This window comes from Streptomyces sp. AM25 (assembly GCF_058146165.1).
This window is the reverse complement of record NZ_JBKIWN010000014.1, coordinates 1-111,726: the sequence shown is the minus strand read 5'-3', so window position 1 is coordinate 111,726 and position 111,726 is coordinate 1. Positions and strand designations below refer to the sequence as shown.

Here is a 111,726-nt window from a genome sequence, read left to right as displayed (position 1 = left end):
GACGAACTGCTCCGTGCCGGGCATGGTGTGCGGGCGCGGGTCGTCGTGGTCGGACATCGCCCCGTCGATGTCGAACACCCGGGCGCCGGCGATCGGCGTCCCGGCGCCCCGGGCGGCGCCGACGCTCGCGTCGAGCACCACCAGGTCGGGGTGGCCCAGGTGCTCCGCCAGCCAGTCGACGGTGACCAGCGGTCCGGGCAGGTCCGGGGTCGGGCTCAGGGAACTCATCGCACACCTTCCTCGCTTCCGAGCGGCCGCCACTTGGCCGTCTCGGCGAACCAGGTGTGGACGCGTGCCATGTTGGCGACGACATCTTCCTCCGAGCTCCCGCCGACCGCGTAACCGGCCAGGAACAAACCGGACTTGACGCCGCCGTGGAAGGTCTGGCCACTGGCCCCGTGGAGCACCCGCTCGTGGACGCAGTCCGGCTCGCCCTCGGCCGGCAGGTACTCCAGCACGCCGTTGAGCGGCGGGATGCACATGCCGGCGAAGGGCCGGAGCGTGACGGCCGCGGGCGTCACGGCCAGTCCGCACTCGGCGTACAGCCACTCGCGGTCGATGTCGATGCCCCGGGCGTGGGTCAGCGTGGTGGCGATCATGCCGCCGCCGGTACGGCTGGCGATCTCGCAGAACACCACCCGGTCGTCCGGGGTGATCCACAACTCGCAGTGGAACGCGGTGTTCTCCGGGGTCGGCAGCCGGTCGACCACTGCCAAAGTCGCCTCGACGAGCCGGCCGTGCACCGGATTGCCGGGTTCCAGCGTGAGGCTGGCGACCCAGTCGTTGCTGCGGAACGACAGGCAGTCGTTGACGTACCGGAAGGGCTGGACGAAGACCACCTCGCCGCCGGCCACCAGGCCGTCGATGTGGTACATCTGCCCCTCGACGAAGGACTCGACCATGCTGGTGCCGTGCCAGGGACTGGCCAGGTACGCGTCCAGATCCGCCTCGTCACGGATCACCGCGGCACCGAGCGACCCCGACTCGGAGACCGGCTTCACGACGACCGGATAACCGTGCTCCTCGATGAACTCCAGCACGGTGTAGGCCGATTCGACCTGCCGGTAGTCCGGCAGCCCGACCGGGCCGCCGGCCAGGTGGTCCTTCATCACGACCTTGTCGCGGAAGGCGAGGGCGCTCGCCGTCCGCTGCCCGGGCAGGCCGAGCAGGTCGCGGAGCCGGGCCGCCCGCAGCACATCCGCCTCGGCCCGGGCGAACACGGCCTCCACGCCGAGTTCGCGGGCGAGCCGCAGCGCCGTCTTCTCGACCAGCTGGTTGGTGTCGTAGTCCGCGAAGGCGTACACGTGCCGCAGGTGGCGGCGGTACTCCTCGGCGTACCCGTCGGTGGTGAGCACGACCGGCTCGATGCCGGTGCCCTCCAGCCAGCGGTCGTACGGCGTCTTCTGGTAAGGGGTCTTGGCGAAGACCAGGATGCGGCGCACGGGCGGCCCTTTCTCGGCTGCTTCTCGGCTGCGGCTGGCGGTTCTCAGCCTGCGGTCTCGACGATCGGCAGGCGGCGGCGCTCGGGCACCCGGGACACCAGCTGCTGCTCCTCGGCCAGCTCACGGGCGAAGCACCCGTCCTTGTAGTGGCCGGAGAGCCGCTTGGCGGTGAAGGCCTCGATCTCCTCGTGGTCGAACTCGACCCGGTATCCGGCCTCTTCGCCCTCCGCGGTGGTACGGACCAGGATGCCGAGGTGCGGCTCGAAGGTGTTGACGCAGCCGACGATGTCGCCGATCTTCTCGCGGCGCTCGCCCTCCGCCTCGGAGAGCAGCTCCTCCGGGGTGGGGATGGCGGCGAACAGCTGACGGCCGGCCCGGCACCAGCCGACGTGGCCGGGGAAGTCCATGACCTTGATGCCGAAGGTGCCGAAGTCCTCGCTGACACCGAGCTGGAAGGACATCCCGACGGTCTCGTGGAGCTCCTTGAGGTCGCGGTAGGCCTGCGCGATCTCCTCGTGGCTCATCTGGAGTTCGGCGTGCTTGCCGCCGTGTGCGGCGTAGTTGTTGAAGCGGACGGTGTCGACGCCCAGCTTGTTGAAGTAGTGGACGTAACGCTCCAGCGACTGACGGCCGTGATTGTGCCGGCCGACGGTCACGCCGATGTTCACGCGGAAGGCGTCGTCGATCTCGCCCGAGGCGGCCCGCCACTGCTCGTTGTACTTGCCGATGCGGCGCAGCACTTCCTCGGTGAGCGCGCCGGTGAACACGCCCTTGATCGGGTAGCTTCCGTCGTCGATGACGGCCAGGTTCTCGTCGATCACGCCGTGGTAGGTGATCGAGATGGTGCCGTAGCCGCTCTCGCGGGCCAGGTCGAGCAGCTCGGCCCAGTTGTCGGCGAGCAGCGGCCGCCCACTGGTCCAGGCATCGCCCTTGGCCATGGTCTCGGTCGGCGTGTGGTCCGCGTCCTGCCGGAACTCACGGTTGTTGGCCGGGCCGTAGATGCGCATGAACTCGCCGTCGTACGCGAAGCTGTCGACGTACCGCGGGTAGACGTGGAAGCCCTGCGACTCCAGGCCGGCCTTGATCAGCGGGCCTTCCTCCATCGCGAAGGACCTGTCGTACACCTTCTCGTAGTTGACGAACCAGCAGTGCGTGCACTTCTGGCCGCAGGTGTTCTTCCCGACCTTGGTGTCGAGGTCGAGGTAGATGTGGATGTCCTCCGGCTTGATGTCCGCGAACGGAACGGAGAACGGCTCGTCGCCGTGGAAGTCGTAGGCGATGGGTGCGTTCTGGACAGGCATGGTTCCCCCGGATGGATACGTGAAAGGCAGAACGGAGGAGCGCCGCGGCGCACGGCGCCTCGGCCACGGCGTGACGGCCGCTACGCGGTTCCGCTACGCGGAAGACCCGGGCCGGAACAGGCGGGCCGCAGTGCCCTTGGCTCCGCCGACAACAAGACTCACGACGCCCCCCGACTCGCTCGACATGCGCCCCCACCGCGGACGACCGCGAATGCTCGAGCGGTCGGTCGGCGTGGCAACGGAACGATCCAACAGTGATCGGTTTTCGTCAATCCCTGTCAGGGCCGATAGCTGCTCAAAGAAACCCTTTGAGCTCGGCGCAGGGAGAAACGACCGAGGCCGTGCCAATGGCCTTCCGGCACCGAGATGTTGGAAACGCAAGGGAGGGTCGTCGACAGCCTGCCGAGGCCATCCTGGCCGAAGACAGCCCTCGCCGGTGTGCGGAGCGCGGAGGCGGACGTGCAGCTCACTGGAGCCGTCCGTTCCACTCGCTGCACGAGTCAGTGCGCCGCTGAGGCGCTTCTGCCCCCCATGAGGGTGATTGCTGACAGCCCTTCAGCGGAGTGAGGTGTACCCCGTCCCGTACCCCGTCAGCGCAGTCTCTTCGCTCTGCTCCCGGCTTCGGGCCACCGGTTGTCGGCCACCACAAGCACGGTGCCGGCCTGGACGGTCCCGCCGGACCCCAGAGCGGCAAGGAGGGAATTCATGTCCATAGAGGCCGATGCACCCACGACCGAGGCCCTCCCGGCCGGGCCCGGGGCAGGCCCCCGGCATGTGGCCGTCATCATGGACGGGAACCGGCGCTGGGCACGAGCCCGCGGCCTCGACCCCGTCGACGGCCACCGCGAAGGTGCCTTACGCCTCGGAGAGGTGTGCGAGTGGGCCGCCGAGGCCGGGCTGGAAACACTCACACTGTGGGTGCTGTCCGCCGACAATCTGACGAAGCGACCCGTTCAGGAACTCTCCGTCCTGCTTCCCTTGATAGGCGAGACCATCGAGAAGCTCGCCGCCTGCGGACGCTGGCCCGTCAAGCCGATCGGTGACCTCGCCATCCTGCCCGGCCGTCTGCAGGCCAGCATGGAGCGCGCCCGTCACGTCAGCCGCAGTGCACCGGGCATGACCGTGAACATCGCGATCGCCTACGACGGCCGTCGGGAGATCGTCCACGCCGTACGTCAGATCGTGCTCGCCGGCATCACACCGCCCGCCGAAGGAGACCCGGTGGACAACTGGAAGCTCCTCATCTCACAGCACCTCTACACTCGCGACCAGCCCGACCCCGACCTGATCATCCGGACCTCGGGCGAACAGCGGCTCTCCGGCTTTCTGCTGTGGCAGGCGGCGGTATCCGAGTACCACTTCTGCGATGTCCCCTGGCCGGCCTTCAGCCGATACGAGTTCCTCAGCGCGCTGAATTCCTACGCGTCACGGCAACGTCGGTACGGCCGCTGAGTACAAGCCGGGCAACGGCAAGTACCGCCGATCCCACCATCGTAGGAGGTGAGCCATGCCCGTCACACCGCGCACCGACGTTCTCGGCCACACCGTGCAGTTACCCGAGTTGCTGGTCGATCTGAAAGCCGAACTCCATCCCGATCACGAGCTCATCCGGACCGATACCACGCCGTGGACCCGTCACCATCTGCACCGCATGGGCCTCGAGGCGGACTGGATCGACGTCTTCGTCGCCATGCGGCACGACAACTGGCCGTGCCGGGTATTCCCGCGGGGCGTCACCGACAGGGTGCGCAGCTCCGCGGACCTGACGATCTGTGTGTCCATCTGCGACAACCTGCTCACCGATATGCAACGCGGTCTGCGCCCCGACCGGACCGACGTGGTGACATCCACCGTCCTGCACGTCGTGGACGGCACCGGTCCCCCCGGCAACAGTGCGCTGGCCGTCATGACAGCCCAGGCGTGGAACGGTCTGACCAGCTCCATGCGGCCGAGTCAGCGCCGTCGCGTGCTCGCCGGGATACACGACTACGTCAAGGGCGAGTCCATGGCCGACGAGATACACCGGACCGGACGCCGCCTCACGATCGAGGAGTACTTGCCGATCCGCGGCTACGCCATCGGAGCCCGGCCCTGGACAGCGATGATGGACTACGTCCTGGACGTGAACCTGCCGGACGAACTCCTGGACAGTCCGGAACTGCAGCAGGCCCGCGAACTCGCCGTGCTCCACTCCGCGCTGGTCAACGACCTCTTCTCCTTCGGGCGTGAATGCCGTGAGGGTCAGTGGCCGTTCAATGCGCTGGGCATCCTCCACTTCCATGACGGCCTGGGCCTTCAGGCGGCGACGGACCGGCTGTGCAGGCTGATCGCTCATCACGAGCGGCAGCTGCGAGATGTCGCCGACACGGTTCTCAACGGGCCCTGGCGCAGTCACCCGGGACTCGACACCTATCTCCAGGGGCTGAGCCACTTCATCGCAGGCAACGTCCCCTACCACTTCTTCAGCCCCCGTTACGGCGGCCGCGGACACGTCTGGGACGGTCACACCGTCAGCGGCCGTGCCACCTTCCTCGGTGACCGGCTACGGATCGACCCCTAGCGTTCCGAGCCGGGGCCGGCCCGAACGCAGAAGGGGTGCCGCTCAAAAGCCGACACCCCTTCTCACCCGGCCTGACGGCCCGTTGGCGGAGGCTGTGGGATTTGAACCCACGGTGACATCGCTGCCACGACGGTTTTCAAGAGGGTTACTCCTCTGGCCAGCACGGTCCGCTGACCTGCGCATTTACGTACGCAGGCCTACATCCGCCCCCGCCTGGGGAACACGTGGGGGACACCACGGACCGTACCTGGCATCCTGCAGCGCCGTGACCGGCCCACCCGTGGCCCACCAACAGGACGAAAGTCAGCCATAGCGCCGCGCCTCATCAACGGCCACTGTCAGCGCGTGTGCCGCCGCCTCGATGCTCTCGGCAGCCTCCTTCAGGCCAGCAGCACCTTCTTCGAGGCTCCCCATCTTGTCGGCGGCGGTCGACAGAGTCATCGCGTGGTCCTCCAGGCCGGAGAAGACGCGTGCGGACTCGTACAGCATCTCGATGCCGTCCTCGGAGATTCCGAAGCCGTGGACCCTGGGATCGGCTAACTCGTCGGTCAGGGTGCGCAGCAGTGTGGCCAGCTCCGGTGCCGTCTTACTGAACTCTTCGAGCGCCGGCCCTACCCGGTCCAGGAGCTCCCCTTGGGCGAGGGCGATCATCGTCGCGAGCTTCTCCTCGGTGAGGTGGTTCAACCCCGCAAGCGCGTCCAGGCCGTCAGCTTCTCGAGCATGCTTCCACTGCTCCAGTACCTCTACGGAGTACTGGTCACTGCTGCGCCCGTCGACCACCTTGTGGTGTGCGGTGCACAGCAGTATCAGGTTGACGAAGCTGTTGCGCTGCTCGACGGTCCAGCTCCGGTCGAACCGCTTGCCACCGGGTTCGAGAGCTCGGATATGGGCGATCTCCAAGTTGAGCACCGGCACACCATTGATCATGCGGATGGTCGGAACGTTGCAGTCGGGCGCGTAGCACCCTCCGCGGGCCAGGGTCATCAGCCCAGCTATGTCTGCGTTGCTGTAGTAGCGGCGAGGTTTCTTGTCCACGAGGTGGCTCCCTTGCCTGACGGGTGGACCCGACCGTAGCGGCTCGCACTGACAGTGCCCCGAACACCACTAGGAGACCGGACACTTTGCCCCTCGCATCAGGCACGAAGCCTCCGGAAGGCGACATTCCACTTAGTAAATGAGGGGTTGTTTTAGCCCATAATGCGCATTATGGGGCGGTGGCGAGGGGTGGCGATTTCGACCGCCATCTCCGGAGGGCACTTGCGGATGGTTTGCCCCCGGCAGAATCACGGTCTGGCGACGGCCACGACCGATACCGAAGCCAAACCTGTTCAGGCGAGACCGGCCACGATCTTCGCGTAGGCCAACCCGACTTGGTGCACCTCCCCGCACCGTCAACATTTGTGAGGAGTAAGGCGCACGTCGCTGACGTGTGCCGATCCAACGATGCTGAGTTCCGTCATCCATGACGCCACTGCCAGGTACTTAGCTGAGGTGATGTTCGCCATCACCATGGCTGGCAGCTACACACTGCGAGCCCGCTGGCGCCAGGGGGCTCGCAAAATGCCCCAGAAGCCCCCACTGGCCCACTGGCGCCACTCAGACCCGTTCCCCACTCAACAGACAGACCGGGCGGCTGCCACAAGCCATCCGGCAGAGACGTCGTCTGAAGGACGATAAAAAGAGTCGTCATGAGGACGACGCCATCCTCACGCCACAAGCAGCGCCCCGAAGCCGAGCGTGACCGCGAACAGGCGTGGGCTCGCCTACTGGAGTCTCCGAGAGACATCCGGCAGCTCATCGAACACGGTTCTGTACGTCGGCTCTCAGAGATCGCCCGCGCCTACGACCGCATCTGCCGACACGCCCAGGGGTACATCAACGAGCGCACAACAGAAACGGACATCTTGGCCACATTGCTGGTCATCCGCATGCTTCGGGAAAAGCTCGACCAGGACGAGCTGAAGCTGATCACTCTTGCGCGTACGAAGAAGATCACTTGGGCGCGGATCGCTGCAGCGCTAGAGATGCGCAGCCGCCAGTCCGCAGAACGTCGGCACCTACAACTGAGCCGCGCCTACCTACGGCCTGATGGCACTCTCCCCCGCACACAGAGCGAGCGTGTCGATCACGCTCGTGAACAACGCAGTCGGCGCGCTGAGAGGCAGTGGGCCCTACGTCACGCCAGGTCGATCCGCCACGTCGCGGCCCGACTTGCCGCCATCGAAGATCTCCAGCAACGGATCGATCGGTCTGCTGAAGCCAAGATCATCACTGCGATCCACTACCCACATGAACAGGACGCCCAGGAGGCAGCTCAGCCGGTTCCGCTGGTGTGGCCCAAGGCGTTGAAGGACTGCCTCGCCGAGGACGAGCAGTTCAGGACCGCGCCGCAGAAGGACAGTGACACAGCTGCCGACCCTGACTGGCAGCATCGACAGCAGGAAGCCGACATCGTTCACCGGCTTCTCGGATTGATCAGCTATGCCGCCACTCCCCGGAACATCGATCTATCCGATCTCCCTGACTTGGAGAAGGTGATCACTGACCTTCACAACGAATCCCAGATGCAGACAAGGACTCGAAGTTGATCCCGCCCATCGCCGCAGTAGGCCGGCTTCACCCGGACCACCTAGGAACCATCCCTGGTGACAGTTACGCTGGTCCGCGCCAGCTACCGAACCGGGGGTGCTCTCAGCGGATGGGACCGAAGACGGCGCGGGTCGACAGAACGATCCGGGAGTGGATCAGTTCAGGGAAGCTCTCGCCCGGGGACAAGCTTCCGTCGGAGCGCACGCTCGTGGAGCAGCTCGACATCGGGCGTACCGCACTGCGGCAGGTGCTCGCCCGACTCATCGCTGAGGGAGTCCTGGAGGTGCACGGCCGCAGTTCGTACACCGTGTCATCGCATGCCGAAGCCGGCGACGACAACATGACCGTCAGCCCTCCCGGAGAGCTGGAACCGTGGCAGATCCACGGCGAGCGCACCATCTACGACAACCGCTGGGTGAAGCTCGACCTCGTCGACGTCGAGCCGCCAGGGGTCGAGCGCTTCGAGCACCACGTGGTGCGCCTGCACCACGTCGCCATCACCGCCGTTGTCAACGATCAAGACCGCGTGCTCATGCTGTGGCGCTACCGCTTTGTGCCGGACAAGTGGGGGTGGGAGCTCCCGGGCGGCATCGTGGACGCCGGAGAGGATGCTCTGACCACCGCGCTCCGTGAGACCGAGGAAGAGACCGGCTGGCGACCGACGGCCCTGGAGCATGTGGTCACCTATCAGCCCATGGTCGGCATGGTCGACTCCCCGCACGAGATCTTTGTCGGCCAGGGTGCCCAGCACATCGGCGACCCGACGGACGTGGAAGAGGCCGGCCACGTTGCCTGGGTGCCCCTGGCGGATATCCCGGGGCTCATGGCCCGTGGTGAACTGATGGGCTCGGGAACGCTCGTAGCCCTGCTCCACCTGCTGGCGAACCGGCAGGCCGGGACCGCTACAGCCGCTCGGTGAGCTGCTCGATCCGTCGGCGGTGCCGCACCGATCCGGTGCGGCTTGCCAGCAGTCGCGCCTGCCGCAAGTGCTCTTGCGCCTGGTCGAACTCCTCGCGCACAAGGTGAGCTTGAGCAAGGTCGCAGCGCAGTCCCGACGCAGCTCGGATGAACGTAGGGTCCTGCGCCTCCAGCGCGGCGTAGAGGCTGCCGACTGCTTCGTCGTCGCCCAGGGTGGCAAGGGCGTTCCCGCGCCATCGCTCCAGGTGCCCTCCGTTGAGGAAGATGCTCAGCATGTCGGGATCGCGAGATTCCTCACCGCCGGGCAGGCATGCCGCCGCTTTGTCGAGCGACCTGCGGCAGTCGTCCGCCAGCCCGGCACGCGCGCAGACCTCTGCTTCCGCCGCATGCAGCCAGGCCTGAAGCCTCGGTGATATCCGAGTGCCACCGACTCGCCACGCGTCTTGCACGAGATCAACGGCAAGCTCCGGCCGACCCGCATCACACAGCACGTATGCCTGCTCGGCCATTGCGTGGGCGAGATACATGGGCTCATCCGCCTCCTGGGCGGCACGCTTGCCCAACTCGTAGTGTCGCCAAGCACGTTCCACGGCGCCAACGTCGAGCGCTTGCCATGCGGCAAGCGTCGCCGCGCCGGCCAGCGCTCGCGCCACTGGGCGGCGAGTATCCGGGAGTACCGCGAAGGTCAGGGCATCCTCAAGCCTCGCGAGGTGCCCCGCCATCTGGTCCACGAGGCCTGCGGCCCCCATCTCCCTGTCCATGGTTCGCAGCAGTTCGGTCTGATCCATGAACGTCTTCACCATGGACAGGCTTACGCTCCGAGCAGAGTCGATGCGGCTCACCAGGTCGTCGTAACCGCCGGCGAGGGGCGATGGCTCCGCTGAAGAGCGCTGCCCCAGCAGCTCCTGGTCCGTGATGCCGAGCAGGGCTCGCAGGATGGCTGCGTACCTTCGGGAGATGGCACGCTTCCCGTTCTCCCACTCGGACACGTAGACACGCAGACTGGCCGTCGAAGCCACGTCCAGCATGTGCTGTCGCGCGTGGCGCTCGATCTCACGCACAAGCCGCTCCTGCGACCAGCCTCGTGCCGACCGGGCTTGCCGTAGTCCCTCAGCCACTATCAACGCCCCCACAGAGCCTGCCTGTTAGGTCCTCCGAGCAGGATGCCTCACATAGCAGCAGGTCGGGAGGGGTTAACAAGAATCGTGTTAACCCCTGTTGGCTACCGGGGCGTTGGCTCTAGCGGTTCGATAGAAGCGCGCAGGAACGACGAGTTCAAAAGTTCTTGAGCACGCACCCTTGCATCTGGTGCGCACCAGGAGCACGCTACTGGTGCGCACCAGATGGGGCGCAAAGAACCCGCGGGCTGCCACCCGCGGGCCCAGCATCGAGTCCCGTTCAGAGGAGTTCAACGATGCTCAATCAGCGTACGCCCTTGCCCAGGCGCCAGCCCGTCTCCGTGCCGTCGGCCGTCGAGTTGACGGCGACGTTGGCGAAGGTGGCGGAGTTCCTGGACAGGTTCCCTGGGCTGCCCGCGCCGTCGCTGACGGTCCACACCGACAGCGTCATGCTGCAGTTCGCGTTCCTGCCGTCCCAGTTGATGTTCCCGTCCGTGGCGCGCGTGGCCCGGGCGCTGGGGTCGGACCCGCATCTGAAGGCCATGTCCGGCAACGGGTGGCACTTCGAGGCGCGTGGCCGGCTGCAGGGCCTGGACGTGACCGTCTTCGCAGCCGTCTCGGTGGACACGGACCCGGTGCGTGTGGCCGAGGTGTCGGCGTGATGTCGGCCTTCGTCGGTTTCGAGCGGCGGCCGGTGTGCCGTGCCGCCCGGTGCCCGCGCTGTGGTCGAGGGGTGCAGGTCTCGCGGTGCCGGACGGCGGCTCGGGAGATGTGCGGGTCCTGCGGGCACGAGTGGTCGCCGACCTCGCGTATCGAGCGTGCGGAGGTGCGCTGAGATGCCGCGTACCTACGAGCACGCCATCCGCGGGTTGCGTCACCCGCACCTGCAGATCGCCAAGTCGCGCTGGGTGTCGCCGCGTCTGTCCCGTCCGGGCGGTCCGGCGGCCGGCGGTGTGGACCTGGCGGTTCTGGACGGCGCGGTGTGCGCCGGGACGGATCCGGAACTGTTCTTCGACAACCACCCGTCCGCGGTCCACGCCGCGAAGAAGATCTGCCTGTCCTGCCCCGTGCGGGTCGCCTGCCTGGCGCGGGCTCTGGCCAACGGGGAGGCCTACGGCGTCTTCGGCGGTCTGACGGCCGACGAGCGTGAGGCGCAGTGCGCGAAGGGGATGGCGGCATGAGCTTCCCTCTCCCGCACTCGTCCTCGCAGCCGTACGAGCAGGGCCCGGTGCCGGCCGTCCTCGACGCCTACGGACGGCCCATCTACCCGGCGCCGATGACGGTGCCGCCGACAGTCGGTCACCACTGCGCGGTGTGCCAGTGCGACCGCAGCGCCGCTCCCACGTCGCACGGTGCGGTGAAGTGGTCCCCGACCACCGCCGTGGCCGTCGGCGCGGCCGGCGCCCTGGTCGTCGGCGTCGTCCTGGTCGCCCTGCTGCTCTCGGTCGCCGTGGTGGCCGCCGCTGTGGCCACCGCAGCGCTCGCGCTGACGGTTGCCGCCGTGGTGCTGCGCTCCCTGCTCCGCGACCAGGCCCAGCCGCAGCGGCTGACGCGCCGCCGCTGATCCACCCAGCCCATCCGACCTTCCCCAGCGCCACCGGGTCTGTCCGGCCTGCCGGTTCGCCCTGCCCGCGCAGGCCCGGGGCGCTGTCCCATCTCGTCTGGAGGCTGCCCTCTATGTCCATGCCCGACCAGTCCCACCCGCCCAGGCCGACCATCTCCTCGCTGACCCGCTACACCACCCAGCTGCAGGGGCAGTTGGCGGAGCTGCGGCACGAGCACGCCGAGCTCCTGGCCGCCGCCCGCACCGCCGTCACCGCGCACTGGGACGGCGAGACGGACCCGATGTCCGTCCTCGTCGACGCCCTCGACCGGCTCGACGCGCTCCCGCAGTACGCGCCGCAGCTGACCGCGCAGGCCTTGGAGGCTCTCGGCCCGGCCGGGGCGCCGGTGGTGGGGAGGCGGATCGCGTGAGCGCCCGGACCCGCTGCCGGGTGTGCGGCTGGCGCCGTTCCTACCGTCGGCCGTACGCGGCTCGCCGCGCCGCCCGCACCCACACCTGCCACTCCAACGGCCTGAACGGAGACCCGCAGTGAGCAACACCTTCTCCTGGCCCGACGGACGCTTAGTCGCCTTCGACACCGAGACCACCGGCACCAGCTGGGACACCGACCGCCTGGTCGCGGCCACCGTGGCCGCCGTCGGCGACGGGGCGGACCCGCAGGTGACCACCTGGCTCATCAACCCCGACACCGACATCCCCGCCGAGGCAACCGCGGTCCACGGCATCACCACCCAACGCGCCCGCGCCGAGGGACGACCGGCGGCCGAAGCGATCGGGGAGATCGCGAGCCTGCTGGCGTCGCTCATGGGCGACGGGGCCCCGCTGGTGGTCTACAACGCCCGCTTCGATCTGACCCTGCTTGACCGCGAATGCCGCCGCCACGACCTCGTCCCCCTGCCCGAACGCCTGCAGGGCGGCGAACTGGCCCCGGTGATCGACCCGTTGGTCATCGACAAGCAGGTACAGCCCTACCGCCGCGGCTCCCGCCGGCTGCCGGACGTGTGCGCGCACTGGAAGGTCCGCCACGACCTCGCCCACGACGCCACCGCCGACGCCCTCGCCGCCGCACGCCTGGCCTGGCGCTTCGGACACCTCTACCCCCGCCTCGGCGCCATGGACCCGCACACCCTGCACGCCCTGCAGGTCACCCGCGCCGCCGAGCAGGCCGCCGGCCTGCAGACCTACCTGCGCCGCAGCAACCCCAACGCCTACGTCGAACCCGCCTGGCCCTACGTGCCCCACACCACCGGCACCGCCAACTCCCCGGAAGGAGCCGCACGATGACCGAGACCACCACCTCGATCACGCACCTGCTGGAGCTCGCCGCCGACTACCGGCGCCGGACCGACCGGGACCTCGCTGAGCAGCGCTGGCGCCGGGAGGCCTACGTGCGCCAGACAGCAGCGGTCACCGCGAGCAACTTCGTCATCAACCGGTTCTGGAGCATCCTCGGCAAGGTCCTGCCCGCCGAGGCCTGGCGGGGCTACCCCAGCGGGGCGGAGCACTCCCACCCCATGGCCGTGGCCCACCTCGGAGCCGACCTGTTCCTGATGCACCGCATCGAGGACAACTGCGAGGAAGCCGCGTGCGACTGCGGGCACACCGTGACCTTGCTGCACCCGTGCGGCTGCGGCAACTACATCGAGGACGTGGTCGAGACCGAGTACGAATTGGCCTTCGTCCTCGGCGGTATCAACAACACCGCATGCGAGGGGCTGTGCGCCCCGTCGGACCGCCACGAGGCCCCGGAGGAGTGATCGGCATGAGCTCTCCCCTGCCCGAGGGCATCGTGATCACGGACCCGGTCCTCCGCCGTGGCCGCTACCTCGCCGTCGGCACGCAGAACCCCGGGCACTTCACCGTCCGCTGGCACGTGTGGGACGCCGTCGGCGTCTACATCGGCTTCGCCACCGACCCCGGACTGCTCTCCCTGGTCATCGCCCAGCACGAACGCCACGACGACCAGTAGCCCTACCAGCCCGCCCCGAAGCCCCGCCGACCCCGCGCCCGGGGCGGGCCCCTTCCCTCACCCTGCTGCTCTTCGCCTGAGACGGAGACCCCTGCTGATGTTTCCCACCCTGCTGGCCGCACCCGCTACGCCCGCGGTGACGGTGTCGATCACCCTGCTGCTGATCGCCCTGGGGATCGCGATGTGCGTGTGGGTCGGGCACCGCTGGTCGACCCTGCTCGTCGGCCTGCTGATCGGCCTGTTCCTGACCGGCACCAGCTTCGCCGACGGCGCCAAGAAGACCGTGACCACGGTCGCCACGACCACCCTCGCCATGCTGTCGGACGCGGTCCGGTGAACGACGCCATGACCACACCCGAGATTCCCGACGTCCGCCGGGACTGGATGCTCGATGCCGGCATGAGCGCCGTGGGCCTGGCCGCCGCCGCGTCCTCCTACGCCGCCCTGCAGGACCTCGCGCTGCGAACCGGCTGGTGGACCTGGCTGTCCTGGCTGCTCCCGCTGACCGTCGACGCCTACGCCATGACCGCCGTGCGCGTGTGGCTAGGCCGCTCCACCCGCAACGCCCATGCCCGGACCTGGGCTAAGTACAACGCCGTTGGCGGCATCGCGCTCTCGGTCGCCGGCAACGCCGTCGACCACGCGTCCGCTGCCAAGGTGCTCACGGTGTCGTGGCCGCTGATCGTGGCGGTCTCCGCGATCCCGCCCGTGGTCCTGGGCCTGCTGGTCCACATGGCACACCTGCGCAACCAGCCCCCTGCCAGCACCCCAATCACCGACACTTCCGCAGCCGACGGCGCCCCTGCCACCGTCGACAGGGAAGAGCCCCCTGCCATCCCGTCGCGGCAGGCTGCCGACGAGATCGGTGCGGCAGTCCCGCCGCCCACTTCAGTTGAGCCCCGCGCTCCCCGTGGGGTATCGCAGCCGCGGCACCTCCGCCGAGGGGCCGTTGCGGGCAAGCGGCGGCAGGCCCTGCCGCCCGGCAAGAGCGACGAAGAGCTCATCGCCGCTGCCCGGCAGCGCCTGGCCGACGGCGGAGAGGTCTCGGCGACGTGGCTGATCAAGACCTACGGCATCGGCACCGGCCGCGCCGGCCGCATCCGCGACGCCGCCACCCAAAACCCCCAGCCCGTGCCCGAACTCACCGCCGTGCCCGACGAGCCCGGCCCGCAGCCGATCCACCTGCCCGTTCCGGCGCCCACCAGCACAGACGAGACCCCTGACCACCACGACTCCGCTGACCCCGATGAGGAGCCCCGCTCCATGACCACCGACGCGCCACAACACACCCCGCAGCACGAGGACATCGTGAAGGAGGACGCCGCATGACCCCCCTGCTGCAAGCCCTGCCGATCGCCGCGCCCGTGGCCGGTTGGGCCGCCCATGCCCTGTTCCTGGCACGCCGCCTGCGCACCGTGCGCACCGACCCCGTCTCGGGCCTGATGTGCCGCGCGGAGTTCACCAGCAGGGCCCTGCGCGCCACCTGCCACCCGCACGCCGCCGTGCTCCTGCTGGACCTGGACGACTTCAAGGACATCAACGACACCTACGGACACGGTGCCGGGGACGAGACCCTGACCGCGGTCGCCCAGCGGCTCGACGCCTGGTGCGCGCGACGGCACGGCTTCGCCACCCGGCTCGGCGGCGACGAGTTCGCCGCCGTCATACGGCTGACACCGGACACCGACCTGAACACCGAACTGTTCTGGGGCCTGTGGAAGCAGCTCGCCGAGCCGGTCGAGTCCGGGACCGCGGTCGTCTACCCGAGCGCCTCGATCGGCATCTGCCGGACCACCGACCGTCCCGGCGCTGGCCTTCCGGGCCTGATGCGGGGTGCGGACGAGGCGATGTACCGCGCTAAGCGCCTCGGCACCCGCTGGCAGCACGCCCTGGCCATGGACGTCTACGCCACCGTGAGCGGCCGCCGGATCGGACGCCCCGGCACGGCCCTGTCCGCCCCGGGCCGGAAGGGGGCGCGGTGATGGCCTTGTTCGATCGTGAGACCACCACTGTCCGCATCCCCAAGCAGCGCTTCGGGTCCAGGCAGAACCCGGTCGTGGTGGTGCTGCCCGAGCAGTTCACCTGGCGCCAGCGTCTCGCCTTCGCTATCGGCCGCGCAGCCTGGAAGCGCCGCCGCGCCTTCTTCCCCCTCACGGCTGCGATCGCCTGCCTGCTGGCCACCGCCGTCGCACACGCCGCCGCCCCGCAGCTGTGGGCCGTGCTCGCCGTCGTCGCCGTCTCGGGGCCGCTCTGGCTGGTCTGGGCCGAGCGCCAGCGCCCCGCGGAGGCCCGGCGTGTGAAGGCCTGGCGCTACGCCCTGGCCACCGCGGTGCTGGTCGTCGGTGCGTGGGCCGCGGCCAGTGTGGCCTTCGGCCCGTTCACCAGCGTCCTGCCGCTGGTGTGGCTGCTGCTCACTATCACCGGCCACGTGCTGTGGCTGCGCACCCGCCGGACCACCGCCAACTCGACTGAGGAGACCGACTGATGACCACGCCCCCTCCGCCGCCTCCCTTCAACGGGCCCTGGGGCCCGGGCCCCGGCGGGCAGCAGCAGAACGGTTGGAAGAAGACCAACGGCACCCGTGGTGCCGGTAACCGGTACCGGACGACCAACCGCACGCGGGAGTACCACTTCCACGTCGGCGGCCCGAACGGCACCAACGGTGGCCGCGGCGGTGGCGCCAACGGTGGCTCGGGGTTCTTCCGCCGTGACGGCGGCAGCCGCCAGGGTCACAGCCCGCTGGCCGACCCGGAGTTCTTCTCCAACGTCGACATCCGCAACTACTGCGAGCGAGGCCGGCAGCTGTTCCTGCAGCTGTCCTTCGAACTCGCCAACGCCTCCGAGATCCTGCACGCCGTCCTCAAGGAAGTCCCGGACCCCGAGGGCAAGGCGTTCGGCTCGCGGATGCGCGCCCGCCGGGTGGCGAAGCGGATGAAGAAGGCCGCCGAGGACACCCGCGACACCGCCAAGAACCTGGCCGCCACCTACGCCGCGTTCCAGCGCGAGTTCGACCCCGAACTCGCCCCCTACCGCACCCGCCAGCGGCCCACCAGCCGGCGCTTCGACTTCAACGGCTGACCCCACACGCAACCGGTCCACCCCCGCACGTGAAGGAGGCCCGAGGGCCGTGCCCCCAACCACCCCCGAGCAGCTCCACGAAGAGCAGCTGCGCGCCGCATCCGGCAGCGGCGGCGTCGTCGAGTATCTGCTCCACCGCGTCAAGCCGCACCTGCCCCCGTGGCTCGCGGGCACCGGGACCGGCCTGGCCTCCCTCCCCGCACACGCCTACTGGGCCAACAACGCTGCCGCCGCAGCCGGGTTGACCCTGGCCTCGGTGGCCCTGACCGGGGTGACCTGGTGGGCAGGCAAGGCCACCAGCTCCCAACGCCGCCTGCACTCCGCAATCACCATCGCCGCAGGCTCCACCTGGTTCACCGCCGCAGCCATCGCCGGACCCGACGCCGGCCCCTTGGGCGGCCTGTACTTCATGGGCACCCCCGCCCTGGCCCTGTCCTGGAACATCCGCCAGGTCCTGCGCCGCAACCCCGACGCTGTGGCCGGCAGCGCGGACGGCGGGCTGCTGGAGAAGGTCGGCCTGGCCAAATCCCAGATCACCCGCAGCACCGTCGCCCCCAACAAAGCCACCTTCGACCTGCAGCTCCCGCGCGGCGAACTGACCGCCGAGGACGTCAGCAAGGCCGCCCCACTGCTCGCCAGTGCCCTGGACGTGCCGAAGAGCGCCATCCGAGTCATGCCCGACCCGGAATCAGAGTCCCGCGTCCAGCTCACCGTCGTCCCCCACGACCTGCTCAAGAACACCGTCCCCTACCCCGGCCCCTCCCACCCCGGCGGCTCCATCGCCGACCCCGTCGTCGTCGCCCTCTACGAAGACGGCACCCCCGCCATCCTGTACTTCCCCGGCGACCCAGCGGCCCCCCGCAACACCACGCTCCTGCTGGTCATGGGGATGACCGGCTCGGGGAAGTCCGAAGGTGGCATCACCGCCCTGACCGAAGTCTTCTCCCGCACCGACGTCGTCGTGTGGGCCTCCGACCCTTCCAAGGCCGACCAGGTGCTCGGCCCGCTGCTGCCCGCGATCGACTGGGCAGCGCTCGACATGAAGTCGACCAAAGCCATGATCGAGGCCATCAAGGCCGCCATCCCGGCCCGCACTGCCTGGCTCGCGAAGTACGGCTACAAGCAGTGGGTCCCCGAGTGCGCCCAGACCCAGGCCGACGGCTCACCCGGTATGCCCTTCCTGCTCTGCTGGTTCGAAGAGGCCGCCAAGACGATCCGCGAGACTGACGAGGACGTCTTCACCGGCATCGCCCAGGAAGTCCGCTCCGCCGGCATCAGCCTGGTCGTCTCCCTGCAGCGCGCCTCCCACAACCAGGTCTCCACCGACACCCGCGCCTCCCTCGGCTCCAGCTGGTGCTACGGCGTGCGCAACGAGCGCGACGCCACCTTCGCCCTGGACGACGACGTCCTCGACGCAGGCGCCTGCCCCCACGTGTGGAAGGACAAGAAGCCCGGCTACTGCTACCTGGTCGCCAACGGCGTCCCCGAGACCTTCTGGGCCACCCCCGCCCGCTCCTACCTCACCCCCCGCGAATACACCGAGTGGGCCGTCCTGACCTTCGCACCCGTCCGCGCCGCCCTCGACCCCGTGACCACCAAGGCCGCCGCACGCGCCGCCGGCCGCCACTTCACCCAGCGCACCCGCTACCCCCTGCCCGGCACCACCGACACCGACCCGCAGGAGAACACCGTGCCCACCTACGACCACGGGCCCCACGACCTGGACGACGAAGACGACTACACCAACGAGTACGAGCACCAGGACGACGGCGGGCCCTACGACGATGACGACGACGGCATCGACCCCGAACACGAAATCCCCGAGGTCTCCCACATCGTCCAACTCGCCGAACGCCCCCAGGAAAACCCCCAGGAGCGGATTACCCCCGCACAGGCCCGCCAGGCTATGGAAGAAATCCTCGACGAATTCGAAGCCGAAGGCCGCACCCTCATCCGCCCCCTCGACTTCATGGAGCACTGCGACCGCCACGGCCGCTCTCGCTCCTGGGTCTCCGGCCAAGTCGCCGCCTTCATCATGGCCGGCCGCCTGGCCGAGACCGGTGAAACCGGCGAGTACCTGATCGTCCGCGACGACGAGGCCGCCTGACGGCCCTGACGCGTCAGACGCGTCTGACACTCCTGACGGCGCCGGGCCCCCAACGCGCGGGTCACACACGTACGCGAGCCCCGTCTGACGCGTCTGACACCCCGACGTGACACCCCTGACACCCGCCGACCTCGCACGTCCAGCAGTGATCGTTTTCACACCTGCGGCCGCGAATCAGTGGTCCAACACCACAAATCCACAGGGCAAACGGCCGCGCAAGGCCAAGACGACGGCGTCACTTCGAGCATGCGGGGGTGCTTTTTGCACTCATCCAATGCGTGTGCCCGCGTACGCGCGAATACCAGGCGCCGAACCCTTACGTCATGTTCTTCGTGCCCCTGCGAGGTCAGGGGGGTGAGACAGATTCGAGGGCTGACCCGTCTTTTCGAAATGGAGACACCAGCGACACGCGCAGAGCCATGCCAAGCCCTCACTGCGCCGACAGGAGACACGAAATCCGATGCCCCACGGCACTCACCACCCCTCACGGCCCGCGCACAGCGCCGCGCTTGCCCAAGCACTCGCCGCCGCGGGCAAGGACCTCCCCGTGATCCCGCTGTCGCGCACCAAACTTCCCGCGGTGCGCTCACCCCACCGCAACGAGTCCCCCGTTCACCGCCGCTGCCACGGAGAGTGCGGGCGGATCGGGCACGGTGTGCACGACGCCACCACCAACCCCGACGCGATCCAGGCCCTGTTCGCAGCCGCACCCTGGGCCACCGGCTTCGGCATCGCCTGTGGCCGGCCCCCGCACCACCTCATCGGCATCGACCTTGACGTCAAGCACGGCCAGGACGGCATCACCGCCTTCGCTGAACTCGCCGACGCCCACGGCTTCGCCCTCCCCGACACCGTCACCGTGCTAACCCCCAGCGGCGGCCAGCATCGATGGTTCTCCGGCCCCGCCAACACGCGTATCCCCAACTCCGTCGGCAAGCTACGTCCGGGCATCGACGTCCGCGGCTCCGGCGGATACCTCGTCGGCCCCGGCTCCCTCACCACCGCCGGCCGCTACCTCCTCGACCCCAACTCCCCGGACCTTCCCGCCGCGCACGTCCCCCCACAGCTTCTACAGCTCCTCACCCCGCCCCCACCGCACCCGCCCCGCGGGCTCAACTCACCCCTCGGGACCTCGGGGAAACGCGCCACGGCCCTGGTGCAGTTCGTCCTGGACTCCGTTCCCAACGGCAAGAACGGCAGCGGCCGCAACGACCGCCTGTACTGGGCCGCCTGCCGCGCCTACACCACCGGCGGACCGGACGCCGAGAACATCGCCGCCGCCCTCATCCAGGCCGCCGTCCACAAGGGCCTGCCCGAGCCGGAAGCCCGCGCCACCGTCGAATCCGCCGCACGCACCACCCCGCGGAGCAACGCGTGAGCACACAGCACAACAGCCCCGCCAGCACGAACGATCTCGCCCGCCAACTCCTGCAGGACCAGGGCGTCGACCCCGACAAGAAGGGCCCGTCCCAGGCCTCCCTGCTCGCCGCGCTCGCCCGCGAACGCTACGACCTGTTCATGTCCGACGACGGCCGCCCCTACGGCGTCACCGTCGGCGGTCCCAACCTCGCCCTCCCCCTGCGAGGCAAGGCCGGCCTGCGCTCCCAGCTCGCCCGCATCTTCGCCGACACCAACAACGGCACCGTCCCCTCCCAGTCGGCCCTCGCCGACGCCATGACCGTTCTCGAAGGAGTCGCCTCCATGGCCGACCCCCGCACACCCCAACTGCGCGTCGCACGCCACGACGAGCAGATCATCATCGACCTCGGCACCACCGACGGCCGCTGCGTGGCCGTCAACACCGCCGGCTGGCAACGCTTGCCCGCCTCCCCCGTCACCTTCCGCCGCTCCGGCGCCATGAAGCCCCTGCCCGAACCCGTCCGCGACGGCGACGGCCTGGCCCAACTCCGCGGCCTGCTCAACACCACCGACGAAGGCTTCCAGCTCCTGGCCGCCTGGCTCGTCGCCGCGTTCATCCCCGACCTGCCCCACCCGATCCTCGCCTTCCGCGGCGAACAGGGAACCGGCAAATCCAAGGGCGCCGCTATGGTCATCGGCATCGTCGACCCCTCCGGCGCCCCCAAACGCACCGCACCCCGTGACCTCAAGTCCTGGGCCGTGCAAGCCTTCAACTCCTGGGCCATCTGCCTCGACAACATCTCCGTCGTCCCCGACTGGCTCTCCGACGCCCTGTGCCGCGCCGTCACCGGCGACGGCATCGTCGACCGTGCCCTGTACACCGACGACGACGTCGTCGTACTCGAATTCCGCCGCGTCCTGGCCATGACCACCATCGACGCCGGAGCCCTCGCCGGCGACCTGGCCGAGCGACTGCTGACCATCGAGCTGCAGCTCATCCCCGACCACAAACGCCGCGAGGAAGCCGAACTCGACCAGGCCTACGCCGACGCCCACCCCGCCATCCTCGCCAGCCTCTTCGACCTCCTCGCCCAGGTCCTCAAGGTCCTGCCGGACATCGAACTAACCGAGCGCCCGCGCATGGCCGACTTCGCCCGCGTCCTGGCCGCCGTCGACCACGTCACCGGATGGAACACCCTCAACTCCTACAAGGCCACCGCAGCCGACGCCGTCGCCGACGTCCTCGACGGCGAACCCTTCGCCCAGGCCGTCGTCGACCTCGTCCACGCAGCCGGCCCCAACGGCGTCACCGTCACCGCGGCCCAACTCATGGAAGCCGTCGCCGCACCCGAGAAGCTCCCCAAGAAGTGGCCCAAGGACCCCACCCGCGCCGCCGGACAGCTCAAGCGCCTCGCCCCGGCCCTGCGCACCGTCGGCATCAACCTCGACGACTCCCAACGCCAGCCCAACGGCAACCGCTCCCGCCTCTACCGCCTCACGGCCACAGAGAGGCACTGCAATCCAGCACCCGGAGCACCCGCAGCACCCGAAACCCACTCTGACCAGCAGGAACCTGCGGGCGCTGACTCACACCCCAGCACCCGCACCAGCACCCGCAGCACCCGCGAACCCACCCCACCGGGTGCTGCGGGCACCGCACCGGGCGCTGCGCCATCCACAGCACCCGCAACCGAAACCACTCCTGACCAGGCCAAACACTGCTCTCCGGGTGCTGCGGGTGCTGCGGGCGCTGGATTGCAGCACCTCTCTGAGGACGCCACCCCCGCGCAGCGCTGCACCGAGTGCGACACCCCGCTCGCTGACTTCCTCATCACCGCCGGCGAGACCACCCACCCCGGCTGCGACCCCACCGTCACGCCCAGGAGCTGACCCATGCGCATCCGCCTTCACGGCACCGAAGACGAATGCCGACGCACCGCCGACCACCTCGGCCGCGTCCTGGACGTCCTCGACACGAGCCGGACCTACCACGACCGACCGCCCAGCCGACTCGTCCGTATCTATCTGACCGTCAACCCGCCCGCCGACATAGCGACCGCCGAGGAGGGATGACCACCGTGTCCCGTGCCCGCGAACCGCACCTGAAGCTCGCCGACGTTCTCGACGAACTCGGCATGTCCCGAGCCGCGTTCTACCGGATGCGCGCCCGCGGCCAGGCCCCCAGGTGCATCAAGCTCCCCAACGGACATCTGCGCTTCCGTCGTACCGATGTCGACAGGTGGCTCGACGACCATGAGGAGAACCTCACTTGCTGACGTTCGATGTGCGGATCTACGACTTGGAGATCCGCACCAATCGGCCGAAGCCCTACCGGCTTCACTGGAAGGTCGGGCCCCGAAAGCACTCGAAGAGCTACCGCCTCAAGCCTCAGGCCGACGGCCGACGCTCGCAGTTGATGGCTGCGCTGCAGCGCGGGGAGCAGTTCGACATCGACCAGGGCTTGCCCTCATCGGAGCTGCGGGCCCAGAACACTGTCACGTGGTACCAACACGCTCGTGACTACGCCCAAATGAAGTGGCCGCGGGCGGCGGCGAAGCACAGAGCCAGCATCGCCGACGCCTTGGCCACCGTGACCCCGGCACTCGTCCCTGCCGGCGCCGCGGGCGCCCCTGAGCGTCACCTCCTCCGTGCTGCCCTGTACGCCTGGGCGTTTCGGCTCGTGCGTACAGAGCAGGGCGAGTTGGTGGCTCGCGCAGATGTGGAAGAGCCGCCAACAGAGATCAAGCACGCCTTGGCCTGGATAGCCAAGAGCTCCCTTCCCATCACCGAGGCCGCTCGTCCGGTTCACGTACGCCGCGCTCTCGAAGCCATATCCCGCACGCTCAACGGCGACAACGCGGCGGAGAACACTTTCCGACGCAAGCGGATGATCCTCAACAACGCGTTCGTCTACGCCATCGAGCGAGAACAGCTGGACGTCAACCCGCTCAAGCGCGTCGATTGGCAGGTGCCAGACACCGACGAAGAGGTGGACTTCCGGTTCGTCCCCGGTCCTCGCCTGGCCCGCGAACTCATCGCGGCCGTCAGCGAACAGGGCGCGCGCGGCGAACATTTGGAAGCATTCTTCGGCTGCATCTACTACGCCGCGACACGGCCGGCCGAGAGTGCCGCCTTGAAGGAATCCGACTGCATCCTGCCCGAGGAGAGTGACGAGGCAGACGAGGAGTGGGGTGAGCTCCTTCTAGAAGAGAGTCGGCCGGAGGTAGCTTCCGGCTGGACGGATAACGGCCTTCCCTACGAGAAACGCGGGCTGAAACGCCGTGCCCGCAAGGCCACGCGCTCAGTGCCCATCCCGCCCGAACTCGTACGCATGCTGCGCGAGCACATCAAGACGCACGGCGCAGCAACCGACGGCCGGCTCTTCCGAGCCGTACAGGGGGGCCGTGTCCGGTCCACCGAGTACTGCGAACTGTGGCAGGCGGCTCGGGAGAAAGTCCTCTCCCCGGAGGAGCTCAAGACACCGCTTGCGGACGTCCCGTACAAAGGTCGCCACGCCGGGATCTCGCTCTGGATCAGGGCAGGGATCGACCCTCCGGAAGTCGCGCGCCGGGCAGGCCACAGCCTCGCTGTTCTGTACCGGGTCTACGCGAAAATCCTGCGCGGGCGCGAGGGCCATGCCAATGCGCTCATCTCCAAGGCCCTGCACGAAGAGAACATCGAGTCCGCCTGAAACTCCCGTGTCCGACCGCGGTCGTTCTTCTAACCTGTTCAGATGATCGACCACGACGCTTCCGGCAGCCTTGTCGTCCGGGTGGGGGAACCTGGACCGCGACCGGTCCACCTGCTGTTCTCCAAGACAACGCGGCCGTACGGGGACGACCCGACACTCGACTTCCTAGTGAGGGCGAGTGGGCAATGGGTGAGCGTCGAGACCCTGGTGCGAACCTGGGACGGCGACGGCCTCGACACCTTTCTCTCCTCGCTGGCCGAGGACTTCCGGGGCTGGGAGGGAGCGCGCACCTGGCGCTCCCTCGAACACGATCTGACCCTCTCGGCGGAGCACCGCCCCGGCGGCTACGTCCACCTGACATGGGGCATTCACGATCGGCCTCCCTCCGAGGAATGGCACTTCGAGACGACCACTGTGCACGCAGCCGGCGAGGAGATGCGAAACCTCGCCGCCGAGATCCACACCTTCCTCACGAGCCAGGCCCAGTAGCCGGATCAACTCCCAGGCCGGGCCACCGCTGGAGTACTACCGCAATGAAGCGTTATTTCGAGTTCACTGAACAGGTGGCAAGGTTCCGTGATTACCTCCCAGCCGACGACCGCCATTCGCTGATGCGTCTCGTCCACGAGGTCACCGAAGAGCCTTACGGCCCCGGCACCCACCTCTCGTACACGAACGACGACGTCATACGCTCGGCCTGGTCCGGCCGCCTCAACATCCAGTACATCGTGACCTGGCATTCCGTAGTCGTTGTGGGCGCCGATATCTACGATGCCGCCCGAGGCTTCAACGAATACTGACGGCGGAAGGCCCCCGCTGGCGTCTGTCAGATCATCCCGTCCACGGCCCGAAAACAGCCCCGGCGTGAGACAGTCACGTGGCCGTTCGGACGGGCCCTGTGTCAGCATCCAAAGCTGTATCGACTCAGGCGCGAGCGGGCCTCTTTCTCGGTCAGCCCCAGGGCTGTTCCGATCTCTTCCCACGTCAGATCGTCGGCCCCTGCATTGTGGGCAGCCATACGTCCGATGCCCGCGGCAGTTCGCTCCAGGACAGCGACGGCCTTCAGCGCAGCCAGCGGGGCATCGTCGGCCAGGGCATCCAGCTGTTCGTTCAGCCGTTCCAGTAGGTCTTCCAGTTCGGCGGGCAACGGTACCGATCGTGACTGAACCTCGCTGATGTGCCGGTCCCAGTCGTCGCACGGGCCTGATGTGTCGACGTTGTACCGGCTCTCGGCCGCCTGCTCCCAGTCGATCGCGTAAAGGCTCTCGCCGCGCCAGCCGCACGAGCATGAGCCCCGTAGGTGGGTCGCCCGCGGGGCACCCAACGTGCCGTCGTAGACCCACCATTCACTGAGGTACTGCCCCACGGCGCTGGCCCCGTCGAAGTAGACCGGCTTGGGCTCGCTGCCGTCGACCAGGACCGCGCCGGCCCTGCCTTCATGGGACGCCCCGAACTCCTCGGTCTCCCACCCCATGGCCCCTCCTCATCGCCGCAACGTGTCCACGGCCCAGAGGGTGCCCCAGTCGCGACGCCGACGACCGGCAAACGCCCGAACCGGTCCGGCAGCAGGAGCAAGTAGAGCTCACCACGCGGCCGGTGAGCCAGCACCACGGCAGTTCCTGGGGAACACCTGGGGAACAGACACTGGTCAGGACCGGGGCACAAGCGAGAAACCGTGAGACAGTTCGAATGCAGAAGGGGTGCCGCCCGAAGGCTGGCACCCCTTGTGACCTGCCCTAATGCAGGACTGGCGGAGGCTGTGGGATTTGAACCCACGGTGACATCGCTGCCACGACGGTTTTCAAGACCGTTCCCTTCGGCCGCTCGGGCAAGCCTCCCCGCACCGCCTCGCGGCAGCGCGGGGACAGCCTACCGGGTGACGGCGGGCGGACGGTCAGCTGTCGCCCTTGCGTTCGCCCAGCGTGATCTCCGTCGTCGCCTGCTTGCCGTCGCGGATGTAGGTCACGGTGACCTTGTCGCCGGGCTGGTGCGTCCAGATCTCGCTGATCAGGGTCGGGCCGCCGTCGATCTTCTGGTCGTCGAGCTTGGTGATGACGTCGCCCGGCTTGAGGCCGGCCTTGTCCGCCGGGCCGCCGGCGGTGACGGCCGGGCTGCCGTTGGCGCCGTTGGCGGCGATCTTGGCCCCGTTGCCGGAGTCCTTCATGTTCACCGTGGCCGAGATGACCGGGTAGATCGGCGTGCGGTCCCGGATCAGCTGCTCGGCGACGTTCTTCGCCTGGTTGATCGGGATCGCGAAGCCGAGGCCGATGCTGCCGGACTGGCCCTGGCCGCCGCCGAATCCGCCGCCGTTGTTCGCGGACTGGATCGCGGAGTTGATGCCGATGACGGCGCCCTGGGCGTTGAGCAGCGGGCCGCCGGAGTTGCCCGGGTTGATCGACGCGTCCGTCTGCAGCGCGCTCATGTACGAGGCCTGGCCGCTGCCGCCGCCGTCGCTGGAGGCGACCGGGCGCTTCTTGGCGCTCACGATGCCCGTGGTGACCGTGCCGGACAGCCCGAAGGGCGCGCCGATGGCGACCGTCGCGTCGCCCACCGCCGTCTTGTCGGAGTCGCCGAGCGGGAGCGGGTTGAGCTTGGCGCCGGAAGGGTTCTTCAGCTTGATGACGGCGACGTCGTAGCCCTGGGCCCGGCCGACCACCTCGGCGTCGTAGCTCTTGCCGTCCGAGAACGTCGCCTGCAGCTTGCCGCCGTCCGCGGCCGCGGCCACGACGTGGTTGTTGGTGAGGATGTGGCCCTGCTTGTCGTAGACGAAGCCGGTGCCCGTGCCGCCGTCGCCGTTGTTGCTCTGCGCCTCGATGGTGACGACGCTCGGCAGCGCCTTGCTCGCGATGTCCGCGACCGAACCGGGCGAGCGGCTCTCCACCTTCGGGTCGCCCGCGGCGGAGACGGTCGTCGAGCCGTTGTTGTCGGTGCGGTTCGCGGCCCAGTAGCCGACGCCGCCGCCGACGCCGCCCGCGATGAGGGCCGCGGCCAGCACGGCCGCCACGAGCCCGCCGCTCCGCTTGCGCTGCGGCGCGGGCGCGCCCCACGGGTCGGTGGCGCCGTACGGGCCCTGCGGCCCGTCGGGCCCGCCGTACCAGGCGCCGGTGGCGGACTGCTGCGGTGCCGCGCCGTACGGGGCCGCGCCGGGTGCGGCGGCGGCGAACTGCGCAGTGTGCGGGTCCGCCTGCGGCACGCCGGCCGGGGGCCCGTACGGCACCTCGGGCTTGGACATCTGCACTCCGGCACCCTCGGCGCCCGCAGGAGCCGCAGGCGCCTGCGCCGCACCGCCGTGAGCACCGGCCGTCCCCTCCGGGGAAGCCGCAGGCAGCTGCGCCGTGGCGGGCTCCGCCGGGTGCGGCGCCGAGCCCGGCACCGCATCCGCCGGGGCGCCGGCCTGCGCCGCAGCGCCGTCGGCGCCGACGGCCGGCGGGGCCGCCGGGACCGGCGGAACAGGGCCCGCACCCGTTGAGTCCGGGGTCGGAACGGCGGCGCCCTCGTTCTCGGTGCTCACAGTTGTCTCCTCATCAGGTGCATGGTGCAGTCCGATGCATTTCGGTACACACCGGTCTTTTCGCGACCCAGGCCACGCTCGCAACATGTCTGCCGCAAGCTTTTCCCATCGCACGTCAGACCGCCGTAAACGGAGGCTGTGTCCTCACTGGCCTCGCGGCCCCCGCCGGAGCCGCCCGGATCAGGGCGATTACCGAACAAAGGGCCCGCATGCGCGATTGTGCCAGGCGGTGGCACCATAACGCGGTGACCTATGCGCACCCGGCCCGGGACATCCGTCCCGAGCGCCATCCGCTCGCCGTCGTAGCCCACCGGGGAGCCTCCGAGGACGCCCCGGAACACACGCTGGCCGCGTACCGCAAAGCGCTCGAGGACGGCGCCGACGGGCTGGAGTGCGACGTCCGGCTGACCGCCGACGGGCACCTGGTCTGCGTGCACGACCGCCGGGTGAACCGCACCTCCAACGGCCGCGGCGCCGTCTCCGCCCTCGAACTGGCCGACCTCGCAGCGCTCGACTTCGGCTCGTGGAAGGGCAAGGCCGCCGACGCCGAGGCACCCGACCTCGACCCGGCCGCCCCCGATCACGAGCGCACCTCCGTCCTCACCCTGGAGCGCCTCCTCGAGCTCGTCGCCGACTCGGGGCGGCCGGTCGAGCTGGCCGTCGAGACCAAGCACCCGACCCGCTGGGCGGGCCAGGTGGAGGAGAAGCTGCTCGGCCTGCTCGACCGCTTCGGCCTGGCCGCACCGCCCCCGGGCGAGGCCTCCCGGGTGCGGGTGATGAGCTTCTCCGCCCGCTCCCTGCAGCGGGTGCACGCCGCCGCGCCCGCCATCCCGACCGTCTATCTCATGCAGTTCATCTCCCCGCGCTACCGCGACGGGCGGCTGCCCGCGGGCGTGCACATCGCCGGGCCGAGCATCCGGATCGTCCGCAACCACCCGGAGTTCGTGGCCCGGCTGCAGCGCGCCGGCAACCAGGTGCACGTCTGGACCGTGAACGAGGCGGAGGACGTGGAACTCTGCGCCCGCCTCGGCGTGGACGCGGTCATCACCAACCGGCCCAAGGCAGTGCTTACCCAGCTGGGCCGCCGCTAGACGCGGACGGACGGGCGCCGGGGCGCACCCCGGCGCCACCGCACGGCCGCCGCAAGGCCATTACAAGGAGTGCACCGGCGCGTTCGCTCCGCAGTCGACCCGCGCGAGTGCCCCTCCCCGTGCGCGATGGCCGGTTTCCGGTACAGGCCATTGGGGCATTCATCCCCTGACGTGGGGCAAAGGAGGTCTCGGGGGTGGCGTTGGTGGTGGCACAGGAGGTGCCCACGTCGTCGATCATGGCCGTACCCCATGGTCCTGCCGGTGTGGGAGAAGCGAGACACCGGATGCGCAAGGATCTGCGCAGCAGCGGGGTACCGGATCCGGTCATCGACGACGCCGTACTGATCCTTTCGGAGCTTCTCAGCAACGCGTACCGGCACGGACGCCCGCTGCCCCGGGAGAGCGGCGCGGCAGGGGGCGGCCCCGCGGAGGACGGCGGCGGCATCCGCGCCGCCTGGCGGGTGGACGAGCGCGGCGGGCTCACGGTCGAGGTCACCGACGGCGGCGGGCCCACCCGGCCCATTCCGGCCACTCCTTCGGTCACCGCCCGCGGCGGCCGCGGACTGAACATCATCAGCGCCCTCTCCCAGGACTGGGGTGTGCGCGACGCCTCCGGCGAGGTCACGGTCTGGGCCGCACTCTCCGCGCGCGCCGGTTTCGCTACGCGCGTTGAGCCCGTCCCCGAGCTCGCCTTCCCGGAGCTCGACGGACTGACCTGATGACGCGCGTAGAGCGGTGCGGCGGCGGGCGTGAGCAGGCTCGGCAAAGTCCGGTGCGGTTCGGTAGCGCCCCGTAAGGAGCACAGGGAACTGCGCGACCGGCCACGGCGCACCCGCAGATGACGTGCCGGACTCCCGGCGGAGCGCCTAGGCTCGCGCCCGTCAAGGCAGTCCGCCGCCCGGCCCCGCCGCCGGGCGCACCGCACCGATCGGGAGATCCGCACACCATGGCCAAGAAGCGCCGCCCCCAGACCAAGGCCGCCGCACCCCGGGCGGGCAGCGACGCCCCGATCCCCGTGGTGGGCGCCCGCGAGGCCTGCCCCTGCGGTTCGGGCCGGCGGTACAAGGCCTGCCACGGCCGCGAGGCCGCGCACGCCGTGGCCGAGCTGGTGCAGCGCCCGTTCGAGGGGCTGCCGGGCGAGGCCGACTGGGTCGCCCTGCGCGAGCTGGTCCCCGCCGCCACGGTCGAGCTCACCCTCAAGGACGGCCTGCCCGAGGGCGTCCCCTCGGTGACGCTCGCCACCGTGCTGCCGATGGCCTGGCCCGCGCTGCGCCGCGACAACGGCGCCGTGCTGCTCGGCCTGCAGAACGACACGGCCTCCGGCGACCTCAGCCGCGACCTCGCCGACACCCTGCAGCGCGCCCTGACCGCCGAGCCCGGCACTCCGGTGGCCGCCGGCCGCGCCGCCGCCGACGGGCCGCGGCTGCAGGACCTGCTGGCCCCGGAGGGCGCGTTCGGGCCGACGGTGCACACGGGCTTCGAGTTCTGGATCGAGAACGCCGAGAACGCCACCGGCGAGGTCGCCGCCTCCCTGGAGCGGGCCAACGCCGCCGCGATCCCCACCGTCCGGCTCTCCGGCCCGGATGCCGCGTACTGGTGCGAGACCCCGGAGAAGAACCACCTGCGCTGGGTGATGACGCACCCGGAGGAGCAGCTCCTGGACGCCCTGGCCCGGCTGCACACCGCGGGCGCGACCTCGCTCGGCGAGGGCACCCGTCTCGTCGGTTCGTTCCGTGCGCACGGGCTGACCGTGCCGGTGTGGGACCTGCCGAGCGGGATGCGGGCGGAGGACGTGGAGAAGCCGGCCCGGGAGTTCGCGGAGCGGCTCACCGGGGCGCTGGCGGAGACCGCGCCGCTGTCGGCGGAGGAGCGGCGGGCCCGCAGCGGCCTCACCAGCCGTCAGGTCACCCTGAACTGACCCGTGCGGGGGGATCGGCCGGCCGCGGTCCGGTGACGGTCGGGCCGAGCGTGCGGAGGGCCCTGTTCCGGGGCTTTCCGGGCGCCCGGGGGCGTGACTCCTGTCACAACTCCCGCTGTCGGCCCGGAAATCCGCGTCCGGAAATCCGCGATCGAATTTGCGAACCGCCGATCTCTTGTTACCGTTTGAGGAGCCCGGTCGCTGGTGCATCCCCCGTCGCCAGCGACCGGGCGCTTCCATGTCCGGACGCCTCCGGAGAGCGCGCGGCATTCTCCGCGCCCCCGGCGCTCCCACAGCCGGCCCACAGCAGGCCGCAGCCCTTCCCCTGCAGCTCCCACAGCACGTCCGTCCGGACATCCGTGCGCCCCTGCCCCGGCCCGACGCCTCGGCGCCCGGCCGGAGCGCCCTGGCGGACCGGCTAGGGAAGGACATCCGGACTGTCGGCCTCCGCCGCCGGGGAGTTGCTGCCGGACCGGAGCAGCAGGTTCCCCTTGGCCGAGGCGATCTCCGCAACCGCTGCATACGAGCCATGTCCGCGCACGGACGCCGCATGCGGCGTCTCACAGGCGCCCGGATCGTCGGAAGCAGGCATGTCGCACGGCGCCTGGACCGTGCTGCCGTCGGGCGCCATGAGGGTCAGCATGCCCGAGAGCGGGCCGCCCGTGGCGTTCCGGTAGTACGTGCGCCCCCACGTCTCGTGGCTCTGCTCCAGGACGCAGGTCTGGGCCTCCAGGCCTGCGGGGGAGGAGAGTTCGGGACCGCACTGGGCGATGTTGGCGTCCTGCACTCCCGGCAGCGGGAGGGCGCGGCCGGCGGGCCGGGGGTCGGGCGCCGCGGCGGGCACACCGCCCCGCAGGGCGCCGCCTCCGGCGCGGTCCGCCGGGCCCTTGCCCGGCCCCGTCCGCTCCCGGCCCGCCGTGCCCGCGGGACCGGCGCTCGCCGCGGCCAGCGGCAGCACGACGACGAGCGCCACCGCACCGGCCAGGGCGAGCATCCGGAGATTCGCTCCGCGCGGCCTGGACATTTCGGCCATACCGGCCGCACTGGACGCTCGCTCCATGAGGGATCACCTGCAATTCGCCGCGGAAGCCTGAACGCAGGACGGCTCGACGGCACGCCCCTGCGGATGACCGGACCGACGGCGCCTGCTGCGCTGTGCGCGGCACCCGACACAGGCCCGGTCACCCGAACATAGCGGGCGGGAACGGGTCTTGATGACCCCACACGGCCGTTTCCCGGGACATCTCGGGGTTGGTTACACCCGAACGAGTGAGAGCGCGGGCGTCTCCCGTCCGTACGCGCTCTCATCTGCCCCCGGAACCGGCCGGTCCGGGCCCCGGCCCCGTCAACGCCCTTGTCCTTCCGCACGGTCGGCGCGGGGCGGCGGCGACGCCTCAGTGCGCGAGCCGGCTGCCACCGCCGGACGTCCCGCTGTCCGCGCTCTTCTCCACCAGGACGTCCACGAGGGTGGCCACGTCCGGCAGCCAGGGCCGCGCGGAGGAGTCGAGCCGGCCGGCCCGCAGCACCCGCGCCGAACCGGCCCTCGGCGTACGCCCGTTCCCGGCACCCGGCCCCGCCGAGCTGCCGGCCGGCCGCGGCACCCGCTCCCAGCGCACCCGGCCGGCCCCCGTGGGCGACGGCGGGAGCACCACGTAGCCGCCCTCGCCGTGGAAGCGCAGCGAGCCGGGCACCCAGTCCTGGCGGTGCAGCAGTTCGCCGAGCACCTCCAGCGAGTACGGGGCCACCAGCAGGGACCAGCGGGCGGGCGTCGCCACCACCGGGCCCAGCCGCACGCCCGCGCGGTCGAGGGCCGCCAGCGCCCTGGCCCCCGCCACCGCGGGCAGGCTCACCGCGCACGGCGCCCGCCCGCCCGTGGCGAGGACGATGGGGGCCTCGGGCCGGTTCGTCCACCACCAGCGCACCATCCGGGTGTCGCTGGTCGCGGCCAGCAGACCGGGGTCGAAGGGGTGGGCGCCGGGGACCGCGCAGTCGGGGTCCGGGCAGCCGCACTCCTGCACCCGGCCGCCGCCCGGCCGCAGGCCCACTCCGGGGAGTACGGGCCACTGCCACTCCGTGGCGTACGTCAGGGCCGCGGTGAGCACCGCGGACCGGCTAGCACGCCGGAGGGAGAGCTTGCGTCGCCTTCCGAGGATCTCGCGCATGAGCGCTCGTTCCTTTCCGTGAACGCCGAAGGACCGGTCCCGCCCGGCGGCGGGAACCGTCTCGCACTACATGGCACTTCCATGGCCGTTGCATGGACTGCACGGGACTGCTTGGAACACATGGCACTACGGGCACTGCATGGCGCGGTACTCAACGCGCCGTGGCCCCTTCGAGGCCGCTCACCACATGGATCACTGATCTCTGCGCGTACAACGCAGCGCATCATGCCGCGGGCCGAGCGTGAAACGTGGCGGGGGGTGGCGCGCGTATGGCGCTTCGTGCTGCTCCGGTGCGCCCCTCGCCCACGGCATGGGTTGCCCCACGCCGTTCGGGGACGGGCGTGGCCGTTGACGGTAGAGACGCTCGGGCCCGCCGCCGGGTTCCCGGGCGGCCCCAACTGCCCCTGCCCTTCTCCGAGTACGTACCCACCAGGGTGGGTGTGACGCGCTGTTCGAGCGACGCCAGTCGATCGCAATTCCACGGCCACGACAGTATTTTCCGGCCAAACTTCAAGGCGTACCGAACCTCCCAGACACCACCAATCCCACTGGTCCAATGCTGGACATCCCCTTGCCCGGGCGTGTACATGTGGAGCACTGATAGCGCGCGACACGACAGGGGGTGTGCGGTGCTATTCACCAGAACGCGCAGACCAACAGCCTGGTCACAACGGTCCGCCGAATCGCGGCGTACGGCGCGTCCGGCCGGCCGGGAGCGCTCCTCCGCACGGCCCTCCCCGGGCAGCCGGCCATGAGCGCGCCCCACCTGCCGAAAGTGGCCGGAATCAATCCACCGGCCCCTGTTTCCCCGCACACTTCGGCCCCCGCCGAGCCCGCCGCCCCCGCGTCCCCGGGCCGCCCGGAGCCCTCCCCCGCGCCTCCCGCGCCGAACGCCGTCGTCCAGGACCGCCTCGCCGGCTGGATCTCCGACCTCACCACGCTCCAGGAGCTGATCGAGCGGCTGCTGCGCACCGCCACCCTCGACGCCGCCCTGCACGAACTGCTGCGCGCCGGGGCCCTGCTGCTCGGCGCCGGCCGCGGTCTGGTCACCCTGCAGCCGCCCGAGGGCACCGGCCGGCCCGTCACCGTCGGCCTGGGGCTGGGCCGCGCGGACCTCGGGCACATCGAGACCATTCCGCACGACGGCGGGTACGTACGGCTCCTCGACGACCTGCCGCCCGCGGGGAATCGTTCCGGCACGGCCCACCCCGACATCGCCGGCGAGGACGGCCTCGACCCCCGCCACCGCGAGGTCGCGGCCCGCCTCGGCTACGCCGCCAGCTACGCGGTGCCGCTGGAGCCCACGGTCCCGGGCCGGGCGCCCGGGCCCCGGCTCGGCGCCGCCGTCTGGCTCTACGACGAGCCCGCCGAACCCGCCGAGCGCCGCCGTCACCTGGCCGGCCTCTACTGCGGCTGCGCCGCCGAGCACCTGGCCCGGCTCGTCGAGCTGACCCACGCCCGCGAGGCCGTCGCCACCCTGCACGAGGAACTGCTGCCCAGCCGTCTCCCCCGGGTCCCCGGCATCCGCCTCGCCGTCCGCCACCGCACCGGCCCCGGGGGCGGCGGCGACTGGTACGACGCGCTGCCGCTGCCCGAGGGGGCGCTGGGCATCGCGGTCGGCGGGATCTCCGGTTCGGGTCCGGGCGCCGTCGCCGCGATGGGCCGGCTGCGCGCCTCCCTGCGGGCGTACGCCGTCATGGAGGGCGAGGATCCGGTCGCGGTCCTCTCCGACCTCGAACTCCTGCTGCGGCTGACCGAGCCCTCCTGGGCCGCCACCGCGCTCTTCGCCTACTGCGAGCCCGCCGCGCGCAAGGTCGTCGTGGCCGGGGCCGGGCACTGCTCACCGCTGATCATCGGCGACGGCCGGGCCGAGTACGTGGAGACCTCGCTCTCGGCGCCGCTGGGCATGCTCGCCTGCTGGGAGGCACCCAGCGTGGAAATCGAACCGGCACCCGGAGAAACGCTCCTCTTCTACAGCGACGGCCTGCTGCACCGCACCGGCGACGCCATGGACCGCGCCTTCGCCCGTCTGCAGCGGGCGGCCGCGAGCGTCCCCCGGGCCGCCCGCCACGACCCGGAGGCCATCGCGGACCACGTCCTGCGCACCGTCCTGCCGGAGGGCGCGGAGCCGGACGCCGGGGCCGTCGGAGCCGCCGAAGACGTCGTCCTGCTCGTCGCCCACTTCGAATGATCTTCGTCCGGAAATTCGGCGTCACCCGATGGAGCACAGCCCTCCTCGTCCGCTTTCCGCCACACATACGATGGAACGCGGCCCCGTTCGAGGAGGAAATGCAGTGACTGAGCAGCCCGCGCCCGAGAACCCCGAAGGTGACGAGCCGATCAAGCAGCGGAAGAACGGCCTCTACCCGGCCGTCTCCGACGAGCTTGCCGCCAATATGAAGTCCGGCTGGGCCGACACCGAACTGCGTGACCTGCAGCCCATAGCCCAGGCGGCGGAGACCGCCAAGCGCCGCGCCGAGCTGTCCGCGCGGTTCCCCGGCGAGCGTCTGGTGATCCCGGCGGGCAACCTGAAGACCCGCTCGAACGACACCGAGTACGCCTTCCGCGCCTCCACCGAGTACGTGTACCTCACCGGCGACCAGACCGAGGACGGCGTCCTGGTCCTGGAGCCGCTGAACGGCGAGGGACACGAGGCGACGGTCTACCTGCTGCCCCGCTCCGACCGCGAGAACGGCGAGTTCTGGCTGGACGGCCAGGGCGAGCTCTGGGTCGGCCGCCGGCACAGCCTCACCGAGGCCGAGCAGCTGCTCGGCGTCCCCGCCCGCGACGTGCGCGAGCTCGCCGACGCGCTGCGCGAGGCCACCGGCCCCGTCCGCATCGTCCGCGGCCACGACGCCGGCCTCGAGGCGGCCCTGACCGACAAGGTCACCGCCGAGCGCGACGAGGAGCTGCGGGTCTTCGTCAGCGAGCAGCGCCTGGTCAAGGACGCCTTCGAGATAGCCGAGCTGCAGAAGGCCGTGGACTCCACGGTCCGCGGCTTCGAGGACGTCGTGAAGGTCCTCGACAAGGCCGAGGCCACCAGCGAGCGGTACATCGAAGGAACGTTCTTCCTGCGCGCCCGCGTCGAGGGCAACGACATAGGCTACGGCTCCATCTGCGCCGCCGGCCCGCACGCCACCACCCTGCACTGGGTGCGCAACGACGGCCCGGTCCGCTCCGGCGAGCTGCTGCTCCTGGACGCCGGCGTGGAGACCCGCACCCTCTACACCGCGGACGTCACCCGCACCCTGCCGATCAACGGCATCTACTCCGAGCTGCAGCGCAAGGTCTACGACGCCGTGTACGAGGCCCAGGAGGCCGGCATCGCGGCCGTCCGCCCCGGCGCCAAGTACCGCGACTTCCACGACGCCGCCCAGCGCGTCCTCGCCGCGAAGCTCATCGAGTGGGGCCTGATCGAGGGCCCGGTCGAGCGCATCCTGGAGCTCGGCCTGCAGCGCCGCTGGACCCTCCACGGCACCGGCCACATGCTCGGCCTGGACGTCCACGACTGCGCGGTCGCCCGCACCGAGACCTACGTCGACGGCGTCCTGGAGCCCGGCATGGTCCTCACCGTCGAGCCCGGCCTGTACTTCCAGGCCGACGACCTGACCGTGCCGGAGGAGTACCGGGGCATCGGCGTCCGCATCGAGGACGACATCCTCGTCACCGAGGACGGCAACCGGAACCTCTCCGCCGCGCTGCCGCGCACGTCCGCGGACATCGAGGCGTGGATGGCAGGGCTCAAGGGCTGAGCCCGCCCGTACCCGCGTAGGAGCCGCGGCCCGCACTCGCGGGCCGCGGCTCCTGCGTTGTTCAGCCGGCGGTCTGGAACAGCGCCGCCGCGAGCTGGGCCGAGCACGCCCCGTACTGCGTCAGCATGAACGCGCGGTAGGGCAGCCGGCTGCGGCTGCGCGGGTCGCCGGAGGTGGTGGTGCGGACGAGGTGGGCCGTCGCGAGGGCGCCGGGCAGCAGGACCGCCGCGGACGGGAGCAGGACCGGGGCGGCGGTGGCCGCGACGGCGGCGTAGGCCAGAGCGAGCACGACCGGGTTGACCGCGCAGACCGTCCGGGCCCGGCGCTCGCCCCACAGCACGAGGGCCGTGCGCCGCCCGGCGGCGGCGTCTCCCCGCAGGTCGGAGAGGTCCTTGACCAAGGCTCCGACCGCACCCATCCACAGTGTCAGCGCACCGGCGAAGAGGCTCACGGGCAGGGCGCCGCCGTCGGCGCCCGCAGTGGCCCATCCGGCGGCGAAGGTCAGACCGCCGAGCAGCAGGATGGCCGTGACGGCGGTGGACGTACGGCGCTTGAGGGCGATGCGCGGTGCCGAGTAGGCGTATCCGCAGAGCAGTTGGAGGGCCACCAGCGACAGCAGGAGCGGTACGCCGCTCACCGCGGCGGCCGTCAGCGCGAGGGCTGCGAGCGCCCGGGCGACCACGGTGGCCCGGCCGGGGTCGAGTGCGCCGCTGCTGATGGGGCGGCCGTTGGCGTTGAGCCGGTCCTCGGGTGCGTCGTGGATGCCGTTGACGAGGTAGACGCAGGTCGTGGCCAGACCCCAGGCGAGCGCGGCCGTCAGGACCACGGCGGGGGCCGGCCCGGAGACCGTCCCCGAGGCCAGGAGGAAGGCCACGGCGAAGCGCATCAGAAAGATGATCTGCACCGACGGCCTGGCTTCCCGGAGGCACAGCCAGAGCGTCCTCGGGACCGGCATCGACCGGCCGGGGCGATACCGCCGGTACCGCCGGAGCCGGGCATCTGCACGGACAGTAGTGATCATAGTTGAAAGCGTGACATTTTCCGGTGGGAATCGGACACCCGGGTCCGGGCGGTGCTGCACCGCCCGGACCCGGTCCCGCGGCCGGGTCGTCAGCCCACGGTCTCCAGCGAGCGTTCGGCGGTCCGCGACGCAACGGCCGCCGCGTTGACCGCGTACGGCACCGGCCGTCCCTCCAGCGCGTTCAGCACGGCCTGGACCGCTTCGCTGCCGGCCCGGTCCTGGGCCTCCGCCGTGCTCGCCCCCAGGTGCGGCGTGGCGGTGACGCTGTCCAGCTCCAACAGCGGGGAGCCGACGGGCGGTTCGGTCCGGAACACGTCCAGCGCGGCCCCCGCGATCCGGCCCTCCAACAGCGCGGCGTACAGCGCCTCCTCGTCGACGATGCCGCCGCGCGAGGTGTTGACCAGGTGCATGGTGCGCTTGCCGAGGTGCAGTTCACGGCGGCCGATGAGGCCGGTCGTGTCGGCCGTCCTGGGCAGGTGCACGGTCACCACGTCACTGCGGGACATCAGTTCGTCCAGCTCCACCAGCCGCGCGCCGAGGGCGGGTGCGGCCTCCGCCGGTACGTACGGGTCGTACGCCAGCAGCTCGACGTCGAAGCCGGCGAGCCTGCGGGCGACGAGCTTGCCGACGTTGCCGAGGCCGACGATGCCGACGGTCCGGCCGGCCAGTTCGGCGCCCTGGAACGCGGCCCGCTCCCAGCGGCCCGCGCGCAGTGAGGCGCCGGCGGCGTGGACCTTGCGGAGCGAGGCGATGATGAGGCCCACGGTCAGTTCGGCGACGCTGAGGACGTTGGAGTGCGGGGCGTTGGCCACGACGACTCCGGCCCGGGTGGCCGCCGGGACGTCCACGTTGTCCAGCCCCACCCCGGCCCGGCCGACGACCTTCAGCCGCGGTGCGGCGGCGAGGACGTCGGCGGTCACCTGCGTGCCGCTGCGGATCAGCAGGCCGTCGGCGTCCGCGAGGGCCTCGCGCAGCGCCGCGGGGTCGCCGCCGTCGCAGTGCCGGACCTCGTAGGGGCGGAGGGCTGCGAGGGTTTCGGACGGCAGCGGGTCGCCCACGACGACGACCGGCCGCTCAGTGTGCGGGCTCACAGCGCGGCACCCACGAGGCCGCCCTGGCGCATCCGCGGCAGGTTGGCCCGGCTCCAGATGGCGTCCAGCGAGTTGGCGAACCAGTGGATCTGGTCCTCGGTGTGGTGCGGCGTCGGGGTGACCCGCAGCCGCTCCGAACCGGTCGGCACGCTCGGGGAGTTGATCGGCTGGACGTAGATGCCGTGCCGGTCCAGCAGTTCGGCGGCCACCTGGCGGCACTTGGCCGAGTCGCCCACGAGCACGGGCACGATGTGGGCCGCGTCGGAGACCACCGGGATGCCGCGCGAGCGCAGCAGGTGGTGCAGCAGGGCCGCCTTGGCCTTCATCTCCTCGCGCTCGCTGTCGGAACGCTTGAGGTGGCGCACGGCGGCGAGCGCGCCGGCCGCCACGGCGGGCGGGAGGGACGTGGTGAAGATGAACGCCGAGGCGAAGCTGCGGATCGCGTCGATGACGGAGGCCGGGCCCGCCACGTAGCCGCCCGCGATGCCGAACGCCTTGGCCAGCGTTCCCTGGACGACGTCGAAGCGGTCGGCGATGCCCAGCTCCGCGGCCAGGCCTGCGCCCCGGGGACCGTACATGCCCACGGCGTGGACCTCGTCGAGATAGGTGAACGCACCGTAGGCGCGGGAGACTTCGGCGATCCGCTCCAGCGGCGCCTTGTCGCTCTCCATGGAGTAGATGCTCTCCATCGCCACGATCCTGGGCGTGGCCGGGTCGGTGCCCGCGAGCAGCTCCTCCAGGTGGTCGACGTCGTTGTGACGGAAGATCAGCTTCTCGGCGCCGCTGTGCTTGATGCCCGCGATCATCGACGCGTGGTTCAGCTCGTCGGAGAGGACGACGCAGCCGGGAAGCCGGCCGGCCAGCACGGTCAGCGCGGCGTCGTTCGCCGCGTAGCCGGACGGGAAGATCAGCGCCGCCTCGGTGCCGTGCAGATCGGCCAACTCCTCCTCGAGGAGCACGTGGTAGTGATTGTTGCCCGAGATGTTGCGGGATCCGCCGCTGCCGGCACCCGCCTCGTCGACGGCCTTCCGCATGGCTTCCAGAACCAGCGGGTGCTGGCCCATGCCCAGGTAGTCATTGCTGCACCAGACGCTGATCCGGCCGCCGTTGGCGGAGTCGTAGCGGAGCGCGTGGGGGAAGCTGCCGGCCTGGCGCTCGATGTCCAGGAAGGTCCGGTAACCGCCGCGCTCCTTGAGCGCCTCGATCTCAGCGGCGAAGAAGCCGTGGTAGTCGTACAACAATTCCTCCGTTGGTTGCTGGAACCGGGTCGGCCGCGTTGCCGGAGAACGGGGAACGCGGGGCCGACTCGCCCATGGAGGAGGGCCTGGCGCACCGCACAGCGGAATCGCCTGCCGGGGAAGAGCCGATATACGAATGCCCGGCGCCGCCGGGCCCCCCTCGGTGGCCGAAAACATAACCGCCGCCGGATCCCGGGGGGAAATTCCATTGATGCGCCACCTATACGTTCCGCAGATATAAGCCCGCCGGGCGGTGGCTGCCCGGAAAAGCGCGTCCTCATTTATACGGAATCTGTATAGGTGGTGGCTACATGCCATTTCCCTCATAAGCCCGTGGTCAATAGAGTCCTCTGGCTGTTCCCAGACAGTCGGGACGCAGACGGTCGGGAGGACCCCCATGGCACACGGAACGACCCGCACGAAAGACAGTCCGGCGGCACAGCCGCCGCCCGCCCGGCCGGCGGCCGGGCGGCAGGGAGGCCACGCCCCCCTCGGCCGGAGCCTGGTGGCCTTCGTCGTCACCGCACTCCTGGCGACCGGCCAGATGTACGCCGTGATCCCGGTGATGGACCGGATGGCGAGCGCCTGGGGCGCGAGCACCTCGTCCATGACCTGGATGGCCAGCGCCTTCGGCTTCGGCTACGCCGGAGGATTCGTCATCTTCGGTCCGCTCTCGGACCGTTTCGGACACCGCCGCATCGTCGTGAGCGGCATCGCCGCCACCGCGGTCACCACCCTGGCGGTCGCCTGCGCACCCGGACTCGGGGTGGGCATCGGCCTGCGTGTGCTCCAGGGCATCACCGTCGCGGCGTTTCCCCCCACCGTGCTCTCCTACATAGCGGAGCGCATCGCTCCAGAGCGCCGGATGGTCACCACCACGGCGGTCACCACCTCCTTCCTGGCCTCGGCGGTCGTCGGCCAGGTCGCCTCCCAGAGCATCGCCTCCGCCTTCGGCTGGCGGGCGGTCTTCGTCGCCGGTGCCGTCGCCTTCGCCGTCATGGCCGTGGTGCTGCGGGCCGTGATGGTCTCCGACCTGCCGCCGACGGGCGGCTCCCCGCTGGCCGCGTACCGCGCCATCCCGAAGGTCCTGGCCACTCCGGGCCTGCGGCTGCTGTACCTGGCCACGCCCGCCGTGTTCGGCTCGTTCGTCGCCATGTACACCGGCATCCAGCTCGGCGGCATCGTCGACGACAGCCAGGCCCTGCTCATGCTGCGGGCCAGCTCGCTCCCCGCGATGATCATCGTGCCCCTGCTCACGCCCTGGCTGGGCCGCATCCCCGGTGCCCTCCGGGTGGGGCTGGGCATGCTGCTCGCCGCCGTGGTCGCCCTGGTGACCGGCATCCTCTCGCCGGGCACGGCCGGACTGGCCGTCCTGCTGCTGATCTTCGTGGCCGCCATCACCATCGCGACCCCGGCCATGGTCGGTACGGTCGGCGAGCGCGCCGGAGCCTCCCGCAGCACCGCCCTCGCGCTGTCGACGTTCTGCTTCTTCGTGGGCGCGAGCCTCGGTCCGCAGGTGGCCAACGCACTGATCGGCAAGGGCTTCGACGTCCTGCTCTACGTGCTCGCCGCGGTGCTGTGCATCGCCGCCGTGCTCGTCTTCATCACCCGCAAGGCGCCCGGCGCCCGCTCCTGAACCGGGTGCACGGGCCCCGCCCCCAGGTCGCACCGACCGGGGCCCGTGCACCCACTCCTCGTCCCTCTGATGACGCGTGCCGTCCGGCACTTGCCGTCATCGAGCATCATCAAACGCACGTCAACACCGGTCATCACACGTCACGGAGACACGCTCATGGCCCGCTACTGGAATCCGTCCGGGATCGCCGCTCCGATCGGCAAGTACAGCCACCTCGCCGAAGCGCCGGCCGGTCACCGCCTGGTCTGGATCTCGGGACAGGTGGGCAGCCGCCCGGACGGCGAACTGGCCGGGCCGGACGCCGCCGCACAGACGCGTCAGACGTTCGCCAACATCGAGGCCCTCCTGGACTCCCTCGGAGCCGGTCCCGGTGACCTGGTCAAGCTCCTCACCTTCGTCTCCGGCGCCGACCCCGAGCACCTGGCCGGCTTCATGGCCGCCCGCGACGAGTACTACGCCAAGTGGTACCCCGACCACGTGTACCCCGCGCACTCGCTGGCCGTCGTGGCCGGTCTCGCGAAGCCCGAACTGGCCGTGGAGATCGAGGGAATCGTGGCGGTCCCCGCATGAGAGCGGAGGAGTTCCGGGCGCTCTTCCCGGCGCTGCGCACCACGGCCTGGCTGGACACCCCGGGCTCACCGCCCTGCCCCGAGCCGGTGGGCCGGGCGCTGGGCGAGGTGCTCGACCACTGGCGCACCGGGGAGTTCGACTGGCTGGAGTGGGACGGCGCCGCGGCCCGGGCCCGTGCGCTGTTCGCCGCGTACCTCGGTATCCCCGACACGTCGGTCGCCGCCATGGCCTCGGTGGCCGAGGCCGCCGCGACGGTGGCGGCGAGCCTGCCGCCGGGCCGCGTCGTCGTCCCCGCCGACGAGTTCCGCAGCAACCTCCTGCCCTGGCTGGCCCTCGACCCCGCGCGCCACGAGATCACGCTCGTTCCGGCCCGGGACGGCGCCGTACGCACCGAGGAACTCGTGGCCGCCGTCGACGACCGCACGGTCCTGCTGGCCGTGAGCGAGGTCCTGAGCCGGGACGGCGTACGGGCCGACCTCCCCGCCCTGCGGGCGGCGACCGACCGGGCCGGGGCACGGCTGTTCGTGGACGCCACGCAGTCGCTGGGCGCCCTGCGCCTCGACATGGCGGAGCTGCGGCCGGACTACCTCGCCGTGCACGGATACAAGTGGATGCTGTGCCCCAGGGGAGCGGCCTGGCTGGTCGTCCGCCCCGACCGGCTGGCGGGCCTGGCCCCGCTCATGCCGAGCTGGAAGTCCTCCGCCGCGCCCCACGCCTACTTCGGCGGCGGGCTCGACCCGGCGCCGGGCGCGGCGCGCTGCGACACCTCGCCGGCCTGGTTCTCGTGGCTCGGGGCCTGCGAGGCCGTACGGCTGATGAGCCGGCTCGACACCTCCGAGGTGGAGCGTCACTGTCTCGGCCTCGCCGAGGAGTTCCTGGCCGGGGCGCGGGAACTGGGCCTGCCCCGGGTGGCCGACGGGCGGGCCTCGCACATCGCGGTGGTCCGGACGCAGGACGCCGCCCGGCTGGCCGGCGAGCTGGCCGCGCGCCGGGTCCGCGCGACCGCGCTGGCCGACCGGCTGCGGGTCGGGTTCCACTTCTTCAACGACCGTACGGATGTGGAGGCCGCGCTCTCGGCGGTGCGCAAGGCGGCCGTCCCGGCCTAAAAGCAATCTCCCCTTCCCTCGTTCCGTCGTCTGCTGCCCGGGTTCGGGCAGCAGACGACGTTTTGGGCCCGGTGTTAGTCTGAGCCGGAGATGAACAGCCATGAAGTGCCTTGCACGGGCTCGCCGTCGGTCGACGCACCGGACGGCAAGGGGGCGGAGAACAGGCATGCGGCACGCATGGCCGATGCGATTGCGGGGCGGCTGCCCGCAATACTGCGCGAATACCGGCAGGCGCTGCGCGACAAGGGCAGCGTCCTGTGCGAACCACCGCACTGGGGAGAGTGCGCGTGGCAGGCCGAAGGCATCGTCGACGACTGCGTCGCCGCCCTCCGGGACGTCTGGGAGCAACCGGACGACAATTCCCTGTCAAAATCGGGCAGTCTGGGCCGGAACCGGGCCTTCCACGGTGTCCACCCCGCATATTCTTTCCACGCCTGCACGGTTCTCTTCGAAACCGTCCTGAACCATTTCCGTACCACGGCGGCCGAATTCCCGCGCGCGGAGGCGGACATGCTGCTGATGCGCGCCCTGCACGCGTACAACAGCAGTGTGGGCCACCGGGTGCAGTCCGCGATGCAGGGCTACGACGCCTTTCTGCTGACCGAGGTCAGGAACGCGAACAGCGAGGACCGGCTGCAGCTGTCCCGCGACATCCACGACCACCTCGGCAGCTCCCTCGCCATGACCCTGCGCTGCCTCGAACTGCACGAGGCCCAGGAGCTCGACGGGCCCGCCGGGCAGCGCCTGAACATGGCCTACTCGTCCCTCCGGGAAGCCCTGGCCTACGCCCGTTCCCTGGTCGGCGAGCTGCGCATCGCCACGCCCCGGGCCGGCCTCGAATCGTCCCTCCGCGAATTCCTCGACAGCGCGCACTTCGTCACGCCGAAGACCCGCATCCACGTGAGCGGGGACGAGCAGTGGGTCGCCCGGACGTTCCGCGAAGAGCTGTTCGTGATCCTCAGGGAATGTCTGCGGAACTCCTTCAACCACGCGGAAGCATCGATGATCGGGGTGAACGTGGACATCGCCCCGCACGAGGTCTACGCGTGCGTCGAGGACGACGGAAAGGGATTCGACGTGCCCGAGGCGCTGGCTTCCGGCACCGCCTCCGGCCTTTCGTCGATACGTGAACGGACCGTGGGTCTGGGCGGCCGTGCCGACTGGACGAGTGCACCGGGGAGGGGCACTCGGGTCACTCTGCGCATTCCATATGCCAGAAACCCGGTGGACACGGTGCAGCGGTAAACAGGGGAAACGGGGGGAACCATGAGCCTGGCGCCAGTGACGCGCATTCTCATAGCCGACGACCACGCGCTGCTGCGCGGCGCGCTGGCCGATGTCCTGCATCTCGAGGACGACTTCGAAGTCGTCGCGGAGGCGGGCACCGGCCGGGCCACCGTCGAGGAAGTGCGAAGACACCGGCCGGACATCGTCCTGCTGGACGTCGAAATGCCGTCCAACAGTCCGGCGGAAACGGTGACGGCGATCGCCGATTCCTCGCCGGGTACAGCGGTCATCGTGCTCACCATGCACGACGACGACGCAGCACTCATCCACACTCTCGTGGAAAAGGGCATCAGGGGGTTCCTGCACAAGGGAGTGACCCGCGACGAGCTGGTGTTCGCCATCAGAAGCGCACGCTCGTCCGCGGATCACGTCACGATCTCCGCCTCGCGCAGAGGAATTCTGGGCACGGGCACGGGTACTGATCCCGCACCCGCCGTGCCGGACAAGCCGCTGCCGCCCGTGGTGGAAGGACCGCTGTCACAACGCGAGTTGCAGATCCTCACGTTCGTCGGACAGGCGCTGAGCAATCAGCAGATCGCCACGCGGCTCGGGATCACCGAGAGCACGGTGAAACGCCATCTGCGCAACATATTCCAGAAGTTGGGCGCCGTTTCACGGCTCGACGCCTACAACAAGGCGACGGGCTCAGCCCTGTTGCCGAGGGAGTGAACCGCCCTGGCCTGTATCCCGGCCGAGCCGCTCGATCACGTAGTCGATGCAGGCTGTGAGGGCTTCGATGTCGGCCGGGTCGATGGCGGGGAACATGGCCACGCGCAGTTGGTTGCGGCCGAGTTTGCGGTAGGGCTCGGTGTCGACGATGCCGTTGGCGCGCAGGGTTGCGGCGACGGCGGCGGCGTCGACGTCGTCGGTGAGGTCGATGGTGCCGATGACCTGCGACCGCTGTGCCGGGTCGGTGACGAACGGTGTCGCGTGCTTCGAGGCCTCTGCCCAGCCGTACAGCGTCTTCGACGAGGTGGCGGTGCGGTGTACTGCCCAGTCCAGGCCGCCCTGGCTGTTGAGCCATTCCAGCTGTTCGTTGAGGAGGAAGAGGGTGGAGAGGGCGGGGGTGTTGTAGGTCTGGTTCTTCAGGGAGTTGTCGATGGCGGTGGGCAGGGAGAAGAACGCGGGGATGTGGCGGCCGGAGGCGTGGATGCGGGCGGCGCGTTCGAGTGCGGCCGGGGAGAAGGCGGCGAGCCAGAGGCCGCCGTCGGAGGCGAAGGATTTCTGCGGGGCGAAGTAGTAGACGTCGGTTTCGGTGATGTCGACGCGCAGGCCGCCGGCGCCCGAGGTGGCGTCCACCAGGACCAGTGCGCCTTCGTCCGCGCCGGTGACGCGGTGCAGGGGGGCGGCGACGCCGGTGGAGGTCTCGTTGTGGGTGAAGGCGTAGGCGTCGGTGCCTGCTTCGGCCTGCGGCTGGGGGTGGGTGCCGGGCGGGGAGGCGATGACCGTGGGGTCGTCGAGCCAGGGGGCGAGTTGCGCGGCCTTGGCGAATTTCGAGGAGAACTCGCCGAACGAGAGGTGCTGGGATTTGCGGGTGATGAGGCCGTGGGTGGCGATGTCCCAGAAGGCGGTGGAGCCGCCGTTGCCGAGGATGACTTCGTAGCCGTCGGGGAGGGAGAACAGTTCGCGGATTCCGGAGCGTACCCGGCCGACGAGGTTCTTCACCGGGGCCTGGCGGTGGGAGGTGCCGAGCAGGGAGGTGCCGGTGGCGGCCAGGACGGCCAGGGCCTCCGGACGCACCTTGGACGGGCCCGCGCCGAAACGACCGTCGGCGGGCTTGATGTCAGCGGGAATCTGAATGTCGACCACGACAGGACCGTAATCACCCGGCCGTCCCGTAACCGCCGTTCCCCGCCTGAAGGCGTACCGCAGACACCGGAAGAAGCATCCGGAGCGCGTCCGGTGGTCTCTTGGACGCATCCGGCGAATCTTTGGAGCAGTCGCGGACTGTGCCGAACGGCCACCATCCTAGGTGTTCACAGGCGGCGATGCCGTGACACCGCAATGCAAAAGGAGCCCTGTTGGCTGGGACGGATGTGGGGATCCGACACCTGCGAGCCTTCCTCGCGGTCGCGGAATCCCTCAGCTTCACCCGGGCCGCTGTCGCGCTGGGAACCAACCAGCCCAGTCTCACCCGCAGCATCCACCGCCTCGAAGAGTCGCTGAACGTCCGGCTGTTCGACCGCACCACCCGGTCGGTGAACCTCAGCAGTGCCGGTGAGCGCCTCCGGGACGAACTGCGCCTGCTGCTCCCGCGCCTGGAGGAGGCCCTGTCGCCGCGCACGGAAGGCGCCCTGCTCCGGCTGGGGTTCACCTGGCTGCTGCCGGACGGCTGGATGCAGGACGCCATCGCCCGCTTCGAGGCGAAGACCGGTGTCGGCGTGGAGCCCGTGCGCAGGGACGAGGCCCTGGCGGGCGCCGACCAAGGGGTCGTCGATGTCGCGCTGCTGCGCGCGCAGCCCGCGACCCGGGGCATGCGGGTGGTGCACCTGGGCGATGAACAGCGCGTCGCGGCCGTGCTCCACACGTCACCGCTCGCCCGGAGGGAACGGCTGGCCTGGGACGAACTCACCCACCATCCCCTGGTGATGAACACCGTCAGCGGCATCACCCAGGTCGAGGACTGGCCCGAGGACCGCCGTCCGAGGACCACCGTCGACTGCCGGAACTTCGACGAGTGGCTCGAACTGATCGCCGCCGGCAAGGGCGTGGGCGTCGTGCCCGAACTCGTCCTGCGCCGCCAGCTGCATCCGGCCGTGCGGTTCATCCCCCTCTCGGGGGCGCCGGTCGTGCCCCTGTCCCTGGTCCATCCGCTCCAGGGGGCGCACCCGCTCGCCCGGCAGTTCACGGAGGTCGTCAGGGACACCCTGGCCGAGCACCGGGCCCGGCGCCGGGCCGAGCCCGTCCGGCTGCGCGTGGCCGCGGCCTGAGCCCCCTCCCCCACCTCGCTCGCTTCTGCCGGTTCTTCCGTCCGGCTCTCCCACCCGGCTCTCTCACCACCGAAAGGACCGCGGAACATGCCGGACCCCGGCGATCCCTCCTCCACCACGCTCGTCAGCGTCTTCGGACGCGACCGGCCGGACATCACCGGAAGCCTGTTCAGACAGCTCGCCGCCTTCGACGCCACGGTCGTCGATGTGGAGAAGGTGCGGACGCGCGAGCGCGTCACCCTGTGCGCCCGCATCTCCACCCCGGGGCCGGGCGCACTGACGGCGGGCCGGCTGCGGTCGGCCGTCCAGGAGTGGGCGTCGGAGATGGAGGTGCACGCCGAGGTGGCCCCCGGCGGCCGTCTCGCCGGCGACCTGCCGGGGGCCCCGGACCGGTCCCACCTGATCGTCGTGGGATACCCGCTGAGCGCGCGGGACACCGCCGCGGTCTCCACACGGATCTCCGGGCTCGGCGGCAGCATCGACCGCATCTCCCCCCTGGCCCGGCACCCGGTGACGGCGGTCGAGTTCCTCGTCTCCGGAGTGGAGACGAAGGTGCTGCGCGAGGCCCTGTCGGGGACCGCGGGGCAGCTGGGCGCCGGCTTCGCCGTCTCGGAGGCGGGCCTGTCCCGCCGGGCCCGCCGTCTGGTGGTGATGGACGTGGACTCGACCCTCATCCAGGACGAGGTGATAGACCTCTTCGCCGAGTACGCGGGCCGCGGGCCGGAGGTCGCCGGGATCACCGCGGCGGCGATGCGCGGAGAGCTCGACTTCCGGGAGTCGCTGCACGCCCGGGTGGCCCTGCTGGCCGGGCTCGACGCCTCGGTGGTGGACCGGGTCCGCGACCGGGTGCGGCTGACGCCCGGCGCCCGCACCCTGATCCGCACCCTCCGGCGCATCGGCTGCCGGGTCGGCGTGGTCTCCGGCGGCTTCACCCAGGTGACCGACCACCTGGCGGAGCGGCTCGGCCTCGACTTCGCCGCCGCCAACACCCTGGAGATCAGGGACGGAAGGCTCACCGGCCGGCTGACCGGCGAGATCGTCGACCGCGCGGCCAAGGCCCGTCTGCTGACCCGGTACGCCATGGAGGCGGGCATTCCGCTGTCCCAGACCGTGGCGGTGGGCGACGGGGCCAACGACCTCGACATGCTCAACACGGCCGGTCTCGGCGTGGCCTTCAACGCCAAGCCGGTCGTCCGGGGTGCGGCCCCCGCCTCCCTGGACGTCCCCTTCCTGGACGCGCTCCTCTACCTGCTCGGCATCCCCTGCGAGGAACTGGAGCCGGACGGGCCGCAGGAGCAGGCGGAAAGGGCCTGAGGCGGCACGGCCGTCACGAAGCCCGCAGCAGCGTCCCCGCCGGCGGGCCGCCTTCTCTCCACTTGAGGATCTTGTCGAAGCTGACCACCGCCCCCTGACGACCGGGGCGGTTGCGGACACGGACATGATCGGTGAGGGAGGCGATCAGAAAGAGACCCCGGCCGTGTTCGTCCTGGACGGAGACCGGGGTCTGCGGGCGGGGGTGACACGCCGGATGAGGGCGGGCCGTGGAACGGGGGCCTCCGGTGAATCCGGGGCCCGAGTCGGTGACCTCGATGCGGCAGGTGTCCCCGTCGATCAGGGCGGTGACGCGGTAGCCGGCGGAGGAGTCACCGCCGTGCTCGACGGCGTTGGCGCAGGCCTCGCTCAATGCCACGGCGAGGTCATAGGACGTATCGGGATCGACTCCGGCCGTCTCCATGGCACCGATCAGCAGGCGCCTGGCGAGCGGAACGCTCGCAGCCTCGCGCCGCAAATGGAGTGACCACCAAATGCTCATGCTCAGCCTCCTGGCTGCGGCTCGACATACCGATACGTATAGCCGGGACAGGCCGCCCGTAAGCCTGCCGGGTGTGTGAGTCCGCTCATTCGGCCGATGTGCGGAGGTGGTCCTGCGGTGTATGGCGCCGATGAGGAGGATCCGGACGGCCGCGGTGGAAATCCGGACACCCCCCGTGGGTGGGGGGCGGTCGCGGTGGGATGATGGCGCAGCCATGCCTCACCCCGTCGCGCGCGCCGGCGCGGATCTGCGACTGATACGGGCCGCGGTGTTCACCGCGGTCTGTGTTCTGCTGTCCGCGGGCGGGCACGTGCTGGCCTCCTGCGCGAGCGTGCCGCTGTGGACGCTGGGCGCGGGGTGCGCCGCGGTCTTCGCGGTGGCCGTGCCGCTGGCCGGCCGGGAGCGCTCGCTGCCGGGGATAGCAGCGCTGCTGGCCGTGGGCCAGCTCGCGCTGCACGCGCTGTTCGGGCTCGGGCAGCAGGGCGCCGAGACGGTCCGGCAGCAGACCCGCTCCGACGGGCGGCTGATCGACTTCGCGGCGCAGCTGGTGTGCAACCAGCCGCACCGGATGACCCCCGCCCAGGCACGCCAGGTCATCACCGACGCCGGGTTCGACCCCGCGGCCCATGTGCCGGGGGCGGCGCCGATGGACGGGATGTCCATGGGCACAACGGCCGGTTCCGGCCCTTGCGACCTTCTCGCGCACGTCTTCCCCTCCTCCCTCCCGATGCTGCTCGGCCATGTCCTCGCGGCCCTGGTCCTGGGCTGGGTGCTGCGCCGCGGCGAGGCCGCGCTGTGGCGGGCGCTGGAGCTGTCGGCCCAGGGGGCGCAGGGAGTTGCGGAGGCGGCGCTCATACGGTCGCTGCGCGCCGCGCTGGTGCTCGTACGGTCGCTGGTGCACCCGGCTGCCGACGCGCAGGAGGTGCCGTCCGTCCGGCACGCCCACGGGGACGACGAGCGCCCGGTCCGCGAGCCGGAGCTCCAGCACTTCGTGACCAGGCGGGGACCGCCGCGCTTCGCCCTCGCGGCCTGACGACGCGGCGTACTCCGGCATTGACGTCGGGAGGGCGTCCGCGCTGCTGCCGCACGCGCGCCGAACGCCTCTCTCGTCCCTCCTGCCTGTGGAGTGTCATCCCATGAACGCAACCTCTGCCGTCTCCCGGCTGCGCCGCCGTCTCCCCCTCGCCGCCGGTGTCGCCGCGGGCGGCGTGCTGTTGCTCGCCTCCCCCGCCTTCGCGCACGTGAGCGTGCAGCCCGGCACCGCCGAGAAGGGCGGCTACGGCACCATCGCCCTCAAGGTGCCGAACGAGAAGGACAACGCCTCGACGGTCAAGCTGGAGCTCACGCTCGACCCGCAGCACCCGCTGACCTCGGTGATGCCGCAGCCCGTGCCGGGCTGGGACATCAAGGTCGAGAAGTCGAAGCTCGACAAGCCGGTGCAGATGCACGGCGAGACGGTCAACGAGGCCGTCACCAAGATCACTTGGTCCGGCGGCAAGATCGACCCGGGCCAGTTCCAGCAGTTCCCGCTGTCGGTCGGCCCGCTGCCCAAGGACGCCGACCAGCTGACCTTCAAGGCGCTCCAGACCTACTCCGACGACGACGTGGTGCGCTGGATCGACGCCTCCAAGCCGGGCGGCCAGGAGCCCGAGCACCCGGCCCCGGTGCTCAAGCTCGTCGACAAGGCCGGTGCCGAGGCAGGCGGCAAGGCGGACGACAAGCCCGCGGCCGCCGCCACCGAGAAGTCCGGCTCCTCCGGCTCGGACACCACCGCCCGTGCCCTCGGCGCCGCCGGCATAGCCATCGGCGCGGCCGGCGTCGCCTACGGTGTGTTCGCCGGCCGTCGCCGCAAGACCACCGACGCCGCCTGACCCGCACCGCCGTCCGCCCCACACCGGGCGGGCCCGCCGCGGGCCCGCCCGGCAGACCCCGGGAAGAACTCATGCGCACCAAGATCCTGGGCGCGGCCGTGGCCATGGCCGCCGCGCTCACCCTGACCGCCTGTGGCGGCTCGTCCGACAAGAGCGACAAGCCCATCGCCGATGTCTCCGCCGAGCAGTCCAAGAAGGCGGCCATCACGCTCGACACCCCGAAGGACAAGCCGGACCTCGTCCTGACGGACACGTCGGACAAGAAGTACGAGCTCGCCAAGGAGACCAAGGGCCGTCCGGTCCTGCTCTACTTCGGCTACACCTACTGCCCGGACGTCTGCTCGACGGTCGTCTCCGACATAGCGACCGCGACGAAGAAGCTGTCCAAGGAGGACCAGGAGAAGCTCCAGGTCGTCTTCGTCACCACCGACCCCGAGCGCGACACCCCCAAGCGCATGCGCGAGTGGCTCGACGCACAGGGCGGTCAGAACATCGTCGGCCTGACCGGTGACTTCGACACCATCCAGGCCGCCGCCAAGCCGCTCGGCATCCTGGTGGAGAAGCCGAAGAAGGAGAAGGACGGCTCGATCACCGTCAGCCACGGCGCCGAGGTCATCGGCTTCTCGCCGAAGGACGACGCGGCCCACTGGATCTACACCTCGTCCACCACCGCCGACCAGTACGCCCAGGATCTCCCGAAGATCGTCAAGGGGGAGAACCCGTGATGCGCAGGACCACCGTCGCCACCGCCGCCGCCCTTCCGCTGCTGCTCGCCGGAGGGCTCCTCGCGGTCACCGGCTGCGATGCGGAGAAGAAGTCGCAGAAGGCCGAACTGTCCGTGAGCGGCGCCTACATGCCGCAGCCCGCCATGGACGACATGGCGGCCGCGTACTTCACCGTCAAGAACGACGGCGGCAAGGCCGACACGCTCACCAAGGTCACCAGCCCGCTCTCGCAGGACGTCACCCTGCACACCACCGAGGGCGAGCAGATGAAGCACGCCGAGCAGTTGGAGGTGCCCGCGAAGGGCGAACTCACGCTGTCGCGCGGCGGTACGCACCTGATGCTCGGCAAGCTGGCGCACAAGCCGAAGGAAGGCGAGAAGATCGAATTCACGCTGCACTTCGCCACGTCGGCACCCGTCAAGATCCAGGTGCCGGTCGAGTCCGCAACCTACCGCCCCAAGGGCTGACGTTGCGATGACGACTCAGGCCACCGCCGCCCGGCGCATACGGGCACTTCTGTGCGCCCTGTTCGCTGCACTCGTGTGCGTGCTGAGCCTGGGTGCGGGCACCGCGTCGGCGCATGCCGCGCTCGTCTCCACCGACCCGAAGGACGGGTCGGTGGTGCCCTCCGCACCGCAGCAGATCAGGCTCACCTTCTCCGAAGGCGTGCTGCTGAACGCCGACTCGCTGCGCGTCCTGGACCCTCAGGGCAAGCGCGTCGACGAGGGCAGGCCCGCCCATCTGGACGGCAAGTCCGACACGGCGGCGGTGGCGGTACGGGCCGGGATCGCGAACGGCACGTACACGGTGGCCTGGCAGGCCGTCTCAGCGGACAGCCATCCGGTGGCCGGGGCGTTCACCTTCTCCGTCGGGGCGCCGTCGAAGACGACGGTGACCGCGCAGTCGGCGGCCGCCGGTACGGACCCGGCGGTCGGCACGCTCTACGGCATCGGCCGCTACGCGGCGTACGGCGGTTTCGTGCTGCTGGTCGGCGGCTGTGTGTTCGCCGGCGTGTGCCGCTCGTCGCGGCCGGTGCAGCGGGTCGCGGTCGGCGGCTGGATCGCGCTGTTCCTGTCCACCACGGTGCTGTTGCTGCTGCGCGGCGCGTACACGAGCGGCAAGGGGATGGGCTCCGTCCTCGACCTGTCGCTGCTGGGCGACGTCCTGTCCACCAAGCCGGGTGCGGCGCTGCTGTCCCGGCTGCTGCTGCTCAGCGCGGCGGCGGTGTTCCTGGCCGTGCTGTTCGGCACGTACGCCGAGGGCGGTGCGCGGAACGGCGGTTCGGCGCAGACGCTCGCCGAACGGCGCGGGGTGGCCTACGGGCTGGCGGTCGGCGGCACGCTCGTCGCGGGCGGCCTGGCCGCGACGTGGGCGCTGGCCGAGCACGCGTCACAGGGGCTTCAGGCGTGGCTGGCCATGCCGGTCGACATCGTGCACCTGCTGGGTGTCGCGGTGTGGCTGGGCGGTCTGGCCGCACTGCTGGCCACGCTGTGGTCCGGTGAGCCCGTGCGGCGTGCGGAAGTGCAGCGCTTCTCCCGGCTGGCGTTCGGCTCGGTCTGCGTGCTGGTGGCCACCGGGCTCTACCAGTCCTGGCGGCAGGTCGGTTCGTGGGACGCGCTGACGGACACGGAGTACGGGCGCTGGCTGCTGGTCAAGGTCGGCCTGGTGGCCGTCATGCTGGCCGTCGCGTTCTTCTCGCGGCGGTGGACGGGACGGCTGACGGACGGGCGGACGGAGCCGAAGAAGGCCACCAAGGCGAAGGTGCCCGCTGCGCAGTCCGGCGCCTCCCCCGAGCGCGCCGCACAACTCGCCCGGCAGCGGGCCGCGCTCGCCAAGGCGGCCGGGAAGCGGGAGCGCGACGCGGACACCGGCCGCGCCGGGCTGCGGCGTGCCGTGCTCGCCGAGACCGCGGTCGCGGTCGTCCTGCTCGCCGTCACCACCGTGCTGACCGGCACGCAGCCCGGCCGCGCGGAGACCGAGCAGCGGCAGGCGGGATCCGCCGGGAACACCGCACCGGCCTCGACCGGACCGGCCGAGGTGACGATCCCCTACGACACGGGCGGCCCGAACGGCCGCGGCACCGCCGTGATCACCGTCGGTCCGGCCCGCGCCGGCGCCAACACCGTCGACGTCAAGCTGACCGACGCCTCCGGCAAGCCGGCCGACGTCCCGGAGCTGGACGTCTCGTTCACCGAGAAGGACAAGGCGATCGGCCCGCTGCGCACCGCCCTGCAGCGGCAGTCCGCAGGGCGCTGGCAGGCCACCGGCTTCCAGCTGCCGATGGCCGGTACGTGGCAACTGACCCTGACCGTACGGACCTCCGACATCGACCAGGTCACCGAGACCGGGAACGTGAAGATCAACTGATGGCAGACACGACAGACAAGGTCGAGCAGAAGAGCAAGACCGGTCAGACGAACAGTGCACAGCCCGCTCTCTCGCGTCGGCGCCTGCTCGGCACCGCGGGCGCCGTGGGCGCCGCCGGCCTCGTGGTCGGCGGCGCGGGCGGCGCGTTCGGGGCGGAGGCCCTGCGGGACGACGTCGCACCGCTGTCCGGCGTCGGCACGGCCACCGTGCCCTTCCACGGCACGCACCAGTCCGGCATCGCCGACCCGGCACAGGCCCACGGTCATCTGATCGCCTTCGACCTGGCGCCCGGCGCCGACCGCAAGGCCGCGGCCGCGCTGCTGCGCCGCTGGTCGGACACGGCGGCCGAACTGATGGCGGGCCGGGCACCCAAGGGCGACGACACGGGCATCGCCCTGGACGCCGGACCGTCGTCCCTGTCGGTCACCTTCGGCTTCGGACACACCTTCTTCGACCGCACCGGCCTGGCCGACAAGCGGCCCGCCGCGCTGGAGCCCCTGCCGGCCTTCACGGCCGACGCGCTCGACCCCAAGCGCGGCGACGGCGACCTGTGGGTGCAGATAGGCGCGGACGACGGCCTCGTCGCCTTCCACGCCCTGCGGCTGCTGCAGAAGCAGGCGGACGGCACGGCACGGCTGCGCTGGCAGATGAACGGCTTCAACCGCACGCCGGGCGCGACCGGCCGGCCGATGACCGCCCGCAACCTGATGGGACAGGTGGACGGCACCAACAACCCCAAGACGTCGGACGCCGACTTCGCGGCCAAGGTGTTCGTCCCGGAGGACCGCAAGGGAGCGGACGCCTGGATGACGGGCGGCTCGTACGCGGTCGTGCGGCGCATCCGGATGCTCCTCGACAGCTGGGAGCAGCTGTCCCTGGACCGTCAGGAGAAGGTGATCGGCCGCCGCAAGTCGGACGGCGCACCGCTGTCCGGCGGCACGGAGACCACCCCGGTGGACCTGGACAAGCTGGGCTCCGACGGCTCGCTGGCCATCGCGGGGGACGCGCACGTCCGGGTCGCCGCACCGGCGTCCAACCGCGGGGCGGCCATGCTGCGCCGCGCCTTCTCGTACCACGACGGCTTCCGCGACGACGGGGCACCGGACGCGGGCCTGCTGTTCGTCGCGTGGCAGGCGGACCCGCTCAAGGGGTTCGTGCCGGTGCAGCGGAAGCTGGACCGAGGCGACGGCCTGTCGCGCTTCCTGCGGCACGAGTCGAGTGCACTGTTCGCGGTGCCGGGCGGCTGTGCGGAGGGGGAGTACGTGGGGCAGCGGCTGCTGGAGGGCTGAGGCGGTGCGCAGTGCCCGCCCCCGCTATCGTGGCGGGGCCCATGGTGATCGATACGGAGGAGAGCTCGCGTGATGTCCGCCAGCAGCTACACCTACCTCGGCCCGGAAGGCACCTTTACCGAGGCGGCCCTCCGCACCCTCCCCGAGGCGGCCACCCGTGAGCTGATCCCCATGCTCTCCGTCCCGGCGGCGCTGGACTCCGTCCGCAACGGCGAGGCCGCGGCCGCCCTCGTGCCGATCGAGAACTCCGTCGAGGGCGGCGTCACGGCGACCCTCGACGAACTCGCCACCGGCGCACCGCTGATGATCTACCGGGAGGTGCTCCTCCCGATCACCTTCGCCCTCCTCGTCCGCCCCGGCACCGCCCTCGGCGACATCAAGACGGTGACCGGCCACCCGGTCGCCCAGCCCCAGGTGCGCAACTGGCTGGCCGCCCATCTGCCGGACGCCGTGTGGGAGTCGGCGGCGTCCAACGCGGACGGCGCCCGGCTGGTCCGCGAGGGCCGCTACGACGCCGCGTTCGCGGGCGAGTTCGCCGCGGCGACGTACGAACTCGAGCCTCTCGTCACCGACATCCACGACGCGCAGAACGCACAGACGCGCTTCGTCCTGGCCGGCCGCCCGGCACGTCCGGCGGCGCGTACGGGCCTCGACCGCACGTCCGTCGTCGTCTGGCTGCGGGACGACCACCCGGGTGCGCTGATGGAGCTGCTGCAGGAGTTCGCCGTGCGCGGGGTGAACCTGATGCGCATCGAGTCCCGTCCCACGGGCGAGGGCATGGGCCGCTACTGCTTCTCGGTCGACTGCGAGGGGCACATCAGCGACCGCCGGGTGGGCGAGGCCCTGATGGGGCTGAAGCGGATCTGCCCGAAGGTGCGGTTCCTGGGCTCGTACCCGCGGGCGGGCGCGGTCCCGGACGGCACGCCGGAACCGCGGTACGGCACGTCGGACGGCGACTTCGTGGCCGCGGCGGAGTGGCTGGCACGCTGCCAGGACGGCCGGTCCTGAGCCGGAGGGGCCGGGCGGGACGGGCGGGACGGTTTCCCCACAGGGTTACCCACAGACTTATCCACAGGCCGTTCTCGACCTGGGGATAAGTCGACAGAGCAGGGTGCCGAGCGCCCTGGCGAAACGGTCAAGGTCGACAAATCTCTCTAGCCATCCATGCACTCGTCCACAGCCGACCACCGGCCACCTCCACGCCGCACGTCAGTCGAAAAGCCTCGAACAACCCTTTGGGGTGGGTAGATACCACTCGAACGAGCAACCAGAAGGGGTTTATCCGGGAAATGCCCACTGAAGGACGGAAGTAGCGGAACCCAAAGTTCCGACATCCACAGATTGAGCGCACAGCCTGTGGACAAAGAACCGGAGGAGGCTGCTCCTGTGGACAACAGGGGTGCCCAACTCCCGCTGCACACAGGCGCTCTCGGAGGTACGGAACCACCACGGCCCCCTTTTCCGGTAATTTCCGGCAACTCCCAGACCGCCGCCCGCGAGAGTGACGCGAGAGCGATTCCCGGCGACGACTCCGCCATTTCCTGTCGCGCCAGAATGGTGCAAATCGCCATGAAAGGGAATATCGCGTCGAGGACGCGCAGCCCGTAACGGTAGCCTGGAGGGGTGATTGACCTTCGCCTGCTTCGTGAGGACCCCGACCGAGTGCGCGCGTCCCAGCGTGCCCGTGGAGAGGACGTCGGCATCGTCGACGAGCTGCTCTCCGCCGACGAGCGGCGCAGGTCGTCCGGCGTCCGCTTCGACGAACTCCGCTCCGAGCAGAAGGCGCTCGGCAAGCTCATCCCCAAGGCGTCCGGCGACGAGAAGGCCGAGCTGCTGAAGAAGGCCGGCGAGCTCGCCGCGGCCGTCAAGTCGGCCGACGCCGAGCAGGACGAGGCCGCCGCCGAGACGCAGCGCCTGCTGCTGCAGGTCGGCAACCTCGTCCACCCGGACGTGCCGCGCGGCGGCGAGGACGACTTCGTCGTCCTGGAGACCGTCGGCGCCCCGCGCGACTTCGCCGCCGAGGGCTTCGAGCCCAAGGACCACCTGGAGCTCGGCCAGACGCTCGCCGCGATCGACGTCGAGCGCGGCGCCAAGGTGTCGGGCTCGCGCTTCTACTACCTGACGGGCGTCGGCGCCCTGCTGGAGCTGGCCCTGGTCAACGCCGCCATCGCGCAGGCCACCGCCGCCGGCTTCACGCCGATGCTCACCCCCGCCCTGGTCAAGCCGCGCGCCATGGAGGGCACCGGCTTCCTCGGCCAGGCCGCACAGGACGTCTACCACCTGGAGAAGGACGACTTCTACCTGGTCGGCACGTCCGAGGTCCCGCTCGCCGCGTACCACATGGACGAGATCGTCGAGGCGGACCGGCTGCCGCTGCGCTACGCGGGCTTCTCGCCCTGCTTCCGCCGCGAGGCCGGCACGTACGGCAAGGACACCCGGGGCATCTTCCGCGTCCACCAGTTCGACAAGGTCGAGATGTTCTCGTACGTCGCGCCGGAGGACGCCGAGGCGGAGCACGCGCGCCTGCTGGAGTGGGAGAAGCAGTGGCTGACCAGCCTCGAGCTGCCCTTCCAGGTGATCGACGTGGCCACCGGCGACCTCGGTGCCTCCGCCTCCCGCAAGTTCGACTGCGAGGCGTGGATCCCCACCCAGGGCAAGTACCGCGAGCTGACGTCCACCTCCAACTGCGACGAGTTCCAGGCCCGCCGCCTGTCGGTGCGCATGCGCGACGGCAAGAGCGTCAAGCCGCTGGCCACGCTGAACGGCACGCTGTGCGCCGTCCCGCGCACCATCGTGGCGCTGCTGGAGAACCACCAGCAGGCCGACGGCTCGGTCCGCGTGCCCGAGGTGCTGCGCCCGTACCTGGGCGGCCGTGAGCTGCTGGAGCCTGTCGCCAAGTGAGTGCACCTGCGCCCGCGCCGGAGGCCCTGCCCTTCCGTCTGGTGGCGACCGACCTGGACGGCACGCTGCTGCGCTCCGACGAGACGGTGTCGGAGCGCACCCGTGCCGCCCTCCGGCGGGCCACCGAGGCCGGTGCCGCGCACATCGTGGTCACCGGCCGGCCGGTCGCCTGGACCCGGCACGTCCTCGACGCCCTGGACTACCGGGGCATCGCGGTGTGCGGTCAGGGCGCGCAGGTCTACCACGCCGGTGAACACCGGCTGCTGACGTCCGTGACGCTGGACCGGCAGCTCGCCGCGATCGCCCTCGCCAAGATCGAGGCGGAGGCCGGTCCGCTGTTCCTCGCCGCCAGCCGTGACGGCCTGGACGGCGACCTGCTGGTCGGCCCCGGCTACAGCATCCAGGAGGGCCCGGTCGCGGCCGTCCCCATCACCGAGCCGGGCGAGCTGTGGACGGCCCCGCTCAACAAGCTCTACCTCCAGCACCCGGAGCTCGGTGACGACGACCTGGCGGACGTCGCGCGCCGGGTGGCGGGCGGGCTGGTGGACGTGACGATGGCGGGCGCCGGCATCGTCGAGCTGCTGCCGCTCGGCCTGAGCAAGGCCACCGGCCTCTCGCTGGCCGCGCGCCGGCTGGGCATGAAGGCCGCCGACACCATCGCCTTCGGCGACATGCCGAACGACGTCCCGATGTTCGGCTGGGCCTCCTACGGCGTCGCCATGGCCAACGCCCACCCCGACCTCAAGGCCGTGGCCGACGAGGTCACCGTGTCGAACGACGAGGACGGGATCGCGGTCGTCCTGGAGCGTCTTTTCGCCTGAGTGGTCTGAGCGCCCTGTCGACAGCAGCGACTTCGGCCAGCCGGCCGAAGTCCCAGGTCGGACAGTCGCGTGTGAGCGGCCAGGAGGCCAGCCCCAGCGCCACGGAGAGGGCGTGCCCGATGTCCGTGAAGGTGGCTCCGGTCACCAGCGGCAGCGCGAAGAAGAGCAGCACCCCGGCAAGGTACGGCCAACGCCAGGGCCGTGGCACACGGTAGGTGAGGATGCCCGCTGCGGCGGCGAGCCCGTACGAGACCCCTATGTCGACAACGTGCTTCATCGCGTGTGGGGCGGAGTGGTGCTCGATGGCCAGCAGCAGCACCTCCTGGCTGATGAGGGTGGCCGCCACGTGGGCCACGGCGACCGTGACGAGCCAGCGCAGGGTGCCGATCCAGCGTTCGACGTTGGCGTGGAAGATCTCGAACAACACGGCGTAGAGCAGGAACGAGGACGGCTGCTCGATCCAGAAGCCGCTGATGAGCAGCGACTGCAGCGGGTGTTTGTTGAGCTCGTGGATGTTGCTGCTGTTGCGGTGCAGGAGGAAGGCCGAGAGCCCCTCGCTGGCCGAGGCGATCACCAGGCTGGTGACGCCGATGATCAGCAGCCAGATGTGGGTGCCGGGCGAGGAGCGCACCCAGGCGCCGACCTCCGTCCGGAGCCCTGACCACAGCCTCGCCGCGTCCACCATTCGACGGTAGCCCGGACGGCCCTGCGGCGCCCGGGAAAAGAGTTGTAGGATGACTGGGCAATAGGTTGACCCGGCAGGCCCAAGGCGGCCGCCCCGCCAGCATCCGGAGAACACATGGCCCTGCGTGCCGCGGGACGGCAGTCCCTCGTGGACACCGTCGTGGAACAGCTGCGTGCGCAGGTCGCCGCGGGCGAGTGGAAGGTCGGCGAGCGCATCCCCACCGAGCACGCGCTCGCCGAGCAGCTGCAGGTCGGGCGGAACACCGTCCGCGAGGCCGTGCGCGTCCTGGTGCACGCCGGGATGCTGCGGTCGCGCCAGGGCGAGGGCACCTTCGTCGTCTCCACCGCCGACCCCGCCGAGATCATGCGCGGAGTGCAGCGTGCCGGGATCCGCGACGTCCTGGAGCTGCGGATCGCCCTGGAGGCCGAGGCGGCCCGGCTGGCGGCCCTGCGGCACGAGCCCGCCGACCTGGAGCGGATGCGGACCGCGCTGGAGGCGCAGCGCGCCTTCGAGGACCCCGAGGGCCAGCCCGACTCCGGGAACCTCGAGCTGTACGCCGACCACGACGTCGAGTTCCACCGGGCCGTCGTGGAGGCCGCGCACAACCCCGCGCTGACCGCGACCTACGCCTGGTTCAGCAGCTCCGTCCGGGAAGCGCTGGTCACCGCGCTCGGCGACCGGGACATGCCGCGCATCGTCCACGGCGACCACCACGCCCTGATGGAGGCCATCGCCTCCGGCGACCCGGAGACGGCCTCCCGCGCGGCGCGCACCCTCCTCGAACGTCCCAAGCAGGCCGTCGAATCGCTGCTCGACGCCGAGGACTGACCGGCGCGCACCGCCCGCACACACTTTCCCCCCAGCACCCCCCACGGAGGCACCCCCATGTCGGATACGAGGACCGACCGGACCGGCATACCGCTGATCGACGCGGAGGAGGACCTGGCGCCCACTCCCGCGGTCGCGGCCGCGCGGCGCAGCCTGATCGCCCACCCCGCTTTCCTGCTGCTCGGCATCGTCCTCGCCTCGCTCAACATGCGGGCCGCGCTCGCCGGGGTCTCGCCGCTGATGGGCGAGATCAGCGACCACTTCGGCCTGGGCTCCGCCGCGAGCAGCCTGGTCACCACGATCCCGCTGGTCTTCATGGGCCTCGGTTCGATCCTCGCGCCCCGGCTCGCCCGCCGCTGGGGCACGGAGGCCGCGCTGTGCGGCGCGCTCGTGCTGCTGGCCGGGGGCATCCTGCTGCGCGTCGCGCCGCCGGTCGCCGCGCTGTTCGTGGGCTGCGCCCTGGTCGGCACCGCGATCGCCCTGCTCAACGTGCTGATGCCGGGCCTGGTCAAGCGGGACTTCCCGGACCGGGCGGCCGGCATGACCGCGCTCTACTCGACCACGCTGATCCTCGGCGCCACGGGCTCGGCAGCCTCCTCCGTACCGCTGGAGAACGCCCTCGGCGGCTGGCAGGGCTCCCTCGCCTCCTGGTCGCTGCTCGCCGTGATCGCGGCGGCCGTCTGGATCCCGCAGGCGGTCGCGGCCCGCCGGGGCACCCCGCACGGCGCCGCGGCGGCCGTGGCCAAGCACTCCGCGGACGACGGCCCGAAGCTCTCGCGCTCACCGCTCGCCTGGCAGGTCACCCTGCTGATGGGCACGCAGTCGCTGATCGCGTACGTCTGCATCGCCTGGATGCCTACGATCTTCACCGACCACGGCATGAGCAAGGGCACGGCGGGGATGGTCTACGCCTTCTACACCCTGGTGCAGATGGTCGGTTCGTTCGTGGTGCCGATGCTCGCCGGACGGATGCGCGACCAGCGGCTGCTGTCGGTCGTCGTCGTGGCCGTGATGTCGGCCGGTGTGACGGGCCTGTTGGTCGCCCCGGTCGAGGGTGCCTGGGTCTGGGCGACGCTGATGGGTGTCGCGCAGGGCGGCACGCTGGGGCTCGCCCTGACGCTGATGGTGCTGCGCACCCGTGACGCCCACACGGCGGCCCGGCTGTCCGGCATGGCGCAGACCGGCGGCTATCTGCTCGCCTCCGTCGGCCCGTTCGCCATCGGTGCCGTCCACCAGGTGACCGGCGACTGGACGCTGCCGATCGGTCTGTTGCTGGTCGCCTGTGCGGCGCTGGTGTTCCTGGGGCTGGGCGCGGGGCGCGACCGGAAGGTCTGACGGGGCGGTTGAACGGAACGAGGGGGGCCTGCTCGCAGCAGGCCCCCCTCGTGTCACTCTTCCCCGGCCAAGGTCAGCGAGCGCAGCTTGCTGACCGCGAACCACGTGGCCGCCGCTGTGACCCCGGTGAGCAGCACCAGCGCCATCGGCAGGCCCACGTCCGACGTGATGGTCCCGTCCGCGCCGATCTTCTGCGCCAGTGCCAGTGCCCACTGCTGCACGCTCAGCGTGCGGGCACCCGGCACGAGGTTGCCGAAGAGCGACTCCCAGACGAGCGCGTAGACGAGGCCCGCGACGACCGCGTGCCGGGTCACCGTGCCCAGCAGCAGGAAGATCGCGCTGTACGCCACGGACGCGACCGCGGCGGCCACCGCGTAGGCGACCGCGATCTGCTGGCTGTTGCCGTTGAGCAGGAAGCCCGCGATCAGCGTGGGGATCGCCGAGAAGGCCACCGTGACCCCGATCGCCACGATCAGCTTGGTGATGGTGATCGTCGACCGCTTGACGGGCTTGGCCAGCAGGTAGACCACCGAGCCGTCGTCGATCTCCGGACCGATCGCGCCCGTTCCTGCGATGACGCCGATCAGCGGCACCATGGTGGCGAGTGCGAAGCCGCCCAGGACGTTGACGGCTGTCTGGTCGTCCGCGCCCGTCAGGGCGCGCACGAGGGCCGACAGGGCGATCAGCAGTGCGGGCAGCGCGAAGAGGATCAGGGCGCGGCGACGGCCGAGGACGGCCCGGTAAGTGAGCCGGGCGACAGTGCTGTTGAACACGGGGTGGCTCCTTTCAGGCCGCGACGAGGTAGGAGAAGACCGATTCGAGCGACTCGTCGGACGGGGAAACCGTCAGCAGCCGGATGCCGTGCGCGCGGGCGACGCGCGGCAGGAGCTCGGTGAAGCGGCCGAAGTCGACGGCCTGGATGCGCAACGCGCCTTCCTTGACGTCCACTTCGATGCCTGCGGTCGACGGGTCGGCGATGAGCGCCGCGGCGAGGGCGCGGTCGTCGCTGGAGCGTACGACGTAGCGGTGCGGGCGGTCGGTCATCAGCCGGCGGATCTTGCGGAAGTCGCCCGACGCGGCGTGGCGTCCGGCGACGACCACCTCGATGTGGGCGGCGAGCTGTTCGACCTCTTCGAGGATGTGGGAGGAGAACAGCACGGTGCGGCCCTCGGCGCCCATCGTGCGCAGCAGGTCCATCAGTTGCATGCGCTGCCGCGGGTCCATCCCGTTGAACGGCTCGTCGAGCAGCAGGACGGACGGCTGGTGCACCAGCGCGGAGGCCATCTTCACGCGCTGCCGCATGCCCTTGCTGTACGTGGAGATCTTGCGGTCCTGTGCGTACTCCATCTCGACCGTGGCAAGCGCCCGTTGGGCCTCCGCCGCGCCCAGGCCGTGCAGCTCGGCGTTGGCCCGGACGAACTCCCGGCCGGTCAGGAAGTCGTACATCGCCTCGCGCTCGGGGACGATGCCGATGTGCCGGTAGATCTGCTCGTTGCGCCAGACGGTCTGACCGTCCAGGGTGACCGTTCCGGTGGAGGGGGCGAGGAAGCCGCCCATCATGTTGATGAGGGTGGACTTTCCGGCGCCGTTGGGGCCGAGCAGTCCGGTGACACCGGGGCCGATCGTCATGGAGACGTCGTTGACGGCGACGACGTTGCCGAACCAGCGCGAGACGTTGTCGATGTGGATCGTGGTCATCACAGCCCCGCCTTCCGGTAGCGCGCCATCAGCAGGCCGTACGAGCCCGCCACGGCGGCGAGGAGGACCAGGAGGTAGACCACCCCGGCTCCGGCGCCCGGGCCGTGACCGCCGGGGAAGGCGGTGGAGGAGGAGAGGAACGCCGTCTGCACGCCGTCGATCAGGGTGATCGGCGAGAAGAGGCCGAGCCAGCTGATGATCTGGGTGTTGTCGGTGTTGAGCGCGATGCCCTGGACGGTGCTGACCGCGCCGTAGGAGATGGTCAGCACGGCGATGACGGCGGCGACGCCGAAGCCGCGGCGCGGGGTGAGCGCGGCGACCACCAGGCCGAGGCCGGCGAAGAGGAGGGAGAGCAGTGCCACGGAGACCAGTCCTTGTGCAAAGCCCTTCGTCTGGTCGACGAAGTCGAGTTTGGCGAGCAGGGCGCCCGCGTAGAGGATCACCAGGGGTGCGGCGGTGAGGACGAACAGGGCGGTGGCCATGGCGGCGAACTTGGCCACCACGTAGTCGACGCGCTCGATCGGCCGGGAGAAGTACAGCGGCACGGTCTTGAACCGCAGGTCCCGGGAGACCGACTGCGGTGCCTGGGCGGCGAGGAACAGGCCGATGACCGCCTGGAGGTAGATCGCGTAGCGCGTGTACTCCAGGGGCAGGTGGTTCATCTTCGTGAAGACGGCGACGGCCACGACGATCGCGGCGGGCACGCACATCACGGCGAACAGCAGCATCGGCAGGATCTTGGACTTCGCCGAGCGGCCGAGGCCGTAGGCGCCGCGCAGGCTCTGGGAGTAGAGCGAGCGGCGGGCGTAGGCGCGGCCGAGCCGGGCGCCGCCGTAGCTGCGGTAGCCGATGTTGTGGATGACGTCCGGTGCGGGGGGCACGGGTGCGGCTGCGGTCTCAGGCGGCATCGGTGCTGCCCCTCTCCTGCGGGGCGGCGCCCCAGGCGTGCGTCTGCTGTGGCTGCTCGTCGGTCCGGAAGACTTCGGCGATGCGGTGCCGGCGCTGTTCCATGCGGACCAGGCCGAGGCCGAGTCCGGCGACGGCGTCGCGCACGGTGTCGTACGTCTCCTCGCCCGCGATGTCGACGAGCAGGACGTGGCCGGAGCCAGCGGCGGCGTACTCGCCGGTGCGGCCGGCCGGCTGCACGGTCAGGCCCGCGGCGGCCAGGGCGGCGGCCAGCGCGCCTGTGCCGTCGGGGACGGCGTCGGAGTCGGTGACCTCGACCGCGAGCGAGCCGGAGTCACGGGTGAAGTCGCTGGTGGAGGAGGAGCGCAGCAGTGTGCCGCCGTCGATGACGACGACGTGGTCGCAGGTGCGCTCCAGCTCGCCGAGCAGGTGGGAGGTGACCAGCACCGAGATGCCGAAGTCGGTGTGGACGCGCCGGATGAGGCCCAGCATGTCGTCCCGGCCGACCGGGTCGAGGCCGTTGGTGGGCTCGTCCAGCAGGACCAGCTTCGGGTCGTGGACGAGCGCCTGGGCCAGCTTGACCCGCTGCTTCATGCCCGTCGAATAGCCCCCCATGGGGCGGTACCGCTCCTCGTAGAGACCCACGTGGCGCAGGGTGTCGGCCGTGCGCTCGCGGGCCGAGGTGGGCGGCAGGCCGGACATGCGGGCCATGTGGACGACGAACTCGGTGGCCGAGACGTCGGGCGGCAGGCAGTCGTGCTCGGGCATGTAGCCGACCTGCTCGCGGATCTCCGCGCCCCGGGTGGCGACGTCGAGGCCGAGCACCTCGGCGCGGCCCTCGGTGGCCGGCGAGAGGCCCAGCAGAATCTTGATCAATGTGGACTTGCCGGCTCCGTTCGCCCCCACCAGTCCGGTCACTCCCGGACCGATGTCGACGGAGAGCCGGTCAAGGGCGGTCACCCGGGGGAACCGCTTGCTGAGGCTTTCGGTGGCGATCACAGTCACTCTTCGACGGTAGTGGCGCGGGCCACAGACGTCGTCAGACCTGATGGTGGGATGCGTGTAGTCCTCGGGTCTGACACGGCCCCGGGAACGGGGGCTGAAAGGAGGGGGAGGACCCCCGAGGTGGCGGTGCGCCAGGGTTTTCCACAGGGATGCCCGGGGGTCTTGACGCAGCCGCCGGACATTGTCACATTCATCAGTGTCAACTTGCGGACGTGGCTTCGGGGTTCGTCCGGGAGAACGGAGGGTGGGCATGACGGCTGTGGTGGGAGCGCCCGGGAGCCCCCGGGCGCGGACCGGGCCGGGGGCCGGGGAGCTCGGCGGCTTCCGGGAGGTGCAGCGCCTGGCGTATGCGTGCGCGGAGGAGGTCGCCGCGCAGCTCCGCCCGGGCGTGACGGAGCGGGAGGCGGCCCGGATGCAGCGCGAGTGGCTGCGCCGGCGCGGCGTGCGGGACTGGTTCCACCTGCCGTTCGCCTGGTTCGGCGACCGCACGGCCTTCACCGGCTTCCGGGTGCCGCTGCAGTTCTTCCCCACCGGGCGGCGGCTGGAGCCGGGGATGCCGTTCATCCTCGACATGGCGCCGGTCCACCGGGGCTTCACGGCCGACATCGGCTACTCGGGCTGCCTCGGCCCGAACCCCCTGCACGACCGGCTCATGGCCGACCTCGGCGCGCACCGCGAGCTGATCCTGCGCGAGGTGCGCGAGCGCAGGCCGCTGCGCGAGATCTACGCGGACGTGGACCGCCTCATGATCCGCCAGGGATACGCCAACCGGCACCGCGCCTATCCGTTCGGCGTGATCGCGCACAAGGTGGACCGGGTGCGCGAGCGCCGCTGGTCGCCGCACGTGTTCGGGTTCGGCACGCAGTCGCTCAAGGGCCTGGCCTCCGACGCACTCCACGGCCACCGCGAGGGCTGGTCGCCGCTGTGGAGCCCGTACCGCTTCTCGGACCATCCGCCGCAGCCGGGCCTGTGGGCGGTGGAGCCGCACCTCGGCTTCCGGGGCACGGGCGCGAAGTTCGAGGAGCTCCTGGTGGTCACCGACTCCCGGGATCCGCAGGAGAGCGCGTTCTGGCTGGACGACGATCTGCCGCACGTGCGGCGCGGACAGGAGGGGAGAGCCGCATGAACCGGGGCCTGGCAGGAGCGCGCGAGCGCCGGGTGCGCACGGGCGGGATCGAGCTGTGCGTCGCGGAGCTGGGCGATGCGGCACAGCCGACCGTGGTGCTGGTGCACGGATATCCGGACAGCAAGGAGGTGTGGGAGAAGGTCGCGCTGCGCCTGCAGGACCGCTTCCACGTGGTGCTCTACGACGTGCGCGGCTGCGGCCGCTCGACGGCACCGCAGCCCCTGCGCGGGGGCTTCACCCTGGAGAAGCTGACGGACGACTTCCTGGCCGTGGCGGACGCGGTGAGCCCGGACGTCCCGGTGCACCTGGTCGGGCACGACTGGGGCTCGGTGCAGGGCTGGGAGTTCGCCACTGTCGCCCGCACGGAGGGGCGCATCGCCTCCTTCACCTCCATCTCGGGCCCCTCCCTCGACCACTTCGGGCACTGGCTGAACCGGCGTGCCGCCCGGCCCACCCCGCGCCGGGCCGCCCAGCTGCTCGGCCAGGGCGCCCGCTCCTGGTACGTCTACGCGCTGCACACCCCCCGGCTGCCGGAGGCGGCCTGGCGCGGCCCGCTCGGCGCCCGCTGGCCGCGCATCCTGGAGCGGCTGGAGCGGCTCCCCGCCGACGGCTATCCCACCGGCTCCCTGCCCTCCGACGCCGCGCACGGCGCCTGGCTGTACCGCGACAACGTGCGCTCCCGACTGCGCCGCCCGCGCCCCGACGCCTACGCCCACGTCCCGGTCCAGCTGATCGTCCCGACCGGCGACCGCTACCTCTCGCAGCACCTCTACGACGACCTGGAGCGGTGGGCACCGCAGCTCGTGCGGCGCACCCTGGAGGGGCAGCACTGGGTGCCGCGCACCCGGCCGGACCAACTGGCCGCGTGGCTCGCAGAGTTCGTCACGGCGCAGGAGGGCAGCAAGGACGGGGCCGGCGCACCGGCGGCGCGCACACCGGCCGCGAAGGGGCCGTACGCGGAGCGCTTCGGCGGCCGCCTGGTGCTGGTGACGGGCGCGGCCGGAGGCATCGGACGGGCCACGGCCTTCGCCTTCGCGGAGGCGGGCGCCCGGGTCGTGGCGGTCGACCGGGACGCCGAAGGGGCCGCCCGCACGGCCGAGTTGGCCCGGCTGGTCGGGGCGCCCGAGGCGTGGGGCGAGTGCGCCGACGTCGCGGACGAGCAGGCGATGGAGAAGCTGTCCGCCAAGGTCGCCGCGGAGTACGGCGTGGTGGACGTGCTCGTCAACAACGCCGGCATAGGGCTCTCCGGGACGTTCATGGACACCTCGGCCGAGGACTGGCGGCGGGTCCTGGACGTCAACCTGTGGGGCGTCATCCACGGCTGCCGGACCTTCGGCCGCCAGATGGCCGAGCGCGGCCAGGGCGGCCACATCGTCAACACCGCCTCCGCCGCGGCCTTCCAGCCGTCCCGGGCCCTCGCCGCCTACAGCACCTCCAAGGCGGCGGTGCTGATGCTCAGCGAGTGCCTGCGCGCCGAACTGGCCGGACAGGGCATCGGGGTCTCCGCGATCTGCCCGGGCATCGTCAACACCGGCATCACCACCACCGCCCGGTTCACCGGGGTCTCCGAGGAGGAGCAGCAGCGCCGCCGCGCCAGCTCGGCCAAGCTGTACGGCCTGCGCAACTACCCGCCGGAGAAGGTGGCCGACGCCGTCCTGCAGGCCGTGCTCCACGACCGGGCCGTGGTGCCCGTGACCCCCGAGGCGCACGGACTGCGCTTCCTGTCCCGCTTCACCCCGCGGGTGCGCCGTGCACTCGCCCGCATCGAGCCGAAGCTGTAGAGGCAGAACGTAGAGGCAGAGCCATGAGCTACCGCATCGCCCCCAGAAGGGTCTCCTTCGACTGGCAGGAGACGCCGCTGCACTGGATACCGGACGAGCCCACCGCCACCCACGTGATCAACGTGCTGCACCTGCTGCTGCCCGCGGGGGAGCGCTGGTTCGTCAAGGTCTTCAAGGAGGCCCTCCCGCTCGTCCGCGACGAGGAGCTCCTCAAGGACGTCAAGGGCTTCATGGGCCAGGAGGCCACGCACAGCGTGCAGCACTCCTACGTCCTGACCCACCTGGCCGAACAGGGCCTGGACACCGGCCCGTACACCCGGCACGTGGACTTCCTCTTCGACGTCCTGCTCGGCGAGAAGCCCCCGTTCGGGCTGCCTCTCACCGAGCGCGAGTGGCTGCGCTTCCGGCTCTCGGTGATCGCCGCGGTCGAGCAGTTCACGGCCGTGCTGGGCGACTGGGTCCTGCGGGCGGAGGAGCTCGACCGGGCCGACCCCGACCCGGTGATGCTCGACCTGCTGCGCTGGCACGGCGCCGAGGAGGTCGAACACCGGGCGGTGGCCTTCGACATGTACGAGCACTGCGGCGGCGAGGACACCGCCCGCTACGCCCGCCGGCTGCTGGGCATGGCCGTCACCGCCCCCGTGCTCCTCTACCTGTGGGCCTGGGGCGCGCGCTACCTCATCCGGCACGACCCCGTGCTGGCGGGCCGGCTGCGCTACTCGCTGCGCGAGCACAACAAGGCCGCGGCCAAGGGACTTCTGCCGTCCTGGCGCGAGCTGGGCCGCGCCGTGCCCCGCTACTGCCGACGGTCGTACCATCCCTCGCAGGAGGGGTCGCTGCGCAGGGCCGTCGACTACCTGGCGACCTCCCCCGCGGCCCGGACCGCCGCGGGTGCCCTGGGCCGGGCAGCCCTTTCGTAAGGAGCAACACCCTTGACCGACCACCCCGCCGAGTACCGGATCGAGGACCTGGCCCACCGCAGCGGCGCCACGGTCCGCACGATCCGCGCCTACCAGGACCGCGGACTGCTGCCGAAACCGGAGCGGCGCGGCCGGGCCAACGTCTACGGCGAAGGCCACCTGAACCGGCTCCGCCAGATCGCCGGCCTCCTGGAGCGCGGCTACACCCTGGCCAGCATCAAGGAGTTGCTGGAGGCCTGGGACGCGGGCCGTGGGCTCGGCGGGATCCTCGGACTGGTGGCCGAGGTCGACGGCCCCTGGTCCGACGAGAAGGCCGGCCGGATCACGCGCGCGGAGCTGAACGACAGGTTCGGCGGGGCGCACAACGACGAGGCGGTGGCCGAAGCCGTGGAACTCGGCGTCCTGGAGCGGCTGCCGGACGCCCTGGACACCTTCCTCGTACCCAGCCCCCAGGAACTGGCCGTCGCCGCCGAACTGCACGCGGCCGGGGTGCCGCTGCCCGCCATCTCCGGTCACCTCCGCGAACTGCGCATCCAGGTCGAGCACATCGCCGGCCGCTTCCTCGACTTCACCACCGAGCACGTCTTCGGGCAGTACCTCGGCCACCCGCCCTCCGACGAGGAGGCCGCCGAGGCCGCCGCCCTGGTGCGACGGCTGCGCCCACTCGCCCAGCAGACCGTCGATGCCGAACTGGCCCGCGCCATGCGGACCCTGGCCACCCGCTACCTCCGCAGCCACCTCGACGAGACGGCGACGGAGGGAGCGGAGGCAGCGGAGACAGCCACGCCTCCGGCCCCGACGCCGGCGTCCCCGGCCGAGCACCCCTCTCGGACCACCCCGGCCGCCGTCCCCTCCGCCCCCGGCCCCGCCGTGGAACCGGTGCGGCTCCCCCGCCGCACCGTCCACGCCGTGCGGGCCCTGGTCGGGCCGGAGCCGGAGCGCACCGAGGCGTTCATAGCCGCCGCCGCGGAGCGCGAGGTGCAGGCCCGCACCATGGACGCGCTGGCCGACCGCAGTTGAGGCGGTGCCCGGTCAGCAGTCCGGCAGCCAGTTGCCGTGGAAGCCGTGCGGCACACGCTGCGGCAGGTGCACGGTGGCCACGGGCGCTGCGCCGACGTCGTCCGCGTCGAGTATGACGAGGTCACTCGTATCGGTGGCGGCATCATGCACGTACATCAGCAGCCACCCGGGCCCGCCGGGCCGGTCGTCCGCAGGTGCGAACGCCGCCTCGGAGGGCGTGCGGCCGGGACCGAGCGCATGCCGTGCGACCGACCCCGTGAGCAGGTCGTAGCGCAGCAGCTCGCCCGGCACGGCACCGATCCCGGGCCCCGCGGCGACGGTGGCATGGCCGTACCGCGCGGCAAGCCCGGCCAGCCGGTCGTCGATGCGGGGGAACTCCGCTGGCCGGTCGTCCAGTTGCTCCTCGGTCACCGTGCCCCGGGTCAGGTCGGCCGTCCAGCGCCACAGCTCCGGCGCGGCAGGCCCGGGCCCGGCGGTCCCGAAGTGCGAGTAGCGGACCACGTGGAGCACGATCCGCTCACCGTCGGCATCGCTCTCGTCATGGGCGTTGAGCGCGTGGAAGACGTAGCAGGGATCGATCGGCAGCCAGCGGATCTCCCCGTGCGGATCGTCGCGGCGCAGCACGCCGAGCCGGGCCCCGTGGCCGGGATCCCAGACGAAGGGCAGCCCGCCACCCGGCTTCCCGGTGCGGTCCCGGTCGAAGACCACGGGCAGATCCATGAAGACGACGTGGCGGGCGGTGAGATGGAAGTCGTGCATCATCGTGGGCACGGGCACGTCGACGGACCGGCTGACGGTCAACTCGCCCTCGGCGTCGGCACGGTGATAGGTCAGATAGGGCGGCTCTAGTGCGCCGTACCCGAAGAAGTGCAGCTCTCCGGTGTCCGGACAGGTCTTGGGGTGAGCGGTCATCGGGGTGTTCAGCCGCCCGCCGAAGTCGTGCGGGCCGACGGTCCCCAGCTCCTGCCCCGGCCTGAAGTCCAGTTCATAGGGGAAGGACCATTCGGCCAGGGCGAGTGTGCGCCCCGCATGCCGCACCACATGGGTGTTGGCACGCCCTGCGGCGAGATCGCGGCGTCCGTCCTTGTCGCGTATGGGGGCGTCGTGGGTGAAGCTCGATGTGCGGACCCAGCGGTTGCGGTAGGAGGTGGCACGGCCGCCCTCCAGGCGGACCCCGTGGATCATGCCGTCGCCGAAGAACCAGTGGGCGGAGGCCGCTTCGTGCGGATTGGGGCCGTTGCGCACGTACCAGCCGGTGAGTCCGGGCGGGATCGCTCCGGTGACCGGGAGGTCGTGGGCGGTCAGTTCTCTGCTCACCGGGGCGAAGTTCCCGGCAAGGTGTGCGGGTGCGGTCGTCATGGTGCGGACCTCCTGGGAGTCCTGCGGGGTCGCGTGCGCTGGTCGGCGATCGGTCGCCGGGACGGTGCTCGTGCAGCGTGTGACGTGCGGCGTACGGTCGAACTTCGCTTCTACTGTGCCGCGTTGGCGGCCTGGGCCCGGACCCGCGCTCGGACTCGCTCAGGGTAGCGAGCGGTGAACAGAGCAGGCAGGGCGAAGCCGGCGACCTGGACCGGGACGGAGACACCGCTGCCGAGCCCGGCGGCGGTGATGGCGGCCAGCGCCACGGCCGTCAGCGTGAAGGCGCCGGCCCATACGGCGGTGATCACCACGTTGATCCGGCGGAACACCGGGTGGTCCCAGACCTCGGGCGGGGTCTGCCGCTTGGCTATGCCGGTGGTGAAGGGGCTGCCGACGGCGAGCGTCGCCGAGGCCGTGAGGGCGAGCCAGCCGAACGACATGGCCCCGCCGTAGTGCCGCAGGCCGCTGTGCGGGAGGGAGAAGGCCAGGGCGGTCAGCGCGGCGAAGTACACGAGCGTGCTGTACTCCAGGATCAGCGAGTCCGCCGTCACCCCCTCCCGGCGCTGCGCGACCAGCAGTGCCACGCCGACGACGAACGCCGTGGCGGCGGCCCACCGCCAGCCCGCCGCGGACACGACGGCGAACGCGATCCAGGGAATGAAGCCGCGCAGATAGTTCACGTAGTTCATGAGAGGCCCCCCACAAGCCGATGGAACGGGCGCCACGCCCGCACTCGGGCCGTACCGTCGACCTTCCACTGCCGACATGTCAAAATTAGAAGGTCCAACCTTGACGTGTCAAGACTGGAATGTAGTCTGGGGTCATGAGCCTGAGACACGCGATGCTGGGCCTGCTGGCAGAGCGCCCCGCCAGCGGATACGACCTGATGAAGCGGTTCGAGACCTCGCTCACCAACGTGTGGCCGGCCACCCAGAGCCAGGTCTACGGCGAGCTGGGCAAGCTCGCGAAGGCCGGGCTGCTGGAGGTCGCGGCGGAGGGCCCCCGCGGCCGCAAGGAGTATGCAATCACCCCGGAGGGCCGCGCCGAGCTGCGCCACTGGCTCGCCGGGACCCGGCCGGACCGGTCGCGCCGCAGCGAGATGCTGCTGCGGGTCTTCTTCCTCGACCTGCTCACGCCGCTGGAGGCCGTCACCTACCTCTCCACCGAAGCCGAGCGCGCCGCCTCGCTGCGCGCCGAGCTCGAGCAGGTGGAAGAAGCGGTCGAGTGGGACGACGGCCCGCTGTCCGTCAACGGCCGCCTGGCCCTGGAGTACGGACTCCGCCTCAGCGCCATGCAGGAGGAGTGGGCCCGGTGGGCGGCCGAGCAGCTCGGCGGGGCGACAGCGGCCGAGGCCGGAAAAAGCTGAGGTCATTGGCCCTCCACGGGCCTCCTGGGGCAGGATCGGCCGGTATGGAGCACAGCGTCGGCCTGCCGCCGTTCCCCAGCACCGAAGCCGCCGTCACGGCCCTCCGCGAGACCGCGGACCGGCACGGCCGTGAGTTCCTCGTCGAACACGCCGTCGGCGCCGACCAGTCCGCGCGCCGCAGCGCGGCGGGCGCGTTCGCGGTCACCGACGAGGACGGCTCGCTGCCGCACGAGGCCCTGATCGAGCTGCCCGGGAGCCCGGAGATCGAGATCCAGGTCTTCTCCGAGGGCGACAGTCACATCACCGTGGACGGCATCACGTTCCACGACGTCCCCACCGCGCACGCCCCGGCGTTCCTTGATGCCGTCCTGGCGCGCCGCGCCCGGGTGAAGACCACCTGGTATCCGCCCTTCGCCCGGCTCATCGTGCCCCTGCCCGGCGACATCACCTACAAGGAAGTCGTCACCATGGCGTACGGCAGCGGCATGACGCACTGGCTCAGCAGCATCACCCGCTGAACCGGGACGGAACCGGCGGGGTTCACAGCCCGGGGGCGCCCCACACCGGGAACCACCGGGACAGGTCCTGCTCGATACGGAGGTCGTTCTCCAGCAGTGCCCGCACCTGGAGTTCCAGGGCGCTGTCCCGCTTGTCGCCGCCGCCCGCCACGGGCGCGAAGGGGTAGAACGTACCGCGCTTGTAGAGGTAGACGAGCGCGAGGGACCGCTGTCCGGCGTCCCGGAACCCCATCAGCGAGCAGAGCAGCTGCGGCCCGAAACCGCCTTCCTGCAGCAGGGTGTTGACCGCGTGCAGGTCGTTGACCAGGGCGGCGGGGTCGTCGGCCGGCCGGCGCGCAAGCAGCCAGGTGTAGCCGTAGCCGTCCCCGCTGAACTCCACCGGCGCTCCGCCCCGTTCGGCGTCGGCGTCCAGCAGGTCCCGTACGTCCTGCTGGATTCGGGCGAACGCCCCGCCCTCCACGCTCGCGAAGCAGACCGAGCCCAGCCCGGTCGGCGTGAAACCGGCGCCCGCCTGGAGGGTGACGGCGGCGGAAGGCAGGCCGAAGAGCTGGTCGAGGTCCGGACGGACCGGCTTGCTGCGGCCGAGGATGACGTCCAGAAGGCCCACGGATCACCACTCCTTGTCAGCCGGACGCCGGAAGTCGACGGCCGGAACCCCTCGTCAGCCGCGCCCGAGCTCCGCCGAGATCCGGCCGAGCTGCTCCAGCCGCTGTTCCAGCGTCGGATGGGAGGACAGCAGCCTGCCCAGGCTGTCCTTGGAGAATGCGGGCGCGAAGTAGAAGGCGTTGAACGGCTCGGCCTGCCGCAGGTCGCGCGTGGGGATCCGGGCCATCTGCCCGGTGACCTTGGTGAGCGCGGAGGCCAGCGCCGAGGGCCGGCCCGTCAGCAGCGCGGCGGCGCGGTCGGCGGACAGCTCGCGGTAGCGGGAGAGCATCCTGGTGAGCAGGAAACTGATCGCGTAGACGACGGCGCTGATGAGCGGGATCAGCATCATGACGATCGCGGTGTTGCTGTCACGGCCGCCGACCCGGCGGAAGCCTCCCCACAGCCCGATCCGGGTGATGAGACCGGCCAGCACGCCCAGGAACGAGGCGATGGTCATCACCGCCACGTCGCGGTGGGCCACGTGGGAGAGCTCGTGCGCCAGCACGCCCTCCAGCTCCTCCGGCTCCAGCCTGCGCAGCAGCCCCGTCGTCGCGCACACCACCGAGTTCTTCCGGCTGCGGCCGGTGGCGAAGGCGTTCGGCACGTCGCTGTCGGCGATCGCCACCCGCGGCTTGGGCATGTCCGCGAGCGCGCACAACCGGTCGACGGCGCCGTGCAGTTCGGGCGCCTGCTCCGGGGTGACCTCACGGGCTCCCATGCCGAAGGCCGCGATGCGATCGCTGAACCAGAACTGCGCCACGAACAGGCCGCCCGCGAGGAGCAGGACCATCGGCCAGGCCCCGCGCAGCAGCACCATCAGCACGCCGACGAAGACGACGTAGAGCAGCCCGATGAAGAACATCGTGCTCACCATGCGCGTGGCCAGCCCCCGGTCGGGAGCGAAGCGAGTGCCTTGCATGGGGAACCTCCAAGGCTCTGCGAACCGTGCCCCCAGTAGGTGCCTCTGCCCCGATTCTCCCTCGCGGCGCCTCTTTACGGCGTAAAGCCGGGGCCAAGTGCTCAGCCGTTCTTCGACTGCAGGCCGGCTGTGGCTGGTCGCGCCCACGCGGCGGAGCCGCAAATTCGGCAGAGCCCCGCGCCCCTACGGGGCGCCCTCCGTCGCGACCTTCTCGAACACCGCCGTGTCCGCCTCGAAGATCGAATCGGCTATCGGCCAGTGCAGCACGATCTCGTCGATGCCCAGCTCCGCGTAGCGGCCCGCGAAGTCGGTGAACGCGTCGAAGGACTCCAGCGGCCGCTCCGGGGCGAAGCCCGTCAGCAGCACCTTGTGCATGCCGGAGACGTCCCGGCCCGCCCGGTCGCAGGCCTCGCCGAGCCGCTCGATCTGTCCGGCGACCGCGGCCCGGGACTGCTCCGGGGTGCCCGTCTCGGCGATCTTCGGGTCGCCCGTGGTCACCCAGGCCTGCCCGTACCGCGCGGCGAGGCGCATGCCGCGCGGGCCCGTGGCCGCGACGGCGAAGGGCAGCCGGGGGCGCTGCACGCAGCCGGGGATGTTGCGGACCTCGGTCGCGGAGTAGTGCTCGCCGTCGTGCGAGACGACGTCCTCGGTGAGCAGGCGGTCCAGCAGCGGGACGAACTCGGCGAAGCGGTCGGCGCGCTCGCGCGGCGTCCAGGGCTGCTGCTCCTCCTTGAGCAGCGCCGTGGCGTCGAAGCCGTTGCCCCCGGCGCCGATGCCCAGCGTGATCCGGCCTCCGGAGATGTCGTCCAGGGAGATGAGCTCCTTGGCGAGCGTGACCGGGTGGCGGAAGTTGGGGGAGGTCACCAGGGTGCCGAGGCGCAGCCGGGAGGTGGCGGCCGCCGCGGCCGTCAGCGTCGGTATCGCGCCGAACCACGGGCCGTCCCGGAAGCTGCGCCAGGACAGGTGGTCGTAGGTGTACGCGGTGTGGAAGCCCAGCTCCTCGGCCCGCTGCCAGGACGCACGGCCGCCCTCGGACCAGCGGCGGTCGGGAAGGATCACGGTGCTCAGTCGCATGACACCGAGCCTACGGGCAGGGTCGGACATCCGGCCCCCGGAGGGTGTCCGGTGCCAGCCGGATATGACGGGTGCCTATGGCGGGCGCGTGTCACGGCCGGCGCCCCGGGGAAGGCACCCGGCGCCATCGCACGGCCCGTACCCGCACCCGCCCTCCGAACGCCCGTGCGCCCGCGCCCGCCCCGTGACCGAGAATGGGACCGTGACTTCAGCTATCGAGCAGCCCGAGACGCCGGCCACGCGCCGGAGAGCAGCCGCCGTCACTCCCAGGCTGATCGCCACCGACCTCGACGGCACACTGCTGCACGACGACAAGACGGTGTCCGAGCGCACCGTCGCGGCCCTGGCCGCCGCCGAGGAGGCGGGCATCGAGGTCTTCTTCGTCACCGGCCGCCCGGCCCGCTGGATGGACGTCGTCAGCGAGCACGTGCACGGTCACGGCCTGGCGATATGCGCCAACGGGGCGGTGGTCGTCGACCTCCGCGACGGCGGCCGTTTCCTGGAGGTCCGCCCGCTGGAGACGGCCGCCGCGCTCGCGGTCGTACAGGCCGTACGGGCCGCGGCCCCCGGTGCCTCGTTCGCCGTCGAGTGCACCACCGGCCTCCACTACGAGCCGCACTACCCGCCGTTCCAGCTCGACTCCGCCACGGTCGTCCCCTCCGCCGAGGCGCTGCTGACCGGTACCGACGGCCGGCCGGGCCCGATCGTCAAGCTGCTCGCCTTCCATCCGGTGCTCGGCCCCGACGAGTTCCTCGCCCTGGCCCGCACGGCGGCCGGCGACCACGGCTGCGTCACCCGCTCCAGCCCGACCGCCCTGCTGGAGATCAGCGGTGCGGGCGTGAGCAAGGCCAGCACGCTGGCCCGGTGCTGTGCCGAGCGCGGCATCTCCCCGGAAGAGGTCGTGGCGTTCGGGGACATGCCGAACGACCTGGACATGCTCACCTGGGCGGGCACGTCCTACGCCATGGCGAACGCGCACCCCGAAGTACTGGCGGCCTGCACGAACCGCACGGCCGCCAACACCGAGGACGGAGTCGCCCTCGTCATCGAGCAGTTGCTGCACGGTCTGACGTAGCACGCGCGCGTAGGCAGCGCGTCGACCGAGCGGCATCACACGTGCACCCCGTGCGAGCGCAGCCACTCCAACGGCTCGACCGCAGAGCCGAATTCGGGTGTCGTGCGGATCTCGAAGTGCAGGTGCGGGCCGGTGGAGTTGCCGGTGGTCCCGGAGAGCCCGATCCACTCGCCCGCGCGCACCCGGTGCCCCGGTGCCACGAACACCGCGGACAGATGGGCATATTGGGAGTACCAGCCGTTGTCGTGCCGGATCACCAGGCTCATGCCGAACGCCCCGCCGCACCCGGCCGCCACCACCGTCCCGGCGCCGACCGCGCGCACCGGTGTGCCGATGGGGACGGCGAAATCCTGACCGGTGTGCCCGCTCTGCCAGTTGGCGCCGGTGCCGCCGAACCCGGCCGACAGCTCGTAGGAGACCACCGGCCGCGTCCAGCCGCTCGGCGAGATCTCCGCGCCCGGCCGGCCGGCGTCCGGGTCCGCCTCGCCGCCCTGGACGGAGGGACGCTCCATCGGCACGCAGCTGCCGGTGCGCACGGCGCTCTCCGCCATGCCGTCCAACTCGCTGCGCGCGTTCGCAAGCCGGTCCTCCGCCACGCGCTTCTCCTCGCCCAGCCGCCCGGCGTCGGCCTCGAGCGTGCGCCAGGAGGCGGCGGACGACTTCTCCTGGGCCGCCAGGGAACGGCTCCGGTCGTCCGCCTCGGTCAGCATCCGGGCCAGCAGGGTGCGCCGGCCCGCCTCGGCGGACTGGACGTCCAGCAGTTCGAAGGGATCCTCGGCCCCGGCCGCGCCGGCCGGGACGGTGAAACCTCCGGTGCGGTACTGCGCACGGGCCACGGCGCCGACGTCGTCGTGCAGCGCGTCCGCCACGATCCGCTGCCCGTGCAGCAACTGGGCCGCCTTGTCGGCCTCCAGGCGTTGTTCCCTCGCCGCACGCAGGCTGCGCTCGTACCGCAGCCGCGCACGGCCCGCCTCCTGGGTCAGCCGGAACAGTTCGGAGCCGATCTGAGGCACCCGCGCCGCAGCTCCGTCGGCGGCGGACGGCCCCGAGCCGAACAGCGGGGCGGCCACCACGCACAGGGAGCACAGGGCGGCTCCCCCGCGATACACACGATGACGGTGTCGCATGGACGCGATCTTGGCTCGCACCCCGCCGGTGCGCCCGCGCAGAGGACCGTTCGGAGGACGAGCGTGCGGCCGACCGGGGGCGCGCCGCGCAACCCCGGCCCTTGCGCCGCAGCCGCCCTACAGCGGCGCCTCCCAGACCACCCGGGTCCCTCCCCCGTCCGCCCCGAGCCCGGACCCGTACGAGCTGGAGCCGCCCAGCGACTCGGCCCGCTTGGCGAGGTTGCGCAGTCCGCTGCGGCGCCCGCCCTCCGGGATGCCGATCCCGTCGTCGGCCACGGTCAGCCGGACCGCCTCCCGGCCGTCCGGCAGCGTGACGGTGACGTCGACGACGATGTCGATCCGGGTGGCCTGTGCGTGCCGGAAGGCGTTGGACAGGGCCTCGCGCAGGGCGGCGACGAGGTTCTTGCCGGTGCGTTCGCCGACCTTGGCGTCGACCGGGCCGATGAAGTTCACCGAGGGGTGGAAGCCGAGCGGCACGGCGGCCGTGCCGGTCTCGCGCAGCACGCGCGTGCGCAGCCCGGCGGGCGCCTCGGTCGGCTCCTGCTGCAGCGCGAAGATGGCCGTGCGGATCTCCTGGATCGTCACGTCCAGCTCGTCCACCGCCTGGCCGACCTTCTCATGCACGTCCGGTTCGGCCGCCTTGCGCTGTGCGCTCTCCAGCAGCAGTCCGGTGGCGAACAGCCGCTGGATGACGAGGTCGTGCAGATCCCGTGCGATGCGGTCGCGGTCCTCGTAGACGGCCAGCCGTTCGCGGTCGCGCTGTGCCTCCGCGAGGACGAGTGCGAGAGCGGCCTGTGCGGCGAACTGAGCGGCCAGTCTGCGTTCGGCAGGGGTGTACTTGCGGGCGCCGCGGCGCCGCGGCGTGGCGAGCGTGCCGAGCACCCGGTCGCCGCTCTTGAGCGGCAGCAGCATGCTCGGGCCGAAGAGCGGGGCGACCGACGTGACCATGCGCGGGTCGGTGGCGGAGTCGTCGATGAACACCGGCTCACCGGCGAGCAGTTGCCCCACGACCGGGCTGTGCGGCGGTATCACCGTCCCCAGCAGTCCGGCCGGGTCCTCCGCGGAGACCGCCACTATCTCCAGGCCGCCCTCGTCGTCCGGCAGCAGCACGATGCCCGCGGCCGAGTCGGCGAGCCTGCGCGCCTGTTCGGCCACGACGGCCAGGGCGTCCTCCGCGTCGCTGCCCGACAGCAGAGCCGTGGTCACGGCGACGGAGCCGTCGATCCAGCGCATCCGCTGGCGGCTCTCGTCGTGCACGCGCGCGTTGCCGATCGCGATGCCCGCCTCCGTGGCAAGGATCTTCACCATGTTCAGGTCGGCGATGCTGAACTCCCCGCCGCCGCGCTTCTCGGTGAGATACAGGTTGCCGAAGATCTCGCCCTCGACCCGGATCGGTACGCCCAGGAAGGTGCGCATCGGCGGGTGATGGGGCGGAAAGCCGGCGGACCGCGGGTCGGAGGACAGGTCGGCGAGCATGACCGGGGCGGGCTGATGGATCAGCGCGCCCAGCAGTCCTCGATGTCCGTCCGGCAGGGCGCCGATGCGCTCGCGCTGCTCCTGGGTGACCCCGTGGGTGATGAAGTCCGCGAGGCCCTCGCCGGTGGAGTCGATGACGCCGATGGCGGCGTAGCGCGCATCGGCCAGTTCGGCTGCCGTCTCGGCGATGCGGTCGAGCGTGCTGTGCAGTTCCAGCCCGGTGCCGACGGACCGCATGGCCTCCAGCAGTTGCGGGACGCGCGCGGTGAGCTCCGTCGACATGCCCTGCAGGCTGCGGGTGGCCTCCGTGGCAATGGCCAGCGGGTCCATCGCGCCCTGAGGGGCCGAGGAGTCCTGCGGGTCGGGGGAGTGCGCCGTGGCTGCCATGCCCTGAGCCTAATAAGTACCTTTTGCCATGGAAAGCGGCCGATGGACGGTGTCGGCGGTGTACGGCGCGCCGGACGCCCCGGACGTCGCCGCCGCCCCCAGCGCGTCCGCGGCCCGTTCCCGCTCCAGCATCCGGCGGAACGGCCCCTCGGCGGCGGCCAGCTCGCCGTACGGACCCCGCTGCACCGCCCGCCCCTGCTCCAGGACGACCACCTCGTCCACCGCCTCCAGCCCCGCCAGCCGGTGCGTGATCAGCACGGTCGTCCGGCCCTCCGTGGCAGTCAGCAGATCCGCGGTCAGTGCGTCGGCAGTGGCCAGGTCGAGGTGTTCCGCCGGCTCGTCCAGGACCAGGACGGGGAAGTCCGCGAGCAGCGCCCGGGCCAGCGCGAGCCGCTGCCGCTGGCCGCCGGACAGCCGCGCACCCTGTTCGCCGACGAGCGTGTCCAGCCCGCGCGGAAGACCGTCCACCCACTCCAGCAGGCGTGCCGCCCGCAGTGCCTCACGCAGTTCGGCGTCCCCCGCGTCCTTACGCGCGAGCCGCAGGTTCTCCCTCAGGGAGCTGTCGAAGATGTGGGCGTCCTGCGCGCACAGGCCCACCAGCCGCCGCACCGCGTCACCGTCCATGCGGGCCGCCGCACGGCCGGCCAGCGTGTACGCACCGGCCTCCGCGTCCAGAAAGCGCAACAGCACCTGCGCCAGCGTGGACTTGCCCGCTCCCGACCGGCCCACCACGGCCACCCGGCGTCCGGCCGTCAGCTCCAGTGCGAAGCCGTCGAGCGCGGGTACGGACTGTCCCGCGTACCGCACCGTCAGGTCCGTCAGACGCACCGGGAACGGCGACTGCGGCGCCGGCTCCGTGCCGTCCTGCACCGGCTCGGGCGCGTCCAGCACCTCCTGCACCCGCTCCGCGGAGCGCCGCACCCGCTGCCTGTACTGCACCGCGAGCGGCAGACCCTCCACGGCCTCGAACGCGGCCAGCGGGGTGAGCACCACCACCGCCAGCCAGACGCCGCCGAGGCGGCCGTCGTGCACTGCCTGGACGCCCGTCCAGGCGGCAGCGGCCACCGTCACGCCACAGGCCAGTGCCGACAGGCCGGAGCCCAACGCGGTGGCCGCAGCGGCACGACGGGCGATACGGGTGAGCGTGCTGTCGACACCGTCCAGCCGCTCCAGCCGAGCGGGCAGGGCGCCCGCGACCGTCAACTCGGCTGTGCCGGACAGCACATCGACCACCTGCGTGGACAACTCGCCGCGCGCAGGCGCCAGCTGCCGCTCGGCACGCCGCGCCACCGCACCCGACAGCACCGGCACGGCAACTCCCGCAACCAGCAGCCCCGCAGCGAGCACCGCGCCCGCCTCCGGGAGCAGCCAGGCGGTGAACCCCACCGAGGCCGCCCCGACGACGACGGCGGAGCCGAGCGGCAGCAGCCAGCGCAGGAAGTAGTCCTGCAGGGCGTCCACATCGGCCACCAGACGGGACAGCAGGTCGCCGCGCCGCGTCTCGCGCAGCCCCGCGGGGGCCAGCCGCTCCAGCCGTGCGTAGACCGCGACGCGCAGGCCGGACAGGATGCGCAGCACCGCGTCGTGCGAGACCAGGCGCTCGGCGTAGCGGAAGACGGAACGGCCGATGCCGAACGTGCGGGTCGCGGTGACGGCCACCATCAGGTACAGCACCGGGGGCTGCTGGGAGGCCCGGGAGATCAGCCAGCCGCTGACCGCCATCAGGCCGATGGCGCTGCCCAGGGCCAGCGTGCCGAGAAGGAGGGCGAGGGACAGGCGGTTGCGGTACGGCTTGCCCGCGGCCCGGACCCGGGCCAGGGGGCTCGCGCTCCGCGCAGGGGTGCGCGTGCCCGCCTGTACGCCCCCGTGCACACCGACAGGACCGTCAGGACCGTCGGCAGGGCCGGAGGACCCGGAAACAGCACCCTGCACCCCGGTCCGGCCGGAGGAGCGGGCGGGCGCGGCCCCCGGCGCGATCCGGATCACCCGGTCCGCCACCGCGAGCAGCGCCGGGCGGTGCACGACCAGGACCACGGTGCGGCCCGCCGCCAACCGGCGCACCGCGTCCACCACCGCCGCCTCGTGCTCCCCGTCGAGGGCCGCGGTCGGCTCGTCGAGCAGCAGGACCGGCCGGTCGGCCAGGAACGCCCGTGCCAGCGCGACGCGTTGGCGCTGCCCGGCGGAAAGTCCTGCTCCGTTCTCGCCGAGCCGGGTGTCAGTGCCGTCGGGCAGCATGGAGACGAAGTCGAGCGCACCGGCTTCGCGCAGTGCGTGCTGCACCTGCGCGTCCGTGGCGCCGGGCCTGGCCAGCCGTACGTTCTCGGCGACCGTCCCGGCGAAGAGGTGCGGCCGTTGCGGGACCCAGGCCACCTGGTTCCGCCAGCTTTCGGGGGAGAGCGATGACAGATCGGTACCGCCGACGAGGACCCGCCCGCTCGTGGGCCGGGCAAGGCCCAGCAGCACGTTCAGCAGCGTCGACTTGCCGGCGCCGCTCGGCCCGACGAGCGCCACCGTCTCGCCCGGGCGCACCTCGAACGAGGCATCGTCCAGGGCCGGTTCGGCCCGGCCCGGGTAGCGGACCACGAGCCGCTCGACGGTCAGCGCCGCCGTGCGCGCGTCCGGGGCCGGCAGCGTGCCCTGCGCGGCCGGCTCGGTCTCCAGCACCGCGAAGACCTGGTCGGCGGCCGCCAGGCCCTCGGCCGCCGCGTGGTACTGCGCGCCGACCTGGCGCAGCGGCAGATAGGCCTCGGGCGCCAGGACGAGGACCATCAGCCCGGTGTGCAGGTCGAGTTCGCCGCTGACGAGCCGCATGCCGATGCCGACGGCGACGAGCGCGACCGACAGGGTGGAGAGCAGTTCCAGGGCGAAGGAGGAGAGGAAGGCGATGCGCAGCGTCCGCAGCGTGGCCCGCCGGTAGTCGGCGGTGATCGCCCGGATCGACTCGGCCTGCGCCTTGGCGCGGCCGAAGACCTTGAGCGTCGGCAGTCCGGCGACGACGTCGAGGAAGTGCCCGGAGAGCCGGGAGAGCAGGCGCCACTGCCGGTCCATGCGCGACTGGGTGACCCAGCCGATGAGCGCCATGAAGAGGGGGATGAGCGGCAGCGTGAGGACGATGACGAGCGCCGAGATCCAGTCGGCGGAGACGATACGTGCCAGCACGGCGACCGGCACCACGACCGCGAGCCCCAACTGCGGCAGATAGCGGGCGAAGTAGGCGTCGAGCGCGTCCACGCCGCGCGTGGCCAGGCTGGTCAGCTCACCGGTGTCCGGGGCGTCCGGACCGAGCCGGGTGGCCCGGTCCAGCAGCCGCCTGCGCAGCTCGGACTTCACGGCCGCGCTCGCGCGGTGCGCGGTCAGCTCGGTGAGCCAGGACACCACGGCCCGCCCCGCCCCTGCGGCCGCCAGCAGGCCCAGCGGCACGGCCAGTTGCCCGGCCGTGCGCCCGTGCTGGAACGCCCCGGTCACCACGTCGGCGATGAGCATCGCCTGCGCGACGACCAGGCCCGCGCCCGCGAGGCCGAGCAGGACGGAGGCGGCCAGGAAGCCGCGGGTCGCGGAGGCGTACCGCAGCAGCCGGGGGTCGACGGGCTTCATCGTGGCGTCTCCTGGCGTTCGGGTCCGGTCCTGGTCCGGCGTTCTGGTCCGGCGGCCTGAGCGCTCCGCGGGAGGGGCAGTGCGTCAGCTGCGGGCTCGTCGTGGCTGGTCGCGCCCACGCGGCGGAGCCGCTGGGGGCACCTCCTGGGGGCACCTCCTGGGGGCACCCCCAGCGGTAGCTGGGGGAGTAACAGCCGCCCCCCTTCGGGGCACGATCACGCACCGGCGCTTCACCGAGCCCGCCTAGTGGGCGGCGGGGATGTGCTGGGTGCCGATCCGCTTGCGGAACACCCAGTACGTCCAGGCCTGGTAGGCGAGGATCACGGGGGTCATGAAGCCCGCGACCCACGTCATGATCTTCAGCGTGTACGGGCTGGAGGCGGCGTCGGTCACGGTCAGGCTCCATTCCGGGTTCGTGGAGGAGGGCATGACGTCCGGGAAGAGCGCCAGGAAAACCAGCGCGAAGGCGGCGGCGACAGCCAGCCCGGACAGGGTGAACGCCCAGCCCTCCCGGCCCAGTCGGTTCATCACCAGCGCGCCGGCCAGCCCGGCCAGGGCGACGATCAGGGCGACCAGGCTGCGTCCGTTGCCGGAGTCCGCCTGCGTCCAGCCCAGGAAGGCCACGGCGAGGGCGGCGGCGCCCAGGCCGTACCGGGCGGCGTGGGCCCGGGCGCGGTGGCGGATGTCGCCGGTCGTCTTGAGCGCGGCGAACACCGCGCCGTGGAAGGTGAAGAGCACCAGCGTGAACAGGCCGCCGAGCAGCGCGTACGGGCTCAGCAGGTCGAGCACGGAGCCGGTGAAGTTCTTGTCCGGCCCGATCGGAACGCCGCGCACGATGTTCGCGAAGGCGGCGCCCCACAGGAAGGCGGGCAGCAACGAGCACCAGAAGATGGCGTGTTCCCAGTTGCGCTGCCAGCGCTCCTCGGGCCGCTTGTGGCGGTACTCGAAGGCCACGCCGCGCACGATCAGGCAGACCAGGACCAGCAGGAGAGGCAGGTAGAAACCGCTGAAGAGGGTCGCGTACCAGTCGGGGAAGGCGGCGAAGGTGGCGCCGGCCGCGGTGATCAGCCAGACCTCGTTGCCGTCCCAGACGGGGCCGATCGTGTTGATCAGCACCCGGCGCTCGGTGCGGTCCCGGGCGAGCGTCTTCGTCAGCACGCCGATGCCGAAGTCGAAGCCCTCGAGGAAGAAGTAGCCGGTCCACAGGACGGCGATCAGCAGGAACCAGAAGTCGTGGAGGTGCATGGGGTGTCTCCGTTCCGCGGTCCGCGTGCAGCGGTCAGTACGCGAAGGTCATCGGCTTGTCGGCGTCATCGTGCTCCGTGCCGGAGCCCGTCGCACCGCCGGACGGCAGCCGCAGCCGGGGATCCTCGGCCGGCGGCTTCTCGTCGGTGTCCGGTCCGGCCTTGGCGTACTTCACGAGCAGCTTGACCTCGACGACCGCGAGCACGCCGTAGAGCAGGGTGAACACGGCCATGGAGGTGAGGACTTCGCCCTGGCTCACACCGGGGGAGACCGCCTTCGCGGTCTTCATCAGCCCGTAGACGGCCCAGGGCTGGCGGCCCATCTCGGTGAAGATCCAGCCGAAGGAGTTGGCGATCAGCGGGAACCCCATGGTCAGGACGCCGATGCGCCAGGACCACTTGGTGAAGAAGGGGCTCATCTCCCGGGTCTTCGTGAGCATCAGCCGCGGGACCTCGTTCTCGCCGGTGCGGAACTCGGGTGCCAGCCACAGCTTCTTGCGCGTCGTCCACAGTCCGATCAGGCCGGCGACGAAGGACGTCATGCCGAAACCGATCATCAGACGGAAGCCCCAGAAGGTCATGAAGATGCTGGGGATGTAGTCGTCCGGCTTGCCGCCGTAGCGCGCGGCCTCCTGCGCGGCGACGTCGTTGATGCCGGGGACGGCCTCGGAGAAGTTGCTGTGCGCGAGGAAGGAGAGTATTCCGGGGATCTCGATCTCGACGCTGTTGTGCCCCTTGGTGACGTCGCCGACCGCGAACACCGAGAAGGGCGCGGGCGCCTGGGTGTCCCACAGGGCCTCGGCGGCGGCCATCTTCATGGGCTGCTGCTCGAACATCACCTTGCCGAGCGAGTCGCCGCTGATCGCGGTGCCGAGGCCGGCGATGACGGCGACCACGAGTCCGACGCGCAGCGAGGCCCGCATCGCACCGATCTGGTGGCGCTGCTTCTCGCCGAGCTCCTCGCCGTTGATCTGCTTGCGCTTGGCCCGCCACAGGTGGAAGGACGCGATGCCGACCACGAAGGCGGCGCCGGTGAGGAAGGCGGCGGTGAGGGTGTGGAAGACGACGACGAGGGTGGTGTTCTGGGTCAGGACGGCCCAGATGTCGGTGAGGTGCGCCCTGCCGGTGTTCTTGTCGATGGAGTAGCCGGTGGGGTGCTGCATCCAGGAGTTGGCGGCCAGGATGAAGTACGAGGAGAGGATCGTGCCGACGGCGACGATCCAGATGCAGGCGCAGTGGATCTTCTTCGGCAGCTTGTCCCAGCCGAAGATCCACAGGCCGATGAAGGTCGACTCGAAGAAGAAGGCCAGCAGCGCCTCCATCGCCAGCGGTGCGCCGAAGACGTCACCGACGAAGCGCGAGTAGTCGGACCAGTTCATGCCGAACTGGAACTCCTGGACGATGCCGGTGACCACGCCCATGGCGATGTTGATGAGGAAGAGCTTTCCCCAGAACTTCGTGGCGTGGAAGTACTTGTCCTTGCCCGTGCGGACCCAGGCGGTCTCCAGACCGGCCGTGATCGCGGCAAGACTGATCGTGAGCGGGACGAAGAGGAAGTGGTAGACGGTGGTGATGCCGAACTGCCAGCGCGCCAGCGTCTCCGGAGCCAAAGCCAGATTCACTCGGTCTCTCCTTGCCTCTTGCTTCACCGGCGGGCCGGGCCGCCGACGGTATGCCCCCTTATGCCCCTTAAGAAGGGGGGTATAAGGGTGCGCTTGTGAACGCGTTCACATTCACAAGCATTATGGCGCACCGAGTTTTCGGACAACTCAGGGGGGTACCCCCTCCGGCCCTTGCGCAGGAGCGGGCGCACGGGAAGGCCCGTGGGAGGGGCAAGGACAAGGGCGCCGTGCCCCTCCCGCGAAGGGAGAGGCACGGCGCCCCGGCAGGCGTCGGCGGTCTCAGAGCTGCTTGCGGAACTCCTCGGCGACCTGCAGAACGATGTCGTTGGCCTCGGTCTCGCCGATCGTCACCCGCACGCCGTCCCCCTGGAACGGCCGCACGGCCACCCCGGCGGCGTCGCACGCGGCGGCGAAGTCCGCGGCCCGGTCCCCCAGCCGCAGCCAGACGAAGTTGGCCTGCGACTCCGGCACCGTCCAGCCCTGCGCGGCCAGCGCCGCGGCCACCCGCGCGCGCTCCTCCACCAGCGCGTCCACCCGCTCCTTCAGCGCCTTCTCGCTGCGCAGAGAGACGATCGCCGCCTCCTGCGCGACCTGGCTCACTCCGAACGGGACGGCCGTCTTGCGCAGCGCCGCGGCGACCGGCTCGTGTGCGATCGCGAAGCCGATGCGGAGCCCGGCGAGCCCGTACGCCTTGGAGAAGGTGCGCAGCACGCAGACGTTCGGCCGGTCCCGGTAGAGGTCGATCCCGTCGGGGACATTCTCGTCGCGGATGAACTCGATGTACGCCTCGTCCAGGACCACCAGCACGTCGGAGGGGACCCGGTCCAGGAAGGACTCCAGCTCGGCCCGGTGAACCACCGTGCCCGTGGGGTTGTTGGGGTTGCAGACGAAGATCAGCCGGGTCCGCTCGGTGATCGCGGCGAGCATCGCGTCGAGGTCGTGCACATCGCCCTCGGTCAGCGGGACCGGCACCGGAGTGGCGCCCGATACCCGGGTGATGATCGGGTACGCCTCGAACGAGCGCCAGGCGAAGATCACCTCGTCGCCCGGGCCGGCCGTCGACTGCACCAGCTGCTGGGCCACGCCGACCGAGCCGGTGCCGGTCGCCAGGTGCGTCAGCGGCACCTCGAAGCGCTCCGCCAGCTCGGCCATCAGGCCCGTACAGGCCATGTCCGGGTACCGGTTGAGCGAACCGGCCGCCTCGACCGCGCTCTCCAGCACACCCGGCAGCGGCGGGTACGGGTTCTCGTTGGAGGACAGCTTGTACCCGGCCGGGCCGCCCGTGGCCGCCGGCTTGCCCGGCTGGTAGGTGGGGACGCCGTCCAGCGCGGCGCGCAGCTTCGGGGTCTTCTCGGTCACCGCGGTCCTCCGGAGCAAGGGACATGAAGGGACATGAATACTGCACACCTTATGAGGATTCCCCCGGGCGGCGTCCAGAGTTTCCGGCGCGCTCCTGCTGCCGCAGTGCGCCGTGGCGAGCGCCCTGGCGCGCATCACCCGTGAAGGTGAGTTGAGACCTCTCCGAGACCTGGACCACCCCCGAGACCGGGATATGCCAGACGTCGACCAACCCCCGACGACCCGCTCAACCACCTGCATTTCCATGATCATTGGGCCGTGCAACGACTGCAGAAACGTGCCTGTCAACAGTGAAATGCCACGCCCTGCCGACGGACCAGGCGAGCCCTACTATCGGCTCGCCATGACAGCAGCAGGGAAGCATCAGGTGAGCCGGGCGGAAACCTCCCGCAGGGGCAGTCGGCAGGGAAGAGCGGGCATCCGCGATGTCGCCGCCGCCGCCGGGGTTTCGATCACAACCGTCTCGGACGCGCTCAACGGCAAGGGCCGGCTACCGGACGCGACCCGCCGCCATGTCCGCGAGGTCGCCGACCGACTGGGCTATCGCCCGTCGGCGGCGGCCCGCACGCTCCGCACGGGCAAGTCGGGCCTCATCGGCCTGACCGTCACCACGTACGGGGATGAACCTTTCACCTTCACCGAGTTCGCCTATTTCGCGGAGATGGCCAGAGCCGCCACCTCGGCCGCCCTGGCCCGCGGCTACGCCCTCGTCATCCTCCCGGCGACCTCCCGGCACGACGTGTGGTCCAACGTCGCCCTCGACGGCACCGTCGTCGTGGACCCCTCCGACCACGACCCGGTCGTCTCCGACCTGGTCCGCCAGGGCATCCCGGTGGTCTCCGACGGCCGCCCCGCCGGCATCCTGCCCGTCACCGCCTGGGTCGACAACGACCACGAGGCCGCGGTCCTGGGCATCCTCGACCACCTCGCCGCCGCCGGGGCACGCCGGATCGGCCTGCTCACCGGCACCACGACGGACACCTACACCCGGCTGTCCACCACCGCCTACCTGCGCTGGTGCGAACGGATCGGCCAGGACCCGGTCTACGAGGAGTACCCCGCCCACGACCCCTGCGCCGGAGCCGTCGCCGCCGACCGGCTGCTCGCCCGGCCGGACCGGCCCGACGCGGTGTACGGGCTCTTCGACCCCAACGGCACCGACCTGCTGGCCGCCGCCCGCCGCTACGGCCTGCGCGTACCGGACGACCTGCTGCTCGTCTGCTGCAGCGAGTCCACCGTCTACGCCACCACCGAGCCGCCCATCACGACGCTGTCGCTCAAGCCGCGGCGGATCGGCACCGCCGTCGTCCAGCTGCTGATCGACGCCATCGAGGGGCTCGACACGGGACGGCCGGTGGAACAGGTCATACCCACCGAGCTGATCGTGCGTACGTCCTCCGAGCGGCGCCCGCCGCGCACCACCGTCAGCGCACCGCGCGGCCCGGCCACGACCTGACCGGCCCCGGAACGCTGTCCGGCACCCCGCCGACACCCCGGCGTCACCCGTGTGACCTGCACCGACCCGCCCGGCCCGCGTCAACCGCAGGCTTCCCGCATCCGGCCCACAGGGCATCGCGTCATCCAGCACGGCAGAGCCGTCCCCGCCCCTCACGGACCGGCGTGAGCGGCTCATTTAACGGAGCATATGGGGAGAAAATCCCGGCGATCCCGGTGGAGCTCCCCGATTCACAGCCCCTGGTGCGTCACAAGCCGCGACGGTCATTCCTATGATGGGCGCACGACACCACGGACCGCCGTCGACCAGGCAAGGTCCACAAGGTGCACGGCGGCGCGATGGTGGAGGGGTCGATGACTCAGGGGGCCGGTCAGGGACCTGCGGCACGGACCGCGGCGGCGATGCCGCCCTTCCCCGGGTACGCCGCTCCCCCGCCCATGCCCGGGTACGACCACGCGGCGCCGCCCGCCGAGGCCCCGTACCCGGAGTACGCGGCGCACGCGGACCACCCCGAGGGCTACACCCCGACCGCTCGCGACCTCCCCGTCATCGTCCGGGAACCGGTCCCCGGCGTGCCGCCGCAGGACGTGCCGACCGTCGAGCTGACGCCCATCACCGCCCCGCAGCAGCTCCCCCAGCAGCCCGTGCCCACCGGCCCGGGCCCGCTGTACGTCGTCGGCGACGTCCACGGCTACCTGGACGAGCTGCACGCCGCGCTGCACGCTCAGGGGCTCGTCGACGAGCACGGCCACTGGTCCGCGGGCAACACCCGGCTGTGGTTCCTGGGCGACTTCACCGACCGCGGCCCGGACGGCGTGGGCGTGATCGATCTGGTCATGCGGCTCTCCGCGGAGGCGGCGGCGGCCGGCGGCTACTGCAAGGCCCTCATGGGCAACCACGAGCTGCTGCTCATCGGCGCCAAGCGGTTCGCCGACACGCCCGTCAACTCGGGTGCGGGAACGGCCTCCTTCCAGGCGGCCTGGCTGCTCAACGGCGGCCAGCGCACCGACATGGAGCGCCTCGAGGACCACCACCTGCAGTGGATGTCCCGCCTGGACGCCATCGCCGAGGAGGACGGGCACCTGCTCGTCCACTCCGACACCACCGCGTACCTCGACTTCGGCGACTCCATCGAGGCCGTCAACGACGCCGTCACCGAAGCGCTGCAGCGCAACGACCCGGACGAGTGCTGGGACCTGTTCCGCAAGTTCACCAAGCGGTTCGCCTTCCGCGACGACGAGGCGGGCCCGTCGGCCGTGCGGGAGCTGCTGCAGACCTACGGCGGCCGCCGCATCGTGCACGGGCACAGCCCGATCCCCTACCTGCTGGGCGAGGTCGGCGGGGAGGACCCGGACGATCAGGACGGCGCGCCGCTCGTCGAGGGTCCCCATCTGTACGCGGACGGGCTGGCGCTCGCCATGGACGGCGGGGTCACGATGGCCGGAAAGCTGCTGGTGGTGCAACTTCCGCTGGTCGGCTGAGGGTTCGGCGGCGGCGTCCACGGGCACATGTCGAGTTCCACCGCCTCGGGTTAATTCGGGAAACCCGCTGTCACCCCGCGCCGGTGCGGCTCTACCATCGGCTTATCCGTAGCAGGCTCTCCTCCGTTTCCGCCCACCTGCCGGCAACAGGCCGGCTATCAGGCCCTACGGAGCATCGGGGGATGCACATGAACAGCGTTCCGCACCTGCTTGCCGAGGATCGTCCGGATTTCGAGCGGATCCTCGCCCAGGCACTGCGTACCGCGGACCATGACCCGGAACTCAACGCCCTGGCCGCCGCGACAGGACGGCGGCTCACCGCCGAACAGCTGCGCACGATGGCCATGGGCGCCATGACCGCCATCTCCGCCTGCGCCACGGCGGAATACGAGGACCTCATAGAAGCGCGCCGGGCGTTGCGCGAGCGCGCCCCGTCCGGCCGGCCGCAGCCCGTCGGCGGCGGACCCGCGCCCGTCGGCACCGCCGAGGACCCGTCGCCCGGGGAGACCCCGGGCGCGGGGGCCGGAGCGGTGCTGGTGGTGCTGGCCCCGGTGCTGGCGGGGATCGCCGCGATCCTCTTCCTGGCGATCGGCTACGTGCTGCGCACGGTCGGCTCGGACGCCCCGGTCGCGGGCTCGATGATCACGATCGGCTGGTGGTTCGGCGGCCTCACCGCCGTCGGCGTACTCGCCGCGACGGCGGGCATCCTGCTCACGGCCCTGCGCAACGGGGCGCCCCCGGAGGGCGACGACCGCCGCCGCGAGCTGGCCGAACAGGCCGACCGGGCCCGGGAGACGTGGCGCGAGGCACTGCTGGAGCGGGGCATCAGGCCGTTCTTGAGAGAGGCCCAGGCCAACGCCACGGCTCCGGCAACCCGTTCGCCGTCCGTCCCCTCGGCCCGCAACGGCCACGGCCGGACCCCCCATCTCGGCTACACCCGCCCCGGCTTCACCAGCCCCGACGAGGATCACACCGCCCCCACGCGCCCCCGCTTCACCAGCCCGGACTTCACCGGCCCCGATTTCGGGGGGCCGGAGCACCGGCTGGAGTGAGTGGCGAGCGGAAGAGCTCCGCGAAAATCGTATCGCCGCGAACCGGCGCGGCGCAGGTGTCCCGGGGAAAGGGACCCGGTCGTCAAGGCCCCTTTCCCGTACACCAGTCCGGCCGTTCCTGCTCTGTTCCGGCCTATTCCGCGATCGGCAGGTACACCCGGTTGCCGGCCGCCGCGAACTCCCGCGATTTCTGCGCCATTCCGGCCTCGGGGTCGACGGCGAGATCGTCGCCGTGCGCCCGCCGGATGTCCTGCGAAATCTTCATCGAACAGAACTTCGGCCCGCACATCGAGCAGAAGTGCGCCGTCTTGGCGGGCTCCGCCGGCAGCGTCTCGTCGTGGAAGGCGCGTGCCGTGTCGGGGTCGAGGGCCAGGTTGAACTGGTCCTCCCAGCGGAACTCGAAGCGCGCGTCCGACAGCGCGTCGTCCCACGCCTGCGCGCCCGGGTGGCCCTTGGCGAGGTCGGCCGCGTGGGCGGCGATCTTGTAGGTGATGACGCCGGTCTTGACGTCGTCCCGGTCCGGCAGGCCCAGGTGCTCCTTGGGCGTGACGTAGCAGAGCATGGCCGTGCCCCACCAGGCGATCATCGCGGCGCCGATGCCCGAGGTGATGTGGTCGTACCCGGGCGCGACATCGGTCGTCAGGGGGCCGAGCGTGTAGAACGGGGCCTCCTCGCAGATCTCCTGCTGGAGGTCGATGTTCTCCTTGATCTTGTGCATCGGGACGTGGCCCGGGCCCTCGATCATCGTCTGGACGTCGTGCCGCTTGGCGATCGAGTTGAGCTCGCCGAGGGTCCTGAGCTCGGCGAACTGCGCCTCGTCGTTGGCGTCGGCGATCGAGCCCGGACGCAGGCCGTCGCCCAGCGAGTAGGTCACGTCGTAGGCCGCGAGGATCTCGCAGAGCTCCTCGAAGTTCTCGTAGAGGAACGACTCCTTGTGGTGCGCGAGGCACCACGCGGCCATGATCGAGCCGCCGCGCGAGACGATGCCGGTCTTGCGGCGGGCGGTCAGCGGGACGTACCGCAGCAGCACGCCGGCGTGGACGGTCATGTAGTCGACGCCCTGCTCGGCCTGCTCGACGACGGTGTCCTTGTAGATCTCCCAGGTGAGTTCCTCGGCCTTGCCGTCGACCTTCTCCAGGGCCTGGTACAGCGGCACGGTGCCGATCGGCACGGGGGAGTTGCGCAGCACCCACTCGCGGGTGGTGTGGATGTTGCGGCCGGTGGAGAGGTCCATGACGGTGTCGGCGCCCCAGCGGGTCGCCCAGGTCATCTTCTCCACCTCCTCCTCGATGGAGGAGGTGACGGCCGAGTTGCCGATGTTGGCGTTGACCTTCACCAGGAACTTCTTGCCGATGATCATCGGCTCGGTCTCGGGGTGATTGACGTTCGCCGGGAGGACGGCCCGGCCGGCCGCGATCTCCTCGCGGACGGTCTCCGGGGAGACGCCCTCCCGGAGGGCGACGTACTCCATCTCCTCGGTGATCTCACCGCGCCGGGCGTACGCGAGCTGCGTCACCGCCTGCCCGCCCCGGCCCCGGCGGGGCTGGCGCGGGCGGCCCGGGAAGACCGCGTCGAGGTTGCGCAGGCCGCCGCGGGGCGAGGTGTGCTTGATGCCGTCGTCCTCCGGGCGCACCGGGCGCCCGGCGTACTCCGCGGTGTCGCCGCGGCCGATGATCCAGTTCTCGCGCAGCGGCGTCAGGCCGCGCCGAACGTCCGTCACGACCGACGGATCGGTGTACGGGCCGGAGGTGTCGTACAGGGTGACGTCCTGCCCGTTGGTGAGATGCACCCGCCGCACCGGGACCTTCAGGTCCGGTCGCGAGCCGGTCACGTAGTCCTTGTGCCAGCCGAGCTCCCGGCTGTTTTCGGACGTGCGTGCATCCTGCGAGGTCATGTGACCAGAACTCCCTACGCCGGCATTACCCGGTAACAGGTTCGGCGGTCGGCGCAGCGGTTTCCGTACGAACGAGAATTTCCCGTACGGCGGTCAGCGCCCTCTCAGCCCGGTGCTCCGAGCTCCCGCGATTGCAAAGGTGCCACCACGCTAGCGCCTCCCCGGGCCGGAGGGCCAGGGGGGCTTGCAATGATCGGGCGGTGACCCCCACCGAGCGTACGCACCACCACACCCCCCACACCCACGGCCATGCGCACAGCCATGGTCCGGCCAAGCCCGTCTCCACCCACCTGCGCAAGGTGATCGCGGCCGTCCTCGTCCCGTTCGCCGCCGCCGTGGTGGCCGGAATAGTGCTCCTCTGGCCGGGCAGCCCACCATCGCACCAGCACAGCGGACTGGGACTCGACCAGCAGACCGAGTCGGGACGGGTGGTGAAGATCGAGGAGGTGGACTGCGCCAAGGTCGGCGCGCAGCCCCAGCAGCAACAGCAGTCCCCGCAGGGCGGCCCGCCCGTCACCGGACCGTGTGAACAGGCCACGATCGAGGTCGGTTCAGGGCCCGACAAGGGCGTGACGTTCACCGAGATCGTGCAGCCCAGCGCCTCGCGCCACTACACCGTCGGCGAGGGCGTGGTGCTGGCCTACGCGCCCAAGGCCCCCGAGAACCTGCGGTATTCGGTCACGGACGTGGACCGCAACGTCCCGATGGCGCTGCTGGCCGCGGTGTTCGCCGTGGCGGTCGTGGCGATCGGCCGGCTGCGCGGCGTCTTCGCCCTGGTGGCGCTGGTGATCAGCTTCGGCGTGCTGACGATGTTCATCCTCCCCGCGATCCTCCAGGGTTCGGATCCGCTGCTGGTCGCGGTGATAGGCGGCAGCGCGATCATGCTGATCGCGCTCTACATGTGCCACGGCCTCAACGCCCGTACGTCCGTGGCCGTTCTGGGCACGCTCACCTCCCTGCTGCTCATCGGCCTGCTGGGCGCCGGCTTCATCGGCTGGGCGCATCTGACGGGCAACACGGACGACACGACGGGCCTGGTGCACGGCCTGTATCCGCACATCGAGATCCAGGGCCTGCTGCTCGCCGGGATCATCATCGGCTCGCTGGGCGTGCTCGACGACGTCACGGTGACCCAGACGTCGGCCGTGTGGGAGCTGAAGGAGGCCGATCCGAAGGCGAATTGGCGGAAACTGTACGCATCGGCCATGCGCATCGGCCGGGACCACATCGCGTCGGTGGTCAACACGCTGGTCATGGCGTACGCGGGGGCGTCGCTGCCGCTGCTGCTGCTGTTCTCGATCGCGGACAGCGGGGTGGGACGGGTCGCGACGAGCGAGATCGTGGCGGAGGAGATCGTCCGTACGCTCGTGGGCAGCATCGGTCTGGTGGCCTCGGTGCCGGTGACGACCTTCCTGGCCGCGCTCGTTGTCAGTGCCGACCGGCACAATACGAGCAAGGGTTCCAAGAGGGGGTCCAAGGGGGGCTCCAGGACCGCGAAGAGCGGCGGCGGCAGGCGGCGCCGCGCGAAGTGACGGGCCCGCGGGGGCGGGCCGGAAGGCGGGGGGACTTCGGTGGTCGGGGAGTTGGGCAGAGTGACGGGGGCGGTCGGCCCGGGCCTGGTCGGCGAGGTGATGGTGCGGGTGCGGGGCGGGGCCGAGGCCTTCCTCGCGTACCCGGCCGAGCCGGGCGAGCGCATCGAGCGGGGGACGGTGGTGCTGATCGTGGAGTACCAGCCGCCGCGCACGGTGTTCGTCGCACGGGCGTATTCCTGACGGGCGGCCGTGCCGCCGCACATCGTCCTGGCCGGAACGGAAGGGTGAGGTGTCGGCGTCTTCGCCAGGGGGCACATCCGGGAGCAGACTGCATGATCACAGGGCCCCGCCGGGGCCGCAAAAAGGGGGAATGACGCATGCTCATCGGCGTCGTGGCGGGGGTCGTCCTCGTCGCCATAGCCGTCCTCGTGGGGCTCTTCAAGCTCATGTGGCGCGTTGCCGAGCCCAACGAGGCACTCATCATCTCCGGGTCCAAACACCGTGTGGAGGGCCTGGAGGAAGGCATGGGCTTCCGGATCGTCACCGGGCGGGGGACGCTCGTCCTGCCCGGGGTACAGGCGGTGCGCAAGCTCTCCCTGGACCTCAACGAGGCCGATCTCGACGTGGATTGCGTGACGCGGCAGGGCATCCCGCTCAAGGTGCACGGCGTGGTGATCTTCAAGGTCGGCGACGACCTCGTGTCCATAGCCAACGCCGCCCGCCGCTTCCTCGACCAGCAGAAGCACATGAGCGAGCGGGTGCACAACGTGTTCGCGGGCCATCTGCGGTCCATCGTCGGCGGGTTGACCGTGGAGGACATGATCCGTGACCGTGAGCGGCTGACGGGCGAGACCCGGTCCGCCTCGGGCACGGAGATGGAGAAGCTGGGCCTGATCATCGACTCCCTGCAGATCCACGAGATCCAGGACCCCACGGGCTACATCAAGAACCTGGCCGCTCCGCACGCGGCCGCCGTCCAGCGCGATGCGCGCATCGCCCAGGCGGAGTCGGACCGGCTGGCCACCGAGGCCGAACAGCAGGCCGCCGCGCGGATGTCGGAGGCCACCCGCGACAGCGAGATCCTGCAGGCGGGGTACCAGGCCGAGCGGGACAGCGCGGCCGCCAAGGCCCGGCAGGCGGGCCCGCTGTCCGAGGCCGCGGCGCGACAGGAGGTCGTGGTCCAGGAGACCCGGGTCGCGGAGCTCGCGGCCAAGCAGCGCGAGCAGCAGCTCCAGGCGGACGTGCGCAAGCCCGCGGACGCCGCGGCCTACGAGAAGCGCACGCTGGCGGAGGCCGAGCGCGACGCCCGCATCTCGGCGGCGGAGGCCAGGGCCCGGGAGACGGAGCTGGCGGCCGTGGCCGAGGCGACGCAGGTGAAGACCGCCGCCGCGGCCGAGGCGGAGGCCACCAGGGCGCGCGGCGAGGCCGCGGCGGCGGCGACGCGGGCCACGGGTGAGGCCGAGGCCGCCGCGACGCAGGCCAGGGGTCTGGCGGAGGCCGAGGCGGCCAAGGCGCACGGCCTGGCCGAGGCCGAGGCGATCAAGGCCCGGGCCGAGGCGCTGGCGCAGAACCAGGAGGCGGTCGTCGCCCAGCAACTGGCCGAGAACTGGCCCGAGATCGTCCAGGCCGGTGCCCAGGCCTTCGGGAACGTGGACCACATGGTGCTGCTCAACGGGGCGGACGGGATGTCCGAACTGTTCGCCAAGGCGCTGACGATGGGCGGTACGGGACTGGGGCTGGCCCGCCAGCTGCTGGCGTCCGTCGGCAACGGCCAGGGCCGGGAGCCGGGCGCGGACGGGGTGCACACCCCCGGTGCGGGCGACGGCGGCGACGGCCGGAGCGCGGGCCTGCGCAGCGGGCCGGTGCCGATCGACGGGCCCGCCGGGGACGGTTCGGAGAGGTCCGGCGGTGCCGCCGGATCCGCCGGGGAGACCTCCGCGGAGACGGCGGAGGGGGCTGTGGCGGGGACGGCCGGGTAAACGGCCGGGGACGGCCCGGGAGTCCGTCGGGAAGGGGCCGCCACGGCGGCCGGAGGGGCCGTCGCGGGCGCCGGGTACGGCCGGCGGGGCTACGGCGGCCCGGGGGCCGCTAACCGGCGTTCTGCCCTTCCGGGTTGCCGGCGAGGATGCTGTCGAGCGCCGCGGCGAGCTCGTAGTCGAAGTCCGCGACGGAGCGCTCCTCGCCGAGCGGTGCAATGCGGTCGGTGCGGTCGAGGAAGGCCACCAGCGGCGCCGCCCCCGCCCGGAACAGGGCTCCCTCGCCGCCCACTTGCAGCCGGATGAAGACGTCCGACAGGTGCTGGGCGGAGGCGGGGGCGATGTGCACATCGCCCTCGCCGGAGGGCTGGCTCAGCCCGTCGAGCAGCAGCTCCCGGGCGAAGGCCCAGGTCACGGGGGCGTCGCCGGGGAGGTGGAAGGTGAACTTCACCGCGTACGGATCACTGCTGTCGTAGTCCAGCTCCACCGGGATCCGGAAGGACAGCTCCTCGGAGACGAGGAACGTCATGATCACTTCTGCCTGAACTGTGTCGCGCATCGCCCAATGCCCCGTCTTCGTCGGTTTGGCCGGGATTGGATCCTCATGGCCCTCTAATGACGCCATAGTCTGACAACAACGTCCCGTGGATCACAAGGAGTGATTTTTCAGTTACCGATAGAGACCGAGAGGGAGCTTACGAGCTCTCCGACTCTGGAGCGTAGCGACTCGACTACGGGGCGGAGTCGTTCCGCGGGATTCGGTGGCACGGAACAGCCGAGAACCGGCCAAAGTGACCGGCGTTCACAGGGCGGTGAACAGGCCGGTCACGGGGTGGAAGGCGAAATCGTCGGGGCAGGTGGCCGGGGGCGGGGGCAGGGGCGTACTGCTGTCGTCCGCACACGGGTTGGAGCCGCGGAGGCGGTCACAAGGCACCGAACGCTAATCAGAATGGGGTATTTCAGACAGGCCGGTATTCCCGGGCGATGTCCCTCGCCCGGGTTACCGCCCTCTACCAATCGCCCTTGGACGACGAGGACGACGTGAACTTCTTGACGACGAAGACGAGGCCGCCGACGAGGGCGACGAGCAGCAGCGCCTTGAAGAGCAGGCTGACGACAAAGCCGAGCACGCTCATGATCAGGCTGCCGAACACCACGAGCACCAGGACCGGCACGGCGATCCACGTCACCCACCAGGGCAGTCCTGCGAATATCCCCTTCTCGGCCATGTCGTCCTCTGCTTCCCGCTCCACGCGTCTTCACGCGTCGCTGTCGTGTCGCCGGCCGGGTGGCCCCGGGCGGCTTCGGTACTTCGATGCTAGGCCGGACACAGGGGCGGGTGGAGGTCCCACAGCCCCCGTCCGCCCCTGAGCGGACCCCTACGGGACACCGGGGTTCCGGGGCCGTCCGTCTCAGGGGAACGGCCCGGGTTCAGCTCTCCGGGGGCGAGAAGACGACCAGCACCCGCAGGTCCTCGCTGATGTGATGGAACCGGTGCACCGCGCCCGCCGGCACGTACACCACGCTGCCCCGCGCCACCTGGGTCGTCTCCGCGCCCACGGTGATCGAGGCCCGGCCGCTCACCACCACGTACACCTCGTCCTCGGCGTGCGGCCCCTGCGGGTCGGCGTCGCCGGCGTTCAGGGCGTACAGCCCGACGGACATGTTCCGCTCACGCAGGAACTGCAGGTACGCACCCTGGTTCGCGGCCCGCTCCGCATCCAGTTCGTCGAGCCGGAACGCCTTCATCCTCGCCACCCCATCGCCGTGCCGGCGCAGGCCTCCGCATCCCGCCCGCCGGTCTGCCACGATCTCATCATGAAGAACTTCGTAGTCAAGACGATCGCCAACGCGGCAGCCCTGGCAGTGGCCATCTGGCTGCTCAAGGGGATCACGCTGTCCGGCGAGAACACCGCCCGCAAGGCGGTCACCCTGGTCCTCGTCGCGCTCGTCTTCGGCGTGGTCAACTTCATCGTCAAGCCGGTCGTGAAGCTGCTGTCCTTCCCGCTCTTCATCCTCACCCTGGGCCTCATCACGCTGGTGATCAACGCGTTGATGCTGCTGCTGACCTCATGGGTGGCGGGAAAGCTGCATCTGGCCTTCCACGTGGACGGCTTCTGGACGGCCTTCGTGGGCGGCGTCATCGTCTCGGTCGTGGCGTGGGCGATGCACATGATCCTGCCCGACGAGGAGGACTGAGCGCCGCCGCGCACACCGGACGGCGGCTCGAGCCTCCCCCCTCTTGGCTCGAGCCGCCCGGTTCTTGTGCACGAAGAACCGTGCGATCCAGGCTAGTTGACTCTGCGTCAGTGTCCAATCACGCTAGCGACACAGACCTATCGACTTATTTATAGTTCCCCCACGATCAGCAGCGGCGAGCCGGGGAGAACCCATGGATCTGGCCCTTCTCCGCACCTTCGTCACCGTGCACAGGGCCGGCTCGTTCACCCGGGCCGCAGCGCTCCTCGGCCTCTCGCAGCCCGCCGTCACCAGCCAGATACGGGCGCTGGAACGGCAGCTGGGCCGCCCCCTCTTCCTCCGGCAGGCCCGCGGGGTCCGCCCCACCACCACCGGCGACGAACTCGCCCACCGCATCGGCCCGCACGTGGACGCGCTGCTGGCGATCACCGAGTCCGGCCCCGACGGGCACTGGACCGGCCGCAGCCTGCACCTGGCCGGTCCCCCCGAGTTCACCGGCCTGCGGGTGCTGCCCGCCCTCGCCCCGCTCGTCGCGCAGGGGCTGACCGTGCGCACGGCGCACGGCACGGCCGAGGAGCTCTTCGACGGGCTCGCCGCGGGCCACCACGACCTCGCCGTCACCACCGCACGCCCGCGCGGCCGGCTGCTGACCGCCACCCCGCTGTGCGACGAGGAGCACGTCCTCGTCACGGCCCCGCGCTGGGCGGCCCGGCTCGGCGGCGCGGCCCTCGTCCGCGACCAGGGCGCCCGCGCCCTGGAGGATCTGCCGGTGGTCGAGGTCCACGAGAGCCTGCCGTTCGTCTCGCGCTACTGGGCCGCCGTCTTCGACGGCAAGCCGGCCGCCACCGCCACGGTCGTCGTCCCCGACCTGCGCGCCGTGCTGTCCTGCATCTCCGCCGGAGCCGGCGTCGGCGTGCTGCCGCGCTACCTGTGCGGCGACGCCCTCGACACCGGCGAGATCGTGGCCCTGCTGGACCCGCCGGTGCCCCCGCTGCGCACGTACTTCCTGGTCGTCCGGGCCGGCGCACCGGCCCATCCGCACCTGGCGAGGGCGCACGAGTGGTTGTTGCGCGCCGCCGTCTCCTGGTGAGGCTGCCGTTTCCCTGCGGGAAGGGGTTTCGCCGCGGGTCCGGCGCGGCAGATGTCCCCTATGACCGAACGGCCCGTGGTCAAACGCACCGCCCGCGCCATCCTGCTCGACGGGGATCCCTCCGGGAGCCTCGACATGCTCCTGATCAAGCGGACCAAGCCCGGCGAAGCGCCGTACTGGATCACCCCCGGCGGCGGGGTGGAGCCCGAGGACGCCACCGTGGTCGCCGCCCTCCACCGCGAAGTGTCCGAGGAGCTCGGCGCCAAGGTCACGGACGTGGTCCCGGCCTTCGTCGACACCGTCTCCCACTCCCTGCTCCCCCATAGCCTGAACGGCATGGGAGGTACCCCCATCGCCGCACACGGCGTGAAGGTCCAGCACTTCTTCGTCTGCCGACTGGCCTCGATGGACCTCTCCCTGCGGCACGGCCCGGAGGTGGAGGAGCCGGTCGGGACGTACGAGGTGGTGCGCATCCCCTTCACCCGCGCGGGCATCGCCTCCGTGGGCCTGGTGCCGCCCGCCCTGCGCGACTACCTCGACACGAACATCGAAGGGGTCCGGGCCCTGCTCGCGCCCGACCTCGGCCAGTGACTCCCGGTCAGGGGCTGCCGACCGCCGCGCCGAAGAAGTCCCCGCCCTTGCGCCGCACGTCGTCCGTGCCCCAGGCACGCCCGTCCCCGCCGGGGCCGCGGGAGGCCTTGTACAGCTGCGGAATGTGCTTGGCGCAGTGCACGTACGCCTCCTCGACCGTGACCTCGACCCACACCACGGGCCTGCGGCCCGGCACGCCGTCGGCGGGCAGTTGCGGGTGGGCGGCGCGCAGGACCGCGTCGTCGACGATCCGGGCCCGGCCGTTGACGTGCAGGCCGATCCGGTCGCGGAAGAAGTCGATCATCAGGACGGCGACCCGGGGGTTCTCCTCGATGTTGCCCAGGCTCGCGAGGACGCCGTTGCCCCGGTACTCGGGGTAGGCCAGCGTGCGCTCGTCCAGGACGTGCAGAAAACCGGGCGGCCCGGCGCGGAAGGTGTTGTCGCACGCGCCCCCGGCGTCCGCGGTGGCGAGGAAGAACATCTCCTGCCGGGCCACGAACTCCCGCATCCGCGCGTTGAGCCGGTCCAGAACCTGCTCGCCGTGGAAGCGCTCCGCGCGGACCGTCGTACCGAGCTGTTGCTGCAACTGCTGTTCACCGTCGCCCACTTCGCCTCACCGCCCGCGGATCGCCGGCTCGTCCAGCGCGTCGTGCCGTATGCGGTGGGACGGTATGCCGATGCCCACCAGGGTGTCCACACCGCTGCGAATCATTTCCGGCGGCCCGGACAGAAACGCGTCATAGGCGTGCCACGGCCCGTATTTCCTTACGACGGCCGGGAGTTGGCCGCTCAGGCCACGGGTCGGACCGTCCGAGACCACCGGGCGGACGCAGAGCCAGCGGTGCGCCTTCTGCAGGCGCAGCAGCGTGTCGATGTCGTAGAGGTCGTCGTCGTACCGGGCGCCGTAGAAGACGTCGACCGGGCGGCGGCGGCCGTGCCGGACGACGTCCTCCACCAGGGCCTTGATGGGGGCGATGCCGGTGCCGCCGCCGAGGCAGAGCATGCCGTCGTCGGTGCCGTGGTCCACGGTCATGGAACCGGTCGGCGGGCCGAGGCGGACGACGTCGCCGGAACGGGCCCGGTGGACCAGGGCGTTGGACACCCAGCCGGCCGGAACGGCCTTGACGTGGAAGGAGAGCAGGCCGTCCTCGCGGGGCGCCGAGGAGAAGGAGTAGTGCCGCCACACCCGCGGCCACCAGGGCGTTTCCACACTCGCGTACTGCCCCGCGAGAAAGGGGTAGGGCTGGTCGGGGCGGAGGGTGAGCACGGCGACGTCGCGGGTGCGGCGCTCGTGGGAGACGATCTCGGCCTGCCACCAGGCCGGGGCCTGCTCCGCGTCCTCGGCGGCCGCATCGATCATGATCTGGGAGACCGCCGTGTAGACCCGCACCCATGCGGCCTCGGCCGCCTCGCTCCAGGTGTCGGGCGCATAGCGGGTGAGCGCACCGATCAGGCACTCGCCGACGGCGGGGTAATGGCCGGGCAGCGTGCCGTACTTGCGGTGTCCGCGGCCGAGCCGGGAGAGGTATGCGGTGAGGGTGCCGCTGTCGTCGGCGTGCTCGGCGGCGGTCAGCAGCGCCTTGAAGAGGCGGTCGCGCTGGACGTCCATCGCCGCCGGGAAGAGATCGCGCAGTCCGGGGTACCGGACGAAGAGCAGTGCATAGAAATACGACGTGGCCTTGTCGGCGACGGGCTCGATCTCGGCCAGGGTGCGCCGTACGAGGACGGCGTCCGGGGAGACGACCGCATCCGCGGAGGGGGCGGCGGCCGGGGAGGGGCCGGCATCCGGGGCGGCCGCCGGGGGTAACGGTAAGGGCCGTAATGGCTCGGGGCGGGCGGCGTCGGACGAGGCCGGGCAGACCTCGGCGGGGCGCTCGTGCTCCCGGCCGGCCTCCCGCCCTCCGGGCGGGGCACCCGGGCCGCCCCCGTCGTCACGCGCCCGAGGACGGCCCTCCGTGCCGTCCCCCGGCGCGAACCAAGTCCATTCACCCGCTGCGCGCGCGGTGCCGTCGTGGGCCGACGGAACGGCCGGAGCATCCATCTATGCCTCGCCTCGAACATCCCTCGGGCGGTACCAGTCCGCGCAGCATGCCACCCCGGCTCCCGGCCGCAGTGAATATGCCGTAACTCCCGGCGCACGAAGGAACGTTGCGGCTAGGCTGACCGGTCGGGCAGGCCCGCCGGCGCCTCCGGCACGGACTCCCCCGCCCCGCGCCCGCTCAGCTCGGGGCGTCCGTCAACGCGTAGGCCTCGCGCAGGTCCCTCCCCGTATACGCGTGCGTGGCGATGTCCCGCACGTGGTGATCGGCATTGACCGCCACCGACACCGGAACGACGGCGAACAGGCTCGCATCCGACATCGAGTCCCCGTACGCCACGCAGTCGGCGCGGCCCAGCCCGTACTGCGCGCAGAGCTCGTCCGCGATCCTCACCTTCGCGGCGGCGTCGAGGATCCCCGACGGATTCAGGGGCTCCCGGAACGGCACCGCCGGCCAGAGCGATCCGCGGGCCGCGTCCGCGCCCCAGTCCAGCAGCCTCTCCACGAAGAACGACGGCGACAGCGAGATCACCGCGCACCGCTCGCCCCGCGCCCGTATGTCCCCCCAGACCTCCCTGATGCCGTCCATCCACGGCGCCGTGGCGAACGCCGCGGCCACCTGTGCCTCGGTGAGCTCCTTCCACAGCTCGATGGCCCGCGCGGCGAACTGCGGCGGAGTCAGCTCGCCCGCCGCGAACGCCCGCTCCAGTTCGCCGATACCGGGCTCCACTCCGAGCTGCCGGGAGATCTCGACCGCGGCCGCGGAGCCGTGGATCAGCGTGCCGTCGAGATCGAACAAGTGCAGTCTGCTCATGGTCGTCGAGCGTAGGCGTCGCTGCCGGGCGCGGAGGCCGGCGCCCCCGCGGCCACCACCCGCGATCCCAGGGACTCCGCCGCGCCCTGCACCCCCGCCGGCCCCGACGGCCGCCCGCCGCGCCGCTCCAGCGCCGCGGACACCAGCGCCAGGACCAGCGCGGCAACGGCCATCAGCGCACCGACCCCGTTGGGCGCGGTGTAGCCGAACCCGGCGGATATGACCAGGCCGCCGAGCCAGGCCGCCATGGCATTGCCCAGGTTGAAGGCGCCGATGTTGACCGCGGAGGCGAGGGTCGGGGCGTCGGCGGTCTGGTCCAGCACCCGCTTCTGCAGCGGGGGCACGGTCGCGAAGCCGAAGGCGCCGACGAGCGGCACCGCGACCGCCGCCGCGATCTTGTCGTGCGCGGCCAGGGGCAGCAGGGCGAGCACGATCGCGAGGCCCGCGAGAGCGGTGCAGAGCATGGGCATCAGCGCGCGGTCGGCGTACCGGCCGCCGACGAGGTTGCCGCCGACCAGGCCGAGGCCGAAGAGCACGAGGAGCCAGGTGACGGACGCCGGGGCGTAGCCCGTGACCTCGGTCATCATCGGGGTGATGTAGGTGCTCATCGTGAAGACGCCGCCGAAGCCGAGCACGGTCATCGCCATGGCGAGCAGGACCTGGGGGTTGCGGAAGGCGGCCAGCTCGCCGCTGATCCGGGTCCGCTCGGGCTGCTCCTGCTCGGGCACGAGGGCGGCTATACCGAGGACGGCGAGCACGCCGAGCCCGGCAATGGCGAAGAACGTGACCCGCCAGCCCGCGTTCTGGCCGACCAGCGTGCCCAGCGGCACGCCGACCACATTGGCGACGGTCAGGCCGGTGAACATCATCGCTATCGCGCCCGCCTTCTTCTGCGGCGGGACGAGCCCAGCGGCGACGATCGCGCCGATGCCGAAGAACGCACCGTGCGCGAGCGAGGCGACGATGCGGCCCGCGAGCATCACCCCGAAGACCGGCGCGGCGGCGGAGAGCGCGTTGCCCCCGATGAACAGCACCATCAGGGCCATCAGCATCCGCTTGCGCGGCACCCGGCTGCCGACGATGGCGAGGACGGGCGCGCCGACGACCACGCCGAGGGCGTAGCCGGTGACCAGGTAGCCGGCGGTGGGGATCGAGACGCCGAAGTCCGCCGCGACCTCGGGCAGCAGGCCGGAGGTCACGAACTCGGTCGTGCCGATGCCGAAGGCGCCTATGGCGAGCGCCAGCAGGGCGAGAGGCATGGGAGGTCCTTCAAAACAGCAGCAGAACAGAAGCAGTGGGGGGCAGACAGGCAGTCGGGCCTGCGCATTCAATGCACTCGACCCTTACCAGCGTCCACAATAATTGCAGACGCGGGCTATACGCAAGCGCTGGCTATTGCTCGGGCGGGCTACCCTGGTCCCTGACGGGCACGGCACCGCGCGCACGACCGAAGGAGGGCCCATGTCCCGCACCCCGGACCCCGCTCTGGGCGGGCTCGCACAGGGCTGGTGCGCCCTCTCGGCCCTGCACAGCCGGATCGAGGCGCACATAGAGCGCGCCCTCCAGGCCCATCACGAGCTGAGCGTGCGCGAGTTCTCCGTCCTGGACGTGCTCAGCCGCCAGCACGACGGCGAGGGCGGCCACCTGCGCATGAACGAGGTGGCCGACGCGGTCGTGCTCAGCCAGAGCGCCACGACCCGCCTGGTCAACCGCCTGGAGGACCGCGGCCTGCTGACCCGCTACCTGTGCCTGACCGACCGCCGCGGCATCTACACGGACGTCACGGACTCGGGACGCACCCTCCTCGCGGAGGCCCGGCCCACGAACGACTCCGCGCTGCGCGAAGCGCTCCAGGATGCCTCGTCCCGCGCAGAGTTGGCACCGCTGGTCGCCGCCGTGGAGTCGCTCGCTCCGGCCCCGAAGTGACCATGGTCCCGGCGGCCGCCCGCGCATAGGGTCCGGATCATGAGCGACACCGTGATCCGGCGCGCGACCGCCGACGACATCCCCGCCATCGTGGCCCTCCTCGCCGACGACCCGCTCGGCGCGCAGCGCGAGTCCCCCGGCGACCTGGCCCCGTACCGTGCGGCCTTCGAGCGCCTGGCCGGCGACCCGCACCAGCATCTGGTCGTCGCCGAGCGCAACGGCCGCACGATCGGCACGCTCCAGCTCACCGTCATACCGGGGCTCTCCCGGCGCGGCGCGACGCGTTCCGTCGTCGAGGCCGTCCGCGTCCACGTGGACGAGCGCGGCAGCGGGCTGGGCACCCGGCTCATCGAGTGGGCTGTCGAGACGTCCCGCCGGGAGGGGTGCCTGCTCGTGCAGCTGACCTCGGACGCCACCCGCGTCGACGCCCACCGCTTCTACGAGCGCCTGGGCTTCGAGGCCTCACACCTCGGGTTCAAGTACCACCTGTGACGCCGCCTCCGCCGCGGCCCGGGCCCGTTCCCGGTGCGCCTTCTGGCGGCAGGCGCCGCCGCAGTACCGGGCGGGCCGGCCCGTACGCGCGGGCGCGACGGGGTCCCCGCACACCGCGCACACCGTTTCGTTACGGCTCACCGCACGGTTTCTCGGCAGTTTCGTCACACGCCGCCCCGGCCTGAGGCTGTCGCACGCCAGCGCCGTCATCCTGCCCGGCGCCACGCCGGGGCCGCGGCGCTGTTCCATCGACAGGCACCCCATGAGCAGCGCCGTCACGTCGTCGACGGTGACGTCCTTCCTTACGGCGTCGGCCTGTTGGGCCCGTTCGAGCAGGACGGACAGTGCTGCGCGGAAGTCCTCCTCGATGCCGGGCGAGGGCTCGAAGCTGCCCTCCAGCGCCTCGCACAGCCCCTTGTTGCGCGCGGACAGGCGCACCACGGCCGCCAGGTAGCGGAAGAAGACGACTCCGGGGTCTTCTGCAGAGGCCAACTCCCTTGCTGTGTCGGCGAAAAGCCGTACCCGGTCCGTCACCGTGGCCCTGAACAGGGCGTCCTTGGACGGGAAATGGCGGTACACGGTCCCTGCACCGACCCCGGCCCGCCGCGCGATCTCCTCCAGCGGCACCGCCAACCCGCCTTCTTCGAAGGCGGATCGGGCCGCCTGGAGGACGAGCGTGCGATTGCGCCGGGCATCGGCCCGGAGCGGTGGACCGGCCACCGGAGGCGGTGACGTCTTCCTGCGCTGTGCCATGCGCGCGGACCTCCGGGAGCCGGACGACGAAACGGGGTGAGGGTTCCGATTGTATCCAGGCATGTGAGCGAGGGGCCGAGTCGCCATACCGGGGCAATTCAGAAGGAGTGGATGGAAAAGAAAAGGCCGTCATCAGCACACAAAGCGCTGATGACGGCCTGAAATCCGGCCTTTTGCGGCGTGCTCAGCCAGTGATCACCGCGCTGCCACGGCGTCCCATGCCTTGCCCGCAGCCGCCGTGACCTCGTCCGCCCCGGCGACCGTCACGCCCAGGGCCCGCAGACCCGTACCGAGCGCCGCGAGCGAGGCCAGGACGACGCCGCGGTCCGCGGCCGTCCCGTAGTGGTTGACGCGGATCATCTCCTGGGCGAGCGCACCTGCGGCCCCCTGCACCGGGACCGAGGCGTCCGCGCCCAGCGCAGCCGCCACGACCTCGCGGGCGTCGGTGCCGACGGCCCGCAGCGTGGTGGCGACGGGAGCCGCGTCCTCGTCCCGGACCACGAAGGGCTCCAGGCCGCCGCCCAGGGCCCGTACTCCCGCGCGCACGGCCGCCGCTGCCGCCCGGTGCCGGGCCATGACCGTGTCCAGGCCCTCCGCCCCGATCCGGTCCACGGCCTGTTCCAGGGCGAGCATCTCCAGCTGGGCGGGGGCGTGCGGCAGTGCCGTGCGCCCGCCGTCGATCCAGCGCTCCTTCCAGTCCAGCAGGGAGAGGTACGAGCGCCGGGGCGCATGCTCGTTGGCCGCGATCCGCTCCCACGCGCGGGCGCTGACCGACGCCACCGACACACCCGCCGGTCCCGCCATCGCCTTCTGGCCGCCGATGACACAGAGGTCCACACCCCACTCGTCGGTGAGCAGCGGCTCGGCACCCACGGACGCGACCGCGTCCAGCATCAGCAGCGCACCATGGTCCCGCACGACGGCGCCGATCTCCGCCACGGGGTTGGTGTTGCCCGTGGCCGCCTCGGCGTGGACGAGGCTGACGAAGTCGATCGCAGGGTGCGCGCGCAGCGCCTCCGCGATCTGCCCGGCGGTGACGGCCCCGCTGAAGGGCGCCGTCACGGTGACCACCTCGGCCCCGCAGGAACGCAGCCAGCCGCCGAAGGTCTCCCCGTACGGCCCGGTGATGACGTTGAGCGCGGTGCTGCCGGGGCGTACGGCCGAGCGGATGCACGCCTCCAGCGGCAGCAGCGCCTCGCCCTGCATCGTGACGACGGTCTCGCGGGTGCGCATCAGCGCCGCGACCTTGTCCTCGATGCGCGCGAATCGGCCTGCGCCCAGCGGCGCGAGGTCGAGCAGGGCCGGTGCGGTGTTCGCAGTCACGGTTGCCAGTGCCTTCCAGGGTCTCGCGCCGTGTCCGGCGCCCGACGATCTCTCCCCGACCCTACGTCCGGGCCCCGGTCCGCGCCGACGGCCGGACCCCTACCGCCAACCGCCGGCGTCGACGCCGCCCGGCACGCTGTCACCCGGCCCGTAGGGCTCGCGGGTGAGGACGAAGGTGCCGATGTCGAGATGGCTCACCGCTCCGTCGGCGCCCCGCACGACCCGCAGCGTCTCGCCCGCGTAGTAGCCGTCGAGGCCCGTCCACGTGCCGTCCTCCTCGGCGCGGAACCGTGCGGCGCGGCCCCCGTTCCCCAGCGGCGACAGGTCCAGGCCGCGCTCCGCGCGCAGCCGCAGGGCGAAGCCGGCGGCACCCCAGTACCAGGGCCCGGTCAGCTCCAGCAGGGCCGGGTCGGCGGTGTCGAGGGGGCGCCAGGGCTCCGGGATCCGCGGCTCGTGCTCGGCGACCGTGCCCACCATCTCCGCGCAGGCGGCGGCCACTTCGAAGCCGGAGGTGAGGTTGGCGAACAGGACCGCGCCGACGCCGTCCTCCGGGCTCACCCACAGCGTCGCGATGAAGCCCGGCATCGACCCGGTGTGCCCGCAGAGGAACCGACCGTCCCGGTGTGCCAGTTGCAGCCCGAGACCGTAGCCTCCCGCCCAGTCCGGCCCCTGGGGTGCGGTCTCCGGCACCCGCATCTCCTCCAGGGAGCTCCTGCGCAGCACCCGTTCGTCGCCGTCCAGCAGGAACGCGGCGAACCGGCCGAGGTCCTCCGCCGTCGACCAGAGCTGTCCGGCGGGCGCCATCCGGCCGGTGTCGGTGAGCGGTTCGGGGAGCAGGACGTCCGCCCAGGGGTGGACGGCCCAGCCCTCGGCGTGCGGTGCCTCGGGGGCGAGCGTCGTGCGGTGCATGCCGAGCGGCTCCAGCACCTCGCGGCGCAGCACGGTGTACCAGCTCTCGCCGCGCAGTTGCTCGACCAGGGCGCCCAGCAGGGCGTATCCGGGGTTGGAGTAGTGGTGGGTGCGGCCCGGCGCATGGACCTGGGGGCGCTCGCCGAAGACATCGGCGAGCTCGGGGCGCAGGGCACCGTCCGTGCGCTCCCACCACGGGCCCCGCGTCTCCGCCGCGAGGCCGGAGGTGTGCGCCAGGAGCTGGGCGATGGTGGCCTCGCCCGCCTCGGGGGTGTCGAGGTGGCTGCCGAGGCGGTCGTCGAGCCCCAGCAGCCCCTCGTCGCGCAGCCGCAGCACGAGAACGGCCACGAAGGTCTTGGTGATCGAACCGATCCGGTACTGCGTGCCCGTTCCGGGCACCTCCCCGGCCACACCGCCCCGCCCGGCCGACCACACCACGCGCCCGTCCCGCACCACCGCCCCCACGACGGAGGGGGCCCGGCCCTTCACCTGGGCGACGGCGATCCGGTGCAGCAGGGCACGACGCGTGGCGGGCAGCAGGTCGGCGGACTCTTCGGGCGCGGCGGGTGCGGGCGAGACATTCATGAACGCACCCTAATGAGGCCTCATATGAGACATGAGGCGGTGTAGGTTCTCAGCCTCCACGCCATACGGCGGCCCTGTGACCTGCAAGTCCTTCTGGTGTCTCACGCCGCGCCATCCGCTGGCCGTCTCAGATCCGTGTCATTTCCTCGATCTGCTCGTCAGCTTGCAGGCTGTCCTATCGCACCAAGAGTTGACTACGGATCACGGGGGGCGGCGGATTACCAAGGGGGCTAAGAACGGGCCTCGCCAGATTCCCAGCGCGATCGGATTCGACGGACCTTCATCGCTCCCATCTCAGTGGATACGCCAGCCCGGTTCGCAAAGAATGTTATTTAGGCGCCGCTAGAGAGATGACTCACGCCCATCTCGTTTTTGATACTTCTTGACATACTCTACGAGCGCCATAAGCTTGCGGACGTCATCGCCTACGTAGCCAAGCACACCATTGCAGTTTTGACAAATTATGCCGCGCACACACTCCCCACAACTGCGACCTCCGATATCACAGCACGAATGATCATGATCAATCGATAGCTCCCGGCCGCTGGGACATAGCTCAACTCCGCACGCCGCGCACGAATTACCCTGAGATGCAAGCGTCTCAACAAACCATGAGTAGGTCTTTTTGTAGCGCATCAATATGACGCAACGCGTGCAAGAGGCGCGAAGTCCGTCGCGGCTTTGTGGCCCCTTGTTGAAGCTCGTGACACTGAGGTAACGGTCACAAGTAGTGCATAAGCGCAGTCCCTCATCGTTATACCGATCCTCAACCCTAGACAGGTTTCGCGGTTTCCGCACTGGCGCAAATAAATCAGCCCCTGTCCTCCAGCGCTGATAGTGCATTGCACACATCCCACGACCCACCCACCCTCGATCACAGCCAGAAATTACACACACCTTTCCAAGCGCTGCATTTTCCTCAGCCTCATGTGTCAGACATCTCCCACTTTTACGCGCATTCCGCCGACAACCCTCATGCAAACAATCCACAAGAACCCCCAACTATCGAATCGCACTAAAGCCGACCCCGCGACATCAAATGCAGCTTGCCCTGAGACTACACATGGAGCAACTCCAGCCGCTATTGATACATCTCAGACGGCATCTCGCCTATCAAGACTGTTGAAAACTTTGGACGCCCCAGGGGGGATTGTCAACGGCGCCCGGTCCGCGTTCACCATCGGGCTGATCGAGTGCTCGCACCAATGTCACAGCGAAAGCAACCAGTCGTTTTTGATCAGCAGGAGACAAGCTACGCATGTGCGTCCAGAGGGTCTGAGCGGCGATAGATAGAGGCCCACTGGGATCACTTCCTAGCTGCCGCCTGGAATCGACAACTCCTTGGATTTCGGGACTGTGTAGTTCGATGACCGAGTCGTCCTCGCACCGCAGCCAAACGTAGTCGACTACGTCGGGATGCCGCGCAAGCAGATCATGGACAACTGCTTGGACTACGGGAAGGTCTCCATAGTGGACGAACCACATGACAGCCTGCTGCGACATTTCCTTCTTGGATGGGGAGCCCTCCCTGCGGCAATCCAGAAGCAAGCCAACGCGGTGCTCAAAAGAGGGCAACCCTGTGCTGCCATTGCGGGCACACGCAAGCTGCTTGCTGAGTTTTTTCTCAATGTTGGCCCGGATATGCGAGCACACATCCTCTGGATCAGACAGTCGAACCGGGTAGCAGAAATTTATCGCGACCCTCGACTCGAAATCATCTGGAATAGGGTCGGGGACTGGCGCGGTGACG

General features: G+C 71.1%; 109 protein-coding genes, 1 tRNA gene and 1 pseudogene (1 of these 111 only partly in view). 67 read left to right on the top strand and 44 right to left on the bottom strand.

Going from position 1 to position 111,726, the window contains the following annotated elements; translation table 11 throughout:
• The 3 genes in view from ACLHRZ_RS19615 to ACLHRZ_RS19605 are tightly spaced (at most 44 nt apart) and all read right to left on the bottom strand, a layout consistent with a single transcriptional unit that may run on beyond the window.
• Positions 1-228, bottom strand: partial view of a sulfurtransferase gene (locus tag ACLHRZ_RS19615; protein WP_490419777.1) — the beginning only. Its footprint begins 633 nt before the window's first position; only the first 228 of its 861 coding nucleotides appear in the window; the start codon lies at positions 226-228; the stop codon falls past the left edge of the window.
• On the bottom strand, positions 225-1,442 hold the full coding sequence (locus ACLHRZ_RS19610; RefSeq protein ID WP_490419776.1) for an ATP-grasp domain-containing protein: 1,218 nt from the start codon (positions 1,440-1,442) through the stop codon (positions 225-227). The genes ACLHRZ_RS19615 and ACLHRZ_RS19610 overlap by 4 nt, the downstream gene beginning before the upstream one ends.
• Positions 1,443-1,486: 44 nt before the next feature.
• Positions 1,487-2,743, bottom strand: a complete 1,257-nt coding sequence (locus tag ACLHRZ_RS19605; RefSeq protein ID WP_490419775.1) for a radical SAM protein — start codon at positions 2,741-2,743, stop codon at positions 1,487-1,489.
• Positions 2,744-3,448: 705 nt separating this feature from the next.
• On the opposite strand from ACLHRZ_RS19605, the gene uppS reads away from it, so the two are divergent.
• Both uppS and ACLHRZ_RS19595 read left to right on the top strand, forming a co-directional pair.
• A complete protein-coding gene (uppS, locus tag ACLHRZ_RS19600; protein WP_490419774.1) occupies positions 3,449-4,195 on the top strand; it encodes a polyprenyl diphosphate synthase in 747 nt (248 codons plus the stop codon).
• A gap of 55 nt (positions 4,196-4,250) precedes the next feature.
• The gene (locus tag ACLHRZ_RS19595; RefSeq protein ID WP_490419773.1) at positions 4,251-5,303 is read left to right on the top strand and encodes a terpene synthase family protein; all 1,053 of its coding nucleotides are present in this window, start codon (positions 4,251-4,253) and stop codon (positions 5,301-5,303) included.
• A gap of 303 nt (positions 5,304-5,606) precedes the next feature.
• On the opposite strand, the gene ACLHRZ_RS19590 is transcribed toward ACLHRZ_RS19595, so the two are convergent.
• Entirely contained in the window at positions 5,607-6,338 is a 732-nt protein-coding gene (locus tag ACLHRZ_RS19590) for a hypothetical protein (RefSeq protein WP_490419772.1), read from the bottom strand.
• A 653-nt stretch (positions 6,339-6,991) separates the two neighbouring features.
• On the opposite strand from ACLHRZ_RS19590, the gene ACLHRZ_RS19585 reads away from it, so the two are divergent.
• Positions 6,992-7,891, top strand: a complete 900-nt coding sequence (locus ACLHRZ_RS19585) for a hypothetical protein (RefSeq protein WP_490419771.1) — start codon at positions 6,992-6,994, stop codon at positions 7,889-7,891.
• 110 nt (positions 7,892-8,001) lie between these two features.
• Positions 8,002-8,811, top strand: coding sequence for an NUDIX domain-containing protein (locus tag ACLHRZ_RS19580; RefSeq protein WP_490419770.1), 810 nt, complete (start codon positions 8,002-8,004; stop codon positions 8,809-8,811).
• Here the strand turns inward: ACLHRZ_RS19580 and ACLHRZ_RS19575 are convergent.
• Positions 8,795-9,928, bottom strand: coding sequence for a helix-turn-helix transcriptional regulator (locus ACLHRZ_RS19575; RefSeq protein WP_490419953.1), 1,134 nt, complete (start codon positions 9,926-9,928; stop codon positions 8,795-8,797). The two genes, ACLHRZ_RS19580 and ACLHRZ_RS19575, sit on opposite strands and share 17 nt — an antisense overlap.
• A 304-nt stretch (positions 9,929-10,232) precedes the next feature.
• Positions 10,233-10,379, bottom strand: a complete 147-nt coding sequence (locus tag ACLHRZ_RS19570; protein ID WP_490419769.1) for a hypothetical protein — start codon at positions 10,377-10,379, stop codon at positions 10,233-10,235.
• Here ACLHRZ_RS19570 and ACLHRZ_RS19565 point away from each other — a divergent pair.
• The 21 genes from ACLHRZ_RS19565 to ACLHRZ_RS19465 all read left to right on the top strand — a co-directional run bounded on the left by ACLHRZ_RS19565 (position 10,378) and on the right by ACLHRZ_RS19465 (position 24,496).
• The gene (locus ACLHRZ_RS19565) at positions 10,378-10,590 is read left to right on the top strand and encodes a hypothetical protein (protein WP_490419768.1); all 213 of its coding nucleotides are present in this window, start codon (positions 10,378-10,380) and stop codon (positions 10,588-10,590) included. The two genes, ACLHRZ_RS19570 and ACLHRZ_RS19565, sit on opposite strands and share 2 nt — an antisense overlap.
• Before the next feature lie 174 nt (positions 10,591-10,764).
• Positions 10,765-11,109, top strand: coding sequence for a WhiB family transcriptional regulator (locus ACLHRZ_RS19560; protein ID WP_490419767.1), 345 nt, complete (start codon positions 10,765-10,767; stop codon positions 11,107-11,109).
• Positions 11,106-11,492, top strand: a complete 387-nt coding sequence (locus ACLHRZ_RS19555; RefSeq protein ID WP_490419766.1) for a hypothetical protein — start codon at positions 11,106-11,108, stop codon at positions 11,490-11,492. The genes ACLHRZ_RS19560 and ACLHRZ_RS19555 overlap by 4 nt, the downstream gene beginning before the upstream one ends.
• A gap of 113 nt (positions 11,493-11,605) precedes the next feature.
• Positions 11,606-11,902, top strand: coding sequence for a hypothetical protein (locus ACLHRZ_RS19550; protein WP_490419765.1), 297 nt, complete (start codon positions 11,606-11,608; stop codon positions 11,900-11,902).
• The gene (locus ACLHRZ_RS19545) at positions 11,899-12,024 is read left to right on the top strand and encodes a hypothetical protein (RefSeq protein WP_490419764.1); all 126 of its coding nucleotides are present in this window, start codon (positions 11,899-11,901) and stop codon (positions 12,022-12,024) included. Before ACLHRZ_RS19550 ends, ACLHRZ_RS19545 begins: the two co-directional genes overlap by 4 nt.
• On the top strand, positions 12,021-12,776 hold the full coding sequence (locus tag ACLHRZ_RS19540; protein WP_490419763.1) for an exonuclease domain-containing protein: 756 nt from the start codon (positions 12,021-12,023) through the stop codon (positions 12,774-12,776). The genes ACLHRZ_RS19545 and ACLHRZ_RS19540 overlap by 4 nt, the downstream gene beginning before the upstream one ends.
• Complete coding sequence (locus ACLHRZ_RS19535) at positions 12,773-13,249, top strand: hypothetical protein (protein ID WP_490419762.1); 477 nt, start codon at positions 12,773-12,775, stop codon at positions 13,247-13,249. Before ACLHRZ_RS19540 ends, ACLHRZ_RS19535 begins: the two co-directional genes overlap by 4 nt.
• A 5-nt stretch (positions 13,250-13,254) precedes the next feature.
• A complete protein-coding gene (locus ACLHRZ_RS19530; protein WP_490419761.1) occupies positions 13,255-13,461 on the top strand; it encodes a hypothetical protein in 207 nt (68 codons plus the stop codon).
• A 97-nt stretch (positions 13,462-13,558) separates the two neighbouring features.
• Entirely contained in the window at positions 13,559-13,798 is a 240-nt protein-coding gene (locus ACLHRZ_RS19525; RefSeq protein WP_490419760.1) for a hypothetical protein, read from the top strand.
• 8 nt (positions 13,799-13,806) lie between these two features.
• Complete coding sequence (locus tag ACLHRZ_RS19520) at positions 13,807-14,790, top strand: DUF2637 domain-containing protein (RefSeq protein ID WP_490419759.1); 984 nt, start codon at positions 13,807-13,809, stop codon at positions 14,788-14,790.
• Positions 14,787-15,443 (top strand): diguanylate cyclase domain-containing protein, encoded by a 657-nt coding sequence (locus ACLHRZ_RS19515; RefSeq protein WP_490419758.1) that lies wholly within the window; start codon positions 14,787-14,789, stop codon positions 15,441-15,443. The genes ACLHRZ_RS19520 and ACLHRZ_RS19515 overlap by 4 nt, the downstream gene beginning before the upstream one ends.
• Positions 15,443-15,946 (top strand): hypothetical protein, encoded by a 504-nt coding sequence (locus ACLHRZ_RS19510; protein WP_490419757.1) that lies wholly within the window; start codon positions 15,443-15,445, stop codon positions 15,944-15,946. The genes ACLHRZ_RS19515 and ACLHRZ_RS19510 overlap by 1 nt, the downstream gene beginning before the upstream one ends.
• Complete coding sequence (gene traA, locus ACLHRZ_RS19505; protein WP_490419756.1) at positions 15,946-16,539, top strand: plasmid transfer protein TraA; 594 nt, start codon at positions 15,946-15,948, stop codon at positions 16,537-16,539. Before ACLHRZ_RS19510 ends, traA begins: the two co-directional genes overlap by 1 nt.
• 49 nt (positions 16,540-16,588) lie before the next feature.
• On the top strand, positions 16,589-18,646 hold the full coding sequence (traB, locus tag ACLHRZ_RS19500) for a plasmid transfer protein TraB (protein ID WP_490419755.1): 2,058 nt from the start codon (positions 16,589-16,591) through the stop codon (positions 18,644-18,646).
• Between the two features lie 460 nt (positions 18,647-19,106).
• Complete coding sequence (locus ACLHRZ_RS19495; protein ID WP_490419754.1) at positions 19,107-20,024, top strand: bifunctional DNA primase/polymerase; 918 nt, start codon at positions 19,107-19,109, stop codon at positions 20,022-20,024.
• Positions 20,021-21,895: an AICE element replication initiation protein gene (locus ACLHRZ_RS19490; protein ID WP_490419753.1), complete on the top strand. Its 1,875-nt coding sequence runs from the start codon at positions 20,021-20,023 to the stop codon at positions 21,893-21,895. Before ACLHRZ_RS19495 ends, ACLHRZ_RS19490 begins: the two co-directional genes overlap by 4 nt.
• Before the next feature lie 3 nt (positions 21,896-21,898).
• Positions 21,899-22,078, top strand: a complete 180-nt coding sequence (locus tag ACLHRZ_RS19485; protein ID WP_490419752.1) for a hypothetical protein — start codon at positions 21,899-21,901, stop codon at positions 22,076-22,078.
• Complete coding sequence (locus ACLHRZ_RS19480) at positions 22,075-22,281, top strand: helix-turn-helix transcriptional regulator (protein WP_490419751.1); 207 nt, start codon at positions 22,075-22,077, stop codon at positions 22,279-22,281. The genes ACLHRZ_RS19485 and ACLHRZ_RS19480 overlap by 4 nt, the downstream gene beginning before the upstream one ends.
• Positions 22,275-23,696 (top strand): tyrosine-type recombinase/integrase, encoded by a 1,422-nt coding sequence (locus tag ACLHRZ_RS19475; protein WP_490419750.1) that lies wholly within the window; start codon positions 22,275-22,277, stop codon positions 23,694-23,696. The genes ACLHRZ_RS19480 and ACLHRZ_RS19475 overlap by 7 nt, the downstream gene beginning before the upstream one ends.
• Before the next feature lie 42 nt (positions 23,697-23,738).
• Positions 23,739-24,185 (top strand): DUF6228 family protein, encoded by a 447-nt coding sequence (locus tag ACLHRZ_RS19470; RefSeq protein WP_490419749.1) that lies wholly within the window; start codon positions 23,739-23,741, stop codon positions 24,183-24,185.
• A 44-nt stretch (positions 24,186-24,229) separates the two neighbouring features.
• Positions 24,230-24,496: a hypothetical protein gene (locus ACLHRZ_RS19465; protein ID WP_490419748.1), complete on the top strand. Its 267-nt coding sequence runs from the start codon at positions 24,230-24,232 to the stop codon at positions 24,494-24,496.
• Between the two features lie 101 nt (positions 24,497-24,597).
• Here the strand turns inward: ACLHRZ_RS19465 and ACLHRZ_RS19460 are convergent, their stop codons facing one another.
• The 3 genes from ACLHRZ_RS19460 to ACLHRZ_RS19450 all read right to left on the bottom strand — a co-directional run bounded on the left by ACLHRZ_RS19460 (position 24,598) and on the right by ACLHRZ_RS19450 (position 27,207).
• Positions 24,598-25,170 (bottom strand): hypothetical protein, encoded by a 573-nt coding sequence (locus ACLHRZ_RS19460; RefSeq protein WP_490419747.1) that lies wholly within the window; start codon positions 25,168-25,170, stop codon positions 24,598-24,600.
• A gap of 274 nt (positions 25,171-25,444) precedes the next feature.
• Positions 25,445-25,534, bottom strand: a tRNA-Ser gene (locus tag ACLHRZ_RS19455).
• 56 nt (positions 25,535-25,590) lie between these two features.
• Entirely contained in the window at positions 25,591-27,207 is a 1,617-nt protein-coding gene (locus ACLHRZ_RS19450; protein ID WP_490419746.1) for a S1C family serine protease, read from the bottom strand.
• A 245-nt stretch (positions 27,208-27,452) separates the two neighbouring features.
• Here ACLHRZ_RS19450 and ACLHRZ_RS19445 point away from each other — a divergent pair, with 245 nt between their 5' ends.
• The 3 genes and pseudogenes from ACLHRZ_RS19445 (at position 27,453) to ACLHRZ_RS19435 (ending at position 30,216) form a co-directional block, all read left to right on the top strand.
• Positions 27,453-28,298: a glycerophosphodiester phosphodiesterase gene (locus tag ACLHRZ_RS19445; RefSeq protein WP_490419745.1), complete on the top strand. Its 846-nt coding sequence runs from the start codon at positions 27,453-27,455 to the stop codon at positions 28,296-28,298.
• A 107-nt stretch (positions 28,299-28,405) separates the two neighbouring features.
• Positions 28,406-29,017, top strand: a pseudogene (locus ACLHRZ_RS19440) (ATP-binding protein).
• A 227-nt stretch (positions 29,018-29,244) separates the two neighbouring features.
• Entirely contained in the window at positions 29,245-30,216 is a 972-nt protein-coding gene (locus ACLHRZ_RS19435) for a DUF5926 family protein (protein ID WP_490419744.1), read from the top strand.
• 418 nt (positions 30,217-30,634) lie between these two features.
• Here the strand turns inward: ACLHRZ_RS19435 and ACLHRZ_RS19430 are convergent, their stop codons facing one another.
• Complete coding sequence (locus ACLHRZ_RS19430; RefSeq protein ID WP_490419743.1) at positions 30,635-31,276, bottom strand: hypothetical protein; 642 nt, start codon at positions 31,274-31,276, stop codon at positions 30,635-30,637.
• Positions 31,277-31,610: 334 nt separating this feature from the next.
• A complete protein-coding gene (locus tag ACLHRZ_RS19425) occupies positions 31,611-32,378 on the bottom strand; it encodes a bifunctional DNA primase/polymerase (protein WP_490419742.1) in 768 nt (255 codons plus the stop codon).
• 751 nt (positions 32,379-33,129) lie between these two features.
• On the opposite strand from ACLHRZ_RS19425, the gene ACLHRZ_RS19420 reads away from it, so the two are divergent.
• A complete protein-coding gene (locus ACLHRZ_RS19420) occupies positions 33,130-34,569 on the top strand; it encodes a PP2C family protein-serine/threonine phosphatase (RefSeq protein ID WP_490419741.1) in 1,440 nt (479 codons plus the stop codon).
• 103 nt (positions 34,570-34,672) lie between these two features.
• Positions 34,673-36,130: an aminopeptidase P family protein gene (locus ACLHRZ_RS19415; protein ID WP_490419740.1), complete on the top strand. Its 1,458-nt coding sequence runs from the start codon at positions 34,673-34,675 to the stop codon at positions 36,128-36,130.
• Positions 36,131-36,191: 61 nt separating this feature from the next.
• Here the strand turns inward: ACLHRZ_RS19415 and ACLHRZ_RS19410 are convergent, their stop codons facing one another.
• From ACLHRZ_RS19410 to hemA, 3 genes are all read right to left on the bottom strand, one after another.
• On the bottom strand, positions 36,192-37,034 hold the full coding sequence (locus ACLHRZ_RS19410) for a UbiA family prenyltransferase (RefSeq protein ID WP_490419739.1): 843 nt from the start codon (positions 37,032-37,034) through the stop codon (positions 36,192-36,194).
• Between the two features lie 206 nt (positions 37,035-37,240).
• Complete coding sequence (locus tag ACLHRZ_RS19405; protein WP_490419738.1) at positions 37,241-38,242, bottom strand: hydroxyacid dehydrogenase; 1,002 nt, start codon at positions 38,240-38,242, stop codon at positions 37,241-37,243.
• Positions 38,239-39,480, bottom strand: coding sequence for a 5-aminolevulinate synthase (gene hemA / locus ACLHRZ_RS19400; RefSeq protein WP_490419737.1), 1,242 nt, complete (start codon positions 39,478-39,480; stop codon positions 38,239-38,241). The genes ACLHRZ_RS19405 and hemA overlap by 4 nt, the downstream gene beginning before the upstream one ends.
• Positions 39,481-39,877: 397 nt before the next feature.
• Here hemA and ACLHRZ_RS19395 point away from each other — a divergent pair, with 397 nt between their 5' ends.
• The 5 genes from ACLHRZ_RS19395 to ACLHRZ_RS19375 all read left to right on the top strand — a co-directional run bounded on the left by ACLHRZ_RS19395 (position 39,878) and on the right by ACLHRZ_RS19375 (position 44,748).
• Positions 39,878-41,116: an MFS transporter gene (locus ACLHRZ_RS19395; RefSeq protein ID WP_490419736.1), complete on the top strand. Its 1,239-nt coding sequence runs from the start codon at positions 39,878-39,880 to the stop codon at positions 41,114-41,116.
• 156 nt (positions 41,117-41,272) lie between these two features.
• Positions 41,273-41,686, top strand: a complete 414-nt coding sequence (locus ACLHRZ_RS19390) for a RidA family protein (RefSeq protein WP_490419735.1) — start codon at positions 41,273-41,275, stop codon at positions 41,684-41,686.
• On the top strand, positions 41,683-42,792 hold the full coding sequence (locus ACLHRZ_RS19385; RefSeq protein ID WP_490419734.1) for an aminotransferase class V-fold PLP-dependent enzyme: 1,110 nt from the start codon (positions 41,683-41,685) through the stop codon (positions 42,790-42,792). The genes ACLHRZ_RS19390 and ACLHRZ_RS19385 overlap by 4 nt, the downstream gene beginning before the upstream one ends.
• Positions 42,793-42,969: 177 nt before the next feature.
• Complete coding sequence (locus tag ACLHRZ_RS19380; protein WP_490419733.1) at positions 42,970-44,037, top strand: sensor histidine kinase; 1,068 nt, start codon at positions 42,970-42,972, stop codon at positions 44,035-44,037.
• A gap of 21 nt (positions 44,038-44,058) precedes the next feature.
• On the top strand, positions 44,059-44,748 hold the full coding sequence (locus tag ACLHRZ_RS19375; RefSeq protein ID WP_490419732.1) for a response regulator: 690 nt from the start codon (positions 44,059-44,061) through the stop codon (positions 44,746-44,748).
• Here the strand turns inward: ACLHRZ_RS19375 and serC are convergent.
• Positions 44,725-45,888 (bottom strand): phosphoserine transaminase, encoded by a 1,164-nt coding sequence (gene serC / locus ACLHRZ_RS19370; RefSeq protein ID WP_490419731.1) that lies wholly within the window; start codon positions 45,886-45,888, stop codon positions 44,725-44,727. The genes ACLHRZ_RS19375 and serC overlap by 24 nt on opposite strands.
• 212 nt (positions 45,889-46,100) lie before the next feature.
• Between serC and ACLHRZ_RS19365 the strand changes: the two genes are divergently transcribed.
• Together ACLHRZ_RS19365 and serB are read left to right on the top strand one after the other, a co-directional pair.
• Positions 46,101-47,009 (top strand): LysR family transcriptional regulator, encoded by a 909-nt coding sequence (locus ACLHRZ_RS19365; RefSeq protein WP_490419730.1) that lies wholly within the window; start codon positions 46,101-46,103, stop codon positions 47,007-47,009.
• Between the two features lie 87 nt (positions 47,010-47,096).
• Complete coding sequence (serB, locus tag ACLHRZ_RS19360) at positions 47,097-48,323, top strand: phosphoserine phosphatase SerB (RefSeq protein WP_490419729.1); 1,227 nt, start codon at positions 47,097-47,099, stop codon at positions 48,321-48,323.
• Between the two features lie 13 nt (positions 48,324-48,336).
• Here the strand turns inward: serB and ACLHRZ_RS19355 are convergent, their stop codons facing one another.
• Positions 48,337-48,822 carry an ATP-binding protein gene (locus tag ACLHRZ_RS19355; protein WP_490419728.1) on the bottom strand — a complete coding sequence of 162 codons (486 nt, stop codon included), beginning with the start codon at positions 48,820-48,822 and terminating at the stop codon, positions 48,337-48,339.
• Positions 48,823-49,036: 214 nt separating this feature from the next.
• Between ACLHRZ_RS19355 and ACLHRZ_RS19350 the strand changes: the two genes are divergently transcribed.
• From ACLHRZ_RS19350 to ACLHRZ_RS19310, 9 genes are all read left to right on the top strand, one after another.
• Entirely contained in the window at positions 49,037-49,855 is an 819-nt protein-coding gene (locus ACLHRZ_RS19350; RefSeq protein ID WP_490419727.1) for a hypothetical protein, read from the top strand.
• A 103-nt stretch (positions 49,856-49,958) separates the two neighbouring features.
• Positions 49,959-50,693: a YcnI family copper-binding membrane protein gene (locus ACLHRZ_RS19345; protein WP_490419726.1), complete on the top strand. Its 735-nt coding sequence runs from the start codon at positions 49,959-49,961 to the stop codon at positions 50,691-50,693.
• Between the two features lie 71 nt (positions 50,694-50,764).
• Entirely contained in the window at positions 50,765-51,418 is a 654-nt protein-coding gene (locus tag ACLHRZ_RS19340; RefSeq protein ID WP_490419725.1) for an SCO family protein, read from the top strand.
• Positions 51,418-51,885 (top strand): copper chaperone PCu(A)C, encoded by a 468-nt coding sequence (locus tag ACLHRZ_RS19335; RefSeq protein ID WP_490419724.1) that lies wholly within the window; start codon positions 51,418-51,420, stop codon positions 51,883-51,885. Before ACLHRZ_RS19340 ends, ACLHRZ_RS19335 begins: the two co-directional genes overlap by 1 nt.
• Before the next feature lie 7 nt (positions 51,886-51,892).
• Positions 51,893-53,785, top strand: a complete 1,893-nt coding sequence (locus tag ACLHRZ_RS19330) for a copper resistance CopC/CopD family protein (RefSeq protein WP_490419723.1) — start codon at positions 51,893-51,895, stop codon at positions 53,783-53,785.
• Positions 53,785-55,074, top strand: a complete 1,290-nt coding sequence (gene efeB, locus ACLHRZ_RS19325; protein ID WP_490419722.1) for an iron uptake transporter deferrochelatase/peroxidase subunit — start codon at positions 53,785-53,787, stop codon at positions 55,072-55,074. Before ACLHRZ_RS19330 ends, efeB begins: the two co-directional genes overlap by 1 nt.
• Before the next feature lie 72 nt (positions 55,075-55,146).
• On the top strand, positions 55,147-56,082 hold the full coding sequence (pheA, locus tag ACLHRZ_RS19320) for a prephenate dehydratase (RefSeq protein ID WP_490419721.1): 936 nt from the start codon (positions 55,147-55,149) through the stop codon (positions 56,080-56,082).
• A 615-nt stretch (positions 56,083-56,697) separates the two neighbouring features.
• Complete coding sequence (gene serS, locus ACLHRZ_RS19315; protein ID WP_490419720.1) at positions 56,698-57,975, top strand: serine--tRNA ligase; 1,278 nt, start codon at positions 56,698-56,700, stop codon at positions 57,973-57,975.
• On the top strand, positions 57,972-58,796 hold the full coding sequence (locus ACLHRZ_RS19310; protein WP_490419719.1) for an HAD family hydrolase: 825 nt from the start codon (positions 57,972-57,974) through the stop codon (positions 58,794-58,796). Before serS ends, ACLHRZ_RS19310 begins: the two co-directional genes overlap by 4 nt.
• On the opposite strand, the gene ACLHRZ_RS19305 is transcribed toward ACLHRZ_RS19310, so the two are convergent.
• A complete protein-coding gene (locus ACLHRZ_RS19305; protein ID WP_490419718.1) occupies positions 58,738-59,481 on the bottom strand; it encodes a rhomboid-like protein in 744 nt (247 codons plus the stop codon). The two genes, ACLHRZ_RS19310 and ACLHRZ_RS19305, sit on opposite strands and share 59 nt — an antisense overlap.
• 114 nt (positions 59,482-59,595) lie before the next feature.
• Here ACLHRZ_RS19305 and ACLHRZ_RS19300 point away from each other — a divergent pair, with 114 nt between their 5' ends.
• Positions 59,596-60,309, top strand: coding sequence for a FadR/GntR family transcriptional regulator (locus ACLHRZ_RS19300; RefSeq protein ID WP_490419717.1), 714 nt, complete (start codon positions 59,596-59,598; stop codon positions 60,307-60,309).
• A 57-nt stretch (positions 60,310-60,366) separates the two neighbouring features.
• The gene (locus ACLHRZ_RS19295; protein WP_490419716.1) at positions 60,367-61,644 is read left to right on the top strand and encodes a CynX/NimT family MFS transporter; all 1,278 of its coding nucleotides are present in this window, start codon (positions 60,367-60,369) and stop codon (positions 61,642-61,644) included.
• A 53-nt stretch (positions 61,645-61,697) separates the two neighbouring features.
• Here the strand turns inward: ACLHRZ_RS19295 and ACLHRZ_RS19290 are convergent, their stop codons facing one another.
• Genes ACLHRZ_RS19290 through ACLHRZ_RS19275 form a run of 4 tightly spaced genes read right to left on the bottom strand, consistent with a single transcriptional unit; the run spans position 61,698 to position 65,247 of the window.
• Entirely contained in the window at positions 61,698-62,417 is a 720-nt protein-coding gene (locus tag ACLHRZ_RS19290) for an ABC transporter permease subunit (protein ID WP_490419715.1), read from the bottom strand.
• A gap of 13 nt (positions 62,418-62,430) precedes the next feature.
• Entirely contained in the window at positions 62,431-63,342 is a 912-nt protein-coding gene (locus tag ACLHRZ_RS19285; RefSeq protein ID WP_490419714.1) for an ABC transporter ATP-binding protein, read from the bottom strand.
• Positions 63,342-64,250 carry an ABC transporter permease subunit gene (locus ACLHRZ_RS19280; protein WP_490419713.1) on the bottom strand — a complete coding sequence of 303 codons (909 nt, stop codon included), beginning with the start codon at positions 64,248-64,250 and terminating at the stop codon, positions 63,342-63,344. Before ACLHRZ_RS19280 ends, ACLHRZ_RS19285 begins: the two co-directional genes overlap by 1 nt.
• On the bottom strand, positions 64,240-65,247 hold the full coding sequence (locus ACLHRZ_RS19275; RefSeq protein ID WP_490419952.1) for an ABC transporter ATP-binding protein: 1,008 nt from the start codon (positions 65,245-65,247) through the stop codon (positions 64,240-64,242). The genes ACLHRZ_RS19280 and ACLHRZ_RS19275 overlap by 11 nt, the downstream gene beginning before the upstream one ends.
• 256 nt (positions 65,248-65,503) lie before the next feature.
• Here ACLHRZ_RS19275 and ACLHRZ_RS19270 point away from each other — a divergent pair, with 256 nt between their 5' ends.
• From ACLHRZ_RS19270 to ACLHRZ_RS19255, 4 genes are read left to right on the top strand one after another with little or no spacing between them, the layout of a single operon-like run.
• Entirely contained in the window at positions 65,504-66,379 is an 876-nt protein-coding gene (locus tag ACLHRZ_RS19270; RefSeq protein WP_490419712.1) for a M24 family metallopeptidase, read from the top strand.
• A complete protein-coding gene (locus ACLHRZ_RS19265; RefSeq protein WP_490419711.1) occupies positions 66,376-68,160 on the top strand; it encodes an SDR family oxidoreductase in 1,785 nt (594 codons plus the stop codon). Before ACLHRZ_RS19270 ends, ACLHRZ_RS19265 begins: the two co-directional genes overlap by 4 nt.
• A 23-nt stretch (positions 68,161-68,183) precedes the next feature.
• Entirely contained in the window at positions 68,184-69,080 is an 897-nt protein-coding gene (locus tag ACLHRZ_RS19260) for a metal-dependent hydrolase (protein ID WP_490419710.1), read from the top strand.
• A gap of 12 nt (positions 69,081-69,092) precedes the next feature.
• Positions 69,093-70,100: a MerR family transcriptional regulator gene (locus ACLHRZ_RS19255; protein ID WP_490419709.1), complete on the top strand. Its 1,008-nt coding sequence runs from the start codon at positions 69,093-69,095 to the stop codon at positions 70,098-70,100.
• 12 nt (positions 70,101-70,112) lie between these two features.
• Here ACLHRZ_RS19255 and ACLHRZ_RS19250 read toward each other — a convergent pair whose 3' ends face one another.
• Complete coding sequence (locus tag ACLHRZ_RS19250) at positions 70,113-71,459, bottom strand: carotenoid oxygenase family protein (RefSeq protein ID WP_490419708.1); 1,347 nt, start codon at positions 71,457-71,459, stop codon at positions 70,113-70,115.
• Between the two features lie 110 nt (positions 71,460-71,569).
• Positions 71,570-72,148 carry a hypothetical protein gene (locus tag ACLHRZ_RS19245; protein ID WP_490419707.1) on the bottom strand — a complete coding sequence of 193 codons (579 nt, stop codon included), beginning with the start codon at positions 72,146-72,148 and terminating at the stop codon, positions 71,570-71,572.
• A gap of 134 nt (positions 72,149-72,282) precedes the next feature.
• Between ACLHRZ_RS19245 and ACLHRZ_RS19240 the strand changes: the two genes are divergently transcribed.
• Complete coding sequence (locus ACLHRZ_RS19240) at positions 72,283-72,825, top strand: PadR family transcriptional regulator (protein ID WP_490419706.1); 543 nt, start codon at positions 72,283-72,285, stop codon at positions 72,823-72,825.
• 44 nt (positions 72,826-72,869) lie between these two features.
• Positions 72,870-73,343, top strand: a complete 474-nt coding sequence (locus ACLHRZ_RS19235; RefSeq protein WP_490419705.1) for a hypothetical protein — start codon at positions 72,870-72,872, stop codon at positions 73,341-73,343.
• A 22-nt stretch (positions 73,344-73,365) separates the two neighbouring features.
• On the opposite strand, the gene pspAB is transcribed toward ACLHRZ_RS19235, so the two are convergent.
• From pspAB to ACLHRZ_RS19220, 3 genes are all read right to left on the bottom strand, one after another.
• Complete coding sequence (gene pspAB / locus ACLHRZ_RS19230; RefSeq protein WP_490419704.1) at positions 73,366-73,950, bottom strand: PspA-associated protein PspAB; 585 nt, start codon at positions 73,948-73,950, stop codon at positions 73,366-73,368.
• A 54-nt stretch (positions 73,951-74,004) separates the two neighbouring features.
• Positions 74,005-74,907 carry a zinc metalloprotease HtpX gene (gene htpX, locus ACLHRZ_RS19225; protein WP_490419703.1) on the bottom strand — a complete coding sequence of 301 codons (903 nt, stop codon included), beginning with the start codon at positions 74,905-74,907 and terminating at the stop codon, positions 74,005-74,007.
• Between the two features lie 183 nt (positions 74,908-75,090).
• On the bottom strand, positions 75,091-75,981 hold the full coding sequence (locus ACLHRZ_RS19220; RefSeq protein ID WP_490419702.1) for an LLM class flavin-dependent oxidoreductase: 891 nt from the start codon (positions 75,979-75,981) through the stop codon (positions 75,091-75,093).
• A 202-nt stretch (positions 75,982-76,183) separates the two neighbouring features.
• On the opposite strand from ACLHRZ_RS19220, the gene ACLHRZ_RS19215 reads away from it, so the two are divergent.
• Positions 76,184-77,056, top strand: coding sequence for an HAD family hydrolase (locus ACLHRZ_RS19215; RefSeq protein WP_490419701.1), 873 nt, complete (start codon positions 76,184-76,186; stop codon positions 77,054-77,056).
• A 35-nt stretch (positions 77,057-77,091) separates the two neighbouring features.
• On the opposite strand, the gene ACLHRZ_RS19210 is transcribed toward ACLHRZ_RS19215, so the two are convergent.
• From ACLHRZ_RS19210 to hisC, 6 genes are all read right to left on the bottom strand, one after another.
• Positions 77,092-78,165 (bottom strand): M23 family metallopeptidase, encoded by a 1,074-nt coding sequence (locus ACLHRZ_RS19210; RefSeq protein WP_490419700.1) that lies wholly within the window; start codon positions 78,163-78,165, stop codon positions 77,092-77,094.
• Positions 78,166-78,300: 135 nt separating this feature from the next.
• A complete protein-coding gene (locus ACLHRZ_RS19205) occupies positions 78,301-79,989 on the bottom strand; it encodes a sensor histidine kinase (RefSeq protein ID WP_490419951.1) in 1,689 nt (562 codons plus the stop codon).
• 66 nt (positions 79,990-80,055) lie between these two features.
• Positions 80,056-83,640 carry a thiol reductant ABC exporter subunit CydD gene (gene cydD, locus ACLHRZ_RS19200; protein WP_490419699.1) on the bottom strand — a complete coding sequence of 1,195 codons (3,585 nt, stop codon included), beginning with the start codon at positions 83,638-83,640 and terminating at the stop codon, positions 80,056-80,058.
• A 243-nt stretch (positions 83,641-83,883) separates the two neighbouring features.
• Positions 83,884-84,885 carry a cytochrome d ubiquinol oxidase subunit II gene (cydB, locus tag ACLHRZ_RS19195; protein ID WP_490419698.1) on the bottom strand — a complete coding sequence of 334 codons (1,002 nt, stop codon included), beginning with the start codon at positions 84,883-84,885 and terminating at the stop codon, positions 83,884-83,886.
• A 34-nt stretch (positions 84,886-84,919) separates the two neighbouring features.
• Positions 84,920-86,506 (bottom strand): cytochrome ubiquinol oxidase subunit I, encoded by a 1,587-nt coding sequence (locus ACLHRZ_RS19190; RefSeq protein ID WP_490419697.1) that lies wholly within the window; start codon positions 86,504-86,506, stop codon positions 84,920-84,922.
• A gap of 279 nt (positions 86,507-86,785) precedes the next feature.
• Positions 86,786-87,865 (bottom strand): histidinol-phosphate transaminase, encoded by a 1,080-nt coding sequence (gene hisC / locus ACLHRZ_RS19185; protein WP_490419696.1) that lies wholly within the window; start codon positions 87,863-87,865, stop codon positions 86,786-86,788.
• A gap of 343 nt (positions 87,866-88,208) precedes the next feature.
• Between hisC and ACLHRZ_RS19180 the strand changes: the two genes are divergently transcribed.
• The 3 genes from ACLHRZ_RS19180 to ACLHRZ_RS19170 all read left to right on the top strand — a co-directional run bounded on the left by ACLHRZ_RS19180 (position 88,209) and on the right by ACLHRZ_RS19170 (position 91,854).
• Entirely contained in the window at positions 88,209-89,321 is a 1,113-nt protein-coding gene (locus tag ACLHRZ_RS19180; RefSeq protein WP_490419695.1) for a LacI family DNA-binding transcriptional regulator, read from the top strand.
• Positions 89,322-89,659: 338 nt separating this feature from the next.
• On the top strand, positions 89,660-90,802 hold the full coding sequence (locus tag ACLHRZ_RS19175) for a metallophosphoesterase (RefSeq protein ID WP_490419950.1): 1,143 nt from the start codon (positions 89,660-89,662) through the stop codon (positions 90,800-90,802).
• A 182-nt stretch (positions 90,803-90,984) separates the two neighbouring features.
• Entirely contained in the window at positions 90,985-91,854 is an 870-nt protein-coding gene (locus tag ACLHRZ_RS19170; RefSeq protein ID WP_490419694.1) for a serine/threonine-protein kinase, read from the top strand.
• 133 nt (positions 91,855-91,987) lie between these two features.
• Here the strand turns inward: ACLHRZ_RS19170 and thiC are convergent, their stop codons facing one another.
• Complete coding sequence (gene thiC / locus ACLHRZ_RS19165) at positions 91,988-93,748, bottom strand: phosphomethylpyrimidine synthase ThiC (RefSeq protein ID WP_490419693.1); 1,761 nt, start codon at positions 93,746-93,748, stop codon at positions 91,988-91,990.
• 200 nt (positions 93,749-93,948) lie between these two features.
• Here thiC and ACLHRZ_RS19160 point away from each other — a divergent pair, with 200 nt between their 5' ends.
• The 3 genes from ACLHRZ_RS19160 (at position 93,949) to ACLHRZ_RS19150 (ending at position 97,259) form a co-directional block, all read left to right on the top strand.
• On the top strand, positions 93,949-95,280 hold the full coding sequence (locus ACLHRZ_RS19160; protein ID WP_490419692.1) for a YibE/F family protein: 1,332 nt from the start codon (positions 93,949-93,951) through the stop codon (positions 95,278-95,280).
• A gap of 39 nt (positions 95,281-95,319) precedes the next feature.
• Positions 95,320-95,520, top strand: coding sequence for an NfeD C-terminal domain-containing protein (locus ACLHRZ_RS19155; RefSeq protein ID WP_490419691.1), 201 nt, complete (start codon positions 95,320-95,322; stop codon positions 95,518-95,520).
• 137 nt (positions 95,521-95,657) lie between these two features.
• Positions 95,658-97,259 (top strand): flotillin family protein, encoded by a 1,602-nt coding sequence (locus tag ACLHRZ_RS19150; RefSeq protein ID WP_490419690.1) that lies wholly within the window; start codon positions 95,658-95,660, stop codon positions 97,257-97,259.
• Between the two features lie 109 nt (positions 97,260-97,368).
• Here the strand turns inward: ACLHRZ_RS19150 and ACLHRZ_RS19145 are convergent, their stop codons facing one another.
• The 3 genes from ACLHRZ_RS19145 to ACLHRZ_RS19135 all read right to left on the bottom strand — a co-directional run bounded on the left by ACLHRZ_RS19145 (position 97,369) and on the right by ACLHRZ_RS19135 (position 99,005).
• The gene (locus tag ACLHRZ_RS19145; RefSeq protein WP_490419689.1) at positions 97,369-97,815 is read right to left on the bottom strand and encodes an SsgA family sporulation/cell division regulator; all 447 of its coding nucleotides are present in this window, start codon (positions 97,813-97,815) and stop codon (positions 97,369-97,371) included.
• Between the two features lie 451 nt (positions 97,816-98,266).
• The gene (locus ACLHRZ_RS19140) at positions 98,267-98,485 is read right to left on the bottom strand and encodes a DUF5326 family protein (protein WP_490419949.1); all 219 of its coding nucleotides are present in this window, start codon (positions 98,483-98,485) and stop codon (positions 98,267-98,269) included.
• A gap of 202 nt (positions 98,486-98,687) precedes the next feature.
• Positions 98,688-99,005, bottom strand: coding sequence for a cupin domain-containing protein (locus tag ACLHRZ_RS19135; RefSeq protein WP_490419948.1), 318 nt, complete (start codon positions 99,003-99,005; stop codon positions 98,688-98,690).
• A 69-nt stretch (positions 99,006-99,074) separates the two neighbouring features.
• On the opposite strand from ACLHRZ_RS19135, the gene ACLHRZ_RS19130 reads away from it, so the two are divergent.
• The 3 genes from ACLHRZ_RS19130 (at position 99,075) to ACLHRZ_RS19120 (ending at position 101,136) form a co-directional block, all read left to right on the top strand.
• The gene (locus ACLHRZ_RS19130; RefSeq protein ID WP_490419688.1) at positions 99,075-99,455 is read left to right on the top strand and encodes a phage holin family protein; all 381 of its coding nucleotides are present in this window, start codon (positions 99,075-99,077) and stop codon (positions 99,453-99,455) included.
• Positions 99,456-99,648: 193 nt separating this feature from the next.
• Positions 99,649-100,545 (top strand): LysR family transcriptional regulator, encoded by an 897-nt coding sequence (locus tag ACLHRZ_RS19125; protein WP_490419687.1) that lies wholly within the window; start codon positions 99,649-99,651, stop codon positions 100,543-100,545.
• A 60-nt stretch (positions 100,546-100,605) separates the two neighbouring features.
• On the top strand, positions 100,606-101,136 hold the full coding sequence (locus ACLHRZ_RS19120; RefSeq protein ID WP_490419686.1) for an NUDIX hydrolase: 531 nt from the start codon (positions 100,606-100,608) through the stop codon (positions 101,134-101,136).
• A 7-nt stretch (positions 101,137-101,143) separates the two neighbouring features.
• Here the strand turns inward: ACLHRZ_RS19120 and ACLHRZ_RS19115 are convergent, their stop codons facing one another.
• The 4 genes from ACLHRZ_RS19115 to ACLHRZ_RS19100 form a co-directional block, all read right to left on the bottom strand.
• Complete coding sequence (locus ACLHRZ_RS19115; protein ID WP_490419685.1) at positions 101,144-101,743, bottom strand: pyridoxamine 5'-phosphate oxidase family protein; 600 nt, start codon at positions 101,741-101,743, stop codon at positions 101,144-101,146.
• A gap of 6 nt (positions 101,744-101,749) precedes the next feature.
• The gene (locus ACLHRZ_RS19110; protein WP_490419684.1) at positions 101,750-103,177 is read right to left on the bottom strand and encodes a globin domain-containing protein; all 1,428 of its coding nucleotides are present in this window, start codon (positions 103,175-103,177) and stop codon (positions 101,750-101,752) included.
• 178 nt (positions 103,178-103,355) lie between these two features.
• Complete coding sequence (locus ACLHRZ_RS19105) at positions 103,356-103,988, bottom strand: HAD family hydrolase (RefSeq protein WP_490419683.1); 633 nt, start codon at positions 103,986-103,988, stop codon at positions 103,356-103,358.
• Positions 103,985-105,247 (bottom strand): MFS transporter, encoded by a 1,263-nt coding sequence (locus ACLHRZ_RS19100; RefSeq protein WP_490419682.1) that lies wholly within the window; start codon positions 105,245-105,247, stop codon positions 103,985-103,987. Before ACLHRZ_RS19100 ends, ACLHRZ_RS19105 begins: the two co-directional genes overlap by 4 nt.
• Before the next feature lie 202 nt (positions 105,248-105,449).
• Here ACLHRZ_RS19100 and ACLHRZ_RS19095 point away from each other — a divergent pair, with 202 nt between their 5' ends.
• Positions 105,450-105,914, top strand: a complete 465-nt coding sequence (locus tag ACLHRZ_RS19095) for a MarR family winged helix-turn-helix transcriptional regulator (RefSeq protein ID WP_490419681.1) — start codon at positions 105,450-105,452, stop codon at positions 105,912-105,914.
• Positions 105,915-105,953: 39 nt separating this feature from the next.
• Entirely contained in the window at positions 105,954-106,406 is a 453-nt protein-coding gene (locus ACLHRZ_RS19090) for a GNAT family N-acetyltransferase (protein WP_490419680.1), read from the top strand.
• Here the strand turns inward: ACLHRZ_RS19090 and ACLHRZ_RS19085 are convergent.
• The 4 genes from ACLHRZ_RS19085 to ACLHRZ_RS19070 form a co-directional block, all read right to left on the bottom strand.
• The gene (locus ACLHRZ_RS19085; protein ID WP_490419679.1) at positions 106,377-107,159 is read right to left on the bottom strand and encodes a TetR/AcrR family transcriptional regulator; all 783 of its coding nucleotides are present in this window, start codon (positions 107,157-107,159) and stop codon (positions 106,377-106,379) included. The two genes, ACLHRZ_RS19090 and ACLHRZ_RS19085, sit on opposite strands and share 30 nt — an antisense overlap.
• A gap of 195 nt (positions 107,160-107,354) precedes the next feature.
• Positions 107,355-108,482 carry a pyridoxal-phosphate-dependent aminotransferase family protein gene (locus tag ACLHRZ_RS19080; RefSeq protein ID WP_490419678.1) on the bottom strand — a complete coding sequence of 376 codons (1,128 nt, stop codon included), beginning with the start codon at positions 108,480-108,482 and terminating at the stop codon, positions 107,355-107,357.
• Positions 108,483-108,581: 99 nt separating this feature from the next.
• A complete protein-coding gene (locus ACLHRZ_RS19075; RefSeq protein WP_490419677.1) occupies positions 108,582-109,976 on the bottom strand; it encodes a serine hydrolase domain-containing protein in 1,395 nt (464 codons plus the stop codon).
• 342 nt (positions 109,977-110,318) lie between these two features.
• On the bottom strand, positions 110,319-110,612 hold the full coding sequence (locus tag ACLHRZ_RS19070; RefSeq protein ID WP_490419676.1) for an endonuclease domain-containing protein: 294 nt from the start codon (positions 110,610-110,612) through the stop codon (positions 110,319-110,321).
• Between the two features lie 780 nt (positions 110,613-111,392).
• Here ACLHRZ_RS19070 and ACLHRZ_RS19065 point away from each other — a divergent pair.
• Positions 111,393-111,726, top strand: a 334-nt coding sequence (locus tag ACLHRZ_RS19065) for a hypothetical protein (RefSeq protein WP_490419675.1), incomplete at its 3' end; no start/stop codon positions are given.

What these genes read in the sequence shown, in the direction of transcription:
- ACLHRZ_RS19295 (WP_490419716.1), top strand. Translation starts at nt 60,367, where the DNA reads ATGTCGGATACGAGGACCGACCGGACCGGCATACCGCTGATCGACGCG.
- ACLHRZ_RS19135 (WP_490419948.1), bottom strand. Translation starts at nt 99,005, where the DNA reads ATGAAGGCGTTCCGGCTCGACGAACTGGATGCGGAGCGGGCCGCGAAC.
- ACLHRZ_RS19585 (WP_490419771.1), top strand. Translation starts at nt 6,992, where the DNA reads ATGAGGACGACGCCATCCTCACGCCACAAGCAGCGCCCCGAAGCCGAG.
- ACLHRZ_RS19420 (WP_490419741.1), top strand. Translation starts at nt 33,130, where the DNA reads ATGAGCGCGCCCCACCTGCCGAAAGTGGCCGGAATCAATCCACCGGCC.
- ACLHRZ_RS19240 (WP_490419706.1), top strand. Translation starts at nt 72,283, where the DNA reads ATGAGCCTGAGACACGCGATGCTGGGCCTGCTGGCAGAGCGCCCCGCC.
- ACLHRZ_RS19515 (WP_490419758.1), top strand. Translation starts at nt 14,787, where the DNA reads ATGACCCCCCTGCTGCAAGCCCTGCCGATCGCCGCGCCCGTGGCCGGT.
- ACLHRZ_RS19340 (WP_490419725.1), top strand. Translation starts at nt 50,765, where the DNA reads ATGCGCACCAAGATCCTGGGCGCGGCCGTGGCCATGGCCGCCGCGCTC.
- ACLHRZ_RS19140 (WP_490419949.1), bottom strand. Translation starts at nt 98,485, where the DNA reads ATGGCCGAGAAGGGGATATTCGCAGGACTGCCCTGGTGGGTGACGTGG.
- ACLHRZ_RS19075 (WP_490419677.1), bottom strand. Translation starts at nt 109,976, where the DNA reads ATGAATGTCTCGCCCGCACCCGCCGCGCCCGAAGAGTCCGCCGACCTG.
- ACLHRZ_RS19385 (WP_490419734.1), top strand. Translation starts at nt 41,683, where the DNA reads ATGAGAGCGGAGGAGTTCCGGGCGCTCTTCCCGGCGCTGCGCACCACG.
- ACLHRZ_RS19285 (WP_490419714.1), bottom strand. Translation starts at nt 63,342, where the DNA reads ATGACCACGATCCACATCGACAACGTCTCGCGCTGGTTCGGCAACGTC.
- ACLHRZ_RS19465 (WP_490419748.1), top strand. Translation starts at nt 24,230, where the DNA reads ATGAAGCGTTATTTCGAGTTCACTGAACAGGTGGCAAGGTTCCGTGAT.
- ACLHRZ_RS19130 (WP_490419688.1), top strand. Translation starts at nt 99,075, where the DNA reads ATGAAGAACTTCGTAGTCAAGACGATCGCCAACGCGGCAGCCCTGGCA.
- ACLHRZ_RS19495 (WP_490419754.1), top strand. Translation starts at nt 19,107, where the DNA reads ATGCCCCACGGCACTCACCACCCCTCACGGCCCGCGCACAGCGCCGCG.
- ACLHRZ_RS19565 (WP_490419768.1), top strand. Translation starts at nt 10,378, where the DNA reads ATGCTGCAGTTCGCGTTCCTGCCGTCCCAGTTGATGTTCCCGTCCGTG.
- ACLHRZ_RS19335 (WP_490419724.1), top strand. Translation starts at nt 51,418, where the DNA reads ATGCGCAGGACCACCGTCGCCACCGCCGCCGCCCTTCCGCTGCTGCTC.
- ACLHRZ_RS19580 (WP_490419770.1), top strand. Translation starts at nt 8,002, where the DNA reads ATGGGACCGAAGACGGCGCGGGTCGACAGAACGATCCGGGAGTGGATC.
- ACLHRZ_RS19460 (WP_490419747.1), bottom strand. Translation starts at nt 25,170, where the DNA reads ATGGGGTGGGAGACCGAGGAGTTCGGGGCGTCCCATGAAGGCAGGGCC.
- ACLHRZ_RS19605 (WP_490419775.1), bottom strand. Translation starts at nt 2,743, where the DNA reads ATGCCTGTCCAGAACGCACCCATCGCCTACGACTTCCACGGCGACGAG.
- ACLHRZ_RS19375 (WP_490419732.1), top strand. Translation starts at nt 44,059, where the DNA reads ATGAGCCTGGCGCCAGTGACGCGCATTCTCATAGCCGACGACCACGCG.
- ACLHRZ_RS19570 (WP_490419769.1), bottom strand. Translation starts at nt 10,379, where the DNA reads ATGACGCTGTCGGTGTGGACCGTCAGCGACGGCGCGGGCAGCCCAGGG.
- ACLHRZ_RS19470 (WP_490419749.1), top strand. Translation starts at nt 23,739, where the DNA reads ATGATCGACCACGACGCTTCCGGCAGCCTTGTCGTCCGGGTGGGGGAA.
- ACLHRZ_RS19250 (WP_490419708.1), bottom strand. Translation starts at nt 71,459, where the DNA reads ATGACGACCGCACCCGCACACCTTGCCGGGAACTTCGCCCCGGTGAGC.
- ACLHRZ_RS19110 (WP_490419684.1), bottom strand. Translation starts at nt 103,177, where the DNA reads ATGGATGCTCCGGCCGTTCCGTCGGCCCACGACGGCACCGCGCGCGCA.
- ACLHRZ_RS19305 (WP_490419718.1), bottom strand. Translation starts at nt 59,481, where the DNA reads ATGGTGGACGCGGCGAGGCTGTGGTCAGGGCTCCGGACGGAGGTCGGC.
- ACLHRZ_RS19265 (WP_490419711.1), top strand. Translation starts at nt 66,376, where the DNA reads ATGAACCGGGGCCTGGCAGGAGCGCGCGAGCGCCGGGTGCGCACGGGC.
- ACLHRZ_RS19595 (WP_490419773.1), top strand. Translation starts at nt 4,251, where the DNA reads ATGCCCGTCACACCGCGCACCGACGTTCTCGGCCACACCGTGCAGTTA.
- ACLHRZ_RS19070 (WP_490419676.1), bottom strand. Translation starts at nt 110,612, where the DNA reads ATGCGCTACAAAAAGACCTACTCATGGTTTGTTGAGACGCTTGCATCT.
- ACLHRZ_RS19355 (WP_490419728.1), bottom strand. Translation starts at nt 48,822, where the DNA reads ATGAGCATTTGGTGGTCACTCCATTTGCGGCGCGAGGCTGCGAGCGTT.
- thiC (WP_490419693.1), bottom strand. Translation starts at nt 93,748, where the DNA reads ATGACCTCGCAGGATGCACGCACGTCCGAAAACAGCCGGGAGCTCGGC.
- ACLHRZ_RS19525 (WP_490419760.1), top strand. Translation starts at nt 13,559, where the DNA reads ATGTTTCCCACCCTGCTGGCCGCACCCGCTACGCCCGCGGTGACGGTG.
- ACLHRZ_RS19170 (WP_490419694.1), top strand. Translation starts at nt 90,985, where the DNA reads ATGCACATGAACAGCGTTCCGCACCTGCTTGCCGAGGATCGTCCGGAT.
- uppS (WP_490419774.1), top strand. Translation starts at nt 3,449, where the DNA reads ATGTCCATAGAGGCCGATGCACCCACGACCGAGGCCCTCCCGGCCGGG.
- cydD (WP_490419699.1), bottom strand. Translation starts at nt 83,640, where the DNA reads ATGAAGCCCGTCGACCCCCGGCTGCTGCGGTACGCCTCCGCGACCCGC.
- ACLHRZ_RS19145 (WP_490419689.1), bottom strand. Translation starts at nt 97,815, where the DNA reads ATGCGCGACACAGTTCAGGCAGAAGTGATCATGACGTTCCTCGTCTCC.
- ACLHRZ_RS19260 (WP_490419710.1), top strand. Translation starts at nt 68,184, where the DNA reads ATGAGCTACCGCATCGCCCCCAGAAGGGTCTCCTTCGACTGGCAGGAG.
- ACLHRZ_RS19100 (WP_490419682.1), bottom strand. Translation starts at nt 105,247, where the DNA reads ATGCCTCTCGCCCTGCTGGCGCTCGCCATAGGCGCCTTCGGCATCGGC.
- ACLHRZ_RS19085 (WP_490419679.1), bottom strand. Translation starts at nt 107,159, where the DNA reads ATGGCACAGCGCAGGAAGACGTCACCGCCTCCGGTGGCCGGTCCACCG.
- cydB (WP_490419698.1), bottom strand. Translation starts at nt 84,885, where the DNA reads ATGCACCTCCACGACTTCTGGTTCCTGCTGATCGCCGTCCTGTGGACC.
- ACLHRZ_RS19345 (WP_490419726.1), top strand. Translation starts at nt 49,959, where the DNA reads ATGAACGCAACCTCTGCCGTCTCCCGGCTGCGCCGCCGTCTCCCCCTC.
- ACLHRZ_RS19090 (WP_490419680.1), top strand. Translation starts at nt 105,954, where the DNA reads ATGAGCGACACCGTGATCCGGCGCGCGACCGCCGACGACATCCCCGCC.
- ACLHRZ_RS19125 (WP_490419687.1), top strand. Translation starts at nt 99,649, where the DNA reads ATGGATCTGGCCCTTCTCCGCACCTTCGTCACCGTGCACAGGGCCGGC.
- traA (WP_490419756.1), top strand. Translation starts at nt 15,946, where the DNA reads ATGACCACGCCCCCTCCGCCGCCTCCCTTCAACGGGCCCTGGGGCCCG.
- ACLHRZ_RS19300 (WP_490419717.1), top strand. Translation starts at nt 59,596, where the DNA reads ATGGCCCTGCGTGCCGCGGGACGGCAGTCCCTCGTGGACACCGTCGTG.
- ACLHRZ_RS19520 (WP_490419759.1), top strand. Translation starts at nt 13,807, where the DNA reads ATGACCACACCCGAGATTCCCGACGTCCGCCGGGACTGGATGCTCGAT.
- ACLHRZ_RS19095 (WP_490419681.1), top strand. Translation starts at nt 105,450, where the DNA reads ATGTCCCGCACCCCGGACCCCGCTCTGGGCGGGCTCGCACAGGGCTGG.
- ACLHRZ_RS19120 (WP_490419686.1), top strand. Translation starts at nt 100,606, where the DNA reads ATGACCGAACGGCCCGTGGTCAAACGCACCGCCCGCGCCATCCTGCTC.
- ACLHRZ_RS19390 (WP_490419735.1), top strand. Translation starts at nt 41,273, where the DNA reads ATGGCCCGCTACTGGAATCCGTCCGGGATCGCCGCTCCGATCGGCAAG.
- pheA (WP_490419721.1), top strand. Translation starts at nt 55,147, where the DNA reads ATGTCCGCCAGCAGCTACACCTACCTCGGCCCGGAAGGCACCTTTACC.
- htpX (WP_490419703.1), bottom strand. Translation starts at nt 74,907, where the DNA reads ATGCAAGGCACTCGCTTCGCTCCCGACCGGGGGCTGGCCACGCGCATG.
- ACLHRZ_RS19270 (WP_490419712.1), top strand. Translation starts at nt 65,504, where the DNA reads ATGACGGCTGTGGTGGGAGCGCCCGGGAGCCCCCGGGCGCGGACCGGG.
- ACLHRZ_RS19105 (WP_490419683.1), bottom strand. Translation starts at nt 103,988, where the DNA reads ATGAGCAGACTGCACTTGTTCGATCTCGACGGCACGCTGATCCACGGC.
- ACLHRZ_RS19205 (WP_490419951.1), bottom strand. Translation starts at nt 79,989, where the DNA reads ATGGACCCGCTGGCCATTGCCACGGAGGCCACCCGCAGCCTGCAGGGC.
- ACLHRZ_RS19550 (WP_490419765.1), top strand. Translation starts at nt 11,606, where the DNA reads ATGTCCATGCCCGACCAGTCCCACCCGCCCAGGCCGACCATCTCCTCG.
- ACLHRZ_RS19150 (WP_490419690.1), top strand. Translation starts at nt 95,658, where the DNA reads ATGCTCATCGGCGTCGTGGCGGGGGTCGTCCTCGTCGCCATAGCCGTC.
- ACLHRZ_RS19535 (WP_490419762.1), top strand. Translation starts at nt 12,773, where the DNA reads ATGACCGAGACCACCACCTCGATCACGCACCTGCTGGAGCTCGCCGCC.
- ACLHRZ_RS19435 (WP_490419744.1), top strand. Translation starts at nt 29,245, where the DNA reads ATGGCCAAGAAGCGCCGCCCCCAGACCAAGGCCGCCGCACCCCGGGCG.
- ACLHRZ_RS19350 (WP_490419727.1), top strand. Translation starts at nt 49,037, where the DNA reads ATGCCTCACCCCGTCGCGCGCGCCGGCGCGGATCTGCGACTGATACGG.
- ACLHRZ_RS19480 (WP_490419751.1), top strand. Translation starts at nt 22,075, where the DNA reads ATGACCACCGTGTCCCGTGCCCGCGAACCGCACCTGAAGCTCGCCGAC.
- ACLHRZ_RS19180 (WP_490419695.1), top strand. Translation starts at nt 88,209, where the DNA reads ATGACAGCAGCAGGGAAGCATCAGGTGAGCCGGGCGGAAACCTCCCGC.
- ACLHRZ_RS19430 (WP_490419743.1), bottom strand. Translation starts at nt 31,276, where the DNA reads ATGGAGCGAGCGTCCAGTGCGGCCGGTATGGCCGAAATGTCCAGGCCG.
- ACLHRZ_RS19560 (WP_490419767.1), top strand. Translation starts at nt 10,765, where the DNA reads ATGCCGCGTACCTACGAGCACGCCATCCGCGGGTTGCGTCACCCGCAC.
- serB (WP_490419729.1), top strand. Translation starts at nt 47,097, where the DNA reads ATGCCGGACCCCGGCGATCCCTCCTCCACCACGCTCGTCAGCGTCTTC.
- ACLHRZ_RS19395 (WP_490419736.1), top strand. Translation starts at nt 39,878, where the DNA reads ATGGCACACGGAACGACCCGCACGAAAGACAGTCCGGCGGCACAGCCG.
- ACLHRZ_RS19235 (WP_490419705.1), top strand. Translation starts at nt 72,870, where the DNA reads ATGGAGCACAGCGTCGGCCTGCCGCCGTTCCCCAGCACCGAAGCCGCC.
- ACLHRZ_RS19245 (WP_490419707.1), bottom strand. Translation starts at nt 72,148, where the DNA reads ATGAACTACGTGAACTATCTGCGCGGCTTCATTCCCTGGATCGCGTTC.
- efeB (WP_490419722.1), top strand. Translation starts at nt 53,785, where the DNA reads ATGGCAGACACGACAGACAAGGTCGAGCAGAAGAGCAAGACCGGTCAG.
- ACLHRZ_RS19425 (WP_490419742.1), bottom strand. Translation starts at nt 32,378, where the DNA reads ATGCGCGAGATCCTCGGAAGGCGACGCAAGCTCTCCCTCCGGCGTGCT.
- ACLHRZ_RS19380 (WP_490419733.1), top strand. Translation starts at nt 42,970, where the DNA reads ATGGCCGATGCGATTGCGGGGCGGCTGCCCGCAATACTGCGCGAATAC.
- ACLHRZ_RS19485 (WP_490419752.1), top strand. Translation starts at nt 21,899, where the DNA reads ATGCGCATCCGCCTTCACGGCACCGAAGACGAATGCCGACGCACCGCC.
- ACLHRZ_RS19530 (WP_490419761.1), top strand. Translation starts at nt 13,255, where the DNA reads ATGAGCTCTCCCCTGCCCGAGGGCATCGTGATCACGGACCCGGTCCTC.
- ACLHRZ_RS19220 (WP_490419702.1), bottom strand. Translation starts at nt 75,981, where the DNA reads ATGCGACTGAGCACCGTGATCCTTCCCGACCGCCGCTGGTCCGAGGGC.
- ACLHRZ_RS19330 (WP_490419723.1), top strand. Translation starts at nt 51,893, where the DNA reads ATGACGACTCAGGCCACCGCCGCCCGGCGCATACGGGCACTTCTGTGC.
- ACLHRZ_RS19280 (WP_490419713.1), bottom strand. Translation starts at nt 64,250, where the DNA reads ATGCCGCCTGAGACCGCAGCCGCACCCGTGCCCCCCGCACCGGACGTC.
- ACLHRZ_RS19510 (WP_490419757.1), top strand. Translation starts at nt 15,443, where the DNA reads ATGGCCTTGTTCGATCGTGAGACCACCACTGTCCGCATCCCCAAGCAG.
- ACLHRZ_RS19555 (WP_490419766.1), top strand. Translation starts at nt 11,106, where the DNA reads ATGAGCTTCCCTCTCCCGCACTCGTCCTCGCAGCCGTACGAGCAGGGC.
- ACLHRZ_RS19175 (WP_490419950.1), top strand. Translation starts at nt 89,660, where the DNA reads ATGGTGGAGGGGTCGATGACTCAGGGGGCCGGTCAGGGACCTGCGGCA.